This is a genomic window from Lentzea aerocolonigenes, assembly GCF_000974445.1.
GTDB classification, from domain to species: Bacteria; Actinomycetota; Actinomycetes; order Mycobacteriales; family Pseudonocardiaceae; genus Lentzea; species Lentzea aerocolonigenes.
Map to the genome: position 1 here is coordinate 1 of NZ_BBOJ01000029.1, position 113,723 is coordinate 113,723.

Below are 113,723 nucleotides of genomic sequence, written 5' to 3' on the forward strand. Positions count from 1 at the left end.
GGACATCGTCCGAAGTGGACGCTGGCTGTCGAGATGCTCGACGAACTCGCCGAACAGGGGTTGCGGCCGCCCGTGCTGGTCGCGGACGCCGGTTACGGTGACAACGGCCAGTTCCGCGCCGCGCTCGACGAGCGGGACATCGCCTACAGCGTGCAGCTCAAAGGCGAGGCCCTGGCGCACACCAGCGAGGCGGTTCCCGCCGTGCGGGAATGGTCCGGGACGGGCCGGTGCGGCCGCCGGCCCGCTGACACGCCCGTCTACCCGGACGAGCCGGTCAGCCTGGCCCGGCACGTGGCCGCCGCTGGCCGCGAAGCCGCACTCACCGTCACCTGGCGCGAAGGCAGCAAAGGCGCACTGTCCTCACAGTTCGTGTTCCTGCGAGTCCGGCCCGCCGGGCATCGCGTCCCCCGCGACCTCGACGACGGCATCCTGCCCGAGCGGTGGCTGATCGCCCAATGGCCCGACGACGAACCCGAACCAGTCACCTACTGGCTCTCCAGCCTCCCAGCCGACACCAGCCACACCGACCTCATCCGCTACGCCAAGATCCGCTGGCGGATCGAACACGACTACCGCGAACTCAAGACCGGCCTGGGCCTGGACCACTTCGAGGGCCGCTCCTGGCAGGGCTGGCACCGCCACGTCACCCTGGTCACGGCGGCGCACCTGTTCCTCACCTTGCTGCGAGCAGACCCAAAAGCGGCTGCGCCGGCCTGACCCTCTACAAGGTCGTCCGCGAACTGCAACTACTCCTCGCGACCTGGACCGGCGTCTGCCTGACCTGCCACCAAACCGTGAAACCGCTACGCCACAACAACTACCGACTAACCTAACAAAGCACTACTAGACCCTGTCCAACGGCTTGTGCGGCTCTGGCGGCAGCTCCACCCGGATCTCGTCGCCAGGACGCACCACACCGCCCACCAGCACGACGGACATGATCCCCGCGCGCCGGACCAGCTCGCCGTCCGGCCCCTTGCCCACGACCTCCCTGAGCAGGCCCTTCGAGAACCCGTCGATCTGCAGGCACGGGTTGCGCAGCCCGGTCACCTCGACCACGGCCTCGGAACCCAGGTGCAGCAACGTTCCCGTGGGCAGGCCGAGCAGGTCGACGCCCCGCGTGGTGACGTTCTCGCCGATCTCGCCTGGTTCGACCTCGAAGCCCTTGTCCCGCAGCTCGTCGAAGAGCTCGGCGTGCATCAGGTGCACCTGGCGGAGGTTCGGCTGGGTCGGGTCCTGCGCGACCCGCGACCGGTGCTTCACCGTGACGCCCTGGTGGACGTCGCCCTCGACACCGAGACCGGCGAGCAGCGTGATGCTCTCCCGCACGGGCTTGGTGAACGTGTACTCCTCGCTGCGGCTGACCGCTGTCACAACCCCCATGCCACCGATTGTGCACGATCAACCGGACGGCCCTGGCTGCTCCGTTCGGCGCAGCCGTACCGGGAAGAGCTTGCAACGTTCTTGATCGGGCGGTACCTGCGGCGATGAGCGCGGCCGTGGAAACGCTCCCACGAACTTCCGGAAAGAGTCTTGACTAAAGCTCGCGTCAGGCTGTTGACTCCGTCACACCTCAGCGGAACCGGTACCGAAACCGGTTTCAGAGGCGGCGGAAAGGAAGTTCGGCATGCGTGTCACGATCGCGGAGGTCGCCCAACGCGCCCAGGTGTCCAAAGCGACCGTGTCACGTGTGCTGAACGGCAAGCCGGACGTCGACGCCTCCACCGCGCAGCGGGTTCGCAAGGTCATCGACGAGATCGGGTACGTGCCCAGCGCGCGTGCCGTCGGCCTGGCACGGGGCCGCACCCGCACGGTCGCGATGCTCGCGCCATCGCTGACCTGGCCGTGGATGGGTGAGGTCCTGCAGGGCATCGTCGACACGCTCGAGGCCGACGGGTACGGGCTGCTGCTCTACACGCTGAACCGCGGGCCCGAGTCGCTGAACCAGTTCGCGAACCACGTGTCCGCCAACGCGTTCGACGGGCTGCTGGTGGTCGAGCCGCCGGACGCCCTGCACTACATCTCCACGCTCTACCGGGCGGGGCTGCCGGTCGTCATGATCGACGATCGCGGCTCGCACCCGGAGTTCCCTTCGGTGACGACGACGAACCGGCAGGGAGGCGCGGATGTCGCACGGCATCTCGTCGCGGCCGGTCGCCGCAGGTTCGCCGTCGTCACCGGACCACCGCACTTCGGGTGCACGCAGGCGAGGCTGGACGGGTTCCGGCTCGCTTTGGCGGAAGCGGGCTTGACGCTGCACCCGGACCTCGTGGTCGACGGCGACTTCACCACGGAAGGTGGTGAAGTCGCCGTCGACAAGCTCGTCGCCAGTGGCATCCCGTTCGACGCCGTGTTCGCGCAGAACGACCTCTCGGCGGTCGGGGTGCTGCGGGCGCTGCGGGAAGCAGGCAGGACCGTCCCCGGCGACGTGTCCGTGGTCGGCTTCGACGACGTCCCGGTCGCGGGACACACCGAACCCCGGCTGACGACGATCCGCCAGCCGCTGCAGGAGATGGGCGCCGCCGCCGCGCGGATGCTGCTCTCCACGCTCGAGGGACAGCCGATGCCCGACCACCCGCTGGTGCTGCCCACCTCGTTGATCGTGCGCGAATCCGCGCCCTGACCCACCACAACTGAACGGACACGCCAGGCCGTCGCACGCGGTCTGGCGAGTTCGCCGTGCCGTGTACGAGAGCGCTCTCATACACCGTCGTATCGGGAGATCACCCCATGCGCAGAACAGTCATCGTCGCGTTGGCCCTGGCGCTCGCGGCGACAGGTTGCTCCTCCGGTGGTGCCACGAAGGCTGCCGGGGTGTTGACCGTGGGCATGCCCAACGGACCGTTGACCGAGAACCACAACCCGTTCCTGCCCACGTCGGCGGCGGGTTCGCTCGGCTACCGCTACGTGATCTACGAGCCGCTCGCGTTCGTGAACAACACGCGGCCCGCCCAGGAGCCCGTGCCGTGGCTCGCGACGAAGTGGGACTGGACCGACAACTACAAGAAGATCACCTTCACGATCCGGGAGAACGTGAAGTGGTCCGACGGCAAGCCGCTCACGGCCGCTGACGTCGCCTTCTCGTACGAGATCCTGAAGAAGTGGCCGGCGCTCAACAACCGCGACTCGCTCAAGGTCGAGACCGCGACGGCGACGCCGGACGGCAAGGTCGAGGTCACGTTCGGCTCGCCGCAGTTCGTGAACCGCAACAAGGTCATCAGCGCGATGGTCGTGCCCCAGCACATCTGGAGCACCGTGCCGGACCCGACGACCTACACCAACCCGAACCCGGTCGGCACCGGCCCGTACCAGGTGAAGTCGTTCACCTCGCAGACCGTCACGGTGGCGCGGCGGGCCGAGTACTGGAAGGAACTGCCGAAGGTCCCGGAGATCCAGTACACCTCGTACAACGACAACACGGCGCAGACCACCGCGCTGGCGTCCGGCGCGAGCCAGTGGTCGTACGTCTTCATCCCCGACTACCAGAAGCTCTACGTCGACAAGGACCCGAAGAACCACAAGCTGTGGTTCCCGGCCGGTCTCGGCATCCACGGCCTGTGGCTGAACACGACCGTCGCGCCGTTCGACAACCCGGCTCTGCGCGCGGCGATGAGCGACGTGATCGACCGCGAGGCGATCTTCGTCAAGGGTGAGGCGAAGCTCTTCCCGAAGCTCGAGTCGAAGACCGGCATGCCTTTGCCCGCCGGTGACTCGTTCCTCGCGCCCGAGTACAAGGACGCCAAGTTCAAGATCGACGTCGACGGTGCGAAGCAGAAGCTGACCGCGGCCGGCTTCAAGTTCGAGGGCGACGTGCTCAAGGCGCCCGACGGCAAGCCCGTCACGATCGAGCTCACCAACCCGTCCGGCTGGTCCGACTACCTGACCGTGCTCGACATCATCAAGGGCGACCTGAAGAAGATCGGCATCGAGGCGACCGTGCGCACGCAGACCGCGGACGCGTGGACGACCGACTTCGCCAACGGCGCGTTCCAGGGCTCCCTGCGCTGGACCAACACCGGCGCCACGCCGTACGAGATGTACCAGAACATCATGGACGGCGCGGAGATCAAGCCGATCGGGCAGACCGCCGCGGTCAACTTCGGCCGCTACAACAACCCCGAGGCCACGGCCGCGCTCGCCGAGTACGCGAACGCCGCCGACGACGCGGGACGGGCCAAGAGCCTCGCGGTGCTGCAGAAGATCATGGTCGAGCAGGTGCCGATGATCCCGACCTCCGCCGGTCCGATCGGTGCGGAGTACAGCACGAAGAGCTGGGTCGGCTGGCCGTCCGAGGAGGACCCGTACGGTCCGCCGCAGGCCACGCTGCCGAACGCGCTGCAGATCGTCATGAAGTTGACGCCGGCGTCATGACGGTGTCCGACAAAGACAGGTCGGTCGCGCTGGAAGCGAAGGGTCTGGTCAAGACCTACAAGCGCGTGCGCGCGGTGCAGGACGTCTCCATCGTCCTGCGCCGCGGGCGCGTGACCGCCCTCGTCGGCGAATCGGGATCGGGGAAGTCGACGGTGGCGAAGCTGCTGGCGCGGCTGGTGGAGCCCACCGAGGGGGAGATCCTGCTGGACGGCAGGAAGGTGCGACGGGTCCGGGAGTACCGGCGCAAGGTCCAGATGGTGTTCCAGGACCCGTTCGCATCGCTCAACCCGATCCACACGATCCGCTACCACCTGACCCGGCCGTTGAAGATCCACAAGCGGCCGGAGACGCCGGAGGAGCTCCTGGAGCGGGTGCACCTGCCCGCCGACTTCCTCTCGCGGTACCCGCACGAGCTCTCGGGTGGTCAGCGGCAGCGCGTGGCGATCGCGCGAGCGCTCGCGGCCCACCCCGAGGTGCTGCTCGCCGACGAACCGGTGTCCATGTTGGACGTCTCGATCCGGCTCGGTGTGCTCAACCTGTTGCTGGACCTCAAGGAACGGCTCAAGCTCGCGGTCCTCTACATCACGCACGACATCGCGTCGGCGCGCTACTTCGCGGACGAGACGTTCGTGATGTACGGCGGGCAGATCGTCGAGGGCGGCGACAGCGAGTCCGTGACGCAGCGGCCGGCGCACCCGTACACGCAGCTGCTCATCGAGTCCGCGCCCGATCCGGAACGGTCGGTGGTCGCGCTGGACGCCCCGCCGGAGGAGGTCGCGGCGGTGTCCACGGGCTGCCGGTTCGCGCCGCGCTGCCCGAAGGTGCAGTCGCGCTGCTGGACGGAGGCGCCACCGCGCACCGAGGTCGACTCCTACGGGCACTGGGCGGCCTGCTGGTTGTACGGGGAGGCGGCGGCATGACGTTCCTGTTGCGCCGCGCCGCCTTCTACCTCGTGACGCTGTGGGCGGCGATCACGGCGAACTTCCTGCTGCCGCGCCTGCTGCCGGGCGACCCGGTGCAAGCGATGATCACCAAGCTCGGCGGGCGGTTGAACAGCGATGCGATGGCGTCGCTGTACATCCTGTTCGGGCTGGACGAGAAGAAGTCGATCTGGGCGCAGTACGTCGACTACTGGGGTGCATTGCTGCGCGGCGACCTCGGCTTGTCGTTCACGTTCTTCCCGACGCCGGTGGCCGACGTGCTCTCGCAGTCGTTGCCGTGGACGCTCGGGCTGGTCGGCGTGACCACGGTCATCGCGTTCCTGCTGGGCACCCTGATGGGCGTCTACGCGGGGTGGAAGCGCGGTTCGTGGATGGACTCGCTCATTCCGGTGACGACGTTCCTGTCGTCGATCCCGTACTTCTGGCTCGGGCTGATCGCGATCTCGGTGTTCTCCGTGACGTTCCCGCTGCTGCCCGCGTCCGGCGGGTACGCGGCCGGGCTCGTGCCGGAGTGGTCCGGTGAGTTCATCGGCAGCGTCCTGGAGCACGCGGTCCTGCCCGGCGTCACGATCGTCGTGAGCTCGGTGGCCGGCTGGATCCTGGGCATGCGCAACATGATGGTGACCGTCACGGCCGAGGACTACGTGCTGGTCGCGCGGGCGAAGGGCCTGTCGCAGCGGCGCATCATGTTCGCCTACGCCGCCCGCAACGCCGTCCTGCCGTCGATCTCGGGTTTCGCGCTGTCGCTGGGTTTCATCGTCGGCGGCGCGTTGCTGGTGGAGATGGTGTTCTCCTATCCGGGCCTCGGTTACGTGCTGTTCCAGGGCATCGGAGCGAAGGACTACCCGTTGATGCAGGGCGTGTTCCTGGTGATCACCTTGGCGGTGCTGGTGGCGAACCTGCTCGCGGACGTCGGCTACCTGCTGCTCGACCCGCGCACGCGACGGGAGGGCTGATCCCCGGTGAACTTCAAGACCAGGCTGGGCCTCGGGATTCTGGCCTTCTTCACGCTGATCGCGGTCGTCGGCTCGTGGATCGCGCCCTACGGCCCGTCCGCGATGAGCGACGACCTGTTGTCGCCGCCGTCGGGCGCGCACTGGTTCGGCACCACCACGACCGGGCAGGACATCTTCTCCCAGGTGCTCGTCGGCACCAGGGGAGTGATGGTCGTCGGGCTGGTCTGCGGTGTGCTGGCGACGTTCCTGTCGATCCTGGTCGGCGTGACCGCCGGGTTCCTCGGCGGCGCGGCCGACGAGGCGTTGTCCATGCTGTCCAACGTCTTCCTGGTGATCCCGGCGCTGCCCCTGATCATCATCGTGGCCTCGATGCTGCCGTCGGCCGACACCGTGCTGATCGCGGCGGTGATCTCGCTGACCGCGTGGGCGTGGGGTGCTCGGGTGCTGCGCGCGCAGACGATGTCGTTGCGGCGCCGCGACTTCGTGGAGGCGGCACGGGCGTCCGGCGAACGGACGTGGCGCATCATCGTGTTCGAGGTGCTGCCGAACCTCGTGGCCGTCATCGCGTCCGGGTTCGTCGGCACGGTGATCTTCGCGGTCATGCTCCAGATCACCCTGTCGTTCGTCGGCGTCGTGTCGCTGTCGACCTGGAACTGGGGCACGATCCTGTTCTGGGCGCAGAGCAACCAGGCGCTCGGCCAGGGCGCGTGGTGGTGGTTCGTCCCCGCCGGCCTGTGCATCGCTTTGCTGGGCACCGCGCTTGCTTTGATCAACTTCGGGATCGACGAGTACGCGAATCCCCGGCTGCGGAAGGTGCGCGCATGAGCCCGGTGCTGGAGATCCGCGACCTCTCGGTCGACTACGGCTCGTTGCGGGCCGTGCACGACGTTTCTCTCACCTTGAACGCCGGCGAGGTGCTCGGCCTGGCGGGGGAGAGCGGCAGCGGCAAGTCCACGCTGGCCTACGCCGCGACCCGCCTGCTCCAGCCACCGGGACGGGTGCCGTCCGGCGAGGTGCTGTTCAAGGGCCACGACCTGCTCTCGTTGACCGAGAAGCAGCTCCAGGTGCTGCGCTGGAACGAGATCGCGATCGTGTTCCAGGGCGCCATGAACGCGCTGAACCCGGTGATCTCGGTCGGCACGCAGATCGACGACGTGCTGCGCACGCACCGGCCGTCGATGTCGCGGCCGGAGCGGGCGGCTCGTGGCCGTGAGCTGCTGTCGCTGGTGGGCATCCCGGTCGACCGGCTGTCGTCGTACCCGCACCAGCTCTCCGGCGGCATGCGGCAGCGCGTGATGATCGCGATGGCGCTCGCGCTCGAACCCGAGATCGTGATCATGGACGAGCCGACCACCGCGCTGGACGTGGTGGTGCAGCGGCAGATCCTCGGTCAGATGATGAGGCTGCGGGAGACGCTGGGCTTCTCCATCGTCTTCATCACGCACGACATCTCGCTGCTGGTCGAGTTCTCCGACCGCATCGCGATCATGTACGGCGGCCGGGTCGTCGAGGAGGCGCCGGCGTCGGAGATCTACCGCGCGGCCAAGCACCCGTACAGCCAGGGATTGCTGTCGTCGTTCCCGGCCCTGCGCGGCCCGCGGCGTGAGCTCCGGGGCATTCCCGGATCGCCACCGGACCTGCGTTCGATGCCGGCGGGGTGTCCGTTCCACCCGCGTTGTCCGTCCGCGATGGACGTGTGCGGCGAGCGGATGCCTGCGCTGGAACCGGTCGGGGAACGACGTCGCGTCGCCTGCTGGTTGGAGGGTGTGCATGGGCTCGACACCGACTCGAACGGCGCTCCAGCGGTGTAGATCACGTCCGAACGCACTAGCTAAGGTATGCCTTAGTTAAGTTAGGGTTGCTTTACGCCGCCCTGGTGCTCGGAGAGGATCGCGATGGAACCGGTGTTGGACCTGGCCGGCATCGGCTTTGGGCCGTCGAACCTCGCTCTCGCGATCGCGGTCGAGGAGCACGCGCTGCCCGTTCGCGCGCGGTTCTTCGAGAGGCAGGCCCGGTTCGGGTGGCACCGCGGGATGTTGCTCGAGGACGCGACCATGCAGGTGTCGTTCCTCAAGGACCTGGTCACGCTGCGCAACCCCACGAGCACGTTCAGCTTTCTCTGCTACCTGCGCGAGCGCGGGCGGCTGATCGACTTCGTCAACCACAAGAACCTCTTTCCGCTGCGCAGGGAGTTCCACGACTACTTCGAGTGGGCGGCCGAGCGCGTCTCGCACCACGTGTCGTACGGCGCCGAGGTCGGCGCGATCGGCGTCCGCGGTGACGGGTTCGAGTTCGCCGCCGGCACCGAGGTCGTCAGGGCGCGCAACCTGGTGCTCGCGACGGGGCTCGAGGCGAACCTGCCGGACGGCGTCGCTCCCGGTGAGCGGATCTGGCACAACAAGGACCTGCTCCACGGCGTGGAGACCCTGAAGGACGTGCGGCAGGTCGTCGTGGTCGGCGCCGGGCAGAGCGCGGCGGAGACCGTGGCGTTCTTCCACGAGCGGTTTCCCGGGGCCGTGGTGCACGGCGTCTTCGCGCGTTACGGGTACAGCCCCGCCGATGACAGCTCGTTCGCGAACCGGATCTTCGACCCCGCCGCGGTGGACGACTTCTACGCCGCGCCGGAGGACGTCAAGCGCAGGCTGATGGGCTACCACGCCAACACGAACTACGGCGTGGTCGACCAGGACCTGATCGAGGAGCTGTACCGGCGCGTCTACCGGGAGAAGGTGCTCGGGCAGCAGAGGTTGTTGCTGCACAAGACGTCTCGGCTCACGGACGTCGGTTCCGACGGCTCGTGCGTGATCGAGTCGCTCGCGGACGGTTCGCGCGTGCCGGTCGACGCCGACGTGATCGTGTACGCGACGGGGTACCGGCCGGCGGACCCGGCGCGGCTGCTCGGGGAGCTCGCCGGTGCGTGCGAGCGCGACGAGCACGGCCGGTTGAAGGTGACCCGCGACTACCGCCTGGTCATGAACGAGGACGTCCGCGGCGGGATTTACCTGCAGGGCGGTACTGAGCACACGCACGGCATCACGTCTTCGCTGCTGTCGAACACGGCCGTGCGGGTTGGCGAGATTCTCGACTCGATCCTGCGGCGGCCGGTGGCCGTGGCGGAGGCGATGTCGGAGCTCGAAGCAGTCAAGTGAGGAGAGGGCCTGTCATGACCAACCCGTTCGAGGATCCGCAGGGACGTTTCTTCGTGCTGGTCAACGAGGAGCAGCAGCACTCGCTGTGGCCGACGTTCGCTGAGGTGCCCGCCGGGTGGACGAAGGTCTTCGGCGAGGAGAGCCGCGACGCGTGCCTGGCGTACGTCGAGGAGAACTGGACCGACCTGCGGCCGGCGTCTATCCGGTGAGGTAGTCCTCGAACGTCCGCTTGCCGACCGCGCGGTCCGGGGTGAGGTTCCCGCCCGCGCGGTAGGCGCGGTACGTCGCTCCCGGCACCTTCACCGGCAGCAGTTTGCGGGTCTTTCCCGTTGCGGCCAGGTAGCTGCGGGCGAAGTCGACTGCCTCGCGGACTTCGGGGCCGCCCATCTCCGGGGCGATGCCCGCGGGCGCGGCTTGGGCCAGCGCGGCCAGTTCCAGGCCGACCTCTGCCTCGTCGATCGGCTGGAAGCGGAAGCCCGGCACCGGCATGAGCGGCAGTTTCGACGCGCTGTCGAACATCCTGCGCAGCAACGAGTGGAACTGCGTGGCGCGCAGGACGGTGTGCGGCACGCCGGAAGAGATGATCAGCCGCTCGGTCGCGTGCTTCTGCTTGTAGTAGGGCAGCGGGACCTCGTTGCAGCCGACGATCGAGATGTACACGAGGTGGGCGGGCCTGGCCGCGAGGACGGCGCGCGCCATGGCGACCTCGTGCCGGAACGACGTTGCGCAGTGCACCACGACGTCTGCTCTGAGCGCGCCCAGACCCTTGCCGCGCAACAGATCCGTGCCGGTCGAGCGGGAGACGGGTCGGGCGCCGGGCAGCGCGGCCACCACGTGCCTGCCGAGGGAGCCGGTACCTCCCGTGACGACGAAGCTCATGCACTCACCCTGGCACGGTAGTAGTGCGCCAGCACGACGGTTCCCGTCACGGCGGCGATCGCGCTGACCACCAGGCCGGCCTGGGTCAGGCCGCTCATGCCCGTGCCCTCGCCCAGCAGCTTGATGCCGATCCACGCCGCGACGATCGGGTTGACCACGGTCTGACCGGCCACGACGAGGTCGGGTGGACCGGCGGCGTAACCGAGCTGGATGAACCAGGCCCCCGTCAGGAAGGCGATGGCCAAGCCCGCCAACGAGATCCACTCGATCTTCGGCAGCGCGGTCGCGACGTCTCTGACCAGCACGGCGACCAGCCCGTACGTGATGCCGGCACCCACCGCGAGTGCGAGGGCCTTGACGGCGTCCGACGTGAACGTCGCCACGACCACGCACACGAGCACGGCCGCGACCACGAGCTGCCCCGCCTGCAACGCCACTTTCGGCGACACGTCGGTCGGCACCGCCGAACCCGCCGTGATCGACACGAACACCACGATCCCCGCCGTCGCCACCAGCACCGCCGACGCGAGCAGTCCGCTGAACCGTCGCGCCCGAGCCACGGCGATGATCGGGATGGCGAGCGCGTTCAACGGCGCGACCACCGACACCGGGGCCAGTGCCAGCGCGACGATCTGCAGGACCGCGCACGCGAGCAGCACCAGGAACCCGTAGACCCACCGGCGTGACGACATCAGCCGGTACGCCGAAGTCAGCTTCAGATCGGGAAGTTCCCGCACCCCGGCGTGCTGCCACATCGCACCGAGCGCGCTGCACCCGGCCGCGAGCGCCGCGCACAGGATCGCGATCCCGACCACGTGCGCATCCTACGCCGACACTGCTATGGTTCATTACATGAGTAACGAACCCAGGAAGTGAGCCGTGTTCGACGACCGGAGCCCGATCTACCGCCAGATCGCCGACCGGATCAAGGCGGACGTGCTCAGCGGGGTGCTGAAGGCGGACGAGCAGGTCATGTCGACCAACCAGTACGCCGCCTACTACCGGATCAACCCGGCCACGGCGGCGAAGGCGTTCCAGCAGCTGGTGGACGAACGGGTGCTCTACAAGAAGAGGGGGATCGGGATGTTCGTGAGCGCGCAGGCTCGCGACATGCTGCGGGCACAGGGCAGGGAGAACTTCTTCGGCGAGGTCGTGGACCCCATGGTCGCGGAGGCGCGCGCCATCGGCATTCCCCTCGCCGACGTCATCCGCCGCATCGAGCAGCACCAGCAGGGGGACATGTGATGCGCGTCGACGTGCAGGGCTTAACGCTGCGTTATGGCGACGTCACGGCCGTGGACGACATGAGTTTCTCGTTGTCCGGCAACAAGATCTACGGACTGCTCGGCCGCAACGGCTCGGGCAAGACCAGCCTGATGTCGGCACTGGCCGGCTACCGCAAGCCTTCAGGATCCGTTCAGCTCGACGGCGAACCGGTGTTCGAGAACGCCGCCGCGATGCGCCAGGTCTGCCTGGTCCGGCACACGGCCGACGCGGCGGACAAGGGCGACAAGGTCTCGTACGTCCTCGAGTACGGCGCGGCCTGGCGCGACACGTGGGACAACCCGTACGCGCTGGAACTGGTCGAGCTGTTCAAGATCCCGTTGAAGAGCAAGGTCGGCGAACTCTCGCTGGGCCAACGATCCGCACTCGGCGTGGTGATCGGCCTGGCCAGCCGCTCGCCGCTGACGATGCTCGACGAGTCACACCTGGGCATGGACACGCCGACCAGGTACGCGTTCTACGACGCGCTGCTCACCGACTTCATGGCGCACCCGCGAACCATCATCATCTCCACCCACCTCATCGAGGAACTGGCGTCACTGCTGGAAGAGGTGGTGATCATCGACGGCGGTCGCCTGGTGCTGCAGGAGGAGGCCGACGTGCTGCGGTCGCGTGGCACCGAGGTCACCGGAAACGCTGCTGACGTGGACGAGTTCACCGCGGGCCTGACCGTGCTCAGCTCGAAGTCGTTGGGGCGCAGCAAGTCTGCGATGGTCTATGGAGGCTTGGACGACGGGCAGTTCGTGCGGGCGCGTCAGCTCGGGCTGGAGTTGGGGCCGATCGCGTTGCAGGACCTGTTCGTGCACCTCACCGAACCGGTCGGAGGGAAGCGGTGAAGGTCTTCCGTTTGCTGACCCGGACGCTGGTGACGTTCTGCGCTGTGGTCGCGGCTTGTGCCTTCGTGTTGGTCATCGTGCTCACGTTCGTCGTTTCCGGTTTTCGGGACGTGACGATCAGCGGGTGGAACGTTCTGGGGTCCCAGGTCGCGCGCTGGTTCCTGTTCTGGGCGGGCATCTACGTCGTCCACAACACGCTCCCGATCGCCATCGCACACGGGCGGACGCGCCGCGAGTTCCTGAGCGCTGCCACCGGGTTCTCGGTGGTGCTGGCGGTCGCGATGAGCTTGATCGTGTGGGTCGGGTTCGTGGTCGAGGGCGGGATCTACTCGGCCATGGGGTGGAAGGCCGATCCGCACGGTTCCGTTGTCGCCTACTTCCTGATGTTCCTGGTGTGGTGCGCGGTGGGGATGTTCTGCGCGGCGGCGTTCGACCGGTTCGGCGCTGCCGGGGTGTTTTCGGTGCCGGTCGGGTTGATGCTCGTGATGGTCACGACCGCGGGAATCCCTGGGGCGGGGAACTTGCCGTTCGTGCCCGACCTGCCGTCGTTGATGGGGGCCGGGTGGCACCTGGTGTCGGTGGTGGCGTTCGCGGGTGCGGTGCTGGGGACCTGGGTGGTGGCTCGGGACATGCCTGTTCGGGTGCGGACGTTGTGAGTTTGGGGCCGGGTGGCTTGCGTTGGGGCTTGCGTTGGGGCTTGCGCGGGTCGGCTGTGCGTTGGGGTTTGCGGGTCGGCTTTTGTGGTTTGGCGCGGGTTCCAGCGGGGTGGTCGCCTTTGCTGGTGTGGTCGCCTTGTGTTGGTGGGCGCGTGGGTCGTATGACGGGCCGGGTCATTTCATCGCCGCTTCGCGACGATTGCGATTGGGGCTTGACTTCGGGGCCCTTGCGAGGCGCACATCGGCCTTAAAAAGCCGGGCATAAGGAGCCCGGCCGATCCAACCAGCATAGCACCTCGCACCCAAAGTCAAGCCCCAATCGCAGTCGTGCGTGGTTGTGTTTGTTGTTCGGCTCGCCTCATTACCGGTTTCCTGCGTTCGCATTGCCCTGTCCGGCTCGGCTTCGCCATCGCGGTTGTTGGGTGCTCGGCTTCGCCGTCGTGGCTTTTGTAGCGGGAGGTTCGACTCGGCTACGCCATTGCCGTTGGCCTTCGGCTTCGGGTTCCACTTCGGGGGATTGGCTGCGATGGATGTGCCTCGCGGGTTCGGCTGCGCGGGATTCGTTCTCAGAATTAGCCTCGCGGGTTACCTTCATGGAATTGCGTCCATGCGGCAGGAGCAGCGCGCGACACGGGTAGCGCAACGGGAGGAAGAAGCGGCCTCCACCCGCGCAGCCGTCGGCCAGTCGGCGTTCGTGGGGTGCCTGCCCGTAGTCAGGCGGCCTTCATCGGCACCGCCCGGCCGTGGTTAGGCGGTGTTGATCGGGTTGCGTCTGGGTTTGCGGAGCGGGTCGAGCCAGTCGGGTGCGTAGAAGGTCGGGATGCCGTTGACCAGCTTGACGTTCCACTTGCTCTGGTGGATGAGCGTGTGGTGGTGACGGCAGAGCAGCACGGCGTTGTCGACGGAGGTATCGCCTCCGTTGGCCCAGTGGTGGATGTGGTGGGCGTCGCAGTGTCTGGGTGGCCTGCCGCAGCCCGGGAACGCGCAGCCCCGATCCCTCGCGACCAGAGTCCGACGGATTCCTGCCGGGAAGGTGCGGGTCTTGCGGCCGATGTCCATCGGCTGACCCTGACTGCCCAGCAGCAGCGGGATGACGCCCGCATTGCACGCCAACTGACGCACCTGCTCGGCCAGGATGTGATCGCCGTTGTCCAACATGCCCTGCCCGACCCGCTCGGCGAGATCCTCGTGCCGCATCGTCACAGTCAGGGTGACCGGCTCGCCGCCGTGCTCGGGCAGCTGGTCGGCGCGCAGCATCAAATCGACCAGATCAGCCAGCGCATCGCCCTCGCGTTCGGAGCGGCTGCGCGCGTCTGGGCCCTGGCCGGTGTCCGGACGGGGCTTGGCCAGCGGATCCAGCAGTGCCTCGTACTTCGCACCGGTGACCTTGTCCAGCTTGGCCCGGATCTCCAGCCGCCCGTTCTTCCACTGCATCAAGTGCTGGTTGGTCGGCGGCGCGGGCTCGGGGTCACGCGGCTCCGGGTCGTTCTGGAAGAGGCTGTACGCGAGTTTCTTGCCCAGGCCACGGACCGTGACGGGCTCGAAGTCACGCGCGTACCCCACCACCGTGGCCTCCTGCTCAGCAGGCACGGTCTCCATGACCGCCGCGACCGCCGCCACGTGCTCGACCGACAGCGCGCCCTCGGCCACCGCCGCCGCCGTCAGCGGAAGCTTGGGGGCGAGTTCACTGCCGGTCGGGGTGATCTCGTTGGTCAGCAGGGCGGCGTTGTCGATCCACCGCTTGGCGACGTGAATGTCCCAGCGGACGACGTGCCGCAACACCTTCGGCAAATCCTTGTAGCCGAGCTCGCTCGCGGCTCCGCGCCGATCCAATTCGGCGACGATCTGCAACGCGGCATTCTCACGAACCCGGATTTCCGTCACCTCGTCGACGAGACTGCGGAGCAGCTCGTCGGTGGAGAGGAGGCGGGTTTCGATCACGTGTCTAATCTACCGCAAGATCACGAACAGATAACGGGTAAAGCCGCACACGATAGGGTGAACCAGCGATGGCGAAGCCGAGCCGAATCGGGCAATGCGAACGCGGGCAACCGGTAATGAGGTGAGCCGAACAACCGAACGCAACCACGCACGCTTGCGATTGGGGCTTGACTTTGGGTGCGAGGTGCTAGCCTTTTCGGATCGGGCGGGTGCGGAGCATCCGACCTTTTCCGCCCGACACAGCGCCTCGCAAGGGCCCCGAAGTCAAGCCCCAATCGCAATCGTCGCGAAGCGGCGATGAAATGACCCGGCTCGTCATACGACCCACGAAACCACCAACGCAAGGCGACATGGCAACAAAAGGTGACCCCTCCGCTGGAACCCGCGCCGAACCACCCCAAGCCGACCCGCGCCCACGATCACCGCAGAGGCCGCCAGCTCCGCCGTCCGTTGGCGCTCCATCGGCGGCGGTCGGTGGGTGGGTGATTGCGGCGCCCGCTGAGCGCACGACCTCCAGCGACCCGGTGAGGTGGGCGTGCGCGAACTGGTTCAGGGCGTCCAGGCTGGTGGATGCCGGCCGATCTCCGCGTCCGTTGGCGGTCGGCGGCGACTGGCCCGGCTCGCCTGGGGCCGGGGCGCAGCTGCCGCAGGACGTGGTGCTGGACCACGTCAGGATGTACCGGTGAGGGCGATGTGCGCGGGCGGTGAGACGTCGAACGCCTCGCTGACGGCCTCGACCTCGATCTGCGCGGTCTCGCCGGAGGTCAACGGGATCGCGGGCACGAAGTACGCGTCGTTCGTCGTGCCACCGAGGAATATCCGCTCGGAACCGGTCCACTTGTAGACCCGGTACTGCCGGACGGCTCCGGGTGCGCGCGTCCAGGTGAGCCGTGCCGACACCGTGGTGGCGTTGGTGCGGCTCACCTGCTCGGCCTGTACGGCGGACGGTGCCGCGGGTGGCGTCATGACGGGGGTGGTGACGCCGATCCGGCCGATCGACGCGGTCACCGGGCCGCCGGGCAGCACTCGCAGCGAGATCTCGGTCAGTGTCCCGCCGGAGTGCTCGCCGAGCGGGAACACGCTGCGCCGCCACGCACCGGAGACGCCGCCGAGGTCCAGGACCTGCTCCGCGGCTCCGAACCGCAGCACGGCCTGGAGTCGCGACGGTCCGGTGCCGGTGCGGTGGACGATCTCGAACTGGCTGGCGCCGGTCAGCTTCAGCGACGTGGCGAACAGTCGGATGTCGTTGGCGGACAGGGGAGTGCCGGTGATCTTCAGTGCCGTGCCGCCGTCGTACGGGTCGTCCCAGTCGAGCGACGGCACGACCTTCGTGCCGGTACCGGTGATGCTCCAGCGCCACGTCGGCAGCACGTCCTGCAACGACAGGTTGTTCCAGGCCTGGGTCGAACGCACGGCACCGCCCACCGCGAACTTCTTGCCGTGCCCGGTGTTGAAGTTCGTCACGAACGGCAGGGAGGTGATCGGCGTCAGCTCGGTGACGTAGTGCGCGATGCCCTTCCACGCGGCGGTGGAGGTCGTGTTCGACGGGTCACCGTTCGGGCCGACCCAGAACCTGTTGTCCCGCGCGTAGAAGTCGGCGGGGCTCGACGCGGACTTGAACGTCCACTCCGGACGGTAGAAGCCGAGCGACGTGGTGTGCGGCTTGCCCTCCGGGAAGACCGAGGCCCAGCCGACGCTCGTGTTGTAGCCGTTCGCCTCCACGTCCACACCGGACGCCAGGTCGTAGGGGCTGCGTCCCATCTGCCGCGCCAGGGCCGCCGAGTTCGCGAGACCCTGTGTGCTCCACCAGAAGTTCAGGAACATCTCGTCCGACTGCTCGAAGAACATCCGGTTCCGCGCGGTCAACGCGTTCTGCCACGAGACGCTTCCGCTGTCGGTCATCGCGTCGTACCAGATGATCCGCAGCCCGCTCTTGCGCAGGTAGACGATGAAGTCGCGCATGTCCGCGGCGAGCTGGGCGTTGCCGCCGGCGGTCTCCTGGTTGAGGAACCAGCCGTCGAACCCGTAGGACCGGGCGACCTGGATCATCTTGTCCGCCACCGGGAACCGGTCGCCGTCGCGCCGGACGAAGTCGCGGACCCACTGGATCTGGCCGCCGTACGCGGTGGGCGGCAGGAAGACGTTGCCGATCACGCGCACGCCGTTGCGGTGCGCCGCGTCGGTGACGGTCGGGTTCGGCGCGAGGATCAGGCCCTCGGACGCCGACCCGCCCCAGAACACCAGCTCGTCGATGTACTGCCAGTAGTTCGTGGCGTAGTAGTTCATGTCGAGCGAGCCCTGCGCCGGGTTGTTGCTCGTCGGCGCGTAGGCCACCAGCGCTTGCACCCGCGCCTCGCCGGTGTGGGCGTGCGCGTTGGCCGGTCGCGCCGGGACCACTCTGCGGGCCAACGGCACGGTGCTGCGGTTGTACCGGGCGTCCCGGTCCGTCAGCGGATCCCAGTCGAGAATGGTCGCCGGGTGCCAGTACGACGCGTACGGCTGGGCGGTGGCGTCAGCGGCGGACGCGGGAGTCTCGGGCAGCAGACTGGTGAGAGCTGCCGTCGAGCTCAGAACGAGGAACTGTCTCCGAGTGGGCACGTGATCACCCTCGTGGGCCGTCCGATTCACCGCATACCGCCGCTGCGGTGACTGAACAGGACGACAACGCCGGAGTCTGCTGCGCTGGGTAACCGGGTGACTTTCTGTCGAACGGCGTCGAAATGTCCCGGTAACCATCCGAGTGGCCGAACCGCCGCGAGGCTACTGGGCGGTAGCGTGTGGCTCGCCGTCGCTTTTGGTTCCCCTGCAACCAATTGAGGTGTACATCGTCGTGCGCATCAAAACCGTGCTTGCGGCGCTCGTTCTGGCGCTGATCCCTGCCACCGCCCCCGCCGTCGCCACCGCGGCGGCCAATCCCTACGAACGCGGCCCCGCACCCACGGCCGCATCTGTCGAGGCCTCCCGTGGCACGTTCGCCGTCACGTCGGCCGCCGTCGCCCGCCAGTCGAACTTCGGCGGCGGCACCGTCTACACACCGACCAGTGATCTCACGTTCGGCGCTGTCGCCATCTCACCGGGCTTCACCGCCACCCAGACGTCCGTCGCGCACTTCGGTCCGCGGCTCGCGTCCTACGGGTTCGTGGTGATCACCATCAACACCCTGTCCGGCTGGGACGACCCCGACAGCCGTGGTCGTCAGCTGCTGGCGGCACTGGACTACGTGGTCCGCACCAACCCGCGCGTCGACGCCTCGCGCCTCGCCGTGATGGGGCACTCGATGGGCGGTGGCGGAGCGTTGCGCGCCGCCGCGTCACGTCCGGCCCTGCAGGCCTCGATCCCGATGGCCGGCTGGCACACCACCAAGAACTGGTCGACCGTCCAGGTGCCCACCATGCTGGTCGGCGGCCAGAGCGACCCCACCGCTCCCGACTCGCAGCACTCGCTGCCGTTCTACAACTCGATCACGGCCGCACCCGACAAGGCCTTCGTCGAGCTGCGCGGTGGCGACCACTCCGATCCCCGCAGCGACAACGCCACGGTCCGCAAGTACACGCTGTCGTGGCTCAAGCGGTTCGTCGACGACGACCTGCGCTACGACCAGTTCCTGTGCCCGGCGCCCGCGCCGAACACGCTCATCTCGGCGTACCTGGACACCTGTCCGCACGCCTGATCCGTGACGGGGTGCTGTGCCGGCGTGCGACGGCCTGGCACAGCACTCACGACTCCCTGGTGAACGGACGCGGCAACCCCTCCGGCAGCTCCAGCGGCACGGTGTAGAAGCGGAGCTCGTGGCCGTCCGGGTCGTGCACGTCGAGGAGAACCCAGCCGACCGGCGTCCTGATGACCCCGCCGTGCTCGACACCGCGTTCGGTCAGGTGTGCCGCGAGCGCCTCGATCGCTTCCTGGCCCGGCACGCCGATGGAGAAGTAGTCGAACCCGGCCGCGGCGGCCGCGCGATCCGGGTTGAGCCGCAACGCGAGCGGCGGTCCACCTCTGGCGTGGTCCAGGGAGACACCCATCCGCACGCCCTGCTCGACGAAGTTGACCATCAGCTCGTAGCCGAGGTTCGTCGTGTACCAGTCCAGCGACTTCTCGAGGTCGGACACCGGCAGTTTGAGGTGGTGGATGCCGTCCAGCAACGGTGTGGTGCTCATCGGTGACCCCCTGATTGCAGTGGGACTGCACTTATGCAGTTAGACTGCAACACATGCCAGGAGACGTCAACAGGGATCTGCGGGCGGCGCGCCGGGCGGACACCGAGGTCCGGATCGTCGAGGCGGCCACAGAGCTGTTCGTCGAACGCGGCTACGTCGCCACGACGCTGGCCGACGTGGCGAAACGAGCGGGCGTGGGGGCTCGCACGGTGTACGTGCGGTTCGCGACGAAGGCCGCGCTGTTGCAACGCTGCCTGGACGTGGCGATCGCGGGGGACCACCACCGCGTGGCCGTGCCCGACCGCGACTGGTTCCAGCAGGCGATGAACGCGCCGACCGCCCAGGAACGCATCGCGCGCATGGCCGGGATCAGCAGGCAACTGATGGACCGCACCGGGTCGTTGCTCCAGGTGGCACAACAGGCCGAAGCGGTCGAACCTGAGATCGCCGAACGCGCGCAGGCGGCCCGTGCGATGACGCATCAGGCCATCGGCGGCTTCTTCCGGAAGCTGGCCGCCGACGGCCTGATGTCGGACGAGAACGTGGACTGGGTCGCGGAGACGGGCGCGGTGCTCGGTCAGGCCGAGACCTACCTGCTGCTCACCAGGACCACGGGGTGGAGCGTCGAGGAGTACGAGTCGTGGCTGGCCGAGACCTGGACACGACTCGTCGGCACTCACTCGTAGGCGATCGCGTCCAGCACGTTCAGGCGCGCCGCACGGATCGCGGGCAGGATCGCCGCGATCACACCGACGAACGCGGCCACCACCAGGTACTGGACCATGGTGACCCAGGGGAACCCGATCTCCGAGATGCCCTGGTCCTTCAACGCCTGCACGGTCGCGAGCCCCAGCGCCACACCGACCGCGAGGCCGAGCACGGCGCCGAAGACCGAGATCACCACGGACTCGACGGTGATCATCCGCATCACCTGCGCCCGCCGCATGCCGATGGCCCGCAGCAGACCCAGCTCGCGGGTCCGCTCGATCACCGACAGCGCCAGGGTGTTGATGACGCCGAGGACGGCGATCAGGATCGCCAGCGCCAGCAGGATCTGGATCATCAGCAGGACCGTGTCGAACTGCGAGGTCGTCTGCTTCACGAACCCGCTGCGGTCCTGCACGGTGATCTCCGGGTTGTCCGCGAACAGCGGCTCGACGCGCTTCTGCACGTCCGCCACCGGCGTTCCCGGCTTCACCTGGACGAACGCCTGGCCGATCTGGTCGGACCGGAAGCTCTTGGCCGCGGACTCCGGCAGCACCAGCGCGCCTTGGAGCACCTGCGTCTTGGCCCAGATGAACCCGACCGTGTAGGTCTGCGGCTCGGCCTTGGCCAGTTGCAGGGTCACCGTGCTGCCGACGGACCAGCCCTTCTCGGCCGCGAGGTCCTCAGGCAGTGCGAGCTGGCCGTCCTTGAGCGGTGCGATGTCGCCGAACTTCGGCTTGAGGCCGAACATGGTCTTCATCGCGGCCACGTCGGTCGGGGCGATCGCGAACATCTGGTTCTCGCCCTGCAGCACGCCGTCGGAGGCCCAGCCGAACGCCGAGCTCACGCCGTCGGTCTGCTCGACCTTCGTCAGCACGTCCCGCTTGAACGACGCGGGCTGGCCCTCCATCTGGCCCTCGCCGGAGATGATGAGGTCCGTCTGGATCTGGCCCGCGGCGAGCTTCTCGATCGACTTGGTCGCCGACGTCAGCACCACGCTCACGCCGGTGATCAGCGAGATGCCGACCATCAGCGCGGCCGCGGTGATCGCGGTCCGGCGCGGGTTGCGCGCGGAGTTCCTGCGGCCCAGGAGCCCCGGCATCGACCACGACAGCAGGCGGCCGATCAGCGACACCATCGGCTTGGACAGCAACGGGGTCAGCAGCGCGACACCGACGAACGCCACCAGGATGCCGCCGAAGATCAACGTCAGCGACGCCTGGTTGAAGCCGAAGCCCAGCGCCGTGCCGCCCGCGGCCACCACGAGAGCGCCGATGATCGTGATCTTCGTCAGCGGCCGGTCCGGCGTCGCCGCCTCGCGCATCGCCGCGACCGGCGCGATCCGCGACGCCCGCAGCGCCGGCATGACCGCCGCGATCACGGTGACGACGATGCCGACCGCGAACGACGAGATCACCGCCGACATCGGCACGCCGATCCCCGCGAGCTGCAGGTTCGTGCCGCCGACGGAGCTGAAGATCTTCGCCAGCAACGCGCCCACGCCGATGCCGGCCCCGAGACCGATGATCGACGCGATCAGTCCGATCACGAACGCCTCCAGCACCACCGAGCCGATGACCTGGCCGCGCGAGGCGCCCATCGACCGCAGCAGCGCGAGCTCACGCGTGCGCTGGGCGACGATGATGGAGAACGTGTTGAGGATGATGAAGATGCCGACGAACAACGCGATGCCGGCGAACCCGAGCAGCACGTAGTTGAAGAACTTCAGGCCCTCGTTGATCTGGTCGGCCTGCTCCTTCGCCAGCGCCGCACCGGTCTTCACGTCGAACTTGGCACCGAGCTTCGCGGCGACGGCGTCCCGCAGGGCGTCGTCGGACGTGCCCTGAGCCGCCGTCACGGTGATCGACGAGAACGCGTCCTTCTTGCCCAGCAACAACTGTTGCGCCACCGGTTCGGTGAACGCCACCGACAGCTCGCCGCCCAGCGACTCGCGGCCGCCCGCGTACTCGTAGATCCCGGTGACCTTGAAGGTCTTCTTGGGCTCCAGCGTGAGCAGCCCGATCTCGTCGCCCACCTTGAAGCCACCGGTCGACGCGAGATAGGCGCCGAGGACGACCTCGTTGTCGGCGGCGGGTGCCCTGCCGTCGCGGATCTTCTCCTGGCCCGTGCCCGTCCAGTTCGAGCCGAACCGAGGCGCGCCGGACGTGGTGATGACCTTGTTGTTCTTGCCGATCGGGCGCACGGAACCCTGCACCTCGCCGACGGCGGACGCCACGCCGGGCACCGACTTGACGTCGGCGATCGCCTGGGGCGTCAGGGGTTCCGGCTCCTTGCCCTTCTCCTGCTTCGGCGACACCGACACGTCCGTGTTGGCGAAGGCCGACGAGAACAGGTCGGTGAACGACCGCTGGAGCGTGTCGGTCAGCACGAACGAACCGGACACGAACATCACGCCCAGCACCACCGCGAGCGCGGACAGCACCAGCCGGAGCTTGCGCGACAGCAAGCTCTTGAGAGTCGCCTTAAACATGCGGCACCGCGACCGAGTCGAGGTGCTTCATCGTGTCCAGAACCTCTTCCGCGGACGGCGACAGCAGCTCGCGGACGATCTGGCCGTCCTTGAGGAAGATGACGCGGTCGGCGTACGAAGCGGCGTTCGGGTCGTGCGTGACCATCACGATCGTCTGCCCGAACTCGCGGGCGGACCGCTGCAGGAACCCGAGCACCTCGGCGCCGGACTGCGAGTCCAGGTTTCCGGTCGGCTCGTCCGCGAAGACGACGTCGGGCCGTGAGACGAGCGCACGCGCACACGCCACGCGCTGCTGCTGGCCACCCGAGAGCTGCGTCGGCCGGTGGGTCAGCCTGTCCCGCAGACCCACCGTGTCGACGACGACGTCGAACCACGCCTTGTCGACCTTCTTGCCGCCGATCGCCAGCGGCAGCGTGATGTTCTCCTCGGCAGTCAGCGTCGGCAGCAGGTTGAACTGCTGGAAGATGAAGCCGACCTTGTCGCGCCGCAGGTCGGTGAGACCGCGGTCCTTCAACCCGGTGACCTTCGTGTCACCGATCCACACCTCGCCGCCCGTCACGTCGTCGAGGCCCGCGAGGCAGTGCATCAGCGTCGACTTGCCCGACCCCGACGGGCCCATGATCGCGGTGAACCTGGACCGTTCCAGTTCGACGCTCACCCCCGCGAGCGCGGTCACGGCGGCGTCGCCGGACCCATAAGACTTCCACACGTCAACGGCTCTGGCCGCGACTCCATCGGACGCGCTCACCTGTCTGTCCCCTCCTGTGGGTTTCGTGCGCACCATCATCAGCGACACGGACACACCGAAGGGTCAGGTTTCCCACTGAGATGGACCCTGAGATTAACCCCGGTGCCCCCGCCCCGAGCCGCCACGCTGAGAGAACTCTCAGCTGCGCCGCGTGCGCGCGAAGGTGCGTTGGAGGAAACGGTATTTCACCGCTGCCGCAGTGTCTTCAGACTTCGGAGTACTACGCCGTCAACTTCCGTCGCATCGGGACGGTCGGTTCCATCCGCCATGAAACCAGTTCGACGCGCAGGCCTTCCCTCAACGCGTTCTCGGCGAGCCAGTGGTCCACGTCCTCGCGGTAGGCGCGGGCCGGCCGCGGCCAGCGGTCCAGCCACTCGACGAACGCCGCGTTGCACGCGATCGGACCGCCCGGCGGACGCACACCCAGCACGAGCACGGGATCTTCTCCGGCGGTGAGAACAGCGGCGGTGTCGTGCGCACCACCGAAGAAGATCCGGTCCGCACCCAGCTCGCGGGCCTTGTCCGCCACCCCGAAGAAAGCCGACCCACGCCCGTGCGCGCGCACCACGAACTGGTGCGCGCGGAAGTCGGTGTCGAGGAACTCGTCGGCGTACGTGCCGTCGTCGGCCAGCACCAGCACGTTCGTACCGCCGGGGAGTGCCCCGACCTGAGCGGGATGCGTGATGCCGATGACGTTGATGCCCACGGCGACGATCCTGCCGAACGAGTGTTAACCCTTGGCAGCGCTTGCGTTAAACAAGTTTCGGAAGCACCTCGGCACCGAACAGGCGGATGGTCTCGATGACCGACTCGTGCGGCATGCCGCCGATGTCCACCATCACGAGGTGCGTGTCGATGGACAGCTGTTCCGCCAACGTGTTCAGCCGCTGCGCCACTTCCTCCGGCGTCCCGCACACCGCCGCGCCGTCCATGATGGCGTCGACGTCGATGTCGCCGTCCCCGCGCCACGGGTCCGCGAACCGCGCGTACTCGGCCAGGTGCGGCCGCCACCGCTCGCGCGCGTCCTCGTGGGCGACGAACACGTGGCTCGGCACGCCGACCCGTCCGCCGGGGAACCGTTCGCGGTAGCGCTGCACGACGTCCGAGTACATCGACGGGTCCCGCAGCGTCGACGGCAGCATCAGCGGCATCTCCAGCTCGGCGCCGAGATCCGCCGAGACCGCCGAGCCCGACCCGATCCACACCGTCGGCCGCGGCGTCTGCACCGGCCGCGGCGTCGTGGTCACCTCGCTCAGCTGGCCGCGGAACCGCCCGTCCCAGCTCACCGACGGCTCCTCCAGCAGCTTGAGCAGCAACCGCAGGTGCTCCTCGAACCGCGCCCGCAGCTCACCGGGCTGCACGCCGAACGCCGCGTCCGTCTGCTGGTCGACCCCGCGCGCCACGATCAGCTCGGCCCGCCCGTCGGACAGCACGTCTAGCGTCGCGAGCGCCTCGGCCACCAGCACCGGGTCGCGGTGGGCGAGCAGCGTCACGCCCGTGGAGAGGCGCAACGTGGACGTCCGTGCCGCCACCGCCGCGAGCAGCAACTCCGGCGCGGACACGATGTACCGGGTGAAGTGGTGCTCACCGATCGCGACGCCCGCGAACCCTGCTTCCTCGGCCACCACCGCCTGCTCGACCATCGCCCGCAGCCGGTCGGCCTGCGACACTTCCTCGCCCGTGCACGGGTTCGGCAGGTGGTCACCCAGGATCAGCAGGTAGACGTCCATGGCCGTCATTTTCCATCCGTCCGGGGCAAGATGGTTGAGTGGTCACCAACAACGAAGCCGAAAGCCGCTACGAGATCCACGTCGACGGCGCGCTCGCCGGGTTCCTCGAGTACCGGACCGTCGGCGGCGTCCTCGCCCTCGTGCACACCGAGGTCGACGACGCCTACGCCGGCCAGGGTCTCGGCGGCAAGCTCGCCAAGTACGCACTGGACGACGCCGTGGCCCGGGATGTCAAGATCTCACCGTTGTGCCCGTTTGTCGCGAAGTACATCGACAAGCACCCGGAATACCGTGTTACCGTCCGGTAATAGTTGTTGTCGCTAACAATGAGGTGGCGAGCGTGTGGAGTGAGCCAGGCGCGTTCGAGGTGGCACCAGGTGTGCACCGCATCCCGCTGCCGTTGCCGAACGACGGGCTGCGCGCGGTCAACGTCTACGCGATCGAGGACGGCGACGGCCTGGTCATGGTCGACTCGGGCTGGGCGCTCGACGAGGCCCGTGACCAGCTCGAGGTCGCGCTCGGGACGTTGAACAAGGGTTTCGACGACATCCGCCGGTTCCTCGTCACGCACGTGCACCGCGATCACTACACGATGGCGGTGTCGCTGCGCCGGCTGTTCGGCAGCAAGATCGGCCTTGGGCTGGGCGAGCAGCCGTCGTTGCTGCACATGCTGCACGGCCAGGACGACCAGCACGTCGCCGACCTGCGCAAGTGGGGCGCGAGCGAGCTGGCCGAGACGTGGATCAGGATCATGCACCACGTCGACCGCGGCGAGGCCCTGCGCGACTACGAGGAGCCCGACGAGTGGCTCACGGCGTCGACCCTCGACCTCGAACACCGCAGGCTCGAGGTCGTCCCGACCCCCGGTCACACTCGTGGCCACGTCGTGTTCGTCGACCACACCGCGAAGGTCCTGTTCTCCGGCGACCACGTGTTGCCGCACATCACGCCGTCGATCGGCTTCGAGCCGCTCAGGCCCGAACTGCCACTGGGCGACTACATGACGTCGCTCAGGCTCACGCGCGCGTTGCCGGACCTCAAGCTGTTGCCCGCGCACGGCCCGGTGACCGACAGCTCGCACGCCCGCGTCGACGAGCTGTTGCAGTTCCACGAGCAGCGGCTGGAGGAGATCGGCAAGGCCGTGGCGGGCAGTGCGTTCGAGACCGCCCGCAAGATCGGCTGGACCCGCCGCCAGCGCCGGTTCGACGACCTCGACATGTTCAACCAGGTGCTGGCCATCGGTGAGACGGCCGCTCACCTCGACGTTCTGGTCGAACGTGGTGAATTGACCAGAACGGAGAACGCCGGCGTGCTCGAATACCAGACGTGACAAGGCTCGAGCTGGCCGCCTGGACCTGGAAGATGCCCCGCAGAGGCCGGGGCTTCTGGTTCTCGCTGGCGATCGACGTGCTGTGGCCGGTCGTCGTGCTGTTCGTCCGGCTGAAGGTGCGGGGCAGGCACAACGTGCCGGGCAACGGCGGCGTGATCCTCGCGTTCAACCACCTGTCCAACTCCGACACCGTCGCGGCCGTCGTGTTCGCGCTGATGTCGAAGCGGGTGCCGCGCGTGCTCGCGAAGGCCTCCCTGTGGCGCACACCGGTCATCGGCTGGGTCATGCGCTCCGGTGGCCACATCCCGGTCGAACGCGGCACGGTGAAGGCCTCGGAGGCGCTGCGGCCCGCCGTGGAGGCGCTGCGGAACGGCGAGTGCGTGATGGTGTTCCCCGAGGGCACGTTCACCGACGACCCCGACCTGTGGCCGATGAAGGGCAAGTCCGGCGTCGCGCGGATGGCGCTGGAGAGCCGCGTGCCGGTCGTGCCCGTCGCCGAGTGGGGCACGCACGAGCTGTTGCCGAAGGGCACGATCCTGCCGAGGTTGTTGCCGCGCAAGAAGGTCGAGGTCGTCGCCGGAGCACCGGTCGATCTGTCCGACCTGTACGACCGCGAGCTCACGGCCGAGGTGTTGGACGAGGCCACCGCTCGGGTCATGGACGCCATCACGACCATGTTGTCCGGCATACGTTCCGCGCAAACGGGTAGCCAAAAAGCATGACTGCCCCGAATGAAGTTGTGATGAGGCCGGGGGGAGACGGGATGTGGGCGCCCGTGGTCCCCGAACCGCGTGAGCCCCAGGAGTGGGTCGTGCAGGCCGACGACGACCCGTTGATCGTCCGCGGCGTCGACTGAGTGACTGTCTAGACACACTAGACGCGTCTAGCTAGCCTAGACGCCATGACTCTTGACGAGGAACTGCTGACGGTGGCGCGCAAGGCGGGTACCGCCGCCGCTGCCGCTCAGGACCAGGCCGACATCGCGAAAGCCGTGTACCACCACTCCGTGCTGCGCCTGCACCGCGCCGGAGGGTCGATGCGCGAGATCGCCGAAGCGTTGAAGATGAGCCACCAGCGCGTGCACCAGATCGTCGAGCAGTCCAAGCGGACCGAGCGGTGCTGGTTCTGCGGGCGCGCCGGTGACGAGGTCGGCAAGCTGATGGCCGGACCGGCCGCGCTGATCTGCGACCTCTGCGTCGCCGAGGCTCAGGTCGCCGAGGTGGGCGACTGCTCGTTCTGCAGCGAGACCAAGCCGGTGCACGCCGGTGCGGAAGCGCAGATCTGCCGGTCCTGTCTGGACTTCAGCGCCGCGGTCATCAGCGCGGCAGCTTCACCACGGTGACGAAGAAGTCGTCGATCTGCCGAACGACCTCGATGAACCTGTCGAAGTCGACCGGCTTCGTCACGTAAGCGTTGGCGTGCAGGCTGTAGCTGCGCAGGATGTCCTCCTCGGCCTCCGAGGTGGTCAGCACGACGACCGGGATCGACCGCAGCTCCGGGTCGTTCTTGACCTCGCTGAGCACCTCGCGGCCGTCCTTGCGGGGCAGGTTCAGGTCGAGCAGGATCAGCCCCGGCCGCGGCGCGTTCTCGTACTTGCCCTGGCGCCGCAGGAACTCGATCGCCTCCACGCCGTCCTTCACCACGTGCAGGGTGTTGCGGATCTTGTGGTGCTCGAACGCCTCCTGGGTCATCAGGGCGTCGCCGGGATCGTCCTCGACGAGCAGGACGTCGATCACGTTCAGCGGTGACTCAGTCATGTACTTCCTCAACCTGGACGGCAACTGCGGGTTCTGCGAGCTCGGGCACGACGGGCAGGGTGAACTCGAAGCTCGTGCCGGAGTCCACATCGGTCCTCAGCCAGATCGTGCCGCCGTGGTACTCGACGATCTTCCGGCACATCGCCAGTCCGATGCCCGTGCCCGGATAGGCGTCCTTCGGGTGCAGGCGCTGGAAGATCACGAAGATCCGGTCAGCGTACTCGGGCTCGATCCCGATGCCGTTGTCCCGCACCGTGAACTTCCACATGTCGCCGTCGCGTTCGACCTCGACGGCGATGACCGGGGCTTCGGTGCCCTTGAACTTCAACGCATTGCTTATCAGGTTCTGGAACACCGCGCTGAGCAGAGACGCCTCACCTCGGACGGAGGGGAGCTCCGCGATCTCCAGCCGGGCGCCGGTCTCCTCGACGCGTTCGGAGTAGTTGTCGACGACCTGGCGCACGATCTCGTTGAGGTCGACCAGGGTCTGCTCGCGGGTCAGCCGGCCGACGCGGGAGAACGCGAGCAGGTCGTTGATCAGCACCTGCATGCGTTTCGCGCCGTCCACGGCGAAGTTGATGTACTGCTCGGCGCGGTCGTCGAGCTGGCCGCCGTAGCGCCGTTGCAGCAGCTGGCAGAACGACGCCACCTTGCGCAGGGGCTCCTGCAGGTCGTGCGAGGCGACGTAGGCGAACTGCTCCAGTTCGGAGTTGGACCGCTGCAGTTCCGTCTTCGCCTCGTCGAGCGTCGCGAGCTCCTGCACGATCCGGCGGCGCATCGCGTTCACGTCCTCGCCGAGCATGACCGTCTCGCGTGGACCGTGGGCGTCGATCTCGCGCTGGAAGTCTCCCGACGCGACCTCCCTGACCTGCTCCGCCAGGTTCGCCAGCGGATCGATCAGCAGGCGGTGCAGCAGCAGTGACAGTCCGCCGATCACCGTGACCAGCAGCACGCCCATGCCGATGAGCAACCACAGCACGACCCTCGCCGCGTGGTGCAGGTCGTCGCGAGCGGCCTTGCTGAGCCCGGCGATGTCGGCCTGCAACGCGCCGATCTCGGTGCGGAGCTGGTCGAACAGCACCTTGCCGCGCTCGATGTTGCCCGCGGGACCGACGGTGGGGCCGGACAGCTGGATGGCGGTGATCGCAAGCTCCGCGTACTCCGACCGCCACTGCCGTGAGAGGTCCTCGATGAGGCTGAGCCGGTGGTTGACGTCGCCGACGCGGTCGCGCACGGCCTGAACGGCCTCCGCCTCGGCTTTCTGGCCGTCCGTGTACGGCTTGAGGAACTCGTCCTTCCCGGTGAGGATGAATCCGCGCAGACCGGTCTCCTGGTCGAGCAGCGCCCGGTTCAGGTCCTTCGCGCTGCGTCCGGCGGGCTCGACCTCGTCCACCGACCGCACGCGCGCGCTGCTGAGGGCGTCCAGCGCGACCACGGTCGACGCGATCGCCACCGCGGTCATGGCGAGCAGGATCACGACGATGGCGGCCAGCAGGCGGCTTGCCGGCAACCTCTGCGGGAGAGTCACTTTCCGTCCTTCAGCAGCAGGATGGCCACGTCGTCGTCGAGCGCGCCTCCGTTGAGCTCCGTCACCTCCGCGATGACGGAGTCCATCCAGTTGGGGCCTTCCGGCAGATGTCTGTGCAGGATCTCGGACAGGCGCTCGACGCCGAGCCGGTCGACGTCGTCGGGTACCCGGCCTTCGATCAGCCCGTCCGTGTAGCACATCACCGACCAGCCCTGCGGCAGCTGGACGTCGACACCCGTCCACGCGTAGTCGGGCAGCACGCCGAGCGGAACGCCGATCTTCGACTGGGGCAGGTCCACGATCCGGCTGCCCACCAGCAGCAACGGCTCGGGGTGCCCGGCGAGGAAGTAGCGGGCCGACCGGCGGTCCGGCGCGACGGTCACCATGCACGCCGTGGTGAAGATGCCCTCGCCGTGCCGTTCCGCGACCAGCACCTGGTCGAGCGTCCGCAGCACCTTCTCCGGCGGTTCGCCCGCGAGAACCAGCGCACGCCAGGCGATCCGCAGGCAGACGCCCAGCGCCGCCTCGTCCGGGCCGTGGCCGCAGACGTCGCCGATGATCGCGTGGACCGTGCCGTCCGGCATTCCGACCGCGTCGTAGAAGTCGCCGCCGAGCAGCATGCGCTGGCCGCCGGGCTGGTAGCGGACCTCGAGGTCGACGTCCGAGTTCTGCAGCAGCGCGGGAGGGAGCAGGCCGCGTTCGAGGCGGGACCGTTCCGCGGCCCGCAGCTCGGCCTCGCGGAGCTTGCGCTGGGCGTCCTCGGCTCGGCGGCGCTCGACCGCGTACCGGACACCGCGCAGCAGCAGCTCGCCGTCGACCTGGCCCTTGATCAGGTAGTCCTCCGCGCCCGCGGCGACCGCCTCGATGCCTTCCTGCTCGTCGTTCAGCCCGGTCAGCACGAGGATCGCCGGTGCGTTGTGCTTGCCCAGCAGCCGGTGCAGGCCGTTGAGACCCTGCGAGTCGGGCAGGCCGAGGTCGAGCAGCACGCACTGGGCGCCCGCGAGTTTCTCCTCCGCCTCCGCGAGCGTGCGGGCGCGCGAGAGGATGAACGGCGCCCTGGCCTCCTCGAGCAGCGCCTCGACGAGCAGAGCGTCGCCATCGTCGTCCTCGACCAGGAGGACGCGCACGGTCTTGGTTCGCATCAGGTCGGACTTTAACGTTATTGGGCTGCGCGGTCCGCGTCCGACCTACCAGGATGTCGGGCGTGTTGATCCGTGTCGCCCAACCAGCCGAACTGCCGTACCTCCAGGAGATCGAAAACGCCTCGGGGGAGGTTTTCCGCGACGTCGGCATGCCCGAGATCGCCGACGACGACCCGATGTCGCTGGAGGACCTCGCCGAGCACGAGGTCTGGGTCGCCGTCGGCGAGGAAGGCCTGCCCGTGGCGTTCATCGCGATCGGTGACGTCGACGGCGCCACCCACATCCACCAGATCAGCGTGCATCCCTCGCACGCACGCCAGGGGATCGGCGCCGCGCTGATCGAGCACGTGAAACGCGGCGAGCGCGCTGTGACGCTGACGACGTTCCGGGACGTGCCGTGGAACGAGCCGTACTACGAGCGCCTCGGGTTCCGCGCCGTGACCGAGACTTCTCCCGGCCTGGCCGAGATCATGCGCGAGGAGGCCTCACGGGGACTCGATCCCGCGACCCGTGTCGCGATGATCCTTCTCCCAGCGCAGGTACGAGCCTGAGGCGAGGGAAAGGGTGCTGAGCAGCCACACCACGACCCCCGCGTCGTCGGCCACCCCGATCACCGGCAGGAACTCCGGCAGGACGTCGATCGGCGACACGAGGTACACCAGCGCGGCCGCCCACAGCACCACCTGGCTGCGCGGCAGCTCGGGGTAGTTGCCGCTGCGCCAGGCCTTCCACAGCCGCGGCAACGCCTTCAGGCGCTGGATCGGGTTCCCGACGGGACCGGGGCTGTTCCGCGCGCGTTTGCGGCGGTTGCGCAGCACCCCCAGTCCCGCGAACACCACGCCGAGTGCGAGCAGCACCCAGCCGGCGACGGACGAGCTCAGACCGCCCAGCGGGGCGGTGCGGAACAACAGGATCAGCAAACCTGACAACGAGATGAGCGATCCGAAGACGACCATGGCTAACTGGGCTCCTGGAACAGCATCGTGGGCGCCGGCTTGTGCGGCTGCTTCTGTTGCGGTTCTGGCTGCTTGAGCTCGATCACGGGTTCCGGTTCCTGCTCGGGAACCTCCTTCGCCACGGGCTTGCGCGCCGTCTTCACCGGCGCGGGTGCGGGCTGGTCCAGGGCGGCGCGCGCCTTGGAGATCCACACCTTCTGCATGGCCTCGTCCTTGCTGCCGGCCGCTGTCGCCGCGAGTCCGGAGAGGACACCCCGGATGCGCGGGACCAGTGCTGGATGACGCCGAATCGCCTGCCACACAGCGTGATCACCCGGAAGCCGGGAGTTCACGAGCTGCTTGACCTGAGCGCGCAGCTCCTCTGTGGACAGATCGAGCCAACGCTCGACCGCTGACGGGCCAATCGCCACGTGTACTGCCTCCCCAAAAACGACAACCGCCCCCACAGGATCTCACGGATCCGGTGGGGGCAGTGGGCTGGTGTGGGAAAGCGTCAGGACGCGACGACTTCGAGCAGGGTCTTCCCGTTCTCGTCGACGATCCGGAACGTCGCGATCTCGTGCCAGCGCATGGCCACGTTCGCCTGGAGCCGGATCGTCTTCTTGTCGCCGGCCACCGGTTCCGGCGCGTACCAGGACGTGACCTGCGCGACACGGCCCGCGCGGCCGACAGCGACGAGCGAGCCCCTCCCGGGGCCGTTCATGCCGCTGACCTCGATGTCCATCGAGGTGCCCCAGGCCTCGTCCGAGGCGGTGATCTTGGTGAAGACGCCGCTGTTCGGGTCCTGCTGCTGCACCTTCATCGACGAGTCGGTGGAGTTGTTCGCCACCCTCGTCTGCGAGGTCGTGGTGCCGGGGTTCTGGGGTGCAGCGCGGTTCGAGCCGTCGTCGCTGCCGCGCACGACCAGCGACGTGACAACAGCCGTCACCGCCACGATGCCGGCGGCGGCGGCCGCGACACCTTGGGCGACGAACCACCGTCTGCGCTTCCTGCGCGCCGCGACGGCGTCCAGCATGACTCGCACCGACTTGCCGTCCGGGCGTTCCGGCGCTGTTCCGCGCAGCATTCCACCCGCGTCGGCCTCGTCGATGAGGTCGGGCACCACCGCGAAATCGCGCAGGTCAAGGGCACACCTGCGACATTCCGTCAGGTGGTTCTCGAACGCCTCCACCTCATCGGCATCGAGGATGCCGAGCACGTAGGCGGCGACGTCGAGGTGATCTGGTGCCGTTGTCACCGCGTCTCTCCCCGATCGTGCAACGCACGCCGCAACGCACGGAGCGCGTAGTACACCCTCGACTTGACCGTTCCCGGTGGCACACCCAGTGCCGCCGCGGCCTCACCGACGGTGCGGTCCCGCAGGTATGTCTCGAGAATAGCCTCCCGGTGTTCCTCTGAGAGACCGTTCATCGCCTCGGCGACGACGATCGCTGCGAGGGTGCGATCCTCCTCGCCGCCCGAAGGCGACTCGTCCGAAGGGGTCAGTTCGAACTCCTGCGGACGGACGCTTCTCTTTCGTCTGTCGTCAATGACCAACCGCCTTGCCACCGTGAACAACCACGACCGCAGGAGCACGGGGTCACGTTCGAGTTTCTCGGCATTGCGCCATGCCCTGACCAGGGTTTCCTGCACGATGTCCTCGGCCCACTGACGATCATGGCCCGTCAACCTCATGCAGTGTCCCAGCAGGGCACTGCCGAATTCCTCGTACAGCCGACGGATCAACTCTTCCTCGAGAGATCCCGGTCTTGGTGATTGTTCGTCTAACTCGCGTTGACGTCTATGCCGCGCCACGGGGGACATCCTTGCCTCAAGAACCGGCCGAAGTCGAGAGGCAAATATTCCTCACGAAGTCCGTGAACCGTTGCCGGATCGTGTCCGTACTCCTCGGTACCCAAGCCGAGAAAGGACCTGCCGATGCGACGTGGTCAAGCCATCACCGCCCTGGCGGCACTGGCTGTCAGCCTCACCGCGTGCGGCAGCACCCAGACGCCTCCCGGAGGCTCCGGAGCAGGCGGTTTGTCGGCGAAGAACGCCGACAACAGCGCCTCGATGGCGCTGTACATCTCCAACCGGGACGACCTCGGGTGGTTCGTGACCGACGGCGACGGGCTCCCGCTCTACCGCTTCGACAAGGACACCCCGAAGCCCTCGAAGTCCAACTGCGAGGGCGAGTGCGCCAAGACCTGGAAGCCCGTCCCGGCGGACAAGCCGGTGATGGCGACCGGGGTCGACCCGATCTCCATGGGCGTCCTGACCAGGCCTGACGGCACCAAGCAGCTCACCATCGCGGGCTTCCCGCAGTACACCTACGCCGAGGACAAGGCCGCTGGTGACCTGAAAGGACAGGGAAAGGGCGGCACGTGGTGGGTCACCGCCCCCAACGGCGCCAAGATCACCGGCGGGAAAGCGCAGAACAACAGCAAGAGCAGCGGTACGCCCGGCACGTCCCCCAGCCCGAGCGCCGGTCAGACGCCGTCGTCTGCGCCGACGTCGGGTGCGCCCGGCTACTGAGCCCACTGCTCGATCTCCAGCCCCCTACCGACTTCCCCTGAACAACGAGGACATCAAGACGATGACCAGAGCCCTCGCCACCGTCTTGGCGATGTTGTTCCTCTTCTCCGGCCTGACCGCCACGGCTGCAGCTCAGCCCGCGGACACCGGCGGAGTGATGGACACCCCGAGCGGACCACTGACCGCGAACGACCGCGAACTGCTGAACAAGGTGCGCCAGGCAGGCCTGTGGGAGATGCCCATGGGTGAGCTCACGGCCACCAAAGCGTCGAACGCCAGGGTCAAGCAGATCGGCAAGATGATCATGCTCGACCACATGATGCTCGACAACCTGACGAAAAAGACGGCTTCGGGCTTCGGGCTCACCACCCCGGACGTGCCGAACCCGGCTCAGCAGTCGTGGATGGACGAGCTGAACGGTCTCGAAGGAGACGCGTTCGACCAGGCGTTCGTGGCCCGGCTCCGGGCGGCGCACGGTCAGGTCTTCAACTTCATCGCGAAGGTGCGCACGCAGACCCGCAACGACGTGATCCGCGGGTTCGCGCAGGCCGGCATCGACGTGGTGATGAAGCACATGACGTTGCTGGAGAGCACCGGTCTCGCGGGCGACTCGTCGTTCGCGGAACCCCAGCCCGCCGGCGGCATCATCAACGCCAGCCTGGCCTCCGGTGAGGGGCCGAACATGTGGGTGATCCTCTCGGTCACCGCCGCGGGAGCGGTCCTCACGATCCTCCTGCTCCGAGTACTCCGCCCGCGACGACCGGTGCGGTGATTGGGCAAGACCCCGTTGTGTGACGGGAAACGGAGGTGGTGTCCCAAGGTCAGAGGCACTCCAACGCGGACCTGTTCCCACCCGCCCGGCCCTGATGTGTCCACTCCTGCACTAGCAGGGCCGGGCGGGTTCCCGCGAGAAGTTCTTTCCGGAGGAAGAGTTGTTGTCCAGCCAGATTCCGCTCCTGGTGGCCCAGGCATCCGAGTTCGACTCGGGCGTCAAGAAGATGGCGCAGCTGTCTGCCAGGCTGGCTTACGTCATGATGTGCGCCACCTTGTCCTGGGGCGTGCTCATCGCGACCGGATGGGCCGAGAAGCTCACCGGCCGTGAGGGACTCAAGAACGGGCACATGGTGCTCGCCTCGCTGACCATCGCGTTCGGCAGCATCCACGCCTTCGCCTTCACGTTGATCCAGACCGGCACCTTTCCCTTCTACAAGCTGCTGATCCCCATGGTCGACGGGGGCCTCTTCCGGCACGCGCTCGGCATCGTCGGCCTGGAGGTCATGGCCGCGATCGCCATCCTGGCCTCCATGCGGCACAAGGTCTTCTACCGCAAGTGGCTCCGGTTCCACCAAACGGCGTATGTCGTCGTGGGTGCCACCGTGGTCCACTCCTGGTTCGGCGCCATCGCGAACGGCAACCTGTCCGTTCTCTGGCTGGCCGGCCTCACCGTCCTCGTCCCGACCGCGACCCTGGCCCTGGCCCGTTTCCTGCCGCCCGAGGTGCTCACCCGCATCGGCATGCTCGACTCCGAGCGCGGCAAGGAACCCGGTGTCGGCGAGGGCGACGCGATGGACGTGAGCGTCAACAACGAGAAGTGCCACCGCTACGGCACCTGCCAGGCGGAGGCCCCGGATGTCTTCCAGTTGATCGAGGACAACCGCCTGACCTACAACCGCCGCCCGCCCGAGGAGCACTTCGCCCAGGCCAGAGCGGCACAGCGCGCGTGCCCGATGCGTGCGATCGAGATCAGGGAGCGAGTGAAGTGAGCGAACGGATCGTGGTCGTCGGCGGCGGGCTCGGTGGAGTCCGTTCCGCGGAACGGCTGCGGGAGATGGGTTTCGACGGGCAGATCACGATCCTGTCCGCAGAGCGGCACCTCCCGTACCACCGCCCATGCCTGTCGAAGCAGATCATCACCGGTGAATGGCACCCGGACGACTCGCTGCTGAACTTCTCCGGCGACCTGGACGCCGAGTGGCGCCTGAACTCGCCGGCGTTGCACCTGGACCCGAAGAAGCAGTCGGTCTGGGTCCCCGGCGGCGAGGAGATCAAGTACGACGGCATGATCATCGCTACCGGCGTGGACGCCAGGGCGATGGGCGGTGCTCCGCGCCACGACCCGCGGGTGCACGTGCTGCGGACGCTGGACGACGCGGTCGCGATCCGCAAGAACATCCGTCAGTCGCAGGGCCTCGTCGCCGTCATCGGCGGTGGGTTCATCGGCTGCGAGCTCGCCTGTTCGGTTCGTCACATGGGCCGCGACGTGGCTCTGATCGTGCGCTCGCCCGCACTGCTGGGCGGTGTCGTCGGCGACGAGATCGGCAAGAAGATCACCGAGGCGCATATCCACCACGGCGTGCGACTCGCCACCGGCGTCGGCATCAAGCACTGGGTGCGCCAGCCCGGCGGCATCGGCATCCACCTCTCGGACGGCCAGGTCTTCTTCGCCTCGTGCGTGGTCCTCGCCGTGGGCGCCGCGCCGGCCGTCGACTGGCTGCGCGGCTCCGGCCTGGACATCTCCGACGGTGTGCTGTGCGACGCCACGAACCACGTGGTCGGCGCCGAGAACATCGTCGCCTGCGGTGACGTCGCCCGCTGGCCCAACATGCGCTTCAACGGCGCCGTGCGCCGCGTCGAGCACTGGCTCAACGCCGTCGAGGGCGGCCGCGTCGCCGCCGAGAACCTCCTGGTCGGGCGCAACCACGCCAAGACCTACACCCCGGTCCCGCGTTTCTGGACCGAGCAGTACGGCATGCGGGTCCAGGGCGCCGGCCTCCCGGTCCTGGGCACCGACACCACCGACGTGAACGGTCTGACGGGCTTCATCGCCAACGGCAAGCTCGTCGGCATCGTGGGTCTCGAGTCCCCCGGCAAGATCATCACCGAGACCCCCGAGCTCTTCCGTCAGAACCAGGTGGACACGAACGTCTCGGTGTGGACGCAGCCGGCCGAGGAGACCAAGGTCGCTGCCGTTCCAGAAGTTCTTCCCACGACCCAGATCCAGGTTCCAGAACCAGTCGCCGCCCACGCGTCATCTGTACCCCCGTCCGTCTCGTCGTCGATGTCCCCGCCTTTGCAGCGGCGGCGGCATTCACGTTCGAGGCCGGAGATGGTGCGAGTGGGCGGAGGACGCGCGAGGCCCTAACCAGGCCGGAGGAGGTACCACTGCCGGCACAGGGCAAGCGGGAACGGCGAACTCCGACGTCGTTCGCGTGGCCAGGTGGCGGACCGATGACACCACGCGGACGATGCGCTCGTTCCCGCGTCGGCAGGTCGGCCTCTTCTACTCGTGCGTCACCAACGGTGTGGCGGCTCGGCGGGCTCCCGAGCCGCCACACCGGTCTTTCTACGGACAGGTCACGACCTGTCCCGCCCACGACAGCCCGCCCCCGAACGCGAACAACAGCACCGGCTCGCCCGACGGCAGCTCCCCGCGTTCCACCATCTTCGACAGCGCGAGCGGCACCGAAGCCGAGGACGTGTTGCCCGACTCGACGACGTCGCGGCCGATCACCACTCCGTCGGGCAGGCCGAGCCGGCGCGTCAGGGCCTCGATGATCCGCAGGTTGGCCTGGTGCGTGACGACTCCCGCCAGGTCGCTGAGGGCGATTCCCGCCCGTTCGCAGGCTTGTGCGGCCACGGACGGCAGTTCGCTGGTCGCCCAGCGGAACACCGCCTGCCCCTCCTGCGCGAACTGCGGGTGCCACTCGTCGACCAGCCGCACGGCGTCGCCGCGGCTCGGGTCCGAGCCCCACACGACAGGGCCGATCTGAGCGGAGTCGGCGGCGCTGATGACCGCGGCGCCCGCGCCGTCGCCGAGCAGGATGCAGGACGAACGGTCGGTCCAGTCGACGAGGTCCGACATCTTCTCGGCGCCGATGACCAGTGCGTTCCTGGCGGCGCCCGCGCGCACGGTGTGGTCGGCGGTGGCCAGGGCCGTGCAGAAGCCCGCGCAGGCGTTGTTGAGGTCGAAGCAGACCGCGGACGGGATGTTCAGGCGCGCGGCCACCTGGGCCGCGATCGACGGGCAGCGGTCCACGGCCGAGCAGGTGGCGACGATGACCTGGCCGATCTCGGACGGCGCGAGGCCGGAGGAGGCCAGGGCCTTCGACGCCGCTACGGCCGCCATGTCCGTGACGGATTCCTCCGCCGAGGCGATGCGGCGGGTCGCGATGCCCGTGCGCTGGCGGATCCACTCGTCGTTGGTGTCGACCATCTTCTCCAGGTCGGCGTTGGTCAGCACGCGTTCGGGTTGGTGGTGGCCGAGCGCGACGACACGGGATCCGGACAAGGTGAGCTCCTTCGGCGAGGCGACCCGCCGAATATAGCAACCGATCGGTCGGTAGCTAAAGTGTCGTAGGCTGCCTCCGTGAGCCCGCGCAGATCTGTTGCCGACACGCTGGAGACACGGCAGCGCATCCTCGACCGAAGCCTCGCGATCGCCTCGGCCGAAGGTCTGGAGGGACTCACGATCGGGCGGCTCGCGGCGGAGCTCGGGATGAGCAAGGCCGGGCTGCTCGGGCACTTCGGCACCAAGGAGACCCTGCAGCTCGCGGTGGTCGACCAGGCCGCGGAGGTCTTCCAGCGCGAGGTGCCGGGACGGGTGAAACAGGCGCCGTCGGGACTTCCGCACCTCAGGGCGGTCTGCGAGGCGTGGGTGTCGTACCTCGAACGCGAGGTGCTGCCCGGCGGGTGCTTCTTCACCGCGGCGACGACCGAGTTCGACGGGCGCAGCGGCCGCGTGCGGGACGCGCTGGCGGGCATGAACGCGTTGTGGCGCAGGGATCTGCGGATCCACGTCCGGCGCGCCGTCAGCTTCGGCGAGCTGCCGCGGGACACCGACGTCGACCAGCTGATCTACGAGATCGTCGGGATCATGCTGGCGCTGAACCACTTCCTGCAGCTCGAACACGACAGCGCGGCGCCGCGCCGGGCACGCCGGGCGTTGGAGAGGCTCCTCGGCGACGGCAGGGGAGGAATCGGCGGCTGAGGCCACTTCCTGGATGGAGGTGGTCGGACATGCGATTTCCCGGAGCGGCCGAGCCCGAGTACAGGACGATGGTCGTCGTCGACGTCTGCGGGGCCGGGCGGGACGACCTGGCTCGCGCGCGGGCCGAGAAAGCGATGGAAAGGGTCGTCCGCAGGGCGTTCCGGGCCGCGGGCGTCGGGTGGTGGCGGGTCGTCGTGCCCGATGGCGGGCACGGGATGGTGGTGCTCGTGCCCGCCAAGGTGTCCAAAGTGGACCTACGGGATGCCCTGATTCCGGCGCTGCTGCGGGAGTTGCGGCTGCACAACGCGCGCAACCCGCCGATCCGGCTGCGGATGGCGGTGTGCGCGGGCGAGGTGCGCCGGCACCGCCTGCGGTGGCTCGCGGACGACCTGAGCGCCGCGTTCCGGGTCCTGCAGGCCGACGTGGCGTGCCAGGACCTGGCCGTGATCGTCTCGGACGTCGTGTACCGGGCGGTGGCCCGGCACGGTGTGCGGGCCGTCGACTACCAGCCCGTTCACCGCAGCACGACCAGCGACGACGTTCCGCGCCCCGCCAGGACGGCGTCCAGACCGGGGTCGTAGCCGACGTGGCCCGCAGCGTCCACCGTGAACGGCAGCCTGCGGCCGTCGGGCAGCATCAGGGCGTGGGCGCCCGGCAGCAGGCCGAGATCGTGCGGCTGCCTCGCGTTGCGGCCGGCGAGCCCGAGAACGGTGAACGACGACAGCCCGGTCGCGGTGGCGTCGACGGTGACGGTCAGGCCGCGCACGACGAGAGTGGACGTGTTCGCCCCGGCGAGCAGGTCCTGGACGGCGTAGGTGACCGTTCCCGCCGGGGTCACGGTGAAGCCGACCTTGGTGCCCGCGGACGTGAGCACGTCGTGCGGGCCCGGCAGCAGGCGGAACGTGCGGATCTTCGCGGGCGCGGGCCACCCCGCTCCGCCGACCGTCGCGTTGGTGTAGTCGAGGTCGCTGACGTCCAGCGTGATCGGCATTCCCACCACCTTCACCGTCGACGTGCCGCTGCCGCGCAGCAGTTCCGAGGTGTACGTGACGATGCCTGCGGTGGTGACCTCGAAGTCGACCTTGTTGCCGGCGCCGGTGAGCACGGCGTGCTTGCCGGGGAGCAGGCGGAACGTGCGGATCTTCGCGGGTGCGGGCCAGCCGGCCCCGGTGACCGTGACGCTGGTGTAGTCGAGCTCGGTGCTGTCCACGGTGATCGGGAGACCGTGAATGGCCAGCGTGCTCGCGGAGCTGGTGAGCATCGGTGACGTGTGGGTGAGCGTGCCCGCCGCGGTGAGCGTGAACGGCACCTTGGTGTTGGCGGGCGTGAGCACGTCGTGGTTGCCCGGCAGCAGGCGGAACGTGCGGACCTTCGCCGGCGCGGGCCAGCCCGCACCGCCGATCGTGACGGTGGAGTAGTCGAGGTCCGTGCTGTCGAGCGTCACGGGGATGCCGTGCACGGCCAGTGTCGTGGTGCCGCTGAGCAGCGGTGAGGAGTAGGTGGCGGTGCCGGCCTCGGTGACCGTGAACGGCACCTTCGTGGCGCCACTGGTCACGACCTCGTGGTTGCCGGGCACCAGGTGGAACGTGCGGACCTCGGCCGGGGTGGGCCAGCCGGCTCCGGTGACCGAGACGTTGTAGTAGTCGAGCTCGGTGCTGTCGACCGTGATCGGGATGCCCCGCACGGTCAGCGCCGACGTGCCGCTGCCGCCCATCAGTGCCGAGGTGTACGTGACGGTGCCCGCCGGGGTCACCTGGAACGCGATCTGGCTGCCGCCCATCGGCACGAAGAAGTGCCCGCCGGGCAACAGGTTCACGGTTCGCACGGGTGCGGCCGCCGGCCAGCCGAGGCCCGACACCGTCGCGTTGGCGTAGCTGAGGCCGGACGAGTCGACGGTGACCCGTGCGCCGCGCACGACCAGCGCGGAGGTGCCGCGTCCACTGAGGACGGTGTCGTAGCTGTGGTCGTACTCCACGGTTCCGGCCTGGGTGACCTCGAACGGGACCGAGCCGCCTCCTGGCGCGCTCAGGGTGTACCGGCCGGGACGCGTGGCGATCCGGTGGGACTGCTTGGGATCGCGGGTGTTGCGTTCGCCCGACAACGAGAAGCTGGTGTAGCTCAACGACGTCGCGTCGATCGTGATCTCGGCGTTCTGGGGCGGCGGTGGCGGCGGTGGTGGTGGCGTGCTGATGGTGCTGGCGGTGGTCGTTGTTGTCGTCGTTGTTGTGGTTGTAGACGTCGCTCTGGCCTGCGCTGTCGTGGTCTGCGGCTGCTGGTTCGTCGTGGTTGTCGTCGTCGCTGCCACAACAGCGGTCGTGGTCGTCGTCGTGGGCACGAGCGCGACGGGCACCTGCTTCGGAGTGCCGGTCGAAGCGGACGGCGACACCGGCGGAGTCGTTGTGACGCCGGAAGAAGCGGTCACCGGTGTCGATCTGGTCGTCGAGGAGAGGGGCGGGCCGTCCAGTGGCGGTTCGGCGATGATGTTGTCAGGTCCCGTCAGCAGGATCGCGATGATCGCCGCGCTCACCACCGCCCCGCCACCGACCACCGCTACGGCGGTTCTGCGGACCAGGTCGGGGTTCTGGTTCACGAACTGCACCACGGACTGCATCTGCGGGGTGGACAGCTTCTCCATCACGAGCGAACGCGCGCGGTCGACCAGCCCACCACCCGCGACGGCGGTCGGTGCGGACGCCGCCGTGTCCGCGCCGCGGCCGAACAGCGCCAGCAGCATGCGGCGGCGTTCTTCCTCGTCCTCGCGCACCAGGCCGAGCAGGCCGGGGCCGAGTGCCCACCGGCTGTAGGTGCCGGCCTGGGACGCGCGCGGGCCGCAGACCGGGCAGGACGCGGAGTGCTTGAACACCGCGCTGGACGCGGACGGGTTCAGCACGATCTTGCGTCCCGGCGGAGTCAGCGCGGCCAGCGCGGGGCAGCTGTCCCGGCCCGTGCGCGCCAGCACGAGCGCGACGATGGCGTTGCGCATGGCCTTGCGGGCGCGGTCGAGCTGGCGGTCGACCCTGCTCGCCGGCAGCTCCAGCTGTTTCGCCAGTTCCGCACCTACGACGAGCTTGCCCTGCTGGACGCTCTGCTCGATGTGCGTGCGCATGATCGGTCGCAGTCCGGGGCTGAGCCCTTCCGCGGCCGCGCCGAGCAGCGCCCACAGCTCCTGCTTGCCCATCAGGCGTTCCATCTCGCTGGGCAGTTCCGGCAGGTCCGGTGCGGCCAGTTCGAGCGGCGCCTCGCCGGGGTCGGCGGTGATCTCGTCCGGCAGTTCGGCAGTGCGGCGTTTCGCGGCCTTGTAGCGCTCGAAGGTGATGTTGCGGGCGATGCCGTACAGCCACGCCTCGAGCACGTCCGGTTCCTGCCCGGCACGGATGCCCTCCAGCGCCCTGGCCACGACCTCGCTCACGCAGTCGTCCACGTCGCTGAGATTCGGCAGCTTGGCCGCGAAGAAGGGCCGCAGCTTCGCCTGGCAGTGTTCGAAGAGCTCTCTCCGCGCGTCCTCGTCGTTGGCGCGCAACCGGTCGATGAGACTCATCGGGCACCTCGCCGGGCGTGGGCCAGCCGGCTGCCGGTCGCGAGCAACCACTCGCGCGGCGGCACGCTCGGCAGCTGGGCGAGGTACGTCGCGAACGTGTCGTGGGTGGCCTCCCACGACGTGTGCCTGGTCCGCAGCACGCGCCAGCAGCGTTGGAACACCGGCAGGGAATACCGGCCGTACAAGGCGTCCAGTGCGGTCCAGTCACCCGCGCGCAACCGCGCGACGAGCTCGCTGTCGTCGTCCTGACCCCCGCGCAGCACGCGCAGATGTGTCGTCATCTCGTCTCCCGAGGAAGGTGGTGGGAACCCGTTCGGGAGTTGTGTGGCGGCTGCGGGCCGGTTCTCCCCGCATCCGGAAGAAAAAGTTCGCTCAACCCTCCCCGCGGGCATTCTGCGCGCGGGGAGGGCCGGGCGGCATCGGCCGATCCGGTGCGTCAGAGCACCGCGAGGGTGACGTCGTCGACCTGCATCCACGAGTCGACGCCCGGCGCCCAGTAGCCGGAGAACACGGTGACACCGGTGGCGGTACCGGAGTTGAACGTGACCGTCATCAGCCGATACCCGGCGCCCGCGCCGAAGCCGGTTTCCTGGAACCTCGTGCCGTTGTTGGGCCGCACACCGAAGAAGCCGCCGGTGTAGTTGCCGGACGTGCGCACCCATCCGTGCAGCCGATAGGTGGTGTTCGGCGTGACCGGCACGAACTGCGACACGGCGTTCCAGTTGCGGCTGGCCGTGCGGACGAACGCGTTGTTGCCGTTGCTGAACGAGAACCCGAGCCCGACGTCCACACCCTTGAAGTCAGGCCCCTCTCCCCGCCACGGCACGCTGATCGTCCTGGACCGCTGTTGCTCGAAACCCGCGTCCGCCACCAGGTTCGGGCCGGTCCGCACCCACACGCAGTCGGGCATCACACCGCCGTGCCTGGTCAGCTGCACCGAGGAGATCCTCTTGCTCCAGTGCTCACCGATCGGCAGCCCCGCTTCGGGGCCGCCGATGCGCGCCAGGTCGTCGAACGTGCGCCCGACCGCGCCGCCGTCGAGGTTCGCGCACGGCCCGTTGCGGTCCGCCCGGTCCCACACGGTCAGCACCGTCTGAGCCTGGACGTGCGCGGAAGCGGGCACGTTGTCCCAGTCGTTCCAGCAGAAGATCGCGCAGTCCCGCGTGACGTTGCGCAGCACGTAGGACGCCGACGCCGGGCCGAGCTCGACGCCGTCGTTCTGGCGTTGCGGGCTCTCCCAGAAGAACACGCGGTGGACCGGCGACCACGGGTCGCCCTGGCCGTCCGCGAGCGCGGGGGACACCGCCGAGACCAGCGCGGTGACCACGGCTGCCGCTATCAGGTGGAATCGCATTTCCTGCCTCCCATTGGTCGTGCTTGCACCACCGATGTGGAGGACGGGAAGCAGTTCTCCCCGCGCGTGCCCGGAAAAGTTCGGTCAGACCCGCGAGCGGAGGAACTCGTTGACGATCGCGGCGACCTCGACGGGCCGCTCGAACACCATGCCGTGCGAGGCGTCGACCTCGCGCACGCGCACGTTCGGGCAGATGATCGGCAGGTCGCGACGCAGCCCCGCGCGGTGGGCGTCCATCAGCGGAACGAGGTCGGGAGGCACCGGCAGGTTCCTGGTGGCCAGCACCAGCAGGAACGGACTCGTGACCCTGGCGAAGATCGGCAGCGCGTCGGCGAACTCCGGTGACTTCCGCAGCGTCGAGGTGATCTCGAGGTTCGGCCGGGTGATCGTCTCCAGCTGCGTCGTGAAAATGGCGTTGAGCTTCGCCAAGCCCTCGTGCACCTCGCCGGCGGGCAGGCCCGCGTAGTTCGCCGGATCCGTTGTCGCGGAACGGTGCCCGTCCAGGCTCACCACCGCCGACGACGGGTGCCGCAGCGCCCACGTGCCGGCGAGGATCCCGCCCAGCGAGTGCCCGACCACGACCGGATCGTCGAGTCCGAAGTGGACGATGGTCTCCTCGAGGTCGTCCAGCACCGCCTCCCACTCCCACGGGCCGTCGGGCGACTCGCCGTGCCCGCGCAGGTCGACGGCCACGGCACGCCCCTCGACGTGCGGCGCAAACGTTTCCCACGCGGTCCTGTCTCCGCCCAGGCCGTGCAGCAACAGGATCGGCGGGCCGTCGCCGCCGTGATCACGAGCCGCGAGCTTCACGGTTCCCTCCTCGAGTCGAGCCGGGCGCGAATGGACGCGACGGTGACGCCGCCGTCCGGATGCCGCGCGAGTTTGTGGCGGCTCACCAGGTCGTGGACGCCCTGGCGGGTGATGCCGAGCATCGCGCCGGCCACCCCGAACGACACGCCCTCCTTGCTCGGATGGCCGGCGCGACGTGCCGTGACACGGCCCAGCGGCGTGGCCCACCACCCGTCGGGCGGGTCGAACGGGGCGTCGCCGGGATAGAGGACCGCCATCAGCCGGATCGCGACCTGCTTGGCCAGCGCGTCGTCGGGACCCAGCAGCTGGGCCGCCCACATCTCGGCGTCGGCTTCGACGGAAGACCGCAGGCCGACGAGGTCGGCCTGCGGCAACAGGATCTCCAGCGGGTCGAGCAGGCGGCTCGTCACGAGCCGGATCAGGTCGTCGCGCAGGTCCACGTGTTCGGAGGTGGTCACCACTTGACAGACGATAGCAAGTACTTGACGGTCGACGTCAAGTACTCAGGCGGCCCACATTTGCACGGGTGCGATGTAGTTCCACGTGTAGAGCTGGTTCGCCCCGTCGTAGCTGCCGTCGGTGCCCGCGCCGTAGGTGTCGTGCACGTAGAACGACCCGTTGTCGTGGTAGCCGATCACCACGGACAGGTGCCCGGCGGTCGAACCCCACGTGCCGCTCATGATCACGAACTTGCCCTGGTCGATGAACGCGCGGACCTGCGCCGGGGTGAAGTTGCCCTGCTGGACGGCGGCGCCGTTGCGGGCCAGGAAGTCGCGCTCGGACTCCCAGGAGGCGCAGGGGCGGGCCGGGTTGCCGCCGCAGTAGTAGCCGGTGATCCAGCCGTGCGCGCCCTTCCAGTTGCCCGTGCGCGACCAGTCGTTCATCACGCGGTTGAAGGTCGTGCCGCGGTTGGTGAACTCGTCGGTGATGTAGCGGCCCCACTTCGACCAGTGCGAGGACGGCTGCGACACCTGGACGCCGAACTCGTTGGGCAGCTGGTAGGTGACGAGGTCGATCACGGCGCTGGTCGGGCCACAGGACGAGTTGCCGTTGAACTCGTTGCGCGTGTCCCACAGCTGGTGGATGTACTCGGCGCGGTTCAGCCGGCCCATCGTGGTGAACTCGCCGGTTGGGCAAGTCGACACGCACTTCGTCGACTTGCCCAACCGGCGACTCGATTCTGTTGATTCAACACCGTCGAGCGACGACGCCTTCTCCGCGGAGACCTTGCGGTAGCCCTTCTGAGGGCTGCCGATGACGGCCGTCGCGCCGTCGATTCCAGTGAGCGCGTAGTTGAACGACAAGCCCTCGACGACCCTGGAGGCCTTCTTCGAGGCGAGGTCCTGGACGTAGACGCCGTTGAACCCGGCGAACTGGTCGGGTCCGAGCTTCTTGTCGGACACGCACCCCATGACCTCGTACGCGACACGGGCGCCGTCGGTGCTCCACACCGCGCTGCGGTAGTGGTGCCTGGTCTCGCCGATCAGCGAGCGGATCTCGCCGTTCTCCGTCGCGAGGCCCAGCCACTGCGGGTCCGCGCCGCCGCAGCGGTAGATCTCGTTGTGCTTGATGAAGCTGACGTGCCGCTCGCCCTTGACGTCGACGAGCTTGAAGTCGCGGTACAGGGACGTGGAGTCGCTGCTGATCAACGGCTTCGCGGCACCGGTCTTCAGGTCGAACCGGACGAGCGAGCCGACGTAGGTGCTGTCGTCGGCCGCGTCCGGGTGCTCGACGGCCAGCAGTCCGATGCCGTCGGTGGTGAAGCCGAGCAGCTGGGGTGCGCGGCCCTTGAGCTTGCCTGCGACCACACCGTCGACAACGACGTTCTCGCCGTCGGCGTACGCGAGAGAAGAGCCGTGGAACACCGCCGAGGTGATCGCGCCGCGGGCAACGAACCGCGACTTGCCGTAACGGTCGACTGTGTGCAGACTGCCGCCGGTCGTGCCGTTGAAGTCCGAGATGACCGCAGACTGCATACCGTCTGCAGAAGACGTCGTCTGAATGGTGTATGCGGGATCGCTGACGTGGAAGGTCGCTCTCTTGGCGCCACCAACGATCACGTCGTATGCGGTATCCGAACTTCCGGCGCCGGAACGGACACCGTGCGCCACCGACGGGCTCTCGGAGTAGGGCTCGACGGCCTGAGCGGGCGGCATCACGGCCGCCAAGGTGCCGAAGGCCACCGCCACGGCGAGTGAGGTTCTCATCATGGGTCAAACGTCAGGGCGCGTGGCATGCGTCCGGTATGCGATCGGTAGTTACGATCGGGAGCTGTGGAGTTCCGGGTGCTCGGGCCGGTGGAGTGTTACGCCGACGACGGCGTGCGCCTGAGCCTTGGGCCGCCCAAGCAACGGGCCGTGCTCGCGCTGCTGCTCGCCCAGCCGGGGCGGGTGTTGTCGGTCGACAGGTTGATCAGCGTGCTGTGGGACGACGCGCCGCCCAAGACCGCGCTGAAGAACCTGCAGGTGTACGTCTACCAGCTGCGCAAGATCGTGGGGTCGCGGCTGCTGTCGCGCGCGCCGGGTTACCTGATGTCGATCGACCCCGCCGAGCTGGACCTGACCCGGTTCACCGAGCTGCTCGACGTCGCCCGCCGCGAACGCACGCCGCAGCGCTACCGGGAGGCGCTCGCGTTGTGGCGCGGGCCGGCGCTGGCGGATCTCGCCGCTTCCGGGCTGTTGCGCGGGGTCGTCGCGCAGCTGGAGGAACTGCGGCTCGCCGCACGGGTCGAGTGCGCCGAGGCGGAGCTCGACCTCGGACGGCACGTCGAGATCGTCGCGGACCTCAACGAGTGGGTGCGCGAACACCCGTTGAACGAACGCCTGCGCGAGCAGCAGATGGTCGCGCTGCACCGCGCGGGCCGGCCTGCCGAGGCGCTCGCCGCGTACCAGGAGTGCCGCCGGGTCCTCCTCGACGAACTGGGGGTCGAGCCGGGGGAGTCGCTGCGCCGGGTGCAGGCCGAGGTTCTGCGCGCGAAACCTGTTGGCGCGTCGGCGATCCGCCAGCTGCCGCCGGACGTGGTCACGTTCTCCGGGCGGAGCCGCGAGCTGGGGCTGATCAAAGCCCGGACTCAGGCTCGGACTCAGACCCAGAATCAGACCCAGAATCAGACCCAGCATCAGACACAGACCGGCAAGGACGGGGTCGCGGTGTGCGTGATCACCGGGCAGGCCGGCATCGGCAAGTCGGCGCTCGCCGTCCGGGCGGCCCACGAGATCGCGTCGCGGTTCCCGGACGGCCAGCTCTACGCCGATCTCTCCGACGGTGCCTCCGACCGCGTGCTGAGCCAGTTCCTGCGCGCGCTCGGCGACCGGCCCGGCGACGAGGAGGCGTTGCGCTACCGGTCTCTCACCGCGTCGCGCAGGCTGCTCGTGGTGCTGGACAACGTTGCCACCGCGGCCCAGGTCAAGCGGCTGCTGCCGACCGGCCCCGGTTCGGCCGTGCTGATCACCTCGCGCCGTCCGCTCACCGCGCTGCACGGCGCCTCGTACGTGAAGCTCGGCGCGCTGCCGCTGGAGGAGGCCTCCCAGCTGCTCGAAGGCGTCGCGGGGAAGGTCGGTGACGCGACGGAGCTCGTGCGCTGGTGCGGTGGACTGCCGCTGGCGCTGCGGATCGCGGGTGCCCGGCTCGCCGCACGTCCACAGTGGACGGCACCGCTGCTGGCGGCGAGGCTCGCCGACGAGACGCGCCGCCTCGACGAGCTCAAGCTCGGTGACGTCGCGGTGCGCTCGGCGTTCGAGGTCAGCTACTCCGAACTGGGTTCTCCGGCCGTGGCAAGGGTTTTCCGCTTGCTCGGTCTGCTGGACGGCCCGGACTTCGCGGTGGCGGCGGCACGGGCGCTGACCGACGTCCCCGACGTCGAGGAGCTGCTCGCCGAACTGGCGGACGCGCACCTGGTCGAGGAACCGGTGCCAGGCCGGTTCGCCCTGCACGACCTGCTGCGCCTGTTCGCCCGCGAGCGCTGCCGCGGTTCGGAGACGTCCGCGGAACGGTCGCTGGCGCTGGAACGCCTGCACAAGCACTACCTGGAAGCGTTGGCGGACAACCCGACCGACCTCTGGCTCGCCGAGGAGCGCGACAACCTGATCGCCGCGGCCCAGCAGGCCTCGCCTGCCGACGCGATCGCGTTCGCCGCCGGGCTGTCCTGGTACTTCCGCCGCCGTTCCGAGGTGGCGGACTGGGCCGCGCTCAACACCCTCGCCCTGGAGGCCGCGCGCTCGCTGGGCGATCTCCGCGCGGAAGCGTTGGCGTTGAAGGAACTCGGCGCGGCCTGCGAGCGCGGCTTCAGGTTCGCCGAAGCCCAGCAGCACTGGACGGCCGCGCTGGGACTGGCCCGCGAGCTGCACGACCGCCAGCTCGAAGCGGTGACCCTCAACAACCTCGGCATCGTGCACTGGCGCCGCCGCGACCTGCCCGCCGCCGTCACGTCGCTGCAGGCGTCGCTGACGTTGCGCGAGGAGCTGTCGGACTCCCAGGGCGCGGCCTACGTGCGGACCAATCTCGGCCTGGTGCACGCGGCGCTCGGCGACCTGCCGGCGGCTCTGGCGTGCTACCAGGACACCTTGACGACCTTCCGCGCGTGCGGCGACCGCTCCGGCGAGCTGCACGCGCTGGCGAACATGGCCGACGCCCACCGCCAGCTCGGCTCGCTGGACCAGGCGCTGGAGCTGGCGGAAGAGGCGTTGCGGCTCGCGCGTTCGGTGGGGGACAGGCAGATCGAGGCAGGGGTGCTGCTCGACCGCGGGATCGTGCACGAGCTCGCCGGACGGACCGCCGAGGCGCGTGCCTCGTACACGGAGGCCGTCGAGCTGTCACGGCGGATCGGCTTCCGCTGGGGCGAGTCCGAAGCGTCACGGAAGCTGGCGGCATTGCCGTCCGTCTGAGCCGAACGGCCTAGTGTGGATCACGTGGAACTGCTGCACCTCAGGTATTTCGTTGCGGTCGCCGAGGAGCTGAACTTCTCGGCTGCCGCGCGCAAGCTGCACATGGCCGCCTCTCCGCTGAGCCAGCGGATCAAGGACCTCGAACACGAGCTGGGGCGTCCGCTGTTCGACCGCAGCACGCACCACGTGGAGCTGACCCCGGCGGGCGCGGCGCTGCTGCCGATCGCGCGGGACGTGCTGGAGCGGGTCGGGTCGATCAGGTGGCGGCTCGACCAGGCCGCGAAACCCGACCGTGCCACGGTGTTCGTCGGCATGCCCGCCGGGGTGCACCCGGCGTTGCGGGAGCGGCTCAACGTCCTGGCCGAGCGCGTCGAGGACCGGTTCGAGGTGAAGCGGTGGCCGGGGACGACCGCGGACCTCGTCGCGGCGGTGAAGGACGGGAAGCTCGCGCTGACGTTGGCGCGTCTGCCCGTGCAGGAGGCCTCTCTCGGCACGCTGCACGTGATGACAGAACGTCTTGGCGCCGTCGTGCCGGCCGACCAGTTCGAAGGCCGTGAATCGGTCAAACTGGCAGATCTCGCCGATCTCGCCTATGCGAAGGCGCCGGAGGAATTGATGCCGTCCTATTTCGAGCAGCTCGACCGGCAGTTGCACGAGCTGGGCATCAAAAAGCGCATCCAGCTCAGCAACACCGGCTACCAGGGCACGTCGGAGATTGTGTCCAGCGGGCTCGGGTTCTCCGTCTCGATGCTGGACGAGGACAGCTCGATGCGCGGCTACCAGCTGGAGAACATGGTGGTGCTGCCGTTCGAGGACTTCCGCGCCCAGCTCGACACGGGACTGTTGTGGCGGCACGACCGCGGTGCCGACGGCGACCTCAAGGAGGTCATCTCGGCGGCGCGTGACATTTTCACGGAACCCATCACCAAATGAACAATGGTGTGACCGCTGTGGTCATACCATTGTTCGCGACATGATCGTTCCCTTTCTGGCCATTCGCAACTAGCTTCGGTTGTGCAAGAACGAAGCAGGTGCGAAAGGACGAACGATGAAGGACATCACCGCCGGTCCGCTGGACGGCGTGCGGGTGATCGACCTCTCGACCGTGGTGATGGGCCCGTACGCGGCCCAGATCCTCGGAGACCTCGGCGCCGACGTGATCAAGATCGAGTCGCCTGTGGACACCGTCCGCAACGGCCGCTACCGCACCACGCCGGGCATGACGCCGCTGAGCCTCAACGTCAACCGGAACAAGCGCAGCGTCGCTCTCGACCTGAAGGACGAAGACGACCGCGAGAAGGCCCTCAAGCTGATCGACACGGCCGACGTGCTGATCACCAACATGCGTCCGGGCGCGCTGAGCAGGCTCGGGCTGAACTTCGCCGACGTCGCCGAGCGCAACCCCGGCCTGATCTACGCCCACGCCCAGGGCTTCCGCGGCGACTCCGACCGCGCCGGTGCCGCCGCCTACGACGAGACCATCCAGGGCGCGTCCGGTCTGGTCGACATCGCCAACCGCGCGCTCGGGCGGCCCGTCTACCTGCCGACGATCATCGGCGACAAGGTCTCGTCGCTGACCATCGCCTACAGCGTGCTCGCCGCGCTGGTGCACCGGAACCGCACCGGGCAGGGGCAGCGCGTCGAGATCCCCATGGCCGACACGATGATCGCGTTCAACCTCGTCGAGCACCTCGCGGGTCACGCGTTCGTGCCGGAGGAGGGGCCGACGGGCTTCAACCTGTCGATGGCCAAGGGTCACCACGCCGTGCACACCAAGGACGGTCTCGCCTGCGTCGTGCCCTACACCCCGCAGAACTTCCGCGACTTCTTCGCCGCCGCCGGACGTCCCGACCTGGTCGAGGACCCGCGTGTCGCGGGCGAACGCCTCGATCCCGCCGACACCGACGACCTGATGGGCCTCGTCGACGAGTGCGCCTCCGCGCTGACCGGCGACGACTGGGCCGAGGTGTGCGCGAAGCACAGCATCCCGTTCGGGCCGGTGCTGGAGCTCGACAGGGCGCACGAGGACGACTACGTCCGCGACGGCCACCTGCTCGACGTCGTGCAGCACCCCACCGAGGGAGCCGTCCGCTCGATCGGCATCCCCGTCCGGTTCTCCGCCACGCCCGCCACCGTCCGCCGGCTGGCCCCGTTGCCCGGTCAGGACACCGCTGAAGTGTTGAAGGAGCTGTCATGAACGAGGTTCGCACCGAACGCGTCGGTTCGGCACTGCTGATCACGATCGACCGGCCGGAAGCCCGCAACGCCGTGAACGCGGCCGTCGCCACCGCGTTGTCCGCCGCGCTGGACGAGCTGGAGACCACGCCGGAACTGCGCGTGGGCGTGCTCACCGGAGCGGGTGGCAGCTTCAGCGCGGGCATGGACCTCAAGGCCGCGCTGAAGGGCGAGTCGCCGGTCGTCGGTGATCGAGGGCTCGGCGGTCTCACCGAGGCCGAGCTGACCAAACCGCTGATCGCCGCGGTCGAGGGGTTCGCGTTGGGCGGCGGGTTCGAGCTGGCGCTGGCCTGTGACCTGATCGTCGCCGCCGAGGACGCGAGGTTCGGGCTGCCGGAGGTGAAGCGGGGCCTGATCGCCGCCGCCGGGGGAGTGGTCCGCCTGCCACAACGGATTCCGCACCACCTCGCGATGGAGATCCTCCTGACCGGTGAGCCGGTCGACGGCCGCCGCGCGGGCACGCTCGGCATCGCGAACAGGGTCGTGCCGAACGGCGAGGCCACCGCGATCGCGTTGCAGCTGGCCGAACAGATCGCCCTCAACGCCCCGCTGGCGCTCGCCGCCGTCAAGGCCGTCGTGCGCTCGGACGACCCGTGGGCCGCGCAACGCAACGAGAGCGCCCGCCTGATGACCACCGCCGACGTCCGCGAGGGCATGACCGCCTTCGCCGAGCGCCGCGCTCCACAGTGGACGGGGAAGTGACGTGCTCGGCATCACACCGCTGACCGCGCCCGCGTTTCCCGCGGTGCAGCCCCGGTTCTACGACCGCGAGTACCTGAACATCGTCTACCGGACCGACCCGGAGGCGTTGCGGGCCGTCGTTCCGGCACCGCTGCGGATCGACGAGCCGCTCGTCCGGTTCGAGGTCATGAAGATGAACGACGTCACCGGCTACGGCCCCTACACCGAGGCGGGCCAGGCGATCCAGGTCGTCTTCGACGGCGAGCGCGGCGAGTACCTGCACGCGATGTACCTCGACAGCTTCGCCGCCACCGCGTCCGGCCGCGAGGTCAGTGCTTACCCGAAGGTGATGGGTTCGCCGAGGCTCTACGCCGACAACGGTGCTCTGGTCGGCACTCTCGACTACGGCACGGTGCGGGTGGCCACGGCGACCATGGGCTACAAGCACTTCGAGCTGGACCGCCGCGAGGCTGAGGCGGAGATCACGGTTCCGACCTTCATGCTGAAGACCATCCCGGACTACGACGGTTCGTTGCGAGTTCAGGAGCTCGTGCGCACGGAGATCACCGACGTCGTGGTCAAGCAGGCCTACACCGGTCCGGCACGTCTGCAGCTCTTCCAGCACGTCCTCGCGCCGCTCGCCGACCTGCCCGTGCTGGAGGTCGTGTCCGCCAGCCACGTCATCACCGACCTGACGCTCGCTCCCGCCAAGCCGGTCCACAACTACTTGGAGGAAGCATGACCACCGTCGCAGTCATCGGTGCCGGAGTGATCGGCCTGTCGTGGGCACGCCTGTTCGCGGAGCACGGCCTGACCGTGCGGGTCACCGACCCGCGCCCGGACCTCGCCGAGGTCGTTCCCGGCGGCGTGATCGTCGCGTCGAGTGTCGCGGAAGCCGTGCGGGACGCGGACTTCGTGCAGGAGAACGGCCCGGAGAACCTGGAGTTCAAGAAGTCGCTCTTCGCTGAACTGGTGAAGGAAGCACCTCGGCACGCCTTGCTGCTCAGCTCTTCGTCCGCGATCCCGTCCACCGCGTTCACCGAGGGGATCGACGGGGAGCGAGTCCTGATCGGACACCCGTTCAACCCGCCGCACGTGATCCCGCTGGTCGAGGTCGTGCCGGGACGGCAGACCTCGGAAGAGTCCGTCGCGAAGGCCGTCGGGTTCTACCGCTCGCTCGGCCGCACCCCGGTGGTGGAACGCAAGGAGATCCCCGGTTTCGTCGGCAATCGCCTGCAGGCAGCACTGTCCCGCGAAGCCGCGTACCTCGTCGAACAGGGCGTGGTGACCCCGGAGGACCTCGACGCCGTCGTCACGAACTCGCTCGGCATCCGCTGGGCGACCGTCGGCCCGTTCCTCGGCGCCCACCTCGGCGGTGGCCCCGGCGGCTACCGGCACCTCGCCGAGCACATCGGCAAGTCCATGCGGGGCTTGGCACTCGGCACCCCTTCGCAAGATCCCGAACGGCTGATCAAGGCCGTGGAAGACGCTTACGGCTCCTCCACGTACTCGGCGCTGGCCGAGACGCGCGACCGCAAGCAGCTCGCCGTTCTGACGGCATTGGAGGAGAACTGATCATGCAACGCCTGGAAGACCAGCTCGCCGCGGACTTCTACAACTACGAGGCCCTGCTCAGCGACGAGGAGCGCAAGATCCTGCTGAGCGCGCGGGAGTTCATGGCCACCGAGATCAAGCCGATGGTCAACGAGTACTGGGCGCGCGGCGAGTTCCCGCACGAGCTGATCGGCAAGTTCCGCGGCGCCGGCCTCACCGCGTTGTCGTACGAGGGCTACGGCGAACACCCCGCCGCCGTCAGCAACCTGCTCACCGGCATGCTGGCCATGGAGCTGACCCGCACGGACGCGTCGATCGCCACGTTCTTCGGCGTCCACAACGGACTCGCGATGTACTCGATCTACGCGGGCGGATCGCAGGAGCAGCGCGACCGCTGGCTGCCCGCCATGGCCGCGATGGACAAGATCGGCGCGTTCGCGATGACCGAACCGCTCGGCGGCTCCGACGTGGCGGGCGGCATGCGCACCACCGCGAAGCGCGACGGCGACACGTGGATCCTCAACGGTGCCAAGAAGTGGATCGGCAACGCCACGTTCGCCGACCACGTGGTCGTGTGGGCGCGCGACCTCGACGACAACCACGTGAAGGGTTTCGTCGTCGAGAAGGGCACGCCCGGCTTCGTCGCGGAGAAGATCGAGGGCAAGATCGCGTTCCGGATCGTCGAGAACGCCGAGATCACCCTGACCGGCGTGCGCGTGCCGGAGGCGAACCGGTTGCAGCGCATCAACTCGTTCCGCGACGTCGCGGAGATCCTGCGCGCCACCCGCGGCGGCGTCGCCTGGCAGGCGCTCGGCGTCATGATCGGCGCCTACGAGCTCGCCCTCGACTACGCCGGGGAGCGCCGGCAGTTCGGCCGCCCGATCGCCGGGTTCCAGCTGGTGCAGGACCTGCTGGTGAAGTCGCTCGGCAACATCACCGCCTCCTGGGGCATGCTCGTGCAGCTCGCCCGGCTGCAGGACGCGGGCATCTTCTCCGACGAGCACTCGTCGCTCGCCAAGGCGTTCGTCACCTCCCGGATGCGCGAGGTCGTCGCGTGGAGCCGGGAGATCTTCGGCGGCAACGGCATCGTGCTCGGCCACGACGTCGCCCGGTTCTTCGCCGACGCCGAGGCGATCTACTCGTTCGAGGGCACCCGCGAGATGAACACGCTGATCGTGGGCAAGGCGATCACGGGGCAGAGCGCCTTCGTGTGAGCCGCTGGGAGTGGGGGAGTAACCTGTCGAATTGAAGAAATCTTCAATTCGACAGGTTGTGATGTCGTGAACGAGTTCAGGGACAACCTCCTCGCCCGCATCGAGCAGGCGGAGGAGGCCGTGCGCCTGGCGGTCGAACGGCAGGACGCGTACGCCGCCGAGGTGCACGGCGCCGACCTCGCCAACCTCAGGCGGCTGGCCGCCGAGCACGGGGTGAAGTGACGTGCCCGTTCCGCTCTACCAGGCGAAAGCCGAGTTCTTCCGCATGCTCGGGCACCCGGTGCGCATCAGGGTCCTGGAGTTGCTCCAGGACGGGCCGAAGGCGGTGCGCGACCTGCTCGCCGAGATCGACGTCGAGGCCTCCAGCCTCTCCGCCCAGCTCGCGGTGCTGCGCAGGTCAGGGATCGTCACAGCCACGCGTGAGGGGTCGACGGTGGTGTACGCGCTCGCGGGTGGTGACGTCGCCGAACTGCTCGGAGCCGCCAGACGCATTCTGACCGAGCTGCTGGCCGGGCAGAACGAACTGCTCGCCCAGCTGCTCGAGGAGCCCGCGTGAGCTTCCTGCCGACGACAGAGGACTGGACCGTCGCACGCCCCAAAGACCTCACCGCCGGGCTCACCGTCGCGGTTGTCGCGTTACCGCTGGCCCTCGGGTTCGGGGTCGCGTCCGGACTGGGGGCCGCGGCGGGTCTCGCCACCGCGATCGTGGCCGGTGCGCTGGCGGCGGTGTTCGGCGGCTCGAGCCTGCAGGTGTCCGGTCCCACGGGTGCCATGACGGTGGTGCTGGTGCCGATCGTGGCTCAGTTCGGGCCGGGTGGTGTGCTCACCGTCGGGCTGATGGCGGGTGTTCTGCTCATCGGGCTGGCGCTGCTGAAAGCCGGGCGGTACATGAGGTACGTGCCCGCGCCGGTGATCGAGGGGTTCACGATCGGGATCGCCGCGGTGATCGCGTTGCAGCAGGTGCCCGCCGCGCTGGGCGTGCCCGCACCGGACGGGCACAACGTCGTGGCGAACGCCGTGCGTGCCTTCGGTTCCGGACTCTCCTGGCCCGCCGTCGCGCTGTCGTGCGGGGTGGTGGTCGTCATGCTCGCCGGTGCGCGGTGGCGGCCCGCGATCCCGTTCTCGCTGCTCGCCGTGGCGGCCGGGACCGTCGTGGCCGAGCTCTGGTCGTTGCCGGTGGCGAGGATCGGCGCGCTGCCCGCGACCCTGCCGGCTCCCACCTTGTCCTTCGTGGACCTGGATGCGATGGGGACGTTGCTGCCGTCCGCGGTGGCCGTGGCCGCGTTGGCCGCACTGGAAAGCCTGCTGTCGGCGACGGTCGCGGACGGCATGAGCGTGAACCAGCGGCACGACCCGGACCGCGAGCTGTTCGGCCAGGGGATCGCGAACGTCATCACGCCGATGTTCGGCGGAGTGCCCGCGACCGCGGCGATCGCGAGGACCGCCGTCAACGTCCGTTCCGGCGCCGGATCGCGCCTGGCGTCACTCGTGCACGCGGCGACGCTCGCCCTGATCATGCTCCTGGCGGCACCGTTGGTCGGCCGCATTCCGCTGGCGGTGCTGGCCGGCGTGCTGCTGGCCACGGCGATCCGGATGGTCGAGGTCGGGTCCGTGCGGGTGCTCGTGCGGGCGAACCGCGCCGACGCGCTCGTGCTCGTGCTGACCGCCGCCGCGACACTGGCGCTCGACCTCGTGACCGCGGTGATCGTCGGCCTGGTCGTCGCCGGAGCCCTCGCGCTGCGGGCCGTGGCCAGGTCCGTGCGGATCGACGAGGTGCCGCTGGAGACCGGCGACCACTCGCTGGAGGAACGCGCGCTGCTCGCCGAGCACATCGTCGCCTACCGGCTCGATGGACCGCTGTTCTTCGCTGCGGCGCACCGGTTCCTGCTCGAACTGACCGAGATCGCGGCGGTGTCCGTGGTGATCCTGCGCATGTCCCACGTGACCACGATCGACGGGACCGGCGCGCTCGTGCTGCGCGACGCCGTCGAGAAGCTGGAGCACCGGGGCGTGACCGTGCTGCTGTCGGGCGTGCGGGACGAACACCGGCGGCAGCTGGAGACCAATGGCGTGCCGCAGTTCGCCACCACACCCGAGGCCATCGAGCACGCGCGAGGGTTGCTGCGCCGGTCCGGCGTTCTTCCCTAGAGGCCCAGGAAACGCAGCACGGCCAGCACCCGGCGGTGGTCGGCGTCGGCCTGGGGCAGGTCGAGCTTGGCGAGGATGTTGTTGATGTGCTTGGCGACCGCGCTCTCGCTGACCACGAGCTGAGCGGCGATCCCCGCGTTGGAACGGCCCTCCGCCATGAGCGCGAGCACCTCCCGTTCGCGTGCGGTCAGCCGGTCCAGCGGGTCGCTCGGCCGTCGCACCAGCAGCTGGGCGACGACCTGCGGATCGAGTGCGGTGCCGCCGTTCGCCACCCGCCGCAGCGCCTCGGCGAACTCCTCGACGTCCGCGACCCGCTGCTTGAGCAGGTAACCGACGCCGCTGGTGTTGGCGGCCAGCAGATCGGCCGCGTAGCGCTCCTCGACGTACTGGGAGAGCAGCAGCAGGGCGGTCGACGGACGGCTGCGGCGGATCGACAGCGCGGCACGCACCCCCTCGTCGGTGAAGCCGGGCGGCATCCGGACGTCCACCACCGCGAGGTCGGGTTCGTGCTCCTCGACCGCCGCGAGCAGCCCCTCCGCGTCGCCGACCTCGGCGGCCACCTCGAAGCCCGCCATCTCCACGACCTTGACCAGCCCCACCCGCAGCAGCACGGAGTCCTCGGCGATCACGGCACGCACGGCAGCTCCACACTCATCGTCGTCGGTCCCCCCACGGGACTGCTCAGCCGCAATGATCCGTCAACCGACCGCACGCGCCGGGTGAGCCCCCTCAGGCCGCTTCCGCCGGTGGGGTCGGCCCCGCCCAGGCCGTCGTCCTCGACGACCACCCGCAGCATCTCGCCGAGCAGCGCGACCGTGACGTCCGCCCCGGTCGCTTCCCTCGCGTGCTTGGCGACGTTCGTCAGCGCCTCGGACACCACGAAGTAGGCGACCGCCTCCACGGTCGGCGCGACTCGCTCCGGCAGGTCCACCCTCAGCCGCACGGGCAGCGGGGCGCGGGCCGCGAGTCCGGACAGGGCCGCGTCCAGCCCGAGCTCGTCCAGGACGGACGGGTGCAGTCCGCGGACGAGGTCGCTGAGCTCCTCGATCGCCTCCTTCGCCTGCCGGTGCGCGGAGTCGATCACCTCGCGTGCTTCCGGAGGCAGGTCCAGCGTGGCTTTGGCGATCCCCAGGTTCAGCGCCAGCGACACCAGCCGTTGCTGGGCGCCGTCGTGCAGGTCCCGTTCGATGCGCCGCCGTTCCGCGTCCGCCGCGTCCACCGCGCCCGCCCGGCTCTCGGTGAGGTCCTCGACCCGTTGCGCGAGGTCGTCCTCCCTGCTGCGGCCGAGCAGGGCGGGCACCACCTGGCTCTCCAGGCGCACGACCGCGGCGGCCAGGGCCGGGACACCTGTCAGCACGACCAGCCCCGCCACCGAGAGGTACGCCGCCTGCGTGGAGTCGATCCGCCACGGCCGGGGCAGCGCGTAGATCCACACCGAGGTCGGTGCCGCGGCCGCTCCGGCCAGGAGCAGCCCGACGACCAGCGCTTCGAGGCCACCGAACAGCACCCCGGCCAGGCAGTGGTACCTGATCTGGCGCCACGGCCGCCGCCATCCCGGATCCGTGACGGCGATCCCCAGCAGCTGCCGGAAACGCCAGCGCTGGGCCCAGGTCAGCGCCGGCACGCACAACGCCGCCAGCGCCACGGCGAACCCCAGGATCACGGGCGCGGTGCTGTCTCCTCCGCCGATGATCTCCCACACCAGACCGAAGACGTTGAACAGCAAGAACCCCATGAGGAGGTGCAGGGGCACTCCGAGCGCGAGGAAAGACGTGTCGCGGGTCAGGCGGGTGAGCGTTCGCCGCAGCCGGGGCACGATCTTCATGCCACGACCGTAGACGGTGTACCTGGTGCCACCCCCAAGACGGACAGCAGTGCTACTGACTCGCGGCCGCCCGGATCGCAGGGTTGATCACGAGCCCGACCGCCGGGTTCGTGAGAACGGAAGAGACCTCCGTCGTGGCCCTCATCTCCTTTGCCACCAACAAGAACACGTCCCGCGCCGGTTGCGTGCTCACCGGTGCGGGTCTCGTCCTGCTGCCCTGGCTCGGCTACCTCGCCGCGACCCTGCCGCCCGCCAGAGCCGTCGCCTGGGTCACCCTCGACGCTCTGGAAGCGGCCGCGCTCCTCACCGCCGGGACCCGGCTGCTGCGCGGCGACGCCGATCACCGCGCCCCCGCGGCCGCCGCGGCGGTGCTGCTCGTCACCGACGCCTGCCTCGACCTCGCCACCGCCGCCACGGGCCAGGAGCTGGCCACGGCCGTCGTCATGGCCGTGGCCGCCGAACTGCCCCTGGCGGTCCTGTGCGCGGTCCTCGCGCGCCGGCAGGCCGAGTGGTGTGGCATGCGACGTTAGACGTGCCCGGCGATGCGGTGCGGCTGGTACGCCGACTCCAGGAGTTCCACCTCGTCGTCGGTCAGCTCGAACTCCAGCGCCGCCACGGCGTCGTCGAGCTGCGCGGGCTTGGTCACGCCGATGATCGGCGCCGTGACGACGGGGTTGCGCAGCAGCCACGCGAGCGCCACCTGGGCCCGTGACACGCCCCGGGCGGAAGCCACCGCGGCCACCTGCTCGACGATCGCGCGGTCGGACTCGACGTACAGCGACGACCCGAACTCGTCGGTCTCGGTGCGGGCGGTCGTGGCGTCCCAGTCCCGCGTCAGCCGGCCGCGGGCCATCGGGCTCCACGGGATCACGGCGATGCCCTGGTCCGCGCACAGCGGCAGCATCTCGCGCTCCTCCTCGCGGTACAGGAGGTTGTAGTGGTTCTGCATGGACACGAACCGCGTCCAGCCGTTCTGGCGCTGCGTGAACAACGCCTTGGCGAACTGCCACGCGTACATGGACGAGGCGCCGATGTAGCGCGCCTTGCCGGACTTCACCACGTCGTGCAGCGCTTCGAGCGTCTCCTCCAGCGGGACGGTGCTGTCGAAGCGGTGGATCTGGTACAGGTCCACGTAGTCCGTGCCGAGCCGGCGCAACGACTCGTCGATCTCGGCGAAGATCGCCTTCCGCGACAGCCCCGCGCCGTTGGGGCCCTGGTGCATCCGGCCGTGGACCTTGGTGGCGAGCACGATCTCCTCGCGCCGCGCGAAGTCCTTCAACGCCCGTCCGGTGATCTCCTCCGAGGAACCCGCCGAGTACACGTTGGCGGTGTCGAAGAAGTTGATGCCGGCGTCGAGCGCGGCCTTGATGAACGGCCTGGAGTCCTCCTCCGGCAAGGACCAGGCGTGGTTGCCCTTCTGCGGATCTCCGTAGCTCATCATGCCGAGACAGATCTCGGACACGTCCATGCCGGCGAGCTTGGTGTAGCGCACGGTAAGCCCCTCAGTACAACGATGTTCACGGCCGGGTGACGGTGACGACAACCCGTTCAACATCAACGTAGTCCTGCTCGCCGGATCGTGCCCCTCTTCAACACGACAGTGGCATCGGCTCCTGTGTGCCTGACCTGCGGTTTAGCGTTCTTCTGTGACGAGCATCGAGGTGGTCGCGCCGCCGCGGGACGTGCTGGCGTGGAGTCGCGCCCTGATCGAGGTGCCCCTGAAGGCCGCGCTCGCCGGGCTGCCGGACGAAACCCGCGAGGTCGTCGACCACCACCGGCCCGACTACTCGACCGCCGCGTTCGCGCTGCTGGCAGCCGAGACCGTCGGTGACGTCTCCACGGCGATCGGGGTCGCGGCCGCGCTGGAGCTCGCCGTCTGGCACGAACAGCTGCACGCGGACCTGATGACGCGCGCTGTCAGCCGCGGCCACCAGCCGAGCGCGTGGGTGGAGTTCGGCGACGACAGGGCGGTCTCCGCGGCCGACGCGTTGCTGTCACTGGCTTTCGCGCGGCTCACCAAGCCCGAGGTGATGATCCTCAACGCCGCGCTCTTGTCCGTTGTGGACGGTTATGTCCAGGAAGTCGAGATGGAGGAACGGGACGACGTCGACGTCGCCGAGCACCTGGGCGGGGCGGCGGCGAAGCACTCCGCGCTGACGGCCTGCGCGTGCGAGTTCGGCGCACTGGCCGCGGGCGCCACCAGGAGCCAGGCCGACCACCTCAGGGAGTTCGGCGACGACGTCGGCCTCGCCCGCAAGCACGTGGACGACGTCCTGGCGATCTGGGGCGGCGCGGCGATCACCGGAAGGCCGCTGTACGACGACCTCCTGCACCGCCGCCGCACGCTGCCCGTGGTCGCGGCGATCAGCTTCGGCACCGACGTCTACGCCACCGACGCGGAACCGCGCGAGCTGGCGCACCGCGTCGAGCAGGCGGGCGGCCGCCAGTGGTGCGAGCAGCAGGCCGAACTGTTGCTCGCCCGCGCCCTCCACCACCTGCGACAGGTGAAACCGAGGGCGCGGGCGGCGGACGAGCTGTTCGGGCTCGCCAGGGAGGTCACGACCGCCAGGAGTGCGCGGGCTCGAACCCCAGCACCCGCCGTGCCTTCTCAATCGACAGCAGAGTCTCGTGAGGACCGAATTCCCTCTTGAGCGGCACGCCGGGGTAGACCTTCGCGACGAGCTCGTCGTTCGGCGTCGTCATGCACGTGTCGGCGTTGGCGATGATGAACACGTCAAAGCCCGTCGCGTCGTGCGCGAGCGCCTTGCGCACGGCCTGCGCACCGTCCCGTGCGTCGATGTACGACCAGAGGTTCCACTTGCGCGCGAGGGGATCCGCGTCGAACGGGAAGCGTTCGTAGTCGTGTGGCTCCATCACGTTCGAGAACCGCAAGCCGATGATCTTCATCTCCGGCTCCCACCGGCAGAACTGCTGGGCGAGCGTCTCGTCGACGAGCTTGCCCAGCGAGTACGACGTCTCCGGTCGCCCCGCGTACTCCTCGTCTACGGGGATGTACGGCGGGGGAGTGTCGAACGGCAGACCGAGCACCGTCTCGCTGGACGCCCACACGACGTTGCGAACCTTGGCGAGCCGTGCGGCAGCGAACACGTTGTAGGTGCTCGTCACGTTGTTGTGGAACGTCTTCGCGTTGGGCGCGACACCCGGCCCGGGAATCGCCGCCAGGTGCACCACGGCGTCGAGCCCGGCGTACCGGTCGTCGATACCGCTGATCGCCTCGACGACCTGGCCGTAGTCGGTGAGGTCGACGCGCGTGAAGTCGCATCCCTGAGGCGTGGGAGGAGCGGCCTGGTCGAGGTTGTGGACCTCCCAGCCGTGCACCAGCAGGTCGGCCACGACGGCGCGCCCGAGCTTGCCGCTGCCTCCGGTCACCGCGACACGTTGAGTCATGGGTCAAATTATTGCCCCAGGACTACGGGCGGAGCACGATCTTGCCCTGGGCGTGACCGGTCGCGCTCAGCTCCTGGGCCTGGGCCGCCTCGGCCAGCGGGAGGCTCTGCGCGACCCGGACGCGGAGCTCGCCGTCGGCCACGAGCCGGGCGTACTCCGCGAGCCTGTCGCCGAACGGCCCACCGCCGCCGGAGAACGTGACACCGAGCTCGGCCGCCTGGGGATCGGCGATGGTGACGATGCGGTCGGTGCCGCCACGCAGCTCGATCGACACCGGCAGGTCGCCCTGCCCGGCTGCGTCGAACACGGCGTCGACGCCCTGCGGTGCGGCGGCGCGGACCCGGTCGGCGAGCCCGTCACCGTAGGCGACCGGGATCGCGCCCAGCGAGCGCACGTAGTCGTGGTTGGCGGGGGACGCGGTGCCGACGACGGTGGCGCCGCGGGCGACCGCGAGCTGGACCGCGGCCGCTCCCACGACACCGGAGGCGCCGAGCAGCAGGAGCATGTCACCCTCGCCGACCTTGAGGGTGTCGAGCACGCGGACCGAGGTCTCGACCGCCACGGGCAGCGCCGCGGCGGCGTCCCAGTCGAGGCCGGCGGGCTTGGGTGCGAAGTCAGTGGCCAGGGCGTATTCGGCGTACGCGCCGGTGACCGTCCAGGTCAGCACCTCGTCGCCCACCGAGACCCCGGTGACGCCCTCGCCGACCTGGTCGACGACGCCTGCCGCCTCCAGTCCCGGGGTCACCGGGAAGGGCGGCGCCAACTGCGGCATCCACCCGTTGCGGATCTTGTGGTCCAGCGGGTTGACCGCCGCGGCCACGACCTTCAGCCGCACCTGTCCGGGCCCGGCCTGCGGCTCCCCGACCTCGTCGAGGCGCAGGACCTCCGGGCCGCCGAACTCGGTGTAGGTGATCGCCTTCATGTCTCACTCCGGTGTTCGTCGTTGGTTGACGTGTCAATCCTGGCGACCGGATCACGTGGGTTGAGCCAGCACTTCGGCTAGTTCTCACTGGCCGAAAGACCAGTCGGTACCCCGTCCGAGCGGACTACGCTCAGGGACATGGACCTGCTGACGGCCGTTGACGTGATTCAGGCGCCGCTGGGCGAGATGTTGCCCCGGCTGTCGGAAGCGCTCGCGGAGGCCGTTCCCCACCGCGCGGTCGCCGAGCTGTCCAACTGCTCGTTCGCGCCGTTCAAGTTCCGGGGCGAGTTGCCGGGGCCGACCACCGCGGACCTGGACTCGTTGCGACCGCTGGTGCCGGGGAGGGGAACCTGGCAGGGACGCGCGGTCATGGCGGGCGCGGAGGTGCCGGTCGTGGTCCTGGCGAGCGAGGTCACCGAGCCGAGCGCGCTGCTGGTGTTCCTCAGGACCGACGACACCCCGGTGCCGGAGGAGGCGCTCGCGCCCGCTCAGGCGCTGTGGGACCTGGTGACCGCGCACATGGAGGGCCTGCGCAACGAGGCCGTGCCGGCGACGCTCGCCGTGTCCAGAGCGGCCGCGGCGGCACGCGCCACGACCATCTCCGACCTCGGCGACGCCTACGGGACCGCGCTGACCTCGTTGCTCGGCGTGTTGCGCGATCGCACCGTGGACGACGCGACGGCCCGCTCGCGTGCCGTGGACCTCGCCGTCACCGCGCTGGTCGACCTGCGCTCACGGGCAGAACTGGAGCGCGCGCTGACCGAGGAGCGGACGGGCGACGCCTTCGACCGCCTCGCCGAGTCGCTGCGGCGGGCGCTGCGCGGCCGCGGTGTGCGGCTGGACCTGGGCACGCCAGGAGCAGAGGAGGGCGCGGATCGCGCCCTGCCGACCGAGGTCGCCTCCACGGCGAGCGCGGTCGTCCGGTCCGCCGTGCACGCGATGATCGACGACCAGCGCGACGTCCACCGCGTCCACATCGGCTGGAAGGTGGCCGCGACCGTGCTGCGCGCAACCGTGCGCGACGACGGCCCCGGCACCCTGTCCTGCGGCAGCCTCGACCGCCGCCGGGTCGCCGAACGCCTGGCGCCGCTCGGCGGGCGAGCGGAGGTGGACGCGGTGCCGGGGTGGGGCACGACCGTGACGGTGGAGATCCCTCTCGGCGCGCCGGAGAACCCGCGCGAGGACCCGCTGACCGTTCTGGGTGCACGGGAACTGGAGGTGCTGGGCCGGCTCGCGCGCGGCAGGCGCAACCGCGAGATCGCCGCGGACCTGCACATCAGCGAGTCGACGGTGAAGTTCCACGTGGCGAAGATCCTGGAGAAGCTCGGGGTCGGCTCACGCGGCGAGGCGGCCGCGCTGGCGCACGAGTGGGGCGCCACCCGCTGACTGGCCCGGCCGAGGTCGTGGACCTCCCAGCCGTGCTCCAGCAGGTCGTCGCGCCCGATCAGACGTTGCCGCCTGACGGATCACCGGAAACCGTGCAATTCCATTGTGCATGGCAATTCTTCAAGACAGCCTTAATTGTTGTCGCAATCATGGCCGGGTGCACTCGAAGTCGATAGGGTCGCGGGCGAGGGGAAATGTGTCGGAGGTGCTCAGCGGGGGGTTGAAATGCCTCGACCGGAACGACCGTTGGACGCTGCCCAGGACGCGGTGCAGCACTTCGCCGCCGAACTGCGCGAGCTGCGCCGTCGCGCCGGCGGGATCACCTATCGCCAGCTCGCGGAACGCAGTGGTTATGCCGTGTCGACCGTGTCGGAGGCCGCGGGAGGGCGGCGGCTGCCCACCTTGGACGTCGCTCTGGCCTATGCCGTGGCGTGCGGCGGCGATGGTGAGGAATGGGCGGCGAAATGGCACGCCGCCTCGCTGGCGGCGACCGAGATGCGCAGTTCGGGTTGTGCGGAAATTCGTGCGCCCTATCGGGGGCTGACCAGTTTCCGGTCCGAGGACGCCGATCTGTTCTTCGGACGCGAACGGATCGTGGCCGACATCGTCGAACGGATATCCGCTCATCCCGTGACGGTCGTGCTCGGGCCGTCGGGTGCGGGGAAGAGTTCGCTCCTCGCCGCGGGCGTGCTGCCCGCACTGGTCACGACGAGGGTGCGGCAGGTCGTCCTGTCTCCCGGCACCACGCCGCGGGCGACCCTGCTGCGGTGCCTGGGCGTGCCCGAGCTGGGTGCGGTGCCGGACGACGCGGAGCTGCTGATCGTCGTGGACCAGTTCGAGGAGGTCTACACGTTGTGCGGCCAGGACGAGCGAGCCGCGTTCCTCGACGACGTGCTGGCGCTGGCTGACCGGCCGGGCGGGCGGATCCGCCTGGTGCTGGGTGTGCGGGCCGACTTCTACGGCCGGTGCGCCGAGCACCCCCGCCTGATCGAGGCGCTCAGGGAGAACCAGGTGCTCGTCGGGCCGATGGAACGCGAGGAGCTGTGCGCCGCGGTGAGCAAACCCGCGTTGTCGGTGGGCCTGTCGGTGGAACGGGCGTTGCTGGTCATGGTGGTGAACGAGGCGGAGGGACAGGCGGGCGTGCTGCCGCTGCTGTCGCACGCCCTCCTGGAAACGTGGCGCAGGCGCCGTGGCGACGTGCTGACCGCCGCCGGTTTCACCGCGGCCGGCGGCATCAACGCGGCGGTGGCCCGCACCGCGGAGGCCGCGTTCGGCGAACTCGAGCCCGCTCAGCACGCGCTGGCCGCAGAGTTGCTGTTCCGGTTGCTCGCCGTTGACGAGGACACCGGTGCGGCGGTCCGGCGGCGGGTGGACGTCGCCGAACTGCTCGGCGTCGCGCCCGGCGCGGACGTGGTGATCGACCGGCTCGCTTCGGCCCGGTTGGTCACGGTCGACCTGAACACCGTCGAGATCGCGCACGACGCCGTGCTCTCCGCCTGGCCGAGGCTGCGCGGGTGGATCGACGACCACCGCGACGCGCTGCGCGTGCACCGGACGCTCGTCGAGGCGACCAGGACCTGGGCCGGCACCGGTCACGACCCCGCGACGCTCGCGACGGGGGCCCGGCTGGAGCAGTGGCGCGCCTACGCCGCTTCCGGGTCGGCCCCCGTCCGGCTGAGTCAGGAGGAGCGTGCGTTCGTCGAGGAGAGCACCGCGCAGGTCAGGCGTGCGGAGGCCGCGGTCAGGCGGAGGTCACTGCGGCTGCGTGCGGTGACCGCCGTTGCCGTGGCGTGCGCGGTCGTCGCGGGCGTGCTCGCGGTGGTCGCCGGCAACGCCAGGACCGACGCGCTGCACGCCCGCAACAACGCCCTGTCGCGGCAGACCGCGCTGAACGCGGGGAAGCTGCGCGACACCGATCCGGGGCTCGCGGCGCAGCTGGCGATCGCCGGGTACGGGATCGCGCGGACGACCGAGGCCAGATCGGCGCTGCTCGAGTCGTCGTCGGCGGTGTTGCCCGCGAGGTATCTCGGCGGTGCCGGTCCGACCGCGTTCGACGCGTCCGCCGACGGTGCCCTGATCGCGGTGAGCAACGCGACCGACGGCACGGTGCGGCTGTTCACCAAGGCCGACGGCAGGCTGGCCAGGGCAGCCGTGATCAGGCCGCGGCAGGTGACGGGCGTCGTGGTCTACGCGGTGGCGCTGACGCCGGACGGTCGCACGCTCGCGATCGGTGACATGGACGCGACCATCACGCTGTGGGACGTCTCCGACTCCCGTGCGCCCGAGCCTCTCGCCGCACCGATCAACGCTCCTGGTGGTGGTGCCGTCGAACGCCTCGACTTCGACTCCGGCGGCACGCAGCTCGCCGCTGCCGCGGGCGACAGGATTCTGCGCTGGAACCTGAGCGATCCGGCGAACCCGCGCTCGTTGTCACCTCTGCTCACCGACGCGAAGACCAAAACGGTCACCTACGGCAGCGGCGGCCTGCTGGCGTTCGGCACCGAGTCCGGCCACGTCCACGTCCTGCGCTCCGACGGGACCGAGCTCGCGGTGCTCGACGCGGGCGGACGGGCGGTCCCCGCCGTGTCGTTCTCCCCGGACGGCCGCACGCTCGTCGCGGGCACGCACGACCGTTCGCTGCTGTCGTGGGACATCTCCACGCCGGCCTCACCGAGACCGCTCAAGCCGCCGACACCGCTGTTCGACCTCAAGGTCACGACGACCGCGTTCAGCCCGGACGGCCGCTACCTGATCGCGGGCAGCGCGGACTCCACGGTCCGCGTGCTCGACGCCGCGACCTGGACGACGTTGCAGACCCTGCCGCACCCCGACGTCGTCAGCTGGGCCACGTTCACCGACGACGGCCGGTCCGTCGCGTCGGTGGCGACCGACGGCGCCCTGCGGGTCTGGCCGCTGGCCAAGGCCGTGCTCGGTCGTGCGGACGCGCCGATCGCCGACACGCCGTTCAGCGGCGACGGCACCAGGCTCGCCGTCTTCACCGAGGGCAGCGTCGGCCTGTGGGACACCTCCGGTGCCATCACACCGCTGGTCACCGGGCTCACGGCGACAGGGGCCGCGTTCAGCGGCGCCGGTGACCTGTCGCACGACGGCACCCTGCTCGCCGCGGGCACGACCGGCGGCGAGGTCCACCTGATCGACGTCTCCGACCCGGCTCACCCGCGGCTGAGATCACGGCTCGGCGGCTCGGGGGACGAGGTGATGGCGGTGGCGTTCAGCCCGGACGGCACGATGCTCGCCGCCGCGGGACGTGACACGTCGGTCCGCCTCTTCAACCTCGCCGACCTGCGGGAGCCGCGGCTCACGGCGGTGCTGGACGCTCCGGCGAACGTGGTGCTGGACCTCGACTGGCACCCGTCCGGCAAGATCCTCGCCGCCGCGAGCGGGGACAGCCACGTCTACCTGTACGACGTGACCGGCGCGCCACGGCTGCTGAGGCCGCTGGAAGGCCTGAAGAGCTACGCCTACAGCGCCACCTTCAACCCCGCGGGCACCGTGCTGGCCGTCGCCGGCGTCGACAGCGTCGTGATCCTCTGGGACGTCAGCGACCCCGCCACGCCTCGCCGGATCGGGCAGCCGCTCGCCGGTCCAACCGGCCGGATCTTCCAGCTGTCGTTCCACCCGCGTGGCGATCTGCTCGCGGCGGGAGCGATCGACGGCTTGACCTGGCTGTGGAACGTCGCCGATCCCGCCCACCCCGTCCGGACCGCCGTCCTGACCGCCACGGGCTCCCCGGTCGACACCGCGGTGTTCCGTCCGACCGGCGACCTGCTCGTGACCGGTGGCGGTGACCGCCGGCTCCGCACGTGGCGAACGGACTCGGACGCCGTCGTCGCCGAGGCCTGCGCTGCCACCGGCGATCCGCTCACCGAGCACGAATGGGCCACCTACCTGCCGGAGATTCCCTACGCACCGCCGTGCCCGCGGCGCTGACCAGGCGTTGTTCGCGGCCCGGGTTGTTCACGGGCGGGTTTTCCGGCCGTGCTCCGGGTTATCGGACAACGCGGAACTCCGTAGACATGGCCCGGCAAGTTCGTCCGGTGAGAGGGGAACCGATGATGAAACGGACGCTCGCGTTGCTGGTGGGGCTGGTCCTGACGGCGTTGTTCGGCCTGGTGGGTCCTGGTGCGGCGGTGGCGGCGCCCGCCGGGGACGTGACGGTGGCCGCGTCACCGGACTGCTCCGGCACGGGCAGCTGGGGCAAGATCCGTTATCAGGTGTGCCAGCGGTGGAACTGCGACCCCACGCACTGCTACCACCGCGGCTACCTCGGACTGATCAACACGGCGACCAGCGCGCGCACCGTCGAGTGGTGGATGGTCCACCAGGTCGCCGGCAACCCCACCGAGTGGCGGGACGGCCGGGAGTCCGTCCGGCTGGAGGCGGGGCAGCAGAAGACGATCTTCACTGACCCCACCTACCGCGAGTCCTGCGGCATCACCGTCACCAGGAAGCTCTGGATCCAGTACGACAGCGCCGGCTGGAGTCCGCCTCTCAGCGTCACGTCGCCGATGCCCTGCGTCTGACCGGAGCCAGGTGGACAGCGGACCGTTTGGGGGTCGGCCCGCTGTCCACCGCCACTCCACCCGTGCGGCCCAAGCTCGTGGTTCGGGCTCGATCCAGAGACCTGGACCACCCTCGGTTGCACGTCCAATAGTAGGAAGTCAAACTATTCTCATGGCGACCTCACTGCACCGGCCGGCCAACCCGGTCCGCTTCGTGACCGCGTCCAGCCTGTTCGACGGCCACGACGCGGCGATCAACATCATGCGGCGGATCCTGCAGTCGCAGGGTGCGGAGGTCATCCACCTCGGCCACAACCGGTCGGTGGCGGAGGTCGTCAACGCCGCGATCCAGGAGGACGCGCAGGGCATCGCCATCAGCGCGTACCAGGGCGGGCACGTCGAGTACTTCTCGTACCTGGTGGAGCTGCTGAACGAGCGCGGTGCCGGGCACATCCGCGTCTACGGCGGCGGTGGCGGCGTCATCGTGCCCGAGGAGATCGAGCTGCTGCACTCGCGCGGGGTGGCGCGGATCTTCTCGCCGCAGGACGGGCAGACGCTCGGCCTGGCTCGCATGATCAACCTGATGATCGAGGAGTGCGACCACGCGCTGACCGGGCCGTTCAGCCACGACGCGTTGCTGACGGGGGCGGACGAGGCTCTGGCGCGCGCGATCACGCACATCGAGGCGGGCACGGCGGAGCAGCTGGAGACCACCCGCAAGGTGCCGGTTCTCGGCATCACCGGTACCGGTGGCTCCGGCAAGTCCTCGCTCACCGACGAGCTGGTGCGCCGCTTCCGGCTCGACCAGCAGGACAAGCTGCGCATCGCCGTGCTCGCGGTCGACCCGACGCGTCGCCGTGGTGGTGGCGCGCTGCTTGGTGACCGCATTCGCATGAACTGCCTCGACGGAAACCGCGTGTTCTTCCGTTCGCTCGCCACGCGCCGTGCGGGTAGTGAGATCCCGGACGGCCTGGAGCAGGCCATCGTGGCGTGCAAGGCTTCTGGTGCGGACCTGGTCATCGTCGAGACACCCGGTATCGGTCAGGGCGACGCCGCCATCGTGCCGTTCGTGGACTTCTCGCTGTACGTGATGACGCCTGAGTTCGGTGCCGCGTCGCAGCTCGAGAAGATCGACATGCTCGACTACGCGGATGCCGTGGCGATCAACAAGTTCGAGCGCCGCGGTGCCGAGGACGCGCGCCGGGACGTGGCACGTCAGATGGTGCGCAACCGTGAGGCGTTCGGGGCCAAGTGGGAGGACATGCCGGTCTTCGGCACGTCCGCCGCGACGTTCAACGACGACGGTGTGACAGCGCTGTACCAGTTCCTGCGCGACGGCCTTCTGGAACACGGTCTGGCCGTTGAGGAAGGCTCTCTCGCGACGGTCAACGGCAAGACGTCGACCAGCGCGTCCACGATCGTGCCGGCCTCGCGCGCGCGTTACCTGTCCGACATCGCCGACACCGTGCGCGGCTACCACCGCAAGACCGAGGAGCAGGTCGAGGCGGTCCGCACGCACACCCAGCTCACCGCCGCGCAGAAGGCCCTCGAAGCCGCGGGCAAGGGCGTTGAAGACATCGCGGAGCTGGCGTCCGACGCCGAGCGCAAGGTCGACCGCGACGTCCAGGAGCTGCTCGCGGGGTGGCCGGAGACGCGCGAGCAGTACTCGGGTGACGAGCTCGTGTTCAAGGTGCGGGACAAGGAGATCCACACCAAGCTGACGCGGGAGACGTTGTCCGGCAACCAGGTCCGCCGCGTCAGCCTGCCCCGCTACGACGACGAGGGCTCGCTGCTGCGGTTCCTGCGCAAGGAGAACCTGCCGGGCTTCTTCCCGTACACGGCAGGCGTCTTCCCGTTCAAGCGCGAGGGCGAGGACCCGGCGCGCATGTTCGCGGGCGAGGGCGACGCGTTCCGCACCAACCGCCGCTTCAAGTACCTGTCGCAGGGTAACCCGGCCACGCGCCTGTCGACCGCCTTCGACTCGGTGACGCTCTACGGCCGCGACCCCGACACCCCGCCGGACGTCTACGGCAAGATCGGCACGTCCGGTGTCTCGATCGCGTCGCTGGACGACATGAAGGTGCTCTACGACGGCTTCGACCTCGTCGCGCCGACCACGTCCGTGTCGATGACGATCAACGGCCCTGCGCCGACGATCCTCGCCTACTTCCTCAACACGGTGATCGACCAGCAGGTCGAGAAGTTCAAGGCCGAGCACGACCGCGAGCCCGACGCCGAGGAGTACGAGCAGCTGCGCCGGTTCGCGCTCGCCAACGTCCGCGGCACCGTCCAGGCCGACATCCTCAAGGAGGACCAGGGCCAGAACACCTGCATCTTCTCCACGGAGTTCTCGCTGCGGATGATGGCGGACATCCAGGAGTGGTTCATCCAGCAGCAGGTGCGCAACTTCTACTCGGTGTCGATCTCGGGCTACCACATCGCCGAGGCCGGGGCGAACCCCATCTCGCAGCTTGCGTTCACCTTGGCCAACGGGTTCACCTACGTCGAGTCGTACCTGGCGCGCGGCATGAACATCGACGACTTCGCGCCGAACCTGTCGTTCTTCTTCTCCAACGGCATGGACGCCGAGTACAGCGTGATCGGCAGGGTCGCCCGCCGGATCTGGGCCGTGGCCATGCGCGACCGCTACGGCGCTCAGGAGCGTTCGCAGAAGTTCAAGTACCACGTGCAGACCTCGGGCCGTTCGCTGCACGCGCAGGAGATGGACTTCAACGACATCCGCACGACCCTGCAGGCGTTGTGCGCGTTGTACGACAACTGCAACTCGTTGCACACCAACGCTTACGACGAGGCGATCACCACTCCGACGGAGTCGTCCGTCCGCCGCGCGATGGCCATCCAGATGATCATCAACAAGGAGTGGGGCCTGTCCGCGAACGAGAACCCGTTGCAGGGCTCGTTCGTCATCGACGAGCTGACCGACCTCGTCGAGGAGGCGGTGCTGATGGAGTTCGACCGCATCTCCGAACGCGGCGGCGTGCTCGGCGCGATGGAGACCGGCTACCAGCGCGGCCGCATCCAGGACGAGTCGATGCTCTACGAACAGCGCAAGCACGACGGCTCGCTGCCGTTGATCGGCGTCAACACCTTCCTGCCGGAGGGCGGTGAGCGGGAGGTCGTGAAGATCGAGCTCGCCCGCGCCACGGAGGAGGAGAAGCAGTCGCAGGTCGACCGCACGCGGGCGTACCAGGCGGCGCACCGCGACGAGGCCCAGAAGGCGCTCGCCCGCCTGCGCGAGGTGGCGCAGACGAACGAGAACGTGTTCGCCGTGCTGATGGACGCCGCCCGCGTGTGCACGCTCGGCCAGATCACCGAGGCGTTCTTCGAGGTCGGCGGCCAGTACCGCCGCAACATCTAGACCGCGTAGGGCCGGCCGACGATCCACCCGCCGATCCGGTCGGGGAGCTCGTCGGTCGGCACCACCTCCACGGGGTCGCCGACGTTCACCAGGCCCGGCCGGATCACCCAGCTGTCCAGGCACAGCACGCCGCCGAACTCGTGCCGGATGCGCCGGTGCACGTCGAGGTCCTGCGTCCCGGTGTCGGGGTCGATGGTCGTGACGACGCACCGGGCGCGCTTCTGGAACATGCCGATCACCACGTCACCGATCACCAGCGCGTGGCCGGGCCAGCCGTCCTCCTCGCCGGGCTCGACGCCGCCGATGAGGATGTTGGGGCGCAACCGCCGTACGTCCACGCCGGCCGCCTCGACCTGGCCGTCCGTGGCCACCAGGACGTTGAGCACGTCGAAGCGCTCCGGTCCGGTGTAGCGGGTCAGCCTGCCGCCGTGCGGGAGCACCAGCGCGTGTGCTTCCCAGCTGTCCCAGGGGTGTCCGCCCACGAGCGGGCCGTCCGGGCCGGTCGACGCCGGGATCGTCAGCAGGCCGTACCGGGTGCGTCCGGTCAGCACCCCGCGCGGCCCCTGGACGTGCACGAGCCGGTCGCCTTCCACACCGTCGTCGGTGAACGTGGCGGTTTCCAGTGGCTCGCCGCCCAGCGACTTCACCGGGTAGCGCCACAACGATTCGACGTGCATCGCACTACTCCGTCGGGATGTCGTCGGTGGAGTCCGGGTCGATCCGCCGCTCGGACTCGAGGATCTGCACGTCGTTGATGCTCGCTTCACGCCGTGACATCAGGCCGGACGGGGCGAACTCCCAGTTCTCGTTGCCGTAGCTGCGCCACCACTGGCCCTCGTCGTCGTGCCACTCGTACTGGAAGCGCACTGCGATGCGGTTGTCCCCGTAGGCCCACAACGACTTGCGCAGCACGTACTCGTGCTCGCGCTCCCACTTCTTCGTCAGGAACGCGACGATCTCGTCCGTGCCGCGGATGAACTCGGACCTGTTGCGCCACACCGAGTCCGGCGTGTAGGAGCCGGCCACGCGCTGCGGGTCGCGGGTGTTCCAGGCGTCCTGGGCGGCCCGCACCTTGAGCCGGGCGGTGTCGGCGTCGAACGGGGGAACGAGGTTCAAGGCGGTCCTTTCCAACGGTTGGGCGACGCTGTAAACGTTAGAACGAGAACCTAACGGATGCAAGCCTGTGTTACCGTTAGGTGTGCTGACGCCCGACGAACCACGTCCGGTCCTGCTGATGAACACCATCTGGGCCAACCGGTCACAGCTGCACGACGACCTGACCACGGTCGGCGGACTCCGCGACTTCCTCGGCGTACCGGCCGACGAGGGCGACCTCAGGGCGTTCCGCGAGCTGCGCCAGGCGTTGCGGGACCTCGCCGGCGTGCTCACCGAGGACACGCGGGAGATCGCGCAGGGCCGTGATCTGGAGCGGGCGGTGGCTGAGGTCAACCGTGCGGCGCGGAGTGCGCCGCAGTGGCCGCAGCTGGCCGTGCGCGACGGGGAACTGGTGCGGCACAAGGAAAGCGAGGGTTCGCTCGCGGACTCCGAACGCGCCTCGATCGCCGCAGAGGCGGTGGAGCTGTTCACCGGTGAGAGCCGGGTTCTGCTGCGCGCCTGCCACGCGCCGGGCTGTGTCCTGTACTTCGTGAAGGACCACCCGCGCCGCGAGTGGTGCTCGCCGTCGTGCGGCAACAGGGTTCGCGCGGCGCGACACTACCGGCGCAATCGGGGTGAATCCCCTGGTCCGAACGGGTTTTCCTGATCGCAGGGCCTACACGTGAGCCTTCTGCGTTCCGATAACCGGAGAACAGTAGGTATTGCGTGTGGTGGTGATCCGCGATGTCCAGAGAATCCGTGCCAGGCCACGACATCAACTATCACCTCGTCTGCTTCGACGAGACCGGCAACGAGCGGGGGCGCGAGAGCGCGGACGTCCTGTACGACGCCCGCCGCGGCGTCACCGACGTGTTCTTCTTCATCCACGGGTGGAACGGCGACGTGCCCGCCGCCCGCCTCCAGTACGGGCAGTGGGTCAGGACGATGGCCGACTGCCGCGCCGAACGTGAAGCGGCGCACCGGCTTCCGGGTGGCTTCAAGGCGTTGCTGATCGGCCTGCACTGGCCGTCGAAGGCCTGGGGCGACGAGGACGTGCGGTCCGACGAGTTCATCAAGGCGCAGGCCCAGCGTCTCGGGGGAGGTGCCGGCCGCACCGCCGCGGTGCGCACGATCGTCCAGGCCGCGCGGGAACACCCGTGCCGGATGTCGGCCGCGGTCAAGCAGGCCTACGACTATCTGGAGAGCTCGGTGCCGGACCTGCCGGGCGAGGACGGGATGACGTTCGACGCCGAGCAGCTCTACCGGGCGTGCCTGGAGGACCCGGCGCTGGGCGGGATCCTCTCGCCGTTGCGGATCCTGACGTTCTGGAAGATGAAGAGGCGCGCCAAGGTGTTCGGCGAGAGCGGCGCGGCGCGGCTCGCCCGCGAGGTCGCGCAGGCCGCCCCGAACGCGCGCATCCACCTGATGGGCCACAGCTTCGGCTGCATCACCGCGACCGCGATGGCGAACGTCGTGCCGGCCGCGACGCTGACCCTGGTGCAGGGCGCGATGTCGTTGTGGTCGTTCGCGGAACGGCTGCCCGGCGAACCCGGCTCCGGCTACTTCCGCAGCGTGCTCGCACGCGTGCCCGGCCCGATCATCGTCACCACCTCGGCGCACGACCACGCGATCGGCCGGTTCTACCCGCTGGCCGCGCGGTCGGGCCGTCAGATCGACCTCGACGAGTACCCGAAGTACGGCGGCATCGGCTCGCACGGCGTGCAGGGCACGTACGCGCACGGCCACAACATCGGATCTCCCGGCGAACTGACCAGGGGACAGGTGCACAACGTCGACTGCACGTCGGTGATCCGCCGGATCGAGGGGATCGCGGGCGCGCACAACGACATCTGCCACCCGGAACTCGCGCGGCTGCTCTGGAGGGCGGTGCTGGCCCGGTAGGGGTTGTCCGTTTTCAGAAACACGCGTTCCCGTTGACTGCTCCGACGACTCGGCCCTACCGTGGGTGAACCGTCGCTGGCGAAAAACCTCGGAGCCGAGGACGGTAAACCATGTTTCGTCGTCCATTGTGGATAGTCGCTGCCTTCGTGCTGGCGCTCGTCGCGGGAGCGTCTCCCGCGAGGGCAGCGGATCCCGTGCTGGTGCCCATCTTCGACGGCAAGACGCTCGACGGCTGGACCATGCACGCCAAGGGCGCGTTCGTCGTGAAGGGCGGCGCGATCCACAGCCAGAAAGACGCTTCGCGCGGCTGGATCTACTACGACAAGCAGCAGTACAAGAGCTTCCGCTGGATCTTCAAGCTGCGCCAGGTCTCCGGCAACCACAAGCCGACCGTGCTGATCTGGGGCAAGATCGCGACACCTCCGCTGAACGGTCTCGGCGCCATCCAGTTCCAGCCGCCCAACGGTGGCGCGTGGGACTACCGGCCGGGCCACAACAACGGTGGCGGCAAGCTCTTCACGAAGTACCCGCACCCCAGCTGGGACGTGAAGAAGTGGGCGCAGTGCGAGATCCTCGCCAACGGTGACACGGGAATCGCCCGCATGGCGTGCTGCCCGCTGCCCGACGGTGCGGCGAAGTGCAAGGCGCAGGAGGTCCTGAAGTTCGAGGACAAGAAGGAACCCGCCGGCCGCGAGGCACCGCTCGCGATCCAGATCCACAACAAGGGCATCGAGGACGAGTACAAGGACCTCGTGGTCGAGTCACCGGTGGCGGACCCGACGAAGTTCATCACGACCTAGCGGGAAAGCCGTGCCCCGCGCCGCGAGTCGGATGACCCCCGCGCGGCGCGGGCACGGTCTACCCCGCGCCCAGCCGCAGGACCACCTGCGGCACCAGCGTGTTGCCGAGGCACGGGCGCAGGTCCGCGCGCAACGCGGACAGACTCACCGGGTCGTGTGCGGGGGAGACGGTGAGCCCGACCGTCCCCGCCGTCAGGACGACGCGCTGCATCGCCTGTCCCGCACGGATTTCCGCCGCGGCCCCCTGGTTGAACGTGCACAGCACCAGCTCGGTCCCGCTCTTCACGTGCAGCCACGCCCGCTCCACCTCGGCCGCGCGCGACAGCAGCCCGCGCCAGGAGGCCAGTTCGGGGAACGTCGTCCACGTGCGACGGTTCGTGCGCAACGCGTGCAGCAGCGCCAGCACGTCCGGGCCCGGCTCCTGGTACCCGCCGAGCCGGATGGCCGCGGCGGCGTCGGCCGCTCTCTGTCCGGGCAGCAGCGTCACCAGTGGACGGATGCCGTGACCCTGCAACGCCAGCCTGGCGTTGAGCAGCACGACACCGCACGCGATCCGCGTCTCCCTGTCGTGCGGAGCGTCGGTGTGCAGCTCGATCTGCTCGGGGCGCACCTCGAACCGCACGCCGGGCGCCGAGGTCCTCGCGAGGGTGAGGACGCAGCGCACGTCCTCACCCGCGAGACCGAGCGAGTCGGGCACGGCGATCGTCATGCTCACACTCTCGGGCCGGTGGACGATGGTCGGCCACGGTCGAAGGTCCCCTCTTGCTAGGGCCGTGCGTTGGCTGAAAATGTGCGAATCTAGTCGTCGTGCCTGATGCGCCCGGTCGCCGAGACCTCGACGAACTGCTCGACGAGGTGCGAGATCGCATGGACGAGATCGTCACGACCCGTGACCACATGCAGGAACTCCTCGGCGCCGTGCTCGCGGTCGCGTCGGGGCTGGAGCTCGATTCGACGTTGCAACGCATCGTCCAGGCCGCGGTGGACCTCGTCGGCGCCCGGTACGGGGCGCTCGGCGTGCTCGGGACCCGCGACGACCTGTCCGAGTTCGTCTACGTGGGCGTGGACGAGGCGACGCGGGCCACGATGGGCCATCTGCCGGAGGGCAAGGGGCTGCTCGGACTGCTCATCAAGGACCCGACGCCGATGCGGCTGCGCGACCTGTCGCAGCACGAGATGTCCGTCGGCTTCCCGCCGAACCACCCGCCGATGCACAGCTTCCTCGGCGTGCCCGTGCGCGTGCGCGACGAGGTGTTCGGCAACCTGTACATGACGGAGAAGATCGACGCGGCCGAGTTCACCGCAGATGACGAGGCCGTGCTGCAGGCACTGGCCGCGGCCGCCGGCATCGCGATCGAGAACGCCAGGCTGTTCGAGCGGTCCCGGATGCGCGAGCGGTGGCTGGAAGCGATCGGCGAGGTCAACTCCGAGCTGCTCGGCGGCGCGTCCGGCGAGTACGCGCTGCGCCTGATCACCCAGCGGACCGTCGAGCTGGCCGCCGCGGACTCGGCGCTCGTGGTGCTCGGCGACGGCCAGCACACGCCGTTGTCGGTGGCGGCGAGCGCGGGCATGAAGATCGACGACTTCAACGCGGCCGACCACGCCGTCGACGAGGTCGTCCGCTCCGGCGTCCCGCTGCTGGTGGACGACCTGGGTTCGGGCTTCGGCCCCGCGCTGGCGGTTCCGCTGCGGTCCGGCGAGGGCGTCACCGGCGCCCTGGTCGTGCTGCGCCGCGGCGGCGAGACCAGGTTCCTCCCCGACCAGGTGCCGGTGCTGGCGTCGTTCGCCGACCAGGCGGCGGTCGCGCTGGAGTTCGCCGAGCAGCAACGCTCCCAGCGCCTGCTGGACGTGCTGGAGGACCGCGACCGCATCGCACGCGACCTGCACGACCACGTGATCCAACGGCTGTTCGTCACCGGCCTGACGCTCCAGTCGACCATGCGGAGGATCGCCGAGCCCGAGATCGCCGCCCGCCTGCAGACGGCCGTGGAGCAGCTCGACGAGACGGTGCGCGAGATCCGCACGTCCATCTTCGACCTGCACTCGACGGACAACACGTCGCTGCGCCGCCGCCTGCTCGACCTGGTGGCGGGCCTGACCGAGTCGACCCACCTCTCACCGGCGGTGCGGATGTCCGGCACCGTCGACAACTCGGTGCCACCCGAGCTCGCCGAACACGTCGAGGCCGTGGTGCGCGAGGCGGTCACGAACGCCGTGCGCCACGCGTCCGCGACCGAGCTGACGGTGCTGATCGACGCGGGCGAGGACGTCGTGATCACGGTGCAGGACAACGGCGTCGGCATTCCAGCCGACGCGTCCCGCAGCGGCCTGCGCAACCTGGCCCACCGCGCCTCGAAGTTCGGGGGCACGCTGGCGGTGCGGGCCACGGAGGGCGGCGGTGCCTGCGTGGTCTGGCGAGTGCCGTTGAACTAGCGGGGCTTCTCGCCGTCCTTGCGGAACTGCGAAGCGAACACCGCGGCCTGTGTGCGGCGCTGCATGCCCAGTTTGGCCAGCAGGTGCGAGACGTAGTTCTTCACCGTCTTCTCGGCGAGGAACATCCGCTCGGCGATCTGCCGGTTCGTCAGGCCCTCGCCGATCAGGTCGAGGACCGTGCGCTCCTGCTCGCTGAGCATGCGCAGCGGGTCGCCCTCCTCGCGTTCGCGGCGGATGCGGTTGAGCAGCGCGGAAGTCGTGCGGGCGTCCAGGAGGGACTGTCCTGCCGCGACCGTGCGGACCGCGTTCACCAGGTCGGCGCCCAGGATCTGCTTGAGCACGAAGCCCGACGCGCCCGCCATGATCGCGTCGAACAGGGCCTCGTCGTCCGCGAAGCTCGTCAGCATCAGGCACTGCAGACCCGGTATGCGGCTGCGCAGTTCGCGGCACAGCTCGATGCCGTTGCCGTCGGGGAGCCTGATGTCGAGCACCGCCACGTCGGCCTGGGCTCCCGGCACCTTGGCCAGGGCTTCCGCCACCGATGCGGCGTCACCGACCACCTCGAGATCGGACTCCTCGCCGAGCAGGTCCGCGATGCCGCGGCGGACGATCTCGTGGTCGTCGACGAGGAACACACGCGTCGCCATGCGGCTCACCGTAGCCCAAAGACCCTGACACGAGGGGACCAACGGCACGCGGCTCACTACGACGATCGGGCCTACTTTGAGATCATGAGCGGTCCTCCCGTTGTCGTCGGAGTCGACGGTTCCTCGTCCGCGCTGGCGGCGGTGGCGTGGGCTGCTCGGGCGTGCGTGCTCCACGACGCGCCGTTGCGGCTGGTACACGCGTACACGTTGCCGACGCGCGGATATCCGGAAGTCATCTCATCGGCGCGTGAGCTGCGTTCGGCGATGTACGACCAAGGGCGGATGTGGCTCTCTCAGGCCGTTGCCGTCGCACGGTCGGAGGCACCTGATGTGCCCGTGGAGCACGACCTGCGCATGGAACATCCCACGCCCGTGTTGATCGAAGAGTCGACACGCGCGCGGGAAGTCGTGGTGGGGGTCGCACGGGCTGGGAGGGTTCACCGGAGCGCTGGTGGGCTCAACGGCCGTGGCGCTGTCTCTTCACGGTGAATGTCCCGTGGTGGTGGTGCGTGGCAACCACCGTGATGGGCCCGTGGTGGTGGGCGTCGATCTTTCGCCTGAGTCGGACCCTGCCATCGGTTTCGCGTTCGAGGAGGCAGCGGCGGCGGGAGTGCCGCTCGTGGCCGCGCACGCCGGCACGCAGTCCCTGAACACGCGAATGTCCGGGTGGCTGGTGAAGTACCCGGACGTCGCGGTGGAACAGCTGGTGGTGCAGGAGCGGCCGATCCCGGCGCTGCTGGAGCTGGGGCGGCGGGCCGGACTGCTCGTGGTCGGGTCGCGGGGGCGTGGCGGATTCGCCGGGATGCTGCTCGGATCTACCTCGCAGGCCCTGATCTACCACGCCCCGTGCCCGGTGGCCGTCGTCAGGCCTGCTTGATCGCCGAGATCTCGAACTCGAGGACGACCTTCTCGCTCACCAGGACGCCGCCGGTCTCGAGCGCGGCGTTCCAGGTCACGCCGTAGTCCTTGCGGTTGATGGTGTGCGAGCCCTCGAAGCCCACGCGGGTGTTGCCGAACGGGTCGACGGCCACGCCCTCGAAGGCGAACGGGATGGTGATGCTCTTGGTGACGTCCTTGATGGTGAGGTCACCGGTGATCTCGAAGTTGTCCTCGTCGATCTGCTTCGCGGAGGTCGAGACGAACTTGATCTCCGGGTAGGTCTCGACGGCGAGGAAGTCGTTGGTGGTCAGGTGACCGTCGCGCTGCGCGTTGCGGGTGTCGATGCTGGCGACCTTCAGGGTCACCTCGGCGGTGGTGTTCTCCGGCTTGTCACCGTCGATGCTGATCTTGCCATCGAACTCGTTGAACGCACCACGAACCTTGGTGACCATCGCGTGGCGCGCGACGAAGCCGATGCGGGAGTGCGAGGCGTCGATGACGTAGGCGCCGGTCAGTTCGGAGAGGTTGGTGGCCGTGGTCATGGCGGTCAGTCCTTCGGTTTGCTCGACTTGGTTGATGTGTCACTCACCTTGCCTCAACCTGGATGATGTGTCAACTATTCCCGTATGCTGAGCAGGTGACACGATGGCTGGAACCTGAGCAGCAGCGTGCGTGGCGTGCCTACGTCCGCATGCAAGGGGAGCTCAACGCGCATCTGAGCAGGCAGATGTCGGCCGACTCGGAGATCTCGATGGCCGACTTCGCCGTGCTGGTGCAGCTCACCGACACGCCGGACGAACGCGTACGCGTGTTGGAGCTCGCACGGTCTTTGCACTGGGAGAAGAGTCGCATCTCACACCATCTGGCCCGGATGGAGAAGCGCGGCCTGGTGCGCAGGGAGATCTGCCGCAGCGACGGGCGCGGGTCGTTCGTCGTGCTGACGGAGCTCGGCCGGTCCGCGATCGAGGAGGCCGCGCCGGCGCACGCCGAGACCGTGCGTGCGCTCGTGTTCGATCAGCTCTCCGACGACGAGGTCGACGCGCTGCGAGAGATCTCGGAGAAGGTCTTCACGCGCCTAACGACAGGAGAATGTGCGTCGGTAATCGCTCGGTGCGACGCCGACGACCCGATGGAAGTGGTGTCGGAGGAGGGCGGCTGTACCGAAGCCTGACCTGGCGGCGACCGCGTCGACGTCCAGGTCGGTCTCTTCGAGCAGTCTGCGCGCGTGCAGCACTCGTTGGAGTGACAGCCACTTGTTCGGGGTGGTGCCGGTCTCCGCGACGAACCTGCGCGCGAACGTCCGCTCGGACATGACGGCGAGCTTCGCCATCGACGCCACCGTGTGGTTGTCCGCGATCGTGTCGAGCACCTGCTCCAGCACCGGTTCGAGGCTGTCCGCACTGCACTCCGGGATCGGGAGCTCCACGAACTGCCGCTGACCGCCGTCGCGCTGCGGTGGCACGACCATCCTGCGCGCGATGGTGTTGGCGACCTTGGTGCCGAGCTCCCTGCGGACCAGGTGCAGGCAGGCGTCGATGCCCGCGGCGGTGCCGGCGCTGGTGATGATGTTGCCGTCGTCCACGAACAGCACGTCCGGGTCGAGCTGGGCCTTCGGGAAGCGCTCGCGGAACTGCCCCACTTCACGCCAGTGCGTGGTGCAACGGCGGTCGTCGAGCAGTCCGGCCGCGCCCAGGATGAACGCCGCGCTGCAGACGCTGAGCAGCGTCGCGCCGGTCTCCTGGATCGCCCTGAGCAGCTTCTCCGGGTACTCCTCGCGCACGCGGGCGGCAGGCAGCGCCACCAGGTCGGCGTCGTGCAGCGCGTCGAACCCGAACTCCGGCGTGATGGTCACCCCGGGGACCTGGGTGGCCACCGGCTGGTTCGGGAACTCGCCGCACACGCGGAAGTCGATCGGCGGCACGCCGTCGTCGGTCCTGTCGTAGCCGAACACTTCGCAGAGCAGCCCGAACTCGAACGGCGCGACGCCGTCGATGAGGGGAACCGCCACCGATCGCAGCATGGCAGGATTTTAGCGCGCTGCGACAGATCTGCCACTGTTGGCGGGATATTGTCGAGCGCAAACTTCATGACATGACTCTTGCAGTGATCGTCCTAGTCCTGGCAGGCATCTCCGTGTGGCTCGACCGGCACCGCGACCGCAATGCGGGCCTGGCGGGTTCGTCCGACATCAACGACCGCGACCGCATCCGCGTGGGCAACGACCTGCGGTACCTCACTTGATGAGTGGCTGCGGTCCCGTGTAGCGGGCGACCGGGCGGATGATCTTCGTGTCCTCGGACTGTTCGAGCGCGTTGGCACACCACCCGATCACCCGGCTGCACGCGAACGTCGGCGTGAACATCTCGCGCGGGATTCCGCACTGCTCCATCACCACGCCGGCGTAGAACTCGACGTTCGCGTACAGCTGCCGGCCGGGCTTGAGCTCGGCCAGCAGCTCGGTGACCCGGCGTTCGACCGTGACGGCGAAGTTCGTCAGCTCGGTGGGGTTCTCGAGCGCGATCTCCCTGAGCAGGCGAGCCCGCGGGTCCTCCGTCTTGTAGACGGCGTGACCGAAGCCCATGATCCGGTCGCCCTGCTCGATGCGCTCCCGGACCCAGGCGTCGATGTTGTCCGGCGTGCCGATGAGGTCGAGGGCCTCCAGCGCCCTGTCCGGCGCACCTCCGTGCAACGGCCCGGAGAACGTCCCGATCGCCGCTGTCACCGCGGACACGACGTCCGCGCCCGCACTGGCGACCACCCGTGCGGTGAACGTCGACGCGTTGAACCCGTGGTCGATCGTGGCGATCAAGTACTGCTCGACGGCACGGCTCGTCCACGTTGACGGCTCCAGTCCAGTCAACATGTACAACCAGTTCGCCGACGTTGACAAATCAACCCTGGGGTTGACCGGATCAAGCCCCAGCTTGAGCCGGTGCAGTGCCGCCAGGATCGTCGGCGTCATCGCGCTGACCCTGAGCGCGTCCGCCTTCCTGGTGCTCATCGGCGCGTCCCACATCGGCTGCGACGGCAGCATCGACAACGCGGTCCTGAGCCCGGCCAGCGCAGTGCACCCCGATTTCGCGATCGCCGGCAGCACCTCGCTGATGCTCGCGGGCAGGGACCTCAGCTCGGCGGTCTCCCGCGCGAAGTGCGCGGCCTCGTGCGCGTTTGGCAGCCTGCCCTCGACGAAGAGGAACCACACGTCCTCGAACGACCGCGTCCTGGCCAGCTCGATCGCGTCGTACTCGCGGTAGTGGTAGTAGCCCGCGGCACCGTTCACGTCCCCGATCAGGGTCGTGGTGACGACGACGTCTTTAAGTCCTTTGGGTGCATCAATCAACATGTACAACAGGCTCCGTCAACATGTCTTGTACAGTCAACGTTGATGGAATCAATGTTGACGACGAATCAAGCTGCCCGTCGCCTGGGCGTGAAACCGGCGACGGTCTACGCGTACGTCAGCCGCGGCCTCCTGACCAGCAAGAAGGTCAACCGCCACAGCATGTTCGAGGTCGCCGACGTCGAGGCCCTGGCGCAGCGCACTGGTGCACGCGGAGCAGTGGCGGCTGTGACCGATCGCATCCGCACGCGCATCTCCCTGCTGGAGAACGACCGCCTGCACTACCGCGGCCGCTCCGCCGTCCAGCTGAGCGCGACCAAGCGCTTCGAGGACGTGGCCCACTGGCTGTGGACCGAGATCGACTCGACGGGCATGCAGTTCCCGGAGGGCCAGGAGATCTGGATGGCCCTCCCCGAGAGCGCCACGCTGACGGACAGGGTCCGCGTCGCCGTGGCACTGGCGAGCGCCGGCGACCCTCTCCGCTTCGACCTGTCCCGCGCCGTCACGACGGCCAAGGCCCTCATCGCCGACGTGGTCGAGTCCCTGCCCCTGCAGCAGCGCCCGATGGGCACGGACATCGCCGACCGCCTGTGGGCACGCCTCTCCCCGGAGCCGCCGGAACCGGATCTGCTGAACACGACCCTGATCCTGCTGGCCGACCACGACCTCGCCATCTCGACCATGGCCGCCCGAGTGGCCGCCTCCGCCCGAGCCCACCCGTACGCCGTGGTGTCCGCCGGCCTCGGAGCCCTGGAAGGCCAGAAGCACGGCACCGCCAGCACCCTTGCACACCGCTTCCTGCTGCAGGCCGAGACCGACCCCATGGGCGCCATCGCGGAACACCTGCGCGCCGAACGCCCGATCCCCGGCTTCGGCCACTACGTCTACCAACAGCGAGACCCGCGCGCCGACCACCTGCTCACGGTCCTGCGCGCCCACGGCGACCTGGTGGCGGACAAGGTGATCGCCACCCAGCAGCGGTCGTTCCCGAACGTCGACCTCGCCCTGGCCCAGTTCGGCGTGACGTTCAAGATGGCACCGGACGCGGGCGAGGCGATCTTCGCGATCGCCCGGATCGTGGGGTGGATCGCGCACGCGATGGAGGAGTACGCGGAGCCGGGTCTGAGGTTCCGGACGCTCGGCGTCTACACGGGCGACAGGCCGTAGCGCGGCGCGGGACCCGGCTGGTGGTCGAGTGAGCGGCAAACGACCCACGACATCCCTGGTCGCAGTGACCCTCGCGCTGTGCGACCGGCGTGGCCGGTGAACCCGGTCGACGGCCGGTTGGAGATCCGCCGGGCAGCGACGGCGGGGTGCGGGGCACGCGTGAGCGGGAGTCGCTCGGCCCTTTGGACCGTGGTGTTTCGCGGCTGGTTGGAGATCGCTAGGTGGCGATGGCGGGTGCGGGGCACGCGTGAGCGGGAGCCGCTCGGCCCTTTGGACCGTGGTGTTTCGCGGCTGGTTGGAGATCGCCGGGCGGCGATGGCGGGGTGCGGGGCACGCGTGAGCGGGAGCCGTTCGCCCCTTTGGACCGTGGTGTTTCGCGGCTGGTTGGAGATCGCCGGGCGGCGATGGCGGGGTGCGGGGCACGCGTGAGCGGGAGCCGCCCGCCCCCTTGGATCCTGGCGTTTCACGGCTGGCTGGAGATCACCAGGCGGCGACAGCGGGCGAGCGGCACACGTGAACAGCAGCCGCCCGCCCTCTCGGACCCTGGCGTTCCACGGCCGGGAAGCGGACCATGGACCGCGTGAGATTGTCCGCAGTGGACAACCTGAAGGTGATCCTGGTGGCGTGGGTCATCGGCGGCCACGCGCTGCTCGGCTACGCCGCGATCGGCGGCTGGCCGTACGACGAGGTCAACGAGGTCACGTTCCACCCCGGCGTCGAGACCGTGCTGGCGGCGTTGATCGGGCCGTCCGGGCTGTTCTTCATGGGCACCTTCTACTTCATGGCCGGGATCTTCACTCCGGGCTCGATCGAACGCAAAGGCCGGCAGCGCTTCATCACCGAGCGGCTGGTCCGGCTCGGCGTGCCGTGGGTCGTGAGCGCTGTGCTCGTCTGGCCGACGTTCGTCTGGATCGCCTACAACGGTGCGGGGCGGAACGTGTCGTGGTGGCACGCGTTCACGCACCGCGATCCGTTGCTGGACAGCGGGTCGCTGTGGTTCGTCGGCGTGCTGCTGGTCTTCTCCGTCGCGGTGGCGCTCGGGCCGCCGATCACACAACGCCGCATCACGCCGCGAACCGTGGTGGGCATGACGATGATCGTGGCCGGCACGACGTTCCTGACCCGGCTGGTGTTCCCCGCGAGGAGCGGTCAGGTCGGCGACCTGCACCTGTGGTGGTGGCCGCAGTGTCTCGGCATGTTCGTGCTCGGTGCGATCGGGGGTCGCAAGCTCGCCGAACGGGTGCCGGACGAGATCTACCGGCTCACCCGCGCGGTGGTCGTCGGCACCATCGTGGTGCTGCCGATCGCCGCGGCGTTCCTCGGCGTGCTCGACCTCGCGGAGAACGCCGGACCGTTCCTCGGTGGCTTCACCTGGCAGGCCGCGGCCCTGGCGCTCGTCGAGGGAGCCCTGGTGGTGGCGGGCAGTCTCTGGCTCATCGGGCTCGCGCAACGCAGGCTGACCCGCCAGGGGCCCTTCGCCGAGGGGCTGGCGCGGTCGGCCTACGTCGCGTTCGTCGTGCAGGGGCCGATTCTGCTCAGCCTTGCGACGGCTCTGCGTCCGCTGGAGCTGCCCGCTGAGGTGAAGGCGCCCGTTGTCGGTGCTGGGGCTGTCGCGGTGTCGTTCGCCATCGGCTGGTTCGTCACTTCACGCCGAGGCGCTTCAGCACGCTCGTCGTGATGCCGGCGGCGTCCAGGCCGTGCGCGCGCAGGATGCGGGCGCGTGAGTCGTGCGGCAGGAAACGTGGTGGCAGAGCGAAGGTCGCGACGCAGTGGTCGGGCAACGCCTGTCCCAGCCGCGCGCCCAGTGCACCGGTCGACGTCGTGTCCTCCACGGCGAGGACCAGGCGGTGCCGGCTGCCGTACTTCACGAGGTGCGGGTCCAGGGGAGCGATCCACCGCGGATCCACCACGTTGACCTGGACGTCGTGCGACTCCAGCTCGACAGCCGCCGCCAGACAGGCGCCGGCCAGCGGACCCACCGCTACCAGCAGCACTTCGGCGTCCGGAACCTCGCGCAGCACGTCGAAGTGGCCCACCCGCCGCAACGCGGGTACGTCCGGCCCCGCGACGGCCTTCGGGTAGCGCACGACCGTCGGGCCGTCGGACACCGCGACGGCCTCGCGCAGCAGCGAGGCCAGAGACGCCGGATCGCGCGGGGCGGCGAGGCGCAGGCCGGGGACGACGGGCAGTACGGACGCGTCCCACATGCCGTGGTGCGAGGCGCCGTCGGGTCCCGTCACACCGGCGCGGTCCAGCACGAACGTCACCGGTAACCGGTGCAGCGCCACGTCCATCAGCAGTTGGTCGAACGCGCGCGACAGGAACGTCGCGTAGACGGCGACCACCGGGTGCAGGCCGCCCATCGCCATGCCGGCGGCGGACGTCACGGCGTGCTGCTCGGCGATGCCCACGTCGAAGACGCGCGCGGGGAACTTCGCGGCGAACGCCCGCAGGCCCACCGGTTCCAGCATCGCCGCGGTCAGGCAGACGACGTCCGGGCGTTCCGCGCCCAGCAGCACGATCTCGTCGGAGAACACGTCGGTCCACGTCCGGCTCGAAGAAGACCCGGACGCGCCGACCGCGTGCAGGCGGTCGGCCTCGTCGGAGAACACGTCGGTCCACGTCCGGCTCGAAGAAGACCCGGACGCGCCGACCGCGTGCAGGCGGTCGGCCTCGTCGGCCTCCGCGGCCTCGTACCCCTTGCCCTTCACCGTCTTGCAGTGCACGACGACCGGGCGGCCCAGGGACTTGGCCTCCCACAGGGCGTTCTCGACGGCGTGCACGTCGTGGCCGTCGACCTCCCCGAGGTAGGCCAGGCCGAGAGCCTCGAACAGGGCACGAGCCGAGCCGTCGAGCAACGACGCCGCGAACCCGCCCGCTGTCGGGTCGTACGAACGGCCGTTGTCGTTCAGCAGCACCACGACTGGCCGGGAGGAGCCGCCGATGTTGTTCAACGCCTCCCAGCACATCCCGCCGGTCAGCGAGCCGTCGCCGACGATGGCGACGACCCTGCGGTCGGTGCCGCCGAGCTCGAACGCCTTGGCCAGACCGTCCGCATAGGACAGTGCGGTGGACGCGTGCGAGTTCTCCACGACGTCGTGCGCCGACTCGGCCGCGGACGGGTAACCGGACAGGCCACCCGCCTGCCGCAGGGAGTCGAAGTCCGGGCACCGGCCGGTCAGCATCTTGTGCACGTACGACTGGTGCCCGGTGTCGAACAGCACGACGTCGACGGGCGAGCTGAAGACCCGGTGCACCGCGATGGTCAGCTCGACGGCGCCCAGGTTCGGCCCGAGGTGGCCGCCGGTCCGATGGACCTTGGCGATCAGGAAGGACCGGATCTCCGCGGCCAGGGAAGAGAGTTCGGACGAGGAGAGCGCCCGGACGTCGGCGGGCGAGGTGATGTCAGCCAGCACGGCGCACCGCCAGCGGCAGCGTGAAGGCGATCGTCTCGGTCGCCGCCGTGTGCGTCGAGATCTCCACGGGACCCAACGCCCGCAAGGCCTCCATGACCTCGTCCACCAGCTCGGGTGGAGCGGAGGCACCGGCCGACAAGCCGACCGCGGACACGCCGGCCAGCCAGGCCGGATCGATCTCCGACGCGTCGTCGACCAGGTAGGCCGGGGTGCCTGTGCGAGCGGCGAGCTCGACCATCCGCACCGAGTTCGACGAGTTCTTCGAGCCCACCACGAGAACCAGGTCCGAGCGCTGAGCGACGTCCCGGATCGCGATCTGCCGGTTCGTGGTCGCGTAACAGATGTCGTCGGACGCCGGCCCGCGCAGCTGGGGGAACCTGCGGTGCAGCGCCTCGATCACCTCGGCGGTCTCGTCCACGGCCAGCGTCGTCTGCGTCAGGTACGACACCGGCCCGGCGATCTCCAGCGCCTCGACGTCGGCCACGGTCTCGACCAGCACCATCTGACCGGGTGCTTCGCCCAGCGTTCCCTCGATCTCCTCGTGCCCGGCGTGTCCGATGAGGACGATCGTGTCACCGCGCTCGGCGAACCGGCGGGCCTCGGAGTGCACCTTCGTCACCAACGGACAGGTCGCATCCAGGACGTCCAACGACCGTTCGCGAGCCTCGGCGCGCACGGCAGGAGACACGCCGTGCGCGGAGAAGACCGCCGTGGCACCGAACGGCACCTCAGCGAGCTCCTCCACGAACACGGCACCACGAGCCTCCAGCGACCGGACCACGTGGATGTTGTGCACGATCTGCTTGCGCACGTAGATGGGGCCGCCGCGCTGGTCGAGCAGCCGTTCGACGATCTCGACCGCACGCTCCACTCCGGCGCAGAACGACCGGGGTGAGGCGAGCAGCACAGAACGCGGCGGGTGTTCCGTCATCGGGCGCCTTCCCAAGGGGTTCAGTGGTCTCGATGGGTGACCAGCTGGGCGAGCGTGCCGAGCTCCACCGCCGCACGCGCGGTCGGTGAGGCCTCGCCGAGGTGGACCAGTGCCTGCGTGTGCAGCTCGTCGGCCTGCCTCTGGCTCCACGCCCGCCCACCGGCGGCGTCGACCAGGGACGCCGCTCGCGCAAGCGTTTCCGGGTTCATCTCCTGGGTGCCGAAGTACAACGACGCCAGCTCGGCGGCAGCGGGCTCACGAGCGGTCAGCGCGCGCACGACCGGCAGGGACTTCTTGCGGTTCACCAGGTCCGAGTGCGCGGCCTTGCCGGTCACCGCCGGGTCGCCCCAGATGCCGAGCAGGTCGTCCACGTGCTGGAACGCGAGGCCCAGCTCGGCGCCGTAGCCGCGCATGGCCTCGACCTGTTCGTCCGTGCCGTCGCCGTACAGGGCACCCAGAGCCGTTGACGCACCGAGCAGAGCGCCGGTCTTGCCGCGTGCCATCCGCTCCACTTCGGACACCTCGACGTCGGACCGCGTCTCGAAGTCGAGATCCAGCGCTTGGCCTTCGAGCAACGCGACCACGGCGTCGCCGAGCGTCCGGACGGCCTCCAGTGCCCGCGGATGGCCAGACCCCGCGAGCACGTCCACCGCCAAGGCCTGGAGCGCGTCACCCGCCAGGATCGCCGAGTTGACGCCGAACACCGTCCACGCCGTCGCGCGGTGGCGCCGGGTCGTGTCGCCGTCCATCACGTCGTCGTGCAGCAACGAGAAGTTGTGGATGAGCTCCACCGCGACCGCTGCCGGCACTGCGGAGTCCGCCGAGCCGCCGACGGCCTCCGCCGCGAGCAGCACCAGCGCGGGCCGGATCGCCTTGCCGCTGTTGCCCAGCACCGGGTTGCCGTACTCGTCGCGCCACCCGTGGTGGTACTCCGCTACCGCGCGCAGAGAGGGCGGCAACTGCTCGACGGCCTTGCGCAGAGCCGGGAGCACGAGGCCCCGGCTCCACGCGAGCACCTCGCCGGCGGGTCTGCCCGCCGCGAGCGGTTCGGTCATCTCGCCGAAGAACTCAGCTGTCATGGCTCTACAGACCGATCTCGACGTTCTCCAGCACACCCAGCGCGTCCGGCACCAGCACGGCGGCCGAGTAGTACGTCGACACGAGGTACTTGAGCATCGCGTGCTCGTCGATGCCCATGAACCGCACGTTCAGGCCAGGCTCGTACTCGTCGGGGATGCCGGTCTGACGCAGGCCGACCACACCCTGCTTCTCCTCGCCGAGCCGCATCGCGAGGATCGACGTGGTGCCGTTCTTGTTGACCGGGATCTTGTCGCACGGCGCGATCGGGATGCCGCGCCACGACTGCAGCTGCTCGCCCTCGACCTCCACCGTCGGCGGGTACAGGCCGCGCGCGGACAGCTGCCGCCCGAACGCCGCGATCGCCTTGGGGTGGGCGAGGATCAGCCGGGTGTTGCGGCGCCGCGAGATCAGCTCGTCCATGTCGTCCGGCGTCACCGGGCCGGACCGGGTGCTGACCCGCTGCTTGAGGTCGGCGTTCGCGATGAGGCCGAACTCCTTGTTGTTGACGAGCTCGAACTCCTGCCGCTCGCGCAGGGCCTCGATGGTCAGCCGCAGCTGGTGCTCGACCTGGTCCATCGGCTGGCTGTAGAGGTCCGCCACCCGCGTGTGGACGCGCAGGATCGTCTGCGCCACCGAGAGCTCGTACTCCCGCGGCCGCAGCTCGTAGTCGACGAACGTGCCGGGCAGCGTCGGTTCGCCGTCGTGGCCGGACGCCAGCCGGATCTCCGCCTCGCCGTGCTTGTTCGCCGCACCCGACGGGTTCGCCAGCTGCTGCGCGATGTGTGCCCGCAGCGGCTCGATCTGCCCGTTGAGCTGGTTGAACGTCGCCCGCGACAACACCACCGCGGTCGTCGGCGTCAACGCCCGAGCGGTGAAGTCCCACGTTCCCTCCACCCCGCCGAGCACCTCGTGGTCACCGAAGTGCTCACCGTCGGCGACGGTGCCCAGCGCCACCTCGTCGCCGTACTCGCCGCGCCCGGTCTTCGTCACCTTGCCGTGCGCGATCACGATGATCGAGTCGGCGGGCCGGCCGCGTTCCGCGATCACCTCACCCGGCTCGTACTCGCGCTGCTCGAAGCGGTTGGCCAGCGCCGTCAGCGCGGCCTCGTCCTCGAACCCGCGCAGCAACGGGAACTCGCACAGCTCCTGCGGCACGACGCGCACCTCGGAACCGACGCTCGTGAACGTGACGCGCCCGTCGCCGACCGCGTAGCTCAGCCGCCGGTTGACCCGGAACGCGCCGCCCTTGGCCTCGACCCACGGCAGCATCCGCAGCAGCCACCGGGGCGAGATGCCCTGCATCTGCGGTGCGGACTTGGTGGTCGTCGAGAGGTTGCGGGCCGCGGCCGTGGAGAGGCTCAGCTGGCTCTCGACCCCAACGCCCGGATCGGTAACGGTCACTGCGAATCCAATCTATCGAGTCAGAACTGCGGCGGTGCCGAGTCCGGTGGGGGAGTGGAACTTCCGGGTGGGGGTTGGGGAGAAACGGCCGGACCTCTGCGTCCAGAGCAGCTCACCGGCCAGCCACGACTTCAGCGCTTCGACGTACCGGTGCAACCCGGCTGTCGCCTCCGGGGAGAGGTCGTACTCAGCCGCGGTGGACGGCAGCTCGCCGATGATCGAGACGATCTGCCGCAGCCGCGCCGAGATCAGGTCGGCCACGATCGAGACGGCCTGGTCGTGCTCGCAGTCGAAGAACTGCCGCACGGCCAGCACCGCGCTGGTGGTGCTGCCGCCGGTCGCGTAGGTGTGGTCGAACCCGACGATCTCCTGGCGCAGCGCAGGCACGTCGCCGAACGAGTCGATGAGCGCCCTCATCGTGCTGTTGCGCAACAGCTCCGCGGGCAGCTCGGCGCCGACCGACCTGCGCACCAGCTTCGCGGACAGCTCCGTCGCGATCGACCGGCGGCGCATCTCAACCAGGTCGATCGGGTCGGGCACCCGGCCCTGCGCGGTGTTGTGCAGCTCCCACAGCAACGCGTCCAGGTACTCCGTCAGGTGCTCGACGTCCTCGGAGTCCACAGTGGACCGCGACACCAGGTCGGCCAGACCTCGTTCGGCGGGGTTCACCGGTTGAGCCGACCCGGCGAGCACCGACTTCAGCCTGGCCACGAACGCCTTGCCGCCGACGACGTTGCGTGGTCGCAGGAAGCCGTCCAGGAACGCGTCGCTCACGTAAAAACCCCACGTGTGCCAGTCGCTGATGTGCTGGAGATCGTCGAACGACGCGGTCGGATGGGTCAGCGAGGCGAAACCGCCGTAGTCCGCCGCGTCGTAGAACGCCTCGGTCCACGGGGATCCGTTCAGCATCCCCATGTCCCGCACCCACGTCCTGGTGTGCGCGCGGACGCGGTCGGCGTGGGGTGAAAGCCTGGCCGCGAACGGCATGTCGAACTCAGCCACGAGCGACCCCCAGCCACGCGCCGGACGTGCCGAGGCCGGTCGGGCCGCGCAGGATCGTGCGGAAGAACGCCGAGTTGCCCGCGCCACCACCCTCGACCTTGGTGTAGCGGCCGGCGTGCAGGTGCCACTCGTGCCCGCCGGACTGCCAGTCCTGCAGGCCCTTCACGTACTTCAGCACCCGTGCCTGCTCCAGCGGGCCGACGCCGTGCTCGGCGAACAACGTCGGCAGCTCGGTGAACACGGTGTTCTCGAACTGGTGCAGCCGCGAGGTCAGCAGGGCGTTCACGGCCTCGACCGCGGTCTGCGTGTCGTGACCGAAGAACTTCTCGAACACCAGCACGCCGTTGGAGTTCTCGCCCTCCCGCTGCACTTCCCTCTCGTACGAGAAGATGTCGTTGCGCAGGTGGATCGCGTCGGAGAACGTGTCGGAGAGGACCCGCAACGGCCGGGTGCCCGCGATGGACGCGGGCACCTCGGCGGCTTCGGAGACCTCCACCAGGTTCGCCGACCACGGCGCGCCGCCGACCTTGCGGCGCATCTCGATGTACTCGATCGGGTTGGCGACCGTGCCGGACGCCATGTTCTTGATCTCCCACATGCACTCGAGCAGCAGGTTGTGCGTGCTCGTGGTGAACCTGCGCCGCCAGTCCTGCGACATCAGCCCGATCGTGCGCTGCCACAGGTCGACGAGCCCGCGCTCGGTCGGGTTCCGCGGTTCGGGGGAGAGATCGGTGCCGTTGATCGGCATGAACGCCGGCAACCGGTCGAGGTACGCCTTCGCGCCCGTGACGTCCTTGGTCTGCTTGAACTCCGCGAAGAACTCGTCGTCGAAGTAGAAGACCCAGACGTACCAGTCCGTGATGAGGTCGAGGATCTCCGCGGGCGCGTCCGGGTGGGTCCACGCGCACATGAACCCGTAGTCGTCGCCCGCGAGGATCTCCGGAGTCCACACCCCGGTGTCGAGCATCCCCATGTCCCGCGCCCACTGCGTCGAGTGGGCGCGGGCGCGTTCGAGATTCGGGTTCATCCGTGCCGGGTGGGGCACGTAGAACTCCGGCATGGTGAACGCCGCAGCCATCTTTTCCGGCATCAGCCTTCGCGGCCCAGCTCGACGTGCTCCAGCACACCGATGGCGTCCGGCACCATGATCGCGGCCGAGTAGTAGGCGCTGACCAGGTAGTTGATGATGGCCTGGTCGTTGATCCCCATGAACCGCACGGAAAGGCCCGGCTGGTACTCGTCGGGGATGCCGGTCTGGTGCAGGCCGATGACGCCCTGGTTCTGCTCGCCGGTGCGGATCAGCATCACCGACGACGTGCGCGTGTCCGAGATCGGGATCTTGTTGCACGGCAGCACGGGGATGCCGCGCCACGCCGGCACCTGCTGACCGTTGAAGTCGATGTGCTGCGGGTAGATGCCGCGCCTGTTCAGCTCGCGGCCGAACGCGGCGATCGTGCGCGGGTGGGCGACGAAGTAGCCGGGGTCCTTCCACACGATCGACAGCAGCTCGTCGAAGTCGTCCGGCGTGGGCGGGCCGGACCGGGTGTGGATGCGCTGCTTGAGGTCCGCGTTGTGCAGCAGGCCGAACGACCGGTTGTTGACGATCTCGTGCTCCTGGCGTTCGCGCAGGGCCTCGATCGTGAGCCGCAGCTGCTGCTCGACCTGGTCCATCGGGTTGTTGTAGAGGTCCGCGACCCGCGTGTGGACCTGCAGCACGGTCTGCGCGACGCTCAGCTCGTACTCGCGCGGCGAGAGCTCGTAGTCGACGAACGTGCCGGGCAGGACGGGCTCGCCGTCGTGGCCGGCCGACATGCCGATCGCGGCCTCACCGAAGTCGTTCTGCGGCTTGTTGCGGCTGTTGTAGGTCTGCTGGATGTGGGCGCGCAGCCCGCCCGCCTCGCCGTTGAGGGCCTGGAAGTCGGTCCAGGACAACGTGAGCACGGTGACCGGGGTGACGGCCTTCGCGGTGTACTCCCACTCGCCCTGCGGCCCGGCCAGCACGGTCTCGCCGAAGTACTCGCCGTCGGCCAGGTTGCCGAGCACGGTCTCGCCGCCGTACTCGCCGGTGCCGATCTTGTCGACCTTGCCGTGCGCGATCAGCACGACGGTGTCCTTCGGGCGGCCCTTCTCGACGATGACGTCGCCGATGCCGAACTCCTGCTGGGTGAAGCGTCCGGCGAGCGCGGTGAGGACGGCCTCGTCGTCGAAGCCCTTCAGCAGCGACAGCTCGGTGAGCTCCATCGGGACGACGCGGATCTCCGCGCCGATGTTGGTGAAGGAGACGCGGCCGTCGCCCAGCGTGTAGGTGAGCCTGCGGTTGACGCGGTAGGCACCACCCGCGGCCTGGACCCAGGGCAGGACCTTGAGCAGCCAGCGGGAGGTGATTCCCTGCATCTGCGGGACGGACTTGGTGGTCGTGGCCAGATTACGAGCGGCGGCCGTGCCCAAACTCAGCTGCTGACGGCCCTCATCGAGGTCAGAATCCGTCACAGTCACAACCCTGCACCCACCCATCTGCAATGCGCTAATGGACCAATCCGATTAAGCCGGAAGGGACGTTAGTTCTCGCAATTGAGGGCTGTGAAGGGGCCAAAAAGGCGACATTCGGGTGGGTGTCTTACGCCTGTTGATGCTACGGAGCGTACAACTGGTGCTAGTCGTATCAGTATGGAATAACGCACTCGTTTGGCCCAGTAAGGTCACTCTTTTGTGCGCATTGATGCGGTCTGCCGGACTGATATAGAACACCACTCCGAGTGTTATTGAATCCACTCGAAGTGGTGTCTTCGGATTTTGTACCAACGACTATTCGTGCTAATTACGCATCGCGGGAGTTCAGGAACGATTCCAGCTGAGTGACGACGAACTCGTGGTCCTCGGCCTGGGGCAGGCCCGACACGCCGACGGTGCCGACCGGGCCGGTGCCGCGCACGACGACCGGGAACACGCCGCCGTGCGCCGCGTACAGGGCCGGGTCGAGGTGCGGTGACTCCGCCTCGAACGTCGTGCCCTTCTCGCGGAACGTGGTGCCGACGTAGAACGAGCTGTGGCCGAACCGCTCGACGACGCGGGCCTTGCGCTCCAGCCAGCTGTCGTTGTCCGGCGAGGTGCCCGGCAACGAGACGTGGAAGAGCCGGTGTCCGTTGCGCCGCACCGAGATCGCGATCGGCAGGCCCTGCTCGCGGGCCGCGTCGAGCAGGTGCAGGCCGAGCTCGATCGCGACGTCGTTGCCGAAGCGCGTGAACTGCAGGCGCCGCTCCTGGGCGAGGAGCTCTTCGCTGGTCGTCACAGTGCCACCACCCGGTTCTCGCGCGCGGACGTGAAGGCGGCCTCGATGACCTGGAGCGCGTACACGGCGCCCGCCGGGTCGACGGGGACGCGGCCGGCCTGCAGCTCGGCGTAGAAGGTCTCGTAGGCGCCGAGCTCGACCGGCACCTCGACCGTCTCGCCGAGAACCCCCAGTTGTCCGCTGCGCGTCTCGTAACCCCAGTTCGGATCGGTCGGGCGGCGGCCGGCGTCGAGCGCGTCCTCCTGTTCGTCCATGCCGCTGACCACGAACGCGCCCTCGCTGCCGAGCACGCGGAACCGCGGCCCGTGGTGCGCGGCGTGCGCGTTGGCCCACAGGTGCGAGCGGACGCCGTTCTCGTGCGTCAGCGCCACGAACACGTCGTCGTCCACCTGCACGCCGGGGCGGCGCAGGTCGAGCTCGGCGTAGACGGTCCTGACCGGCCCGAAGAGCTGCACGGCCTGGTCGACGAGGTGGGCGCCGAGGTCGTAGAGCAGTCCGCCTGCCTCCTCGGGCGCACCGAACTCGCGCCAGTTGTCCCAGATCTCCGGCACCCAGCGCTCGTAGCGCGACTCGAACCGCCGGACCTCGCCCAGCCGGCCGAGGATCTTGCGCACGGTGAGGAAGTCGCTGTCCCAGCGGCGGTTCTGGAAGACCGTGAGCGGAACGCCCTTGGCCTGCGCGGCCGCGACCAGCTCTGCGGCCTCGGCGCTGGACGGCGCGAACGGCTTGTCGACGACGACCGCGACACCCTGGTCGATCGCCCGGCGCGCGTACTCGACGTGCGTGCGGTTCGGCGTGCCGACGACGATCAGGTCGAGGTCCAGCTCGAACAGCTCGTCCGCGGTCACGATCTTGGCTTCCGGGTGCGCGGCACGGGCCTGCGCCTGCCGTTCCGGGTTCGCGGTGACGATGGCGGCGAGTTCCATGCCCTCCGTCGAGGAGATGAGCGGGGCGTGGAAGACCCGTCCCGCGATGCCGTAGCCCAGCAGTCCGACTCTTGTCATGCTTCCGATTAAAGCAACGCTGTTGAATAATTGCGACCGTGGACCTCACCTCGCTGCGTTCGCACAACGACAGAACCGTGCTCCGGTTGGTGCGTTCCGGGGCTCTGAGCAGGGCTTCCATCGCCGACGAGACCGGACTGACCCCGCAGGCGGTCTCGAAGATCGTGGCGCGGCTCATCGCGGCCGGCCTGGTGGAGGAGACCGGCGCGGTGCGCGACGGAGGCCGCGGCAAGCCCCGGATGTCGCTCCAGCTCCGCGCCGACGGCGGGTTCGCGTACGGGGCGTACGTCGACCGGGACGAGCTGCGGGTGGTGAAGCTCGACCTGACCGGTGAGGTGGTGTCGGCGTCCGTGGTGCCGCTGGCGCCGATGTTCACCCCGTCCGACGTCCTGGAAGCGCTGGAGTCGTTGGTGGAGCCGGGAGTGCTCGGGCTCGGCATCGGGATCGCGGGCCCGCTGGACTTCCGCGACGGGGTCGTGTCGCCCAACGGGTTGCCGGGCTGGTCGGAGGTTCCGCTTCGGAAACTCGCCGAGGAACGCCTCGGGCTGCCGGTGGTGGTGGACAAGGACACCAACGCGGCCGTGCTCGCCGAGGCGTGGCGGAGACCTCTCGAGGACGCGGCTGTTGTGTTCGTGGGCACCGGTCTGGGCGTGGGGTTGCTCCTCGGAGGAGAGGTGCACCGGGGCGCACGGTCGGGTGCGGGCGAGTTCGGGCACACGACCATTCAGCTGGACGGGCCGTTGTGTGTGTGCGGGCGGCGCGGGTGCGTCGAGGCCGTGCACGCCGCGGCAACCGGGGTGGAGGCCGCGCGGGTGCTCGCCGCGGCGGTGACGAACCTGGTGCAGCTGCTGGACCTCGACCAGATCGTGCTGAGTGGACGGAAGGTGCTCCAGTCGCCCGAGCTGTACCTGCGGGCGATGCCGGACGTGGACGTGAGCGTGACGTCGTACGGGCCTGATCTCGTGCCGATCGGCGCGGGGCTGCTCGTGCTCGGAGAACTGTTCTAGCATCGCTGGCGTGGACGTCGAGCACGTCATCGGTGCGCCGCACCCGAGGCTGCGGCCGTTCGTCACGCGGTACGGCGGGTATCGGATGCGGACCGACCCCGGCGTGCACCGCGGCCTGCCGTCGCGCTCGCTCACCCTCATCGTCACCCTGGACGGCACCGTCGACCTGCCGCAGGGCCGGTTCGCCACGCTGTGCGGCGGCCTGCACGACGAGGCCGTGCTCATCACCCACGACGGGTTCCAGCACGGCATCCAGTGCGCGTTGACGCCGTTGGGCGCGCGGGCGTTCTTCGGCCTGCCCGCCGCGGAGCTCTCCGGAACGTCGGTAGGACTCGACGCGCTCGACGCTCCCGCCGCCGAGCTGCGTGAACGGGTGCAGACCGCGACGACGTGGACGGACCGGTTCGCCGCGCTGGACCTCGTGCTGGGGCGGTTGCTGCGGCCGGTGAGGCAACAGGTCGAGGTGGCGTGGGCGTGGCAACGGCTCGCCGAGGGCGTGCCGGTGGGGGAGATCGCGGCCGAGGTCGGGTGGAGCCGGCAGCACCTCACGTCGAGGTTCGCGGCGGAGTTCGGCCTGACGCCCAAGGTCGTGGCGCGCGTGATGCGGTTCGAGCGGGCGAACCTGATGCTGCGCGGCGAACGCCGGCCCACGCTGACCGAGGTCGCCGCGGCCTGCGGCTACACCGACCAGGCGCACTTCAACCGCGACTGGCGGGCGCTGTGCGGAGCGACGCCGACCGAGTGGATCGCGGCGGAGCTTCCATTCGTACAAGGCAGCGAGACCGGGCAGGGCGCAGAGTTGTCGCCATGACAACACCTGCACCCACCTGCTGGCCGGGACTGTCCTACGAGGACGCGCCGGCCGCGATCCGGTTCCTGGTCGAGGCCTTCGGTTTCACCGAGCACCTCGTCGTGCCCGGCGAGGCCGACGGCGAGGTCGTGCACTGCGAGCTGCTCTGGCCCGAAGGCGGCGGCGTGATGCTGGGGTCCGCCAAGCGTTCGGTCGGCGAGGTCGAGGCCACGGCCGTCGGAGCGGCGTCCGTCTACGTGGTGACGGACCGGCCGGACGAGATCTACGCGCAGTGCACGGCGCGCGGTGCCACGGAGGTCCGCGGGCTGAAGGACGAGGACTACGGGTCGCGCGGCTTCACCGTCGCCGATCCGGAAGGCAACCGCTGGAGCTTCGGCACCTATCGCGGTGCGTGAAGCAACCTTCCCGTAACAATTGGAGTCTTCCCGGGTGGAGAGGTTCACACCTAGGGGAGGACAGGTGCGCTTAGCGCGCTGTTTTGTGGCCACCGCGCTCGTCGCCGGGCTGATCAGCCCGGCGACGGCGGCGCAGGCGGAGCCGAGAGGCACCGCCGGGATCGGAAAGACCCGGACCGTCACGCTCATCAGCGGTGACAAGGTCTTCCTGGACGAGCAGGGTGGACTGGTCGGCGTCGAGGGGCGGCCCGGCATGAAGTTCGCCCAGTACGTGCAGGACGACCACCAGTACGTGGTGCCCGCGGACGCCGTCGACGCGCTGAGGCAGGATCGCGTCGACAAGCGCTTCTTCGACGTGACGGCACTGCACTCGTTCGGCTACACCGACGACAAGATCGACCGGATTCCGGTGCTGGACAACGGCTTCCGCACGGCTTCCGCGGTGCCGAAGAAGGAAGCGCCGCAGCGCTGGAAGGATCGTGCGACGGCCCGCAGCGGCGGGAAGCTGTGGTTGAACGGCAAGGCGAAGATCTCACTGGACCAGAGCGTGCCGATGGTCGGGGCACCCGCCGCGTGGCAGGCCGGGTTCGACGGCACCGGTGTCACGGTCGCGGTGCTCGACACCGGCTATGACCAGAACCACCCCGAACTCGCGGGCGTCGTGGCGCAGTCGAAGGACTTCACCCCGGCGGGCATCCAGGACAACGTCGGCCACGGCACGCACGTCGCCGCTACGATCGCCGGGCACGGCGACAAGTACACGGGTGTCGCGAAGGGCGCGAAGCTCGCGGTCGGCCGGGTCTGCGAAGCCGAGTGGTGCGAGGAAAGCGCCATCCTGGCCGGAATGGACTGGGCCGCGCGCGAGGTCAGGGCCAAGGTCGTCAACATGAGCCTCGGCACCCAGATGGCGTCCGACGGCACGGACCCGATGTCGGTCAGGGCGAACGAGCTCACGGCCGAGACCGGTGCGCTGTTCGTGGCGGCGGCGGGCAACTCGGGCGACCGCGTCAAGGTCAACGGACCAGCGGCCGCCGACGCGGTGCTGGCGGTGGCGAACCTGACCAAGTCCGGCACGGTGAACGAGTGGTCGTCGCGCGGGCCGCGGCACAAGGACTTCGCGGTCAAGCCGGACATCGCGGCGCCGGGCACGGACATCGTGGCCGCACGGGCCGCGGGCACGCTGTGGGAGTACTACGTCGACGACCTGCACGCGAAGCTGACCGGCACGTCGATGGCCGCACCGCACATCGCCGGTGCGGCGGCGGTCCTGGCCCAGCGCAACCCCTCCTGGACCGCCGCCGAGCTCAAGGCACACCTGATGGCGACGGTGAAGCCCGTCGCGGACACACCGGCGAACGTCGGAAACGGCCTGGTGGACGTGGGCCGCGCGGTCTCGCAGCAGGTGCGCGCGGACGTCGGCAGCCTGTCGTTCGGACTGCTGGAATGGCCGCACACCAAGACGTTCACGAAGACGATCACCTACTCGAACGCCTCTGCCGAGCCGGTTTCCCTGGCGTTGCAGCACGATCTCGGCGCGGACTTCACCGTGCCGGCCTCGGTGACGGTGCCCGCCGGCGGTACGGCGAAGGTCGACGTGGTGCTCGACCCGCGCAAGGGCAACGGCACTTTCTACGGTCACGTCAAGGCTTCCGGCAACGGCATCTCGCTGACCACCGCGGTCGGCGCGTACGTGCAGGAGGAGCGGCGCACGCTCACGTTGTCGGTGACCGGTCGTGACGGCAAGCCGGTGCCCGACGAGTTCGTGGTGCTGGTCAACATGGCCACTCAGGAAGCCTCGATCCTGAGCATCGTCGACGGCGTCGGGTCGGCGCGGATCGGCGTGGGCGACTACGCGGTGATCGGCCGGATCGACGAGAAGACGGAGCACTACGACTGGTTCAACCCCGTGTCGGCGACGGAGGTCTCCGGACGTCTCACGCTGAGCGCGGACACCACGGTGACGCTGGACATCAGGCAGGGCAAGCAGATCGCCCTCCAGCTGCCCGACGACAAGTCGGAGGTCTGGTACCGCAACGCGGACCTGCGCGTGCCGTTCAAGCCGGGCAAGATCAGCGGTGTCGCCAGTATCGTCGACGGCCGCGTGCCGCTGTACGGCCTGTCGTTCGGCGCCCCGCTGCCCGAGCTGACCTACGACTCGGCCCTCAAGGCCGGGCAGCCGCTGATCTCGGTCGTGGGCGGATTCCCGGTGCGGTACTGGGAAAGCAGCTCGTACCTGAAGCCCGGCGAGCACCAGCTCGACGTGGCGGAACGCGGTGCCGACGTGCGCGGCAAGCTGGCGCTGGTCCGCACCGCGGGCGAGGACCCGTACGAGGTCGCGCGCGCCATGCAGGAGGCGGGCGCGGTGGCCGTGCTGTGGGCGGGCCCGGTGCCGTTCGGGTTCTCGACGCGGTCGGTCATCCCGGTGATCGCGGTGGCGGAACACCACGTGACGACCACGCCCGCGCGGCTGACGTTGCGCGCCATCACGGGATCCCCGGTGTCCTACACCCTGTACCTGCAGGACAAGGGCAAGCTGCCGGTCGGAACGCGCAAGCTCCGCCACTCGGAGCTCGCCGAGGTCAAGGCGCGGTACCACCTGTCGGGCGAGGACCGCTACGTCGGCCAGCGCAACTACCCGGTGATCAACGGCGTCCCCCTCCTGCACCTCGGCGCCATGGACGAGAACCTCATGGGTGCTGTGCAGCGCACCGAGTACTACTCGGCGGGCGGCTGGTACCACGAGGGCTTCGAAGGCCCCACGTCCTGGGCGGACCTCAAAACGGTGACCTACGAGCCGGGCAGGACGTACGAGCGGTCCAACCACCGCGCCGTCGCCTCACCCCGGTTCGGTCGTCCGACGGCGGTGACCTGGTCACTGGGTGGCGGCGTCGAGAGGACCGGCGAGCTGATCACCGTGCGGATCTCCCCGTTCGGCGGGTCCACGTGGGTGGAGAACTGGCGCGACAGCGGCTTCGGCTCGGTGGAACTGCGGCACGACAACGAGGTGGTGGGCTACAGCGACTACCGAGGAGGCACCCTGCCCGCCACCGCGAAGAACGGTCGCTACACGATGACGCTGAGCGCGGGCCGCGACACACCGGCGTTGTCGAAGAACGCGTGGACGACGTGGGGCTTCTCCGGTGCCGCGGACGGCAAGCTGCCGTTGCTGGAGGTCGACTACTCGCTGCCGGTCGACCTGCGCAACAGCTGGGTCGCCGGCGTCCCGATGCCGGCGAAGTTCACCGTGTCGCGTCAGGCAGGTGCCGGAAAAGCCACCATTCGTGAACTTCGCGCCTACGCGTCGTTCGACGACGGTGTCAACTGGGTGCCGGTGAAGTCCCTCGTTCCCCCTGGTGGGGCGCCTGGGGGTTACGTGTCACTGAAGGTGGTTGCTGAGGACACCGACGGCAACACGGTCGACCAAACGGTCGTGCGCGCTTACCGCCTTCGGGAGTAACCGCACGGTCGTTCGGTCGTTGTAACCCCCTGCGGCACCTGCCCCCGTTGTGCGCGAGACGAAGAAGGACGCGGCGTCTCGCGACCGGGGGCAGGTGCCGCCATTTTCGGTTGGCCTGTCCCAGTGACCTGTGATCGCATGTCGTTCATGGGGAGCTTCCAAGAGCTGGTGGCCGAGGGGGCCGCGGTACCGCTGGACGGCTGGGACTTCTCCTGGTTCTCCGGCCGCGCCACCGAGGAACGCCCGCCGTGGGGCTACGCGGCGCAGATCGCGTCGCGCCTGGCACGGGTGGAGTCCGCGCTGGACCTCCAGACCGGCGGGGGAGAGGTCACCGCGTCCGCGCCCGTGCAGCCGCCGTTGATGGCCGCCACCGAGTCGTGGCCGCCGAACGCCCTCGTCGCGTCGCGGAACCTGCCGTTGGTCGTGCGGGCGCCTGACGAGGGGCCGTTGCCGTTCCGGTCGTCGGCGTTCGACCTGGTGATCAGCCGGCACCCGGTCGTGACGCCCTGGCGGGAGGTCGCGCGGGTGCTCAAGCCCGGCGGGACCTACTTCTCGCAGCAAATCGGTGCCGGCACGAACCGCGAGCTGACGGACTTCATGATGGGGCCGCAGCCGGTGAGCGACGCCCGCAGCGTCGAGCGGGCCCGTGCGGACGCCGAGGCCGCCGGGTTGGAGGTGCTCCAACTGGAACCGGTCGAGTTGCGGGTGGCGTTCTTCGACGTCGGCGCGGTCGTGCACTTCCTGCGGAAGGTGCTGTGGACCGTGCCGGGGTTCACCGTGGAGAGGTACCGGGACCGGCTCCTGGACATGCACCGGCACATCCAGGAGCACGGTGAGTTCGTCTCCACCTCGACCAGGTTCCTGATCGAGGCGAGGGCTAGTGGTGCGTCACGCAACGTTGGCGGCGTAATTCACGCTCAGCAGGCCACCTCGCGGCACCGCCCCCACGCCCGCAGCCAACCAGGATGAGGACGTGGGGGCGGCACCGCGATGCGCCCGTCTGACCGCGAATTCCACCGGCAACGTTGCGAGCCACACCACTAGCCGCGTCGCTGCCTGAACCGTTCGACGTCGTCCTCGGTGATGGGCAGCAGTTTGCCGCGCTTGTGCTGGTCCATCACGTCCTGGTACGTCCAGGTCCTCTCCCACCCGGAACCGGGGACGTACGACTCCTCCCGGTCGCGACCCCCGGAATCCTGCCAGGTCCGGATGACCTCCCGAGCATCGTCCACCGAGGACTTGCCCTCGGACAGCCAAGCCCAGTAGCGGTACTCGGGAGCCATGCGAACCTCGTTCCCCCAGGGGTGTCTAGCGCGGCTGGCGCTCGCGGCGAATCGTGACCCGCTTGCCCTTGATCGTGGCGTCGCGCAGCTGCTCGATCACGTCGTTCGCCGCCGGGCCCGGCACCTCGACCAGCGAGAACCGGTCCGCGATCTCGATCGCGCCGATGTCGCGGCCCTTCAGGCGGGTCTCGCCGGTGATCGCGCCGACGATGTCCTGCGGCCGGATGCCCGACGAGCGGCCCGCGCCCAGGAACAGCCTGGTCATGCCCTCGGACGGGCCGCGGCGCTCGCGGCGCGGGCCCGAGGGGGCACCGTCGCGGCGCGGGCGGTCCTCGCGCGGGCGGACCTCCGGGATCTCCTCCTCGTCCGCGGCGGCGCCGGAGGCCTCGTGGGCGAGCTTCACGGCGGCGAGGGCGATGTCCATGACGTCGAACTCGTCGGCCAGCGTCTCGACGACCACGCGGAACCGCGACAGGTCGTCCTCCATCAGCGACTCGTGCAGCGACGAGCGGGTGAGCTCCAGCTGACGGGCGCGCAGGTCGGCGACCGTCGGCACCTTCTCCATCGGGATCTTGGTCTTGGTGACGCGCTCGATGGTCTTGAGCATCGAGTTCTCGCGCGGCTCGACCAGGGTGATCGCGACGCCCTCACGGCCCGCGCGGCCGACACGGCCGATGCGGTGCGTGTAGGCCTCGGGGGCCGACGGCACGTTGTAGTTCACGACGTGCGTGAGCTGCTCGATGTCGAGGCCGCGGGCGGCGACGTCGGTGGCCACCAGCAGGTCGGCGGTGCCACCGCGCAGGCGCGACATCACGCGGTCGCGCTGCTCCTGGCTGATGCCGCCGTGCAGCGACTCGGCGCGGTAGCCGCGGCCGTTGAGTGTCTCGGTGAGCTGGTCGACCTCGTCGCGCGTGCGGCAGAAGACGACGGCGGCGGTCGGCGCCTCGACGTCCAGCACACGGCCGAGGGCGGCGGGCTTGTGCTCGCGGCGCACCAGGTACGCGGTCTGCCGGACGCGCGGGGCCTCGCCCGGCTCGGTCTTCTCCCGCTCGATCTGGATCAGCACCGGCTCGCGCAGGTGGCTCTTGGCCATGCGGTCGATGCGCGGCGGCATCGTGGCCGAGAACAGCACGGTCTGCCGTTCGGCCGGGGCCTCGGCGAGGATCGCGTCGATGTCCTCCGCGAAGCCCATGTCCAGCATCTCGTCGGCCTCGTCGAGCACGACGACCTGGAGGTCGCCCAGCGACAGCGTGCCGCGCTGGAGGTGGTCGATCGCACGGCCGGGGGTCGCGACCACCACGTCGACGCCGCGGGACAGCTCGCGCAGCTGACGGCCGATGGGCTGGCCGCCGTAGATCGGCAGCACGCGCGCGCCCATGTGACGGCCGTAGCGGTGCACCGCCTCGGACACCTGCACGGCCAGCTCACGGGTCGGCGCGAGTACGAGCGCCAACGGCTTCTCGCCCTTGCCGATCCGGTCGGCGATGCGTTCGAGCAGCGGCAACGCGAACGCCGCCGTCTTGCCCGTGCCCGTGGCGGCCTGCCCGAGCAGGTCGTTGCCGGCGAGCAGCGGCGGGATCGCTTCACTCTGGATCGGCGTCGGCTCCTCGTAGCCCAGCGTGGTGAGTGCGTTGAGGATGTCGGGCCGCAGCCCCAGGTCGGCGAAACCGTTGTCGGCGGTGGTCATGACGAGTATCTTCCCCCACCGCCCGACATCGCACTCACTCAGACCAGCTCAGGCCACCTCCCGCTGGTCCAGTCGCACGTCCGCGCTGCTCGTGACGCCGTTGACCGTGGCGGAGACCTTGACCTGACCAGGCCTTATGGCGGTGAGCGTCCCCGTGGCGGGATCGAGCTGCGCCACGTGCCACGGCCTGATGCCGGACCTGGCGCCCACGTGCAGACCGGGTGACCCTTCCCACACCACGTTCATCGGGTAACGCACCTGGACGGTCCGCGCGCCCTGTTTCACCGTCGCCGCAACCGTTTCCGGTGTGCCGAGCCGCACGGTCGCCGGCGCGTGGACCTGGAGCGAGTCCACGTGCGGCCGGATCTCCGCGGTGATGCCGCGGTCGGTGACGCCGACGAGCGTCCAGCCGGTGAAGCCGCCCGCCTCGGCGGGTGCCTTGCCGGAGTTGCCGTTGATCACGTGCGGCACGCCGTCCACTGTGGACGCGAAGAACCCGCCGACGTGACCCCCGATGAACGCCGTGGGTTCGTCGCGTTCGGACAGCAGCCTCTCGAAGTAGGCGGCTTCCATCCGGTCCGAGAGCTGGCTCGTGTGCGCGGGTGTGGGATCGCGTGGCGGGTGGTGCATCATCACGATCGCCTGACCGTTGGTCTGGAGCGCGTTCCGGAGCATCTCGACCTGGTCGGGACCGCCGCCACGCAGCGTTCCGGTCGACGAGTCGAGCAGCACGAACCGGGTGCCCCTGTGGTCGAACGTGCGGTGGGTGGCGCCGAACTCGCGGCCGAAGTCGTCGATCGTGCCCGGTCCCATGATCTCGTGGTTGCCCGGCACGTAGTACCAGGGGAAGTCGCCGAGCTCCTCGGTCAGGACCCTGCGCGCGAGCTTCAGGTCCTCCGGCGACGCCTCGTCGACGAAGTCACCGTTGATCACGACGAACTCGGCGCCGGACCGCCTGATCTCCCGCAGCGTGCGGCGGGCGGACCTCACCAGGTCGCTGTCCGGGTTGCGGGCGACGAACTGGGCGTCCGACATGACCGCGAACTTCCACCCGTCCGCTTTGCACGATCACGTCCTCACGCAGTTCGGCGGTCGGTGGCAGGGCGATCGGCGGCGGGACGCGGGCGGTGATGTCGTCGACGATCACCTCGCCCCGGTACGAGCGGTCCGCCTTGGTCTCGATCGCGGTGAACCTGGTGAGCTGGACCGGGAACTTCAGCTCCGGTGGTACCGCGACCTCGATCTGGTTCCAGCCGTTCCAGGTGATGTACGGCCCGTAGAGCGACCGCGACTGGCCCGTCGAGTCCGTCACGGTGAACGCCGTCCACTCGCCCTGGCCGCTGCCGTGCACCCACGCAGCGAGTGAGAGCGGCTGGCCTTCGATCTGGAGCGGCTTCGGCGGGACGGCGTACGCGGTGCGCGTGCCGGTCGACTGCGTGAAGTCGTAGCAGAGCTTGAGGCCGCCGCCGGTGTGGCCTTCGGGTTCCGGCGTGACCCGGCCGGTCGCGCGTGCCGAGCCGAAGGTCCACTGTGGAGCGTCGTCGAACGCGGCGATCAGCTGGTCGTGGACGCCGACGGTCACCGCGACCCGGGTCTCCTTGCCCTGGGTCCTGGCCCTGATGGTGGTCGCGCCGGGCTTGAGCGCCTTGATCTCCAGGTCCGGGGTGACCGCGATGATCTCCCGGTCGTAGCTGAGGTCGAGGTCCGCGCGCTCGATCGGCGCGCTGAAGCTCCTGGCGTCGAAACCGTTGATCTGCAACGGTTTCTGTTCGTCTTGGCTCAGGCTGATCCGGGCGTTCTGCGGTGCGAGCCGCGCAAGTCTGCCCAGGACGGTGAGCTCGGTCGTCTTGGTGGTCGCGCCGCGGAACGCCGTGAAACCGGCGGGTCCCGGCTGTGAGGCGTGGAAGGTGTCGCCGATGGCCCAACCGCCTGTTGCGCGCGTGACGTGCTCGTTGTTGGTGGCGGGTCCGAACGTCTCGTCGTGGCCGCGCACGGTCATCCGGCGGGTCATGCCGGGGAAGACGCGCCGGCTCGTGGTCTGGACGTCGAACCCCGTGAGCCGGCCGCTGCCCGTGGGCGCGTAGAGCGCGAGTCCGTTGGGAACCGGCCGCTCACCGCCGTCCGAGGGCGTGTTGACCATCTTGAGCTCGGTGGTGCCGGTCGACGGCGAGCGCGTCACTGCGGATCCAGCCGTCTGTTCCGTACCAGTCGAACGAGCTGAGCGCGACACCCGGGGCGACGGGTCTTTCGGTGCGCTCGGCCTCGATGCGTCTCGTGATGTCGGCGTGAGCAGGGGAAACGGGCGCCAGGAGGGCAGCGGCGATGATCACCGAAAGTGCACGTCTCGTCACGCCCCGGAACCTAGACTGGTCCGGTGAAGAATCGCCTGACGGTCTGCTCCTCGCACCTGATCACCCTGCCCAGCGCACCCCACGGCCCGGTCCGCGCGGCCATCGGGACAGCGCGCGAGGCCGTCGAGGCCTTCGACCCGGAGCTGGTCGTCTTCTTCGGCACCGACCACCGCCGCGCCTTCCGCTCCGTCGTCCCGACCTTCGCGGTGGTGCTGTCCGCCACCGCCCAGGGCGACGTCGCCGGCCCGGTCGGCACCTACGACGTGCCCCACGCGATCGGCCGTGAGCTGGTGGCCGACCTGATCGCGCACGACTTCGACATCGCCACGGCGTACTCCGCGGCGCTGGATCACGCGTTCGGCCACACGACCCGCGACCTGCTGGGTGCCGTGGACGCGAAGCCGGTGCTGCCGATCTTCATCAACTGCGCCTCACCACCACACGCGTCCTTCCGCCGCGCGGCGTCGCTGGGACGCCGCGTCGGGGAGTTCTTCTCGGATCGCCGCGTGCTCTACGTCGGCTCGGGCGGCCTGGCGCACGACCTGCCCGGCTTCCGCGAACCCGAGACGGGCGTGGAGCTCACGGAGGAGGAGCGCCAGGCGTGGATCAAGTCGGTCAACGAGAGGGCGCGCTCCGAGGGCACGATCCGCGAGCTGGTGCGCACGTGGGACGAAGCCTTTCTGGCCGGAATAGGTGACACGTCGTGGGAGTGGCTCGACTCGATCGGCGTGGACCTGGTCGAGCGCGGCGGGAACGGGGCGGCGGAGTGCCTGACCTGGACGGCGGCCTGGGCCGCCGGTGGGCAGGCCTTGACGACGCTGGCGCACGAGTTCGACACGAACGGCCGCGCGGTCGTGATGTCGGAGCGGTAACGGCCCTGGTGCGCGGCGCGATTCCCGTTCACCCCAGCGGGGAACGGAGGTCCGTCGTGCCACCTTCCGACAGCCATGTTCCCTGGCGGCGGATGCCGCTCTTCGTCGCCTCGACGTTCCGCGACATGGACCGCGAGCGCGATCTGCTGGCCCGCGTGGTGATCCCTCAGGTCAACGAGCGGCTGCGGAAACGCGGGCACGGCGTGTCGATCTACCCGATCGACCTGCGCTGGGGCGTCGACACCGACGACGGCCTCGACGCCGACACCCGCCAGCGCGTCGTCCTGCAGGTGTGCGCGGGCGAGGTGCGGCGCTGCCGGCCGCTCTTCCTCGGCCTGCTGGGCGGCGAGTACGGCTGGGTGCCGCCCGCGCACATCGGCGAGGAGGCCCGCGTCGCCGCCGGTGTCCCCGATCCCGGCTTTCCCTTGTCGGTCACGGCGTTGGAGATCCTCTCCGCGGTACAGGAGGGTCGGAACGACGGCGCGGCACCCGTCTTGCTCGCCAGGTCCGGGGCCGCGCGGACACGGGCGCAGACGAGGTTCCGGCGCCACCTCCGGGACCTGACCGTCCCCTACGACGAGGACACCTTCACCGACACCGCGACCGCGGAACTGCTGCGGCTGCTGGATGCGGTGCTCGTGCCGCCGGCACCTGGCGACTGGCTGGCCGCCGAGGTGCGGGCACACCGGTGGGCAGCCGAGCAGGAGGCGCAGCAGTTCGTCGGCAGAGACGCCGAGCTCGGCTGGATCAGCGATCACTGGAGCGGGGCGCATCCGTCGCCGACGACACTCGCGCTGGTCGGCCCCTCCGGTTCCGGCAAGTCCGCGCTGATGGCGATGGCGGCGACCCGGATGACGTTCCCAGGACAGGCGAGGGCGTACGTCCGCGTCGGGGCGGCGACGAGCAAAACAGTCGAAATGTGCGTCCTGGTGCTGCTGGCGCAGGTGGACCCCGCGACGGCACAGGCGATCGCTCGTCGGCGCACCCCGGCCGACCTGACCTTCGACGACGTGCTGGAACCTTGGCTCGCGGCGGTGCGCGGGCCGGTGCGGCAGGCCGGGGCGCTGATCGTCGTCGACGGCATCGACGCCTTCGTCGGTCCGATGACCGAGTCACCCTCGCTGGCCTGGCTCCCGCTCGACCTGAGCGACCACGCGCGGGTGCTGGTCTCCGCCACCGACGACTCGTTCCAGGCGGACCTGCTGCGGCGGCGGCCGGCGACGCGGGTTCTGGACATCGGTGACCTCAGCACGAAACAGGCGCGCGCACTGGTCGTGCAACGGCTGGAACAGCACCACAAAGCGGTGGCACCCGCTCTGGTGCGGCGACTCGTCTCCCGCTCGACGGTGGCGCGCTGGCTCGTCGTCGCGAGCGACCTGCTCACGACGCTGGTGGCGCACGACTACGTGGTGCTGCGCAGGGCCGGCAGACGGACGGCCGATCCCGGGGCCGCGCTCCGGCTCCTGCTCGAAACGGTGGTCGACGACTTGCCGTCCGATGTGGCGGACCTGCAGCTGACCGCGCTCAACCGGTTGATCGAACTGGTGGATTCCAGGCTGGGCGCGATGCTCTGCGTGGTCGGCGAGGCGGTTTTCGGTGTGCGGGAGGACGATCTGCGCGCCGTCGTGGCCGACGCCACCGGGCGGGCGGTCAGCGGTGTGGAGATGGCACTGTTCCGCGACGTCCTGTCCGCGTTCGTGACCGTCCAGGACGGTCTCTGGACGTTCGTGCACGACACGGTGGTGGACGGTGTCGCGCGCCTGGTGGACGAGGAGTTCCGCGCGACGGGGACCGATGTGGGTGACTTCTGCCGCGACCTGCTCATCCGCCGGCTGCTGACCTACCCGATCAGTGACGTCGTGCGCTCGCGTGAGCTTCTGCCGCTGCTGCTCGTGGCAGAGGAAACGCAACTGCTGACCAGGCTGCTGGCTGATCCGGAGGGCTCGACGGACGATTCCGTGCGCGGCTTCTCCGCGGTCCTGCTGGGCACCGTTCTCGGCGGGGAGATCGACGCGGTCCTCGAGGTGGTCGCGGCCGCCACCACCGATTCCCAGCGGTTGACGGTGATCGCGCTCCTGGTCGCGGGTGTGCCGATGGTGAAGCGCGACGTCGCAGCCAGGATCGGCGCTGTCTGCCGCGCGGCGATCGCGGACGTGTCTCCGACCGCGGCCGACAGGTTCGGCCACACGGCGCAGGACCTCACCGCACTGATGGACAGGGTCGTTTTCGATCCGTTCGCGCCCCACGCCACGCCGGACCCCGTCGAAGCCTGGCTGGCCGCGGCCCTGCACCGCGGGGCTGGTTCCCTGGCCGAGGCGCCCGGCACGTCGGGCGGGGTCCTGGACGCGCGGTCACAGCTGAAGATCGTCCCCGTGTCGGCGACGGTGGCCGAGTTCGCCGTGGCGGTGGCGGAGGGAAGGGTGATCGCGCCACCTGATGACGCGGACCTGGCTGCTTCGTGCCTCGCCCAGTGGCGGAAGTCGCTCATCGAGGTGCAGTGGCCAGACGCGAGCGCTTTCCGGTCCACGGAGCTGCAACTGAAGCTCACCGAACGGGCGATGTCGCTGGCGTGGCCGGAGCGGGGCTTCACCGCGGACGACACCGATTTCGCGCAGGCACGCGCGTGGGTCGACAGGACTCGCGGCAACCCGGATCTGGCGGTTCTGCTGGGGACCGCGGCCAGGCTGCGAGCACTCGCTTGCCTGCGGGACGAGCTCGACGACCGGGCTTCGCCGGTGGTGCGGGACGCGTTGGCGTGCCTGGACGAGGCGATCTGGGAGCTGGACGTGCAGTGGTCCCTGACCCCGGACGCACGGTGGGTCGAACTCATCCTGATCGAGTGCCGGTTGGTCCACATGAGACTGCTGGCCGGCTGTGACGAGTTGGTCGCGGCCCGCGCTGCCGGGCTGCCCGCGTTGACGGCCCCGCACGTGGTGGACGTCGTCGGCCCCCTCCGCTTCGACGAGGCGGCCGTGCTGTGGCTGATCTGCTGGAACGAGGAGCCCGGGGACGACGATCCGCGCCCCGTCCTCGACCGGCTCGCCGCCGAGGCCGACCGGCGCCCGGCCGCCCCCGACGACGAGCACGCGCAGCTGGTCGAAACGCTGCTGCTGGTGGTGGCGGTGCGGGCCGCAGGGCACCTCGGTCACTTCGACTTCGCGGAACTGATCGTCGAGCGCACGGCCCGCAGGCTCCGCGAGGGCCTGATCGCGGAGCCGGAGGTCGGGCCGTTCGCCGAGATCGTTCTGGAGGAAATCGCGGAGGAGGCGCCACGCGGACGTTCCCCGAAGGCGGCTGCCGCGCGGCGCCTGCGTGACTTGGCGGAACGGCTGCGGTAGCTCGTCCGGTAAGGCGCTCATGGTTGTTGTGGCATGTCCACGGTGGAGAGGACGTCCGCCTCGGCCAGGTACAGGCGGCCGAGGTCGATGAGAAGCGTGCCCAGCTCCCTGTAGTGCTCCGCGCGTTCGACATCGGGAATCAGCCCGCACGTGCGCAACATGTTTTGTGCGAGCAACTCACCGAACTGTGGATAAGTCTTCACCACCTCACGCGAGAGGCGTTGAAGAGATATGCGGAGCAGGTCTTCGGTCAGGATTTCCGCGGCCACGGCAGGATCCCCTCGCTCTCTCGCCAGATGCCGTCGCACTCCCAGCACGTCGGCCACACGTTCTTGTCTCGCCACAAACTGACCTGGTGCGGTACAAAGGGATGTCCGCACAGCGTCTCGACGAGCTGCCCCCTGGTCAGCTCGTCGTGGATGGCGTGTCGCAGCCCCTGGTGGGGCGTCCAACGGAATCTCACCTAATTATTCTGATGCTTGGAGGGGCTCCAAGCTAACCCGCTGCTTTCGTGCCGATTCGTCGTGACGGTGTCGCTCACGGAGAAAGGTGCTCTGAACTGCAAGGATGTGACTTGTCGAGGGTCATTTCCGTGCCAGTTCAGGAGCACCTTTCTGGTGAGCAAGGCTACCGGGTCCTACCCATCGTTGATGGTCGACTCCACTGCGAACGGGATCGTGTCCTGCGCGGGCGCGACACTGCTGGTCGACACGGCGACCAAGACCGGCTTGGACCAGGCATTATCGGCGGCGCTAGCCCCTTGGAGACACCCGAACGCGATCCATGATCCCGGCAAGATCCTGTGCGATCTGGCGATCACGCTGGCCCTGGGCGGAGACTGCCTGGCCGACCTCGCCACGCTACGGGCCGAACCGGGTGTGTTCGGCCTGGTCGCCTCCGACCCCACGGTCTCCCGGCTGATCACCACCCTTGCCGCGGACGCGGACGCGGCACTCGCGGTCATCGACTCCGCCCGCGCCGCCGCACGAGCCAGAGCGTGGACACTGGCCGGCACCCACGCCCCGGACCACGACATCAGCCCCGACCATCCGCTGATCATCGATCTGGACGCCACACTGGTCACCGCGCACTCGGACAAGCAGAACGCGGCACCGACATTCAAGCGTGGCTTCGGTTTCCACCCGCTGTGCTCGTTCGCCGACCACGGCGCGCAGGGCACCGGCGAACCACTGGCGGTCATGCTCCGGCCAGGCAACGCCG

The 113,723-nt window shown here is 69.2% G+C and carries 110 protein-coding genes and 1 pseudogene; 60 read left to right on the forward strand and 51 right to left on the reverse strand.

Annotated features, from left to right (window positions below):
- Positions 1-717, forward strand: a 717-nt coding sequence (locus AOM45_RS42010; protein WP_156249768.1) for an IS701 family transposase, incomplete at its 5' end; no start/stop codon positions are given.
- A 126-nt stretch (positions 718-843) separates the two neighbouring features.
- Here the strand turns inward: AOM45_RS42010 and AOM45_RS53270 are convergent.
- Entirely contained in the window at positions 844-1,383 is a 540-nt protein-coding gene (locus AOM45_RS53270; RefSeq protein ID WP_030474276.1) for an MOSC domain-containing protein, read from the reverse strand.
- A 244-nt stretch (positions 1,384-1,627) separates the two neighbouring features.
- Between AOM45_RS53270 and AOM45_RS42020 the strand changes: the two genes are divergently transcribed.
- From AOM45_RS42020 to AOM45_RS42055, 8 genes are all read left to right on the forward strand, one after another.
- Entirely contained in the window at positions 1,628-2,623 is a 996-nt protein-coding gene (locus AOM45_RS42020) for a LacI family DNA-binding transcriptional regulator (protein ID WP_030474275.1), read from the forward strand.
- A gap of 107 nt (positions 2,624-2,730) precedes the next feature.
- Positions 2,731-4,371 carry an ABC transporter substrate-binding protein gene (locus AOM45_RS42025; protein ID WP_030474274.1) on the forward strand — a complete coding sequence of 547 codons (1,641 nt, stop codon included), beginning with the start codon at positions 2,731-2,733 and terminating at the stop codon, positions 4,369-4,371.
- Entirely contained in the window at positions 4,368-5,291 is a 924-nt protein-coding gene (locus AOM45_RS42030; RefSeq protein ID WP_051784879.1) for an ABC transporter ATP-binding protein, read from the forward strand. The genes AOM45_RS42025 and AOM45_RS42030 overlap by 4 nt, the downstream gene beginning before the upstream one ends.
- Positions 5,288-6,268 carry an ABC transporter permease gene (locus AOM45_RS42035; RefSeq protein ID WP_030474272.1) on the forward strand — a complete coding sequence of 327 codons (981 nt, stop codon included), beginning with the start codon at positions 5,288-5,290 and terminating at the stop codon, positions 6,266-6,268. The genes AOM45_RS42030 and AOM45_RS42035 overlap by 4 nt, the downstream gene beginning before the upstream one ends.
- A gap of 6 nt (positions 6,269-6,274) precedes the next feature.
- Positions 6,275-7,093, forward strand: a complete 819-nt coding sequence (locus tag AOM45_RS42040; RefSeq protein ID WP_236704031.1) for an ABC transporter permease — start codon at positions 6,275-6,277, stop codon at positions 7,091-7,093.
- Positions 7,090-8,079 carry an ABC transporter ATP-binding protein gene (locus AOM45_RS42045; RefSeq protein WP_051784878.1) on the forward strand — a complete coding sequence of 330 codons (990 nt, stop codon included), beginning with the start codon at positions 7,090-7,092 and terminating at the stop codon, positions 8,077-8,079. The genes AOM45_RS42040 and AOM45_RS42045 overlap by 4 nt, the downstream gene beginning before the upstream one ends.
- A gap of 84 nt (positions 8,080-8,163) precedes the next feature.
- A complete protein-coding gene (locus AOM45_RS42050) occupies positions 8,164-9,417 on the forward strand; it encodes a lysine N(6)-hydroxylase/L-ornithine N(5)-oxygenase family protein (RefSeq protein ID WP_035914240.1) in 1,254 nt (417 codons plus the stop codon).
- Between the two features lie 14 nt (positions 9,418-9,431).
- A complete protein-coding gene (locus AOM45_RS42055) occupies positions 9,432-9,626 on the forward strand; it encodes an MbtH family protein (protein WP_030474268.1) in 195 nt (64 codons plus the stop codon).
- Here the strand turns inward: AOM45_RS42055 and AOM45_RS42060 are convergent.
- Together AOM45_RS42060 and AOM45_RS42065 are read right to left on the reverse strand one after the other, a co-directional pair.
- On the reverse strand, positions 9,616-10,296 hold the full coding sequence (locus AOM45_RS42060; RefSeq protein WP_030474267.1) for an SDR family oxidoreductase: 681 nt from the start codon (positions 10,294-10,296) through the stop codon (positions 9,616-9,618). The genes AOM45_RS42055 and AOM45_RS42060 overlap by 11 nt on opposite strands.
- On the reverse strand, positions 10,293-11,111 hold the full coding sequence (locus AOM45_RS42065) for a DMT family protein (protein ID WP_051784877.1): 819 nt from the start codon (positions 11,109-11,111) through the stop codon (positions 10,293-10,295). The genes AOM45_RS42060 and AOM45_RS42065 overlap by 4 nt, the downstream gene beginning before the upstream one ends.
- 64 nt (positions 11,112-11,175) lie before the next feature.
- Between AOM45_RS42065 and AOM45_RS42070 the strand changes: the two genes are divergently transcribed.
- Genes AOM45_RS42070 through AOM45_RS42080 form a run of 3 tightly spaced genes read left to right on the forward strand, consistent with a single transcriptional unit; the run spans position 11,176 to position 13,072 of the window.
- The gene (locus tag AOM45_RS42070; RefSeq protein ID WP_030474265.1) at positions 11,176-11,541 is read left to right on the forward strand and encodes a GntR family transcriptional regulator; all 366 of its coding nucleotides are present in this window, start codon (positions 11,176-11,178) and stop codon (positions 11,539-11,541) included.
- Complete coding sequence (locus AOM45_RS42075; protein ID WP_030474264.1) at positions 11,541-12,416, forward strand: ATP-binding cassette domain-containing protein; 876 nt, start codon at positions 11,541-11,543, stop codon at positions 12,414-12,416. The genes AOM45_RS42070 and AOM45_RS42075 overlap by 1 nt, the downstream gene beginning before the upstream one ends.
- Positions 12,413-13,072, forward strand: coding sequence for a hypothetical protein (locus tag AOM45_RS42080; protein WP_059362972.1), 660 nt, complete (start codon positions 12,413-12,415; stop codon positions 13,070-13,072). The genes AOM45_RS42075 and AOM45_RS42080 overlap by 4 nt, the downstream gene beginning before the upstream one ends.
- Before the next feature lie 747 nt (positions 13,073-13,819).
- Here AOM45_RS42080 and AOM45_RS42085 read toward each other — a convergent pair.
- Positions 13,820-15,013: an HNH endonuclease signature motif containing protein gene (locus tag AOM45_RS42085; protein WP_059362974.1), complete on the reverse strand. Its 1,194-nt coding sequence runs from the start codon at positions 15,011-15,013 to the stop codon at positions 13,820-13,822.
- 482 nt (positions 15,014-15,495) lie between these two features.
- Here AOM45_RS42085 and AOM45_RS51445 point away from each other — a divergent pair, with 482 nt between their 5' ends.
- Positions 15,496-15,699, forward strand: a complete 204-nt coding sequence (locus tag AOM45_RS51445; protein ID WP_030468691.1) for a hypothetical protein — start codon at positions 15,496-15,498, stop codon at positions 15,697-15,699.
- Here the strand turns inward: AOM45_RS51445 and AOM45_RS42090 are convergent.
- The gene (locus AOM45_RS42090) at positions 15,683-17,611 is read right to left on the reverse strand and encodes an endo-beta-N-acetylglucosaminidase (RefSeq protein WP_030468692.1); all 1,929 of its coding nucleotides are present in this window, start codon (positions 17,609-17,611) and stop codon (positions 15,683-15,685) included. The two genes, AOM45_RS51445 and AOM45_RS42090, sit on opposite strands and share 17 nt — an antisense overlap.
- A 232-nt stretch (positions 17,612-17,843) precedes the next feature.
- On the opposite strand from AOM45_RS42090, the gene AOM45_RS42095 reads away from it, so the two are divergent.
- Positions 17,844-18,683, forward strand: coding sequence for a poly(ethylene terephthalate) hydrolase family protein (locus tag AOM45_RS42095; protein ID WP_030468693.1), 840 nt, complete (start codon positions 17,844-17,846; stop codon positions 18,681-18,683).
- 46 nt (positions 18,684-18,729) lie between these two features.
- On the opposite strand, the gene AOM45_RS42100 is transcribed toward AOM45_RS42095, so the two are convergent.
- The gene (locus AOM45_RS42100; RefSeq protein ID WP_030468694.1) at positions 18,730-19,167 is read right to left on the reverse strand and encodes a VOC family protein; all 438 of its coding nucleotides are present in this window, start codon (positions 19,165-19,167) and stop codon (positions 18,730-18,732) included.
- A 53-nt stretch (positions 19,168-19,220) separates the two neighbouring features.
- Here AOM45_RS42100 and AOM45_RS42105 point away from each other — a divergent pair, with 53 nt between their 5' ends.
- Positions 19,221-19,853, forward strand: coding sequence for a TetR/AcrR family transcriptional regulator (locus AOM45_RS42105; protein ID WP_030468695.1), 633 nt, complete (start codon positions 19,221-19,223; stop codon positions 19,851-19,853).
- On the opposite strand, the gene AOM45_RS42110 is transcribed toward AOM45_RS42105, so the two are convergent.
- From AOM45_RS42110 to AOM45_RS42125, 4 genes are all read right to left on the reverse strand, one after another.
- A complete protein-coding gene (locus tag AOM45_RS42110) occupies positions 19,844-22,363 on the reverse strand; it encodes an ABC transporter permease (RefSeq protein WP_030468696.1) in 2,520 nt (839 codons plus the stop codon). The genes AOM45_RS42105 and AOM45_RS42110 overlap by 10 nt on opposite strands.
- Positions 22,356-23,111, reverse strand: coding sequence for an ABC transporter ATP-binding protein (locus tag AOM45_RS42115; protein WP_030468697.1), 756 nt, complete (start codon positions 23,109-23,111; stop codon positions 22,356-22,358). The genes AOM45_RS42110 and AOM45_RS42115 overlap by 8 nt, the downstream gene beginning before the upstream one ends.
- A gap of 220 nt (positions 23,112-23,331) precedes the next feature.
- Positions 23,332-23,817: a hypothetical protein gene (locus AOM45_RS42120; protein ID WP_030468698.1), complete on the reverse strand. Its 486-nt coding sequence runs from the start codon at positions 23,815-23,817 to the stop codon at positions 23,332-23,334.
- A gap of 46 nt (positions 23,818-23,863) precedes the next feature.
- Positions 23,864-24,850, reverse strand: a complete 987-nt coding sequence (locus tag AOM45_RS42125; protein ID WP_051783775.1) for an LLM class flavin-dependent oxidoreductase — start codon at positions 24,848-24,850, stop codon at positions 23,864-23,866.
- 29 nt (positions 24,851-24,879) lie between these two features.
- On the opposite strand from AOM45_RS42125, the gene AOM45_RS42130 reads away from it, so the two are divergent.
- The 4 genes from AOM45_RS42130 to AOM45_RS52545 all read left to right on the forward strand — a co-directional run bounded on the left by AOM45_RS42130 (position 24,880) and on the right by AOM45_RS52545 (position 27,513).
- Positions 24,880-25,149 (forward strand): GNAT family N-acetyltransferase, encoded by a 270-nt coding sequence (locus AOM45_RS42130; protein ID WP_030468700.1) that lies wholly within the window; start codon positions 24,880-24,882, stop codon positions 25,147-25,149.
- Between the two features lie 32 nt (positions 25,150-25,181).
- Positions 25,182-26,171 carry an MBL fold metallo-hydrolase gene (locus tag AOM45_RS42135; protein ID WP_236704032.1) on the forward strand — a complete coding sequence of 330 codons (990 nt, stop codon included), beginning with the start codon at positions 25,182-25,184 and terminating at the stop codon, positions 26,169-26,171.
- Positions 26,168-26,893: a lysophospholipid acyltransferase family protein gene (locus tag AOM45_RS42140; RefSeq protein ID WP_308202588.1), complete on the forward strand. Its 726-nt coding sequence runs from the start codon at positions 26,168-26,170 to the stop codon at positions 26,891-26,893. Before AOM45_RS42135 ends, AOM45_RS42140 begins: the two co-directional genes overlap by 4 nt.
- Before the next feature lie 179 nt (positions 26,894-27,072).
- The gene (locus AOM45_RS52545) at positions 27,073-27,513 is read left to right on the forward strand and encodes a ClpX C4-type zinc finger protein (RefSeq protein WP_030468703.1); all 441 of its coding nucleotides are present in this window, start codon (positions 27,073-27,075) and stop codon (positions 27,511-27,513) included.
- On the opposite strand, the gene AOM45_RS42150 is transcribed toward AOM45_RS52545, so the two are convergent.
- The 3 genes from AOM45_RS42150 to AOM45_RS42160 are packed head-to-tail and all read right to left on the reverse strand — an operon-like array spanning position 27,488 to position 30,598.
- Complete coding sequence (locus AOM45_RS42150) at positions 27,488-27,928, reverse strand: response regulator (RefSeq protein WP_030468704.1); 441 nt, start codon at positions 27,926-27,928, stop codon at positions 27,488-27,490. The genes AOM45_RS52545 and AOM45_RS42150 overlap by 26 nt on opposite strands.
- The gene (locus tag AOM45_RS42155; RefSeq protein ID WP_051783779.1) at positions 27,921-29,456 is read right to left on the reverse strand and encodes a sensor histidine kinase; all 1,536 of its coding nucleotides are present in this window, start codon (positions 29,454-29,456) and stop codon (positions 27,921-27,923) included. The genes AOM45_RS42150 and AOM45_RS42155 overlap by 8 nt, the downstream gene beginning before the upstream one ends.
- A complete protein-coding gene (locus AOM45_RS42160; protein WP_035910818.1) occupies positions 29,453-30,598 on the reverse strand; it encodes a PP2C family protein-serine/threonine phosphatase in 1,146 nt (381 codons plus the stop codon). The genes AOM45_RS42155 and AOM45_RS42160 overlap by 4 nt, the downstream gene beginning before the upstream one ends.
- 65 nt (positions 30,599-30,663) lie before the next feature.
- On the opposite strand from AOM45_RS42160, the gene AOM45_RS42165 reads away from it, so the two are divergent.
- Positions 30,664-31,149, forward strand: coding sequence for a GNAT family N-acetyltransferase (locus AOM45_RS42165; RefSeq protein ID WP_201780174.1), 486 nt, complete (start codon positions 30,664-30,666; stop codon positions 31,147-31,149).
- Here AOM45_RS42165 and AOM45_RS42170 read toward each other — a convergent pair.
- The 4 genes from AOM45_RS42170 to AOM45_RS42185 all read right to left on the reverse strand — a co-directional run bounded on the left by AOM45_RS42170 (position 31,084) and on the right by AOM45_RS42185 (position 33,357).
- Positions 31,084-31,554, reverse strand: coding sequence for a YkvA family protein (locus AOM45_RS42170; RefSeq protein WP_030468708.1), 471 nt, complete (start codon positions 31,552-31,554; stop codon positions 31,084-31,086). The two genes, AOM45_RS42165 and AOM45_RS42170, sit on opposite strands and share 66 nt — an antisense overlap.
- A gap of 2 nt (positions 31,555-31,556) precedes the next feature.
- Positions 31,557-31,964, reverse strand: coding sequence for a hypothetical protein (locus AOM45_RS42175; protein WP_030468709.1), 408 nt, complete (start codon positions 31,962-31,964; stop codon positions 31,557-31,559).
- An 83-nt stretch (positions 31,965-32,047) separates the two neighbouring features.
- On the reverse strand, positions 32,048-32,791 hold the full coding sequence (locus tag AOM45_RS42180) for an anti-sigma factor family protein (RefSeq protein WP_030468710.1): 744 nt from the start codon (positions 32,789-32,791) through the stop codon (positions 32,048-32,050).
- Positions 32,788-33,357, reverse strand: a complete 570-nt coding sequence (locus AOM45_RS42185; protein WP_030468711.1) for a sigma-70 family RNA polymerase sigma factor — start codon at positions 33,355-33,357, stop codon at positions 32,788-32,790. The genes AOM45_RS42180 and AOM45_RS42185 overlap by 4 nt, the downstream gene beginning before the upstream one ends.
- 114 nt (positions 33,358-33,471) lie before the next feature.
- Between AOM45_RS42185 and AOM45_RS42190 the strand changes: the two genes are divergently transcribed.
- From AOM45_RS42190 to AOM45_RS42205, 4 genes are all read left to right on the forward strand, one after another.
- The gene (locus AOM45_RS42190) at positions 33,472-34,068 is read left to right on the forward strand and encodes a hypothetical protein (RefSeq protein WP_051783781.1); all 597 of its coding nucleotides are present in this window, start codon (positions 33,472-33,474) and stop codon (positions 34,066-34,068) included.
- A 61-nt stretch (positions 34,069-34,129) separates the two neighbouring features.
- Positions 34,130-34,840, forward strand: a complete 711-nt coding sequence (locus AOM45_RS42195) for a DUF4142 domain-containing protein (protein WP_051783783.1) — start codon at positions 34,130-34,132, stop codon at positions 34,838-34,840.
- A 163-nt stretch (positions 34,841-35,003) separates the two neighbouring features.
- Positions 35,004-35,831 (forward strand): 4Fe-4S domain-containing protein, encoded by an 828-nt coding sequence (locus AOM45_RS42200; RefSeq protein WP_030468714.1) that lies wholly within the window; start codon positions 35,004-35,006, stop codon positions 35,829-35,831.
- Positions 35,828-37,210: an NAD(P)/FAD-dependent oxidoreductase gene (locus tag AOM45_RS42205; protein ID WP_051783784.1), complete on the forward strand. Its 1,383-nt coding sequence runs from the start codon at positions 35,828-35,830 to the stop codon at positions 37,208-37,210. Before AOM45_RS42200 ends, AOM45_RS42205 begins: the two co-directional genes overlap by 4 nt.
- Positions 37,211-37,411: 201 nt before the next feature.
- On the opposite strand, the gene AOM45_RS42210 is transcribed toward AOM45_RS42205, so the two are convergent.
- Positions 37,412-38,356 carry a beta-ketoacyl-ACP synthase III gene (locus AOM45_RS42210; RefSeq protein WP_030468716.1) on the reverse strand — a complete coding sequence of 315 codons (945 nt, stop codon included), beginning with the start codon at positions 38,354-38,356 and terminating at the stop codon, positions 37,412-37,414.
- Positions 38,357-38,434: 78 nt separating this feature from the next.
- Here AOM45_RS42210 and AOM45_RS42215 point away from each other — a divergent pair, with 78 nt between their 5' ends.
- Complete coding sequence (locus AOM45_RS42215) at positions 38,435-39,055, forward strand: TetR/AcrR family transcriptional regulator (protein ID WP_030468717.1); 621 nt, start codon at positions 38,435-38,437, stop codon at positions 39,053-39,055.
- 29 nt (positions 39,056-39,084) lie between these two features.
- Positions 39,085-39,636, forward strand: a complete 552-nt coding sequence (locus AOM45_RS42220; protein WP_051783786.1) for a hypothetical protein — start codon at positions 39,085-39,087, stop codon at positions 39,634-39,636.
- On the opposite strand, the gene AOM45_RS42225 is transcribed toward AOM45_RS42220, so the two are convergent.
- From AOM45_RS42225 to AOM45_RS42250, 6 genes are all read right to left on the reverse strand, one after another.
- Entirely contained in the window at positions 39,570-42,593 is a 3,024-nt protein-coding gene (locus AOM45_RS42225; protein WP_030468719.1) for an RNA polymerase sigma factor, read from the reverse strand. The genes AOM45_RS42220 and AOM45_RS42225 overlap by 67 nt on opposite strands.
- Positions 42,590-42,874, reverse strand: a complete 285-nt coding sequence (locus AOM45_RS42230; RefSeq protein ID WP_030468720.1) for an RNA polymerase sigma factor — start codon at positions 42,872-42,874, stop codon at positions 42,590-42,592. The genes AOM45_RS42225 and AOM45_RS42230 overlap by 4 nt, the downstream gene beginning before the upstream one ends.
- Before the next feature lie 155 nt (positions 42,875-43,029).
- Complete coding sequence (locus AOM45_RS42235) at positions 43,030-43,947, reverse strand: hypothetical protein (RefSeq protein ID WP_156093921.1); 918 nt, start codon at positions 43,945-43,947, stop codon at positions 43,030-43,032.
- Between the two features lie 84 nt (positions 43,948-44,031).
- Positions 44,032-44,757, reverse strand: a complete 726-nt coding sequence (locus AOM45_RS42240; protein ID WP_030468722.1) for an alpha/beta fold hydrolase — start codon at positions 44,755-44,757, stop codon at positions 44,032-44,034.
- The gene (locus AOM45_RS42245) at positions 44,754-45,218 is read right to left on the reverse strand and encodes a hypothetical protein (RefSeq protein WP_201780172.1); all 465 of its coding nucleotides are present in this window, start codon (positions 45,216-45,218) and stop codon (positions 44,754-44,756) included. Before AOM45_RS42245 ends, AOM45_RS42240 begins: the two co-directional genes overlap by 4 nt.
- Before the next feature lie 42 nt (positions 45,219-45,260).
- The gene (locus AOM45_RS42250) at positions 45,261-46,967 is read right to left on the reverse strand and encodes a C39 family peptidase (RefSeq protein ID WP_059362976.1); all 1,707 of its coding nucleotides are present in this window, start codon (positions 46,965-46,967) and stop codon (positions 45,261-45,263) included.
- Positions 46,968-47,030: 63 nt separating this feature from the next.
- On the opposite strand from AOM45_RS42250, the gene AOM45_RS42255 reads away from it, so the two are divergent.
- The 10 genes from AOM45_RS42255 (at position 47,031) to AOM45_RS42295 (ending at position 57,472) form a co-directional block, all read left to right on the forward strand.
- Positions 47,031-49,640 carry an AfsR/SARP family transcriptional regulator gene (locus AOM45_RS42255; RefSeq protein WP_035910826.1) on the forward strand — a complete coding sequence of 870 codons (2,610 nt, stop codon included), beginning with the start codon at positions 47,031-47,033 and terminating at the stop codon, positions 49,638-49,640.
- Between the two features lie 24 nt (positions 49,641-49,664).
- Positions 49,665-50,573 (forward strand): LysR family transcriptional regulator, encoded by a 909-nt coding sequence (locus tag AOM45_RS42260; protein ID WP_030468726.1) that lies wholly within the window; start codon positions 49,665-49,667, stop codon positions 50,571-50,573.
- 115 nt (positions 50,574-50,688) lie between these two features.
- On the forward strand, positions 50,689-51,837 hold the full coding sequence (locus AOM45_RS42265; RefSeq protein ID WP_030468727.1) for a CaiB/BaiF CoA transferase family protein: 1,149 nt from the start codon (positions 50,689-50,691) through the stop codon (positions 51,835-51,837).
- Positions 51,834-52,577: a crotonase/enoyl-CoA hydratase family protein gene (locus AOM45_RS42270; RefSeq protein ID WP_030468728.1), complete on the forward strand. Its 744-nt coding sequence runs from the start codon at positions 51,834-51,836 to the stop codon at positions 52,575-52,577. The genes AOM45_RS42265 and AOM45_RS42270 overlap by 4 nt, the downstream gene beginning before the upstream one ends.
- 1 nt (position 52,578) lies before the next feature.
- The gene (locus tag AOM45_RS42275) at positions 52,579-53,298 is read left to right on the forward strand and encodes an acetoacetate decarboxylase (protein ID WP_030468729.1); all 720 of its coding nucleotides are present in this window, start codon (positions 52,579-52,581) and stop codon (positions 53,296-53,298) included.
- On the forward strand, positions 53,295-54,131 hold the full coding sequence (locus AOM45_RS42280) for a 3-hydroxyacyl-CoA dehydrogenase NAD-binding domain-containing protein (RefSeq protein WP_030468730.1): 837 nt from the start codon (positions 53,295-53,297) through the stop codon (positions 54,129-54,131). The genes AOM45_RS42275 and AOM45_RS42280 overlap by 4 nt, the downstream gene beginning before the upstream one ends.
- Positions 54,132-54,133: 2 nt before the next feature.
- Positions 54,134-55,324, forward strand: a complete 1,191-nt coding sequence (locus AOM45_RS42285) for an acyl-CoA dehydrogenase family protein (protein WP_030468731.1) — start codon at positions 54,134-54,136, stop codon at positions 55,322-55,324.
- Positions 55,325-55,390: 66 nt separating this feature from the next.
- A complete protein-coding gene (locus AOM45_RS52020) occupies positions 55,391-55,546 on the forward strand; it encodes a hypothetical protein (RefSeq protein WP_169774262.1) in 156 nt (51 codons plus the stop codon).
- Between the two features lies 1 nt (position 55,547).
- Positions 55,548-55,880: an ArsR/SmtB family transcription factor gene (locus tag AOM45_RS42290; protein ID WP_030468732.1), complete on the forward strand. Its 333-nt coding sequence runs from the start codon at positions 55,548-55,550 to the stop codon at positions 55,878-55,880.
- Positions 55,877-57,472 (forward strand): SulP family inorganic anion transporter, encoded by a 1,596-nt coding sequence (locus tag AOM45_RS42295; RefSeq protein WP_030468733.1) that lies wholly within the window; start codon positions 55,877-55,879, stop codon positions 57,470-57,472. Before AOM45_RS42290 ends, AOM45_RS42295 begins: the two co-directional genes overlap by 4 nt.
- Here the strand turns inward: AOM45_RS42295 and AOM45_RS42300 are convergent.
- Both AOM45_RS42300 and AOM45_RS42305 read right to left on the reverse strand, forming a co-directional pair.
- Positions 57,469-58,110, reverse strand: coding sequence for a LuxR C-terminal-related transcriptional regulator (locus tag AOM45_RS42300; RefSeq protein WP_030468734.1), 642 nt, complete (start codon positions 58,108-58,110; stop codon positions 57,469-57,471). The two genes, AOM45_RS42295 and AOM45_RS42300, sit on opposite strands and share 4 nt — an antisense overlap.
- Complete coding sequence (locus AOM45_RS42305) at positions 58,098-59,297, reverse strand: sensor histidine kinase (protein WP_030468735.1); 1,200 nt, start codon at positions 59,295-59,297, stop codon at positions 58,098-58,100. The genes AOM45_RS42300 and AOM45_RS42305 overlap by 13 nt, the downstream gene beginning before the upstream one ends.
- A gap of 110 nt (positions 59,298-59,407) precedes the next feature.
- Between AOM45_RS42305 and AOM45_RS42310 the strand changes: the two genes are divergently transcribed.
- Positions 59,408-59,827, forward strand: coding sequence for a hypothetical protein (locus AOM45_RS42310; protein ID WP_035910894.1), 420 nt, complete (start codon positions 59,408-59,410; stop codon positions 59,825-59,827).
- Here AOM45_RS42310 and AOM45_RS42315 read toward each other — a convergent pair.
- The gene (locus tag AOM45_RS42315) at positions 59,824-60,789 is read right to left on the reverse strand and encodes an aldo/keto reductase (RefSeq protein WP_030468737.1); all 966 of its coding nucleotides are present in this window, start codon (positions 60,787-60,789) and stop codon (positions 59,824-59,826) included. The two genes, AOM45_RS42310 and AOM45_RS42315, sit on opposite strands and share 4 nt — an antisense overlap.
- A 154-nt stretch (positions 60,790-60,943) precedes the next feature.
- Here AOM45_RS42315 and AOM45_RS42320 point away from each other — a divergent pair, with 154 nt between their 5' ends.
- Positions 60,944-61,948 carry a polyprenyl synthetase family protein gene (locus tag AOM45_RS42320; protein ID WP_051783790.1) on the forward strand — a complete coding sequence of 335 codons (1,005 nt, stop codon included), beginning with the start codon at positions 60,944-60,946 and terminating at the stop codon, positions 61,946-61,948.
- On the opposite strand, the gene AOM45_RS42325 is transcribed toward AOM45_RS42320, so the two are convergent.
- Positions 61,854-62,705, reverse strand: coding sequence for an NAD-dependent epimerase/dehydratase family protein (locus AOM45_RS42325; RefSeq protein WP_030468739.1), 852 nt, complete (start codon positions 62,703-62,705; stop codon positions 61,854-61,856). The genes AOM45_RS42320 and AOM45_RS42325 overlap by 95 nt on opposite strands.
- A gap of 22 nt (positions 62,706-62,727) precedes the next feature.
- A complete protein-coding gene (locus AOM45_RS42330; RefSeq protein ID WP_030468740.1) occupies positions 62,728-63,627 on the reverse strand; it encodes an NADP-dependent oxidoreductase in 900 nt (299 codons plus the stop codon).
- Between the two features lie 138 nt (positions 63,628-63,765).
- Between AOM45_RS42330 and AOM45_RS53680 the strand changes: the two genes are divergently transcribed.
- The 4 genes from AOM45_RS53680 to icmF all read left to right on the forward strand — a co-directional run bounded on the left by AOM45_RS53680 (position 63,766) and on the right by icmF (position 72,915).
- Positions 63,766-65,013, forward strand: a complete 1,248-nt coding sequence (locus tag AOM45_RS53680; RefSeq protein WP_030468741.1) for a helix-turn-helix transcriptional regulator — start codon at positions 63,766-63,768, stop codon at positions 65,011-65,013.
- A 246-nt stretch (positions 65,014-65,259) separates the two neighbouring features.
- Complete coding sequence (locus AOM45_RS42340) at positions 65,260-68,964, forward strand: nSTAND1 domain-containing NTPase (protein ID WP_035910831.1); 3,705 nt, start codon at positions 65,260-65,262, stop codon at positions 68,962-68,964.
- A 125-nt stretch (positions 68,965-69,089) separates the two neighbouring features.
- On the forward strand, positions 69,090-69,557 hold the full coding sequence (locus AOM45_RS42345) for a hypothetical protein (protein WP_156093923.1): 468 nt from the start codon (positions 69,090-69,092) through the stop codon (positions 69,555-69,557).
- A gap of 151 nt (positions 69,558-69,708) precedes the next feature.
- Entirely contained in the window at positions 69,709-72,915 is a 3,207-nt protein-coding gene (icmF, locus tag AOM45_RS42350) for a fused isobutyryl-CoA mutase/GTPase IcmF (protein ID WP_030468744.1), read from the forward strand.
- Here the strand turns inward: icmF and AOM45_RS42355 are convergent.
- On the reverse strand, positions 72,912-73,592 hold the full coding sequence (locus AOM45_RS42355; protein ID WP_030468745.1) for an MOSC domain-containing protein: 681 nt from the start codon (positions 73,590-73,592) through the stop codon (positions 72,912-72,914). The genes icmF and AOM45_RS42355 overlap by 4 nt on opposite strands.
- A 4-nt stretch (positions 73,593-73,596) precedes the next feature.
- Positions 73,597-74,031 (reverse strand): nuclear transport factor 2 family protein, encoded by a 435-nt coding sequence (locus AOM45_RS42360; protein WP_035910833.1) that lies wholly within the window; start codon positions 74,029-74,031, stop codon positions 73,597-73,599.
- A 118-nt stretch (positions 74,032-74,149) separates the two neighbouring features.
- Between AOM45_RS42360 and AOM45_RS42365 the strand changes: the two genes are divergently transcribed.
- The 3 genes from AOM45_RS42365 (at position 74,150) to AOM45_RS42375 (ending at position 76,712) form a co-directional block, all read left to right on the forward strand.
- Complete coding sequence (locus tag AOM45_RS42365; RefSeq protein ID WP_081902244.1) at positions 74,150-74,677, forward strand: CGNR zinc finger domain-containing protein; 528 nt, start codon at positions 74,150-74,152, stop codon at positions 74,675-74,677.
- A 77-nt stretch (positions 74,678-74,754) separates the two neighbouring features.
- Positions 74,755-75,912, forward strand: a complete 1,158-nt coding sequence (locus AOM45_RS42370) for a hypothetical protein (RefSeq protein ID WP_030468748.1) — start codon at positions 74,755-74,757, stop codon at positions 75,910-75,912.
- A gap of 125 nt (positions 75,913-76,037) precedes the next feature.
- The gene (locus tag AOM45_RS42375) at positions 76,038-76,712 is read left to right on the forward strand and encodes a 3-keto-alpha-glucoside-1,2-lyase-like domain-containing protein (protein ID WP_236704033.1); all 675 of its coding nucleotides are present in this window, start codon (positions 76,038-76,040) and stop codon (positions 76,710-76,712) included.
- Positions 76,713-76,770: 58 nt separating this feature from the next.
- Here the strand turns inward: AOM45_RS42375 and AOM45_RS42380 are convergent, their stop codons facing one another.
- The gene (locus AOM45_RS42380) at positions 76,771-77,421 is read right to left on the reverse strand and encodes a hypothetical protein (protein ID WP_030468750.1); all 651 of its coding nucleotides are present in this window, start codon (positions 77,419-77,421) and stop codon (positions 76,771-76,773) included.
- A 158-nt stretch (positions 77,422-77,579) separates the two neighbouring features.
- Between AOM45_RS42380 and AOM45_RS42385 the strand changes: the two genes are divergently transcribed.
- Positions 77,580-79,145 (forward strand): sensor histidine kinase, encoded by a 1,566-nt coding sequence (locus AOM45_RS42385; protein ID WP_081902232.1) that lies wholly within the window; start codon positions 77,580-77,582, stop codon positions 79,143-79,145.
- Here the strand turns inward: AOM45_RS42385 and AOM45_RS42390 are convergent.
- Positions 79,142-79,792 carry a response regulator transcription factor gene (locus AOM45_RS42390; protein ID WP_030468752.1) on the reverse strand — a complete coding sequence of 217 codons (651 nt, stop codon included), beginning with the start codon at positions 79,790-79,792 and terminating at the stop codon, positions 79,142-79,144. The genes AOM45_RS42385 and AOM45_RS42390 overlap by 4 nt on opposite strands.
- A gap of 84 nt (positions 79,793-79,876) precedes the next feature.
- On the opposite strand from AOM45_RS42390, the gene AOM45_RS53930 reads away from it, so the two are divergent.
- Positions 79,877-80,281 carry a universal stress protein gene (locus tag AOM45_RS53930; RefSeq protein ID WP_308202587.1) on the forward strand — a complete coding sequence of 135 codons (405 nt, stop codon included), beginning with the start codon at positions 79,877-79,879 and terminating at the stop codon, positions 80,279-80,281.
- The gene (locus tag AOM45_RS53935; RefSeq protein ID WP_308202586.1) at positions 80,244-80,669 is read left to right on the forward strand and encodes a universal stress protein; all 426 of its coding nucleotides are present in this window, start codon (positions 80,244-80,246) and stop codon (positions 80,667-80,669) included. Before AOM45_RS53930 ends, AOM45_RS53935 begins: the two co-directional genes overlap by 38 nt.
- Here the strand turns inward: AOM45_RS53935 and AOM45_RS42400 are convergent.
- Complete coding sequence (locus AOM45_RS42400) at positions 80,656-81,213, reverse strand: YceI family protein (RefSeq protein WP_030468753.1); 558 nt, start codon at positions 81,211-81,213, stop codon at positions 80,656-80,658. The genes AOM45_RS53935 and AOM45_RS42400 overlap by 14 nt on opposite strands.
- A 95-nt stretch (positions 81,214-81,308) precedes the next feature.
- Between AOM45_RS42400 and AOM45_RS42405 the strand changes: the two genes are divergently transcribed.
- Complete coding sequence (locus tag AOM45_RS42405; protein WP_063757058.1) at positions 81,309-81,842, forward strand: MarR family winged helix-turn-helix transcriptional regulator; 534 nt, start codon at positions 81,309-81,311, stop codon at positions 81,840-81,842.
- On the opposite strand, the gene AOM45_RS42410 is transcribed toward AOM45_RS42405, so the two are convergent.
- Positions 81,747-82,691, reverse strand: a complete 945-nt coding sequence (locus tag AOM45_RS42410) for a GlxA family transcriptional regulator (RefSeq protein WP_030468755.1) — start codon at positions 82,689-82,691, stop codon at positions 81,747-81,749. The genes AOM45_RS42405 and AOM45_RS42410 overlap by 96 nt on opposite strands.
- 71 nt (positions 82,692-82,762) lie before the next feature.
- On the opposite strand from AOM45_RS42410, the gene AOM45_RS51455 reads away from it, so the two are divergent.
- The gene (locus AOM45_RS51455) at positions 82,763-82,912 is read left to right on the forward strand and encodes a hypothetical protein (protein WP_156093924.1); all 150 of its coding nucleotides are present in this window, start codon (positions 82,763-82,765) and stop codon (positions 82,910-82,912) included.
- Here AOM45_RS51455 and AOM45_RS42415 read toward each other — a convergent pair.
- Complete coding sequence (locus AOM45_RS42415; protein WP_030468756.1) at positions 82,905-84,014, reverse strand: citrate synthase/methylcitrate synthase; 1,110 nt, start codon at positions 84,012-84,014, stop codon at positions 82,905-82,907. The genes AOM45_RS51455 and AOM45_RS42415 overlap by 8 nt on opposite strands.
- 42 nt (positions 84,015-84,056) lie before the next feature.
- Between AOM45_RS42415 and AOM45_RS42420 the strand changes: the two genes are divergently transcribed.
- Positions 84,057-85,178 carry a citrate synthase gene (locus AOM45_RS42420; protein WP_030468757.1) on the forward strand — a complete coding sequence of 374 codons (1,122 nt, stop codon included), beginning with the start codon at positions 84,057-84,059 and terminating at the stop codon, positions 85,176-85,178.
- A 580-nt stretch (positions 85,179-85,758) separates the two neighbouring features.
- On the forward strand, positions 85,759-86,856 hold the full coding sequence (locus AOM45_RS42425; protein ID WP_162185675.1) for an acyltransferase family protein: 1,098 nt from the start codon (positions 85,759-85,761) through the stop codon (positions 86,854-86,856).
- Here the strand turns inward: AOM45_RS42425 and AOM45_RS42430 are convergent.
- The 9 genes and pseudogenes from AOM45_RS42430 to AOM45_RS53295 form a co-directional block, all read right to left on the reverse strand.
- Positions 86,819-88,594, reverse strand: a complete 1,776-nt coding sequence (locus tag AOM45_RS42430; RefSeq protein WP_030468759.1) for a 1-deoxy-D-xylulose-5-phosphate synthase — start codon at positions 88,592-88,594, stop codon at positions 86,819-86,821. The two genes, AOM45_RS42425 and AOM45_RS42430, sit on opposite strands and share 38 nt — an antisense overlap.
- Positions 88,584-89,525: a 4-hydroxy-3-methylbut-2-enyl diphosphate reductase gene (gene ispH, locus AOM45_RS42435; RefSeq protein ID WP_030468760.1), complete on the reverse strand. Its 942-nt coding sequence runs from the start codon at positions 89,523-89,525 to the stop codon at positions 88,584-88,586. The genes AOM45_RS42430 and ispH overlap by 11 nt, the downstream gene beginning before the upstream one ends.
- Positions 89,526-89,545: 20 nt before the next feature.
- Positions 89,546-90,604 (reverse strand): family 2 encapsulin nanocompartment cargo protein polyprenyl transferase, encoded by a 1,059-nt coding sequence (locus tag AOM45_RS42440; RefSeq protein WP_372497455.1) that lies wholly within the window; start codon positions 90,602-90,604, stop codon positions 89,546-89,548.
- Positions 90,605-90,608: 4 nt separating this feature from the next.
- A complete protein-coding gene (locus tag AOM45_RS42445; RefSeq protein ID WP_030468762.1) occupies positions 90,609-92,006 on the reverse strand; it encodes a family 2B encapsulin nanocompartment shell protein in 1,398 nt (465 codons plus the stop codon).
- Positions 92,007-92,018: 12 nt separating this feature from the next.
- A complete protein-coding gene (locus AOM45_RS53280; RefSeq protein WP_051783792.1) occupies positions 92,019-93,008 on the reverse strand; it encodes a terpene synthase family protein in 990 nt (329 codons plus the stop codon).
- A 22-nt stretch (positions 93,009-93,030) separates the two neighbouring features.
- Positions 93,031-94,086 (reverse strand): annotated as a pseudogene (locus tag AOM45_RS53285) (terpene synthase family protein); the annotation flags it as partial.
- Between the two features lie 11 nt (positions 94,087-94,097).
- Positions 94,098-95,504, reverse strand: a complete 1,407-nt coding sequence (locus tag AOM45_RS42460) for a family 2B encapsulin nanocompartment shell protein (protein WP_030468763.1) — start codon at positions 95,502-95,504, stop codon at positions 94,098-94,100.
- Positions 95,505-95,826: 322 nt separating this feature from the next.
- Complete coding sequence (locus AOM45_RS53290; protein ID WP_030468764.1) at positions 95,827-96,297, reverse strand: heme-degrading domain-containing protein; 471 nt, start codon at positions 96,295-96,297, stop codon at positions 95,827-95,829.
- Complete coding sequence (locus AOM45_RS53295) at positions 96,294-97,301, reverse strand: Gfo/Idh/MocA family protein (RefSeq protein ID WP_030468765.1); 1,008 nt, start codon at positions 97,299-97,301, stop codon at positions 96,294-96,296. Before AOM45_RS53295 ends, AOM45_RS53290 begins: the two co-directional genes overlap by 4 nt.
- 38 nt (positions 97,302-97,339) lie before the next feature.
- Between AOM45_RS53295 and AOM45_RS42475 the strand changes: the two genes are divergently transcribed.
- The 5 genes from AOM45_RS42475 (at position 97,340) to AOM45_RS42495 (ending at position 103,940) form a co-directional block, all read left to right on the forward strand.
- Complete coding sequence (locus tag AOM45_RS42475; RefSeq protein WP_051783797.1) at positions 97,340-98,308, forward strand: ROK family transcriptional regulator; 969 nt, start codon at positions 97,340-97,342, stop codon at positions 98,306-98,308.
- Positions 98,309-98,318: 10 nt separating this feature from the next.
- Positions 98,319-99,119 carry a helix-turn-helix domain-containing protein gene (locus AOM45_RS42480; protein ID WP_035910842.1) on the forward strand — a complete coding sequence of 267 codons (801 nt, stop codon included), beginning with the start codon at positions 98,319-98,321 and terminating at the stop codon, positions 99,117-99,119.
- Positions 99,116-99,514, forward strand: a complete 399-nt coding sequence (locus AOM45_RS42485; protein WP_030468768.1) for a VOC family protein — start codon at positions 99,116-99,118, stop codon at positions 99,512-99,514. Before AOM45_RS42480 ends, AOM45_RS42485 begins: the two co-directional genes overlap by 4 nt.
- Before the next feature lie 64 nt (positions 99,515-99,578).
- Positions 99,579-102,971, forward strand: coding sequence for a S8 family serine peptidase (locus tag AOM45_RS42490; RefSeq protein WP_156093925.1), 3,393 nt, complete (start codon positions 99,579-99,581; stop codon positions 102,969-102,971).
- A 147-nt stretch (positions 102,972-103,118) separates the two neighbouring features.
- The gene (locus AOM45_RS42495) at positions 103,119-103,940 is read left to right on the forward strand and encodes a methyltransferase domain-containing protein (RefSeq protein WP_236704034.1); all 822 of its coding nucleotides are present in this window, start codon (positions 103,119-103,121) and stop codon (positions 103,938-103,940) included.
- 71 nt (positions 103,941-104,011) lie between these two features.
- Here the strand turns inward: AOM45_RS42495 and AOM45_RS42500 are convergent, their stop codons facing one another.
- Genes AOM45_RS42500 through AOM45_RS51465 form a run of 4 tightly spaced genes read right to left on the reverse strand, consistent with a single transcriptional unit; the run spans position 104,012 to position 108,120 of the window.
- Entirely contained in the window at positions 104,012-104,254 is a 243-nt protein-coding gene (locus AOM45_RS42500) for a hypothetical protein (RefSeq protein WP_030468771.1), read from the reverse strand.
- Between the two features lie 25 nt (positions 104,255-104,279).
- Complete coding sequence (locus AOM45_RS42505; protein WP_030468772.1) at positions 104,280-105,941, reverse strand: DEAD/DEAH box helicase; 1,662 nt, start codon at positions 105,939-105,941, stop codon at positions 104,280-104,282.
- Between the two features lie 48 nt (positions 105,942-105,989).
- Positions 105,990-106,976, reverse strand: a complete 987-nt coding sequence (locus AOM45_RS50215; protein ID WP_081902234.1) for a metallophosphoesterase family protein — start codon at positions 106,974-106,976, stop codon at positions 105,990-105,992.
- Positions 106,861-108,120, reverse strand: coding sequence for a hypothetical protein (locus AOM45_RS51465; protein ID WP_051783800.1), 1,260 nt, complete (start codon positions 108,118-108,120; stop codon positions 106,861-106,863). The genes AOM45_RS50215 and AOM45_RS51465 overlap by 116 nt, the downstream gene beginning before the upstream one ends.
- A 195-nt stretch (positions 108,121-108,315) precedes the next feature.
- Here AOM45_RS51465 and AOM45_RS42515 point away from each other — a divergent pair, with 195 nt between their 5' ends.
- Both AOM45_RS42515 and AOM45_RS42520 read left to right on the forward strand, forming a co-directional pair.
- Positions 108,316-109,164: a DODA-type extradiol aromatic ring-opening family dioxygenase gene (locus AOM45_RS42515; RefSeq protein WP_051783802.1), complete on the forward strand. Its 849-nt coding sequence runs from the start codon at positions 108,316-108,318 to the stop codon at positions 109,162-109,164.
- Positions 109,165-109,256: 92 nt separating this feature from the next.
- Positions 109,257-112,502: an nSTAND1 domain-containing NTPase gene (locus AOM45_RS42520; RefSeq protein ID WP_030468774.1), complete on the forward strand. Its 3,246-nt coding sequence runs from the start codon at positions 109,257-109,259 to the stop codon at positions 112,500-112,502.
- A 17-nt stretch (positions 112,503-112,519) separates the two neighbouring features.
- Here AOM45_RS42520 and AOM45_RS42525 read toward each other — a convergent pair whose 3' ends face one another.
- Positions 112,520-112,771: a hypothetical protein gene (locus tag AOM45_RS42525; RefSeq protein ID WP_030468775.1), complete on the reverse strand. Its 252-nt coding sequence runs from the start codon at positions 112,769-112,771 to the stop codon at positions 112,520-112,522.
- On the reverse strand, positions 112,753-112,965 hold the full coding sequence (locus AOM45_RS50220) for a DUF3039 domain-containing protein (protein WP_081902235.1): 213 nt from the start codon (positions 112,963-112,965) through the stop codon (positions 112,753-112,755). The genes AOM45_RS42525 and AOM45_RS50220 overlap by 19 nt, the downstream gene beginning before the upstream one ends.
- Positions 112,966-113,119: 154 nt before the next feature.
- On the opposite strand from AOM45_RS50220, the gene AOM45_RS42530 reads away from it, so the two are divergent.
- On the forward strand, positions 113,120-113,723 hold a 604-nt coding region (locus AOM45_RS42530), incomplete at its 3' end, for a transposase (protein WP_236704035.1).

Excerpts from the sequence above, each read along its gene's own strand:
- AOM45_RS42265 (WP_030468727.1), top strand. The coding sequence starts at position 50,689 with ATGAAGGACATCACCGCCGGTCCGCTGGACGGCGTGCGGGTGATCGAC.
- AOM45_RS53930 (WP_308202587.1), top strand. The coding sequence starts at position 79,877 with ATGAGCGGTCCTCCCGTTGTCGTCGGAGTCGACGGTTCCTCGTCCGCG.
- AOM45_RS42030 (WP_051784879.1), top strand. The coding sequence starts at position 4,368 with ATGACGGTGTCCGACAAAGACAGGTCGGTCGCGCTGGAAGCGAAGGGT.
- AOM45_RS42185 (WP_030468711.1), bottom strand. The coding sequence starts at position 33,357 with ATGTCCCCCGTGGCGCGGCATAGACGTCAACGCGAGTTAGACGAACAA.
- AOM45_RS42230 (WP_030468720.1), bottom strand. The coding sequence starts at position 42,874 with ATGACGACACATCTGCGCGTGCTGCGCGGGGGTCAGGACGACGACAGC.
- AOM45_RS42125 (WP_051783775.1), bottom strand. The coding sequence starts at position 24,850 with ATGACGGCCATGGACGTCTACCTGCTGATCCTGGGTGACCACCTGCCG.
- AOM45_RS42380 (WP_030468750.1), bottom strand. The coding sequence starts at position 77,421 with ATGACGATCGCCGTGCCCGACTCGCTCGGTCTCGCGGGTGAGGACGTG.
- AOM45_RS42415 (WP_030468756.1), bottom strand. The coding sequence starts at position 84,014 with ATGTTGATTGATGCACCCAAAGGACTTAAAGACGTCGTCGTCACCACG.
- AOM45_RS53270 (WP_030474276.1), bottom strand. The coding sequence starts at position 1,383 with ATGGGGGTTGTGACAGCGGTCAGCCGCAGCGAGGAGTACACGTTCACC.
- AOM45_RS42385 (WP_081902232.1), top strand. The coding sequence starts at position 77,580 with ATGGACGAGATCGTCACGACCCGTGACCACATGCAGGAACTCCTCGGC.
- AOM45_RS42055 (WP_030474268.1), top strand. The coding sequence starts at position 9,432 with ATGACCAACCCGTTCGAGGATCCGCAGGGACGTTTCTTCGTGCTGGTC.
- AOM45_RS42035 (WP_030474272.1), top strand. The coding sequence starts at position 5,288 with ATGACGTTCCTGTTGCGCCGCGCCGCCTTCTACCTCGTGACGCTGTGG.
- AOM45_RS42390 (WP_030468752.1), bottom strand. The coding sequence starts at position 79,792 with ATGGCGACGCGTGTGTTCCTCGTCGACGACCACGAGATCGTCCGCCGC.
- AOM45_RS42485 (WP_030468768.1), top strand. The coding sequence starts at position 99,116 with ATGACAACACCTGCACCCACCTGCTGGCCGGGACTGTCCTACGAGGAC.
- AOM45_RS42250 (WP_059362976.1), bottom strand. The coding sequence starts at position 46,967 with ATGATGAGAACCTCACTCGCCGTGGCGGTGGCCTTCGGCACCTTGGCG.
- AOM45_RS42345 (WP_156093923.1), top strand. The coding sequence starts at position 69,090 with ATGAAACGGACGCTCGCGTTGCTGGTGGGGCTGGTCCTGACGGCGTTG.
- AOM45_RS42150 (WP_030468704.1), bottom strand. The coding sequence starts at position 27,928 with ATGACTGAGTCACCGCTGAACGTGATCGACGTCCTGCTCGTCGAGGAC.
- AOM45_RS53680 (WP_030468741.1), top strand. The coding sequence starts at position 63,766 with ATGGACCTGCTGACGGCCGTTGACGTGATTCAGGCGCCGCTGGGCGAG.
- AOM45_RS42370 (WP_030468748.1), top strand. The coding sequence starts at position 74,755 with ATGTCCAGAGAATCCGTGCCAGGCCACGACATCAACTATCACCTCGTC.
- AOM45_RS42170 (WP_030468708.1), bottom strand. The coding sequence starts at position 31,554 with ATGGTCGTCTTCGGATCGCTCATCTCGTTGTCAGGTTTGCTGATCCTG.
- AOM45_RS42520 (WP_030468774.1), top strand. The coding sequence starts at position 109,257 with ATGCCGCTCTTCGTCGCCTCGACGTTCCGCGACATGGACCGCGAGCGC.
- AOM45_RS42190 (WP_051783781.1), top strand. The coding sequence starts at position 33,472 with ATGCGACGTGGTCAAGCCATCACCGCCCTGGCGGCACTGGCTGTCAGC.
- AOM45_RS42305 (WP_030468735.1), bottom strand. The coding sequence starts at position 59,297 with ATGAAGATCGTGCCCCGGCTGCGGCGAACGCTCACCCGCCTGACCCGC.
- AOM45_RS42050 (WP_035914240.1), top strand. The coding sequence starts at position 8,164 with ATGGAACCGGTGTTGGACCTGGCCGGCATCGGCTTTGGGCCGTCGAAC.
- AOM45_RS51455 (WP_156093924.1), top strand. The coding sequence starts at position 82,763 with ATGACTCTTGCAGTGATCGTCCTAGTCCTGGCAGGCATCTCCGTGTGG.
- AOM45_RS42365 (WP_081902244.1), top strand. The coding sequence starts at position 74,150 with ATGAACACCATCTGGGCCAACCGGTCACAGCTGCACGACGACCTGACC.
- AOM45_RS42280 (WP_030468730.1), top strand. The coding sequence starts at position 53,295 with ATGACCACCGTCGCAGTCATCGGTGCCGGAGTGATCGGCCTGTCGTGG.
- AOM45_RS42075 (WP_030474264.1), top strand. The coding sequence starts at position 11,541 with ATGCGCGTCGACGTGCAGGGCTTAACGCTGCGTTATGGCGACGTCACG.
- AOM45_RS50215 (WP_081902234.1), bottom strand. The coding sequence starts at position 106,976 with ATGTCGGACGCCCAGTTCGTCGCCCGCAACCCGGACAGCGACCTGGTG.
- AOM45_RS53295 (WP_030468765.1), bottom strand. The coding sequence starts at position 97,301 with ATGACAAGAGTCGGACTGCTGGGCTACGGCATCGCGGGACGGGTCTTC.
- AOM45_RS42495 (WP_236704034.1), top strand. The coding sequence starts at position 103,119 with ATGGGGAGCTTCCAAGAGCTGGTGGCCGAGGGGGCCGCGGTACCGCTG.
- AOM45_RS42270 (WP_030468728.1), top strand. The coding sequence starts at position 51,834 with ATGAACGAGGTTCGCACCGAACGCGTCGGTTCGGCACTGCTGATCACG.
- AOM45_RS42325 (WP_030468739.1), bottom strand. The coding sequence starts at position 62,705 with ATGACTCAACGTGTCGCGGTGACCGGAGGCAGCGGCAAGCTCGGGCGC.
- AOM45_RS42330 (WP_030468740.1), bottom strand. The coding sequence starts at position 63,627 with ATGAAGGCGATCACCTACACCGAGTTCGGCGGCCCGGAGGTCCTGCGC.
- AOM45_RS42105 (WP_030468695.1), top strand. The coding sequence starts at position 19,221 with ATGCCAGGAGACGTCAACAGGGATCTGCGGGCGGCGCGCCGGGCGGAC.
- AOM45_RS42110 (WP_030468696.1), bottom strand. The coding sequence starts at position 22,363 with ATGTTTAAGGCGACTCTCAAGAGCTTGCTGTCGCGCAAGCTCCGGCTG.
- AOM45_RS42400 (WP_030468753.1), bottom strand. The coding sequence starts at position 81,213 with ATGACCACGGCCACCAACCTCTCCGAACTGACCGGCGCCTACGTCATC.
- AOM45_RS42355 (WP_030468745.1), bottom strand. The coding sequence starts at position 73,592 with ATGCACGTCGAATCGTTGTGGCGCTACCCGGTGAAGTCGCTGGGCGGC.
- AOM45_RS52545 (WP_030468703.1), top strand. The coding sequence starts at position 27,073 with ATGACTCTTGACGAGGAACTGCTGACGGTGGCGCGCAAGGCGGGTACC.
- ispH (WP_030468760.1), bottom strand. The coding sequence starts at position 89,525 with ATGACGGAACACCCGCCGCGTTCTGTGCTGCTCGCCTCACCCCGGTCG.
- AOM45_RS42060 (WP_030474267.1), bottom strand. The coding sequence starts at position 10,296 with ATGAGCTTCGTCGTCACGGGAGGTACCGGCTCCCTCGGCAGGCACGTG.
- AOM45_RS42500 (WP_030468771.1), bottom strand. The coding sequence starts at position 104,254 with ATGGCTCCCGAGTACCGCTACTGGGCTTGGCTGTCCGAGGGCAAGTCC.
- AOM45_RS42020 (WP_030474275.1), top strand. The coding sequence starts at position 1,628 with ATGCGTGTCACGATCGCGGAGGTCGCCCAACGCGCCCAGGTGTCCAAA.
- AOM45_RS42220 (WP_051783786.1), top strand. The coding sequence starts at position 39,085 with ATGCGATTTCCCGGAGCGGCCGAGCCCGAGTACAGGACGATGGTCGTC.
- AOM45_RS42505 (WP_030468772.1), bottom strand. The coding sequence starts at position 105,941 with ATGACCACCGCCGACAACGGTTTCGCCGACCTGGGGCTGCGGCCCGAC.
- AOM45_RS42225 (WP_030468719.1), bottom strand. The coding sequence starts at position 42,593 with ATGAGTCTCATCGACCGGTTGCGCGCCAACGACGAGGACGCGCGGAGA.
- AOM45_RS42045 (WP_051784878.1), top strand. The coding sequence starts at position 7,090 with ATGAGCCCGGTGCTGGAGATCCGCGACCTCTCGGTCGACTACGGCTCG.
- AOM45_RS42285 (WP_030468731.1), top strand. The coding sequence starts at position 54,134 with ATGCAACGCCTGGAAGACCAGCTCGCCGCGGACTTCTACAACTACGAG.
- AOM45_RS42440 (WP_372497455.1), bottom strand. The coding sequence starts at position 90,604 with ATGACAGCTGAGTTCTTCGGCGAGATGACCGAACCGCTCGCGGCGGGC.
- AOM45_RS42025 (WP_030474274.1), top strand. The coding sequence starts at position 2,731 with ATGCGCAGAACAGTCATCGTCGCGTTGGCCCTGGCGCTCGCGGCGACA.
- AOM45_RS42100 (WP_030468694.1), bottom strand. The coding sequence starts at position 19,167 with ATGAGCACCACACCGTTGCTGGACGGCATCCACCACCTCAAACTGCCG.
- AOM45_RS42420 (WP_030468757.1), top strand. The coding sequence starts at position 84,057 with ATGGAATCAATGTTGACGACGAATCAAGCTGCCCGTCGCCTGGGCGTG.
- AOM45_RS42410 (WP_030468755.1), bottom strand. The coding sequence starts at position 82,691 with ATGCTGCGATCGGTGGCGGTTCCCCTCATCGACGGCGTCGCGCCGTTC.
- AOM45_RS42160 (WP_035910818.1), bottom strand. The coding sequence starts at position 30,598 with ATGCGAACCAAGACCGTGCGCGTCCTCCTGGTCGAGGACGACGATGGC.
- icmF (WP_030468744.1), top strand. The coding sequence starts at position 69,709 with ATGGCGACCTCACTGCACCGGCCGGCCAACCCGGTCCGCTTCGTGACC.
- AOM45_RS42235 (WP_156093921.1), bottom strand. The coding sequence starts at position 43,947 with ATGCGATTCCACCTGATAGCGGCAGCCGTGGTCACCGCGCTGGTCTCG.
- AOM45_RS42195 (WP_051783783.1), top strand. The coding sequence starts at position 34,130 with ATGACCAGAGCCCTCGCCACCGTCTTGGCGATGTTGTTCCTCTTCTCC.